The sequence below is a fragment of the Streptomyces cirratus genome, from assembly GCF_014650775.1.
GTDB classification, from domain to species: domain Bacteria; phylum Actinomycetota; class Actinomycetes; order Streptomycetales; family Streptomycetaceae; genus Streptomyces; species Streptomyces cirratus.
In genome coordinates this window covers 510,119-621,276 of sequence record NZ_BMVP01000001.1, presented here as the reverse complement: position 1 = coordinate 621,276, position 111,158 = coordinate 510,119, and the positions used below count along the sequence as shown (strand labels likewise).

Below are 111,158 nucleotides of genomic sequence, written 5' to 3'. Positions count from 1 at the left end.
CGCCTGCTGCGTCCTGACCGCCGAAGCCGGTGGTGCCGTACCGCACGCGGGGACCGCCCGCGCCGGAGGACCAGCGGGAGCCGCCGCCTCCCGCGCCGGCACCGACCCGTTCCTCCCAGTCCTCGGGGACCTTCCGGAAGTCCTCGCCGAACCGGTCGTAGCGCGCCCGCTGCCCGGGGTCGGACAGCACGCTGAACGCCTCGTTGACCTCCTTGAACCGGTTCTCCGCCCCGGGGTCCTTGTTGACGTCGGGGTGGTACTTGCGGGCCAGGGCGCGGTAGGCCCGCTGGATCTCGTCCCGGTCTGCGTTGCGGGGGACGCCGAGGACCTCGTAGAAGTCGCGTGCCATCGCCGCTCACTCCCGCTTCGCCACGGTCACGGCTGCCGGCCGCAGCTGCCGGTCCGGCCGGCCGTAGCCGGGGCGGACGACCTGGACCACGGTGTTCGGTTCCGCGCCGGGGTCCTGGACGACGCCGACGACCTCGTGCCGGGTGGGGTCGAAAGGCACTCCCGTCTCGGCGTCGCGCGGGTAGCCGAGGCGTTCGAGGACGTCCACGGCCTGGTCGCGCACGGCCTGGACGCCCTCGACGATCGCCCCGGGGTCGGCGGTCGCGTGGCTGAGGGCGAGTTCGAGGTTGTCGATGACCTGCAGGAACGCCGCGGCGGTGCGCGCCCTTTCGGCCGCGCGTTCCCGCTCCAGCTCCCTGGCATGGCGTTTGCGCAGGTTGTCGAGGTCGGCCAGGGCGCGGCGCCAGCGGTCCTCCAGGTCCTTCAACGCCTGCGTGTACTCGTCGTCGGGCCCGGCGGGACCGGTGGCCGCGTCCGGGCCCGGTGCGGCCCCGTCGGCCGGCGGCCCGGCCGGGGGCAGGTCCCCGCGCGGCGGCTGCACGGCGCCTTCCGGCGTCGGATCGGGTGCCTGGGGCTCGGTCGGCATGGCGGGCACCTCAGCCCTTGTCGAACTCGGCGTCGATCACGTCGTCGTCGCCACCGGCACCGCCCGGCTCGGAGCCGGCGGGCCCGGATCCGTTCGGTGATCCGGCGTCCGACGGGCCGCCCGCGGGGGCTCCGGCCTGGTGTGCCGCCAGTCCCGCGAAGACCTGCTGGAGTTCGGAGGCCAGGGGCCTGACCTTGTCCACACCGGCCTCGTTCTTGACCGCCTCGCGGGCCTCGGCCACCAGCATGTCGGCGCGGGCCTTCTCGTGTGCGGGCGCGGCATCGCCCATCTCGCTCAGCCGCTTCTCGACCTGGTAGGCGATGGCGTCCAGTTCGTTGCGGGCGTCGACCGCCTCGCGCAGCGCCTGGTCCTGGTTCCGGTTTCGCTCGGCCTCCTCGACCATGCGCTCGACCTCGCCGCGGTCCAGGTTGGAGCTCTCGCTGATGGTGATGCTCTGCTCCTTGCCGGTGTCCTTGTCCCGCGCGGTGACGTTGAGGATTCCGTTCGCGTCGATGTCGAAGATGACCTCGATCTGCGGCTCTCCCCGCGGGGCCGGGCGGATGTCGGTGAGCTGGAAGCGGCCGAGGACCCGGTTGTCGGCGGCCAGTTCGCGCTCGCCCTGGAGGACGACCACATCGACGGCGGGCTGGTTGTCGACGGCCGTACTGAAGGTCTCGGTACGGCGCACCGGGATGGTGGTGTTCCGCTCGATGATCTTCGTCATCACGCCGCCGCGCGTCTCGACTCCGAGCGACAGCGGCGTCACGTCCAGCAGCAGGACGTCCTTGACCTCGCCCTTGAGGACCCCGGCCTGGATCGCGGCGCCCATGGCCACGACCTCGTCGGGGTTGACGCTCATGTTCGGGTCCTTGCCGCCGGTCAGCCGCCGCACCAGCGCCTGGACGGCGGGGATGCGGGTGGAACCACCGACGAGGATGACCTCGTCGATGTCGTTCTCGCCGACCTTCGCGTCGCCCATGGCCTGCTCGACCGGGCCGAGGCAGCGCTCGACCAGGTCGCCGGTGATCTGCTCGAAGGTGGACCGCATGATCGTCGTGGTCAGATGCTTGGGCCCGGACGCGTCGGCGGTGATGAACGGCAGGCTGACCTGCGTCTGCGTCACCGAACTGAGCTCGGTCTTGGCCTTCTCGGCGGCTTCGAAGAGGCGTTGCAGTGCCTGCGGGTCCTTGCGCAGGTCGATGCCGTTGTCCTTCTGGAAGCCGTCCGCGAGGTGGTCCACCAGGCGGCGGTCGAAGTCGTCGCCGCCCAGATGGCTGTCGCCGGCGGTGGACCGCACCTCGACCACGCCGTCGCCGACGTCCAGGATGCTCACGTCGAAGGTGCCGCCGCCCAGGTCGAAGACGAGCACCGTCTCGTGTTCCTTCTTGTCCATCCCGTAGGCCAGGGCGGCCGCGGTCGGCTCGTTGATGATGCGCAGCACTTCCAGGCCGGCTATCCGCCCGGCGTCCCGGGTGGCGGTGCGCTGGGCGTCGTTGAAGTAGGCGGGCACCGTGATGACCGCCTCGGTGACCTTTTCCCCCAGCTGCTTGGAGGCGTCGTCGGCCAGCTTGCGCAGCACCTGGGCGCTGATCTCCTCGGGTGCGTGGAGCTTGTCGCGCACCTTGAAGCGGGCAGCGCCGCCCTCGCCCTCGACGACGTCGTACCCGACTGCCTTGGCCTCCTCGGAGATCTCGTCGAAGCGCCGGCCGATGAACCGCTTGGCCGAGTAGATGGTGCCCTTGGGGTTGAGGATCGCCTGGCGCCGGGCGAGCTGGCCCACCAGGCGCTCACCGGTGTCGGTGAAGGCCACCACGGACGGGGTCGTGCGGTTGCCCTCGCTGTTGGGTATGACCGTCGGCTCCCCGCCCTCCCAGACGGCGATTACCGAATTCGTGGTACCGAGGTCGATTCCGACTGCCTTGGCCATGAGGGGACTCCTTCCGCGGTGCGGGCCGGCGTCCGTGGGCGTCCTTCGCCGCCCGTTCGCCGGCCTGGTTCTCCGCGCTCGTTCAGGTGGGGGCGGATCCGCCGTGCGGACGACCGCTCTCGCGCGGCTCGCTCTCGCGGGGATCGGCGGTTTCGCTCGGCTCGGTCTTGCGCGGCTCCGTTTCGCGGGGGGTGGTCTGGCGGGGGGCGCTCTGGCCGGGCCCGGTCCCGTGGGGGGCGGCTGCCCCGCCGTCCAGTGCGGCGAGCAGCCGGGCCGCCTCGTCGGCGACCTCCTCGTCCGCCGTGACGTCGTAGCGGGTGGGCTGCAGGGAGCGGACCGAGGTGAAGTCCCGCTGGTGGCCGCGTGCCGCGTACAGCAGCAGGCCGAGCAGGGCGCCCACGATCGCGCCGAAGATCAGCCCGTAGAGGGCGAGGACCAGGCTCGAGATCACCGGGTCCAGCCAGTTCAGCAGCCCGAAGATCCAGCCGATGAGCGCGCCGGGCAGCGCGCCGCTCGCCGCTCCGTGCAGCGCGGCCTCGCCGTACCCCATGCGTCCGATCACCTGTTCGACCAGTTGGAGGTCCTGGCCGATGATGGCCACCCGCTCCACCGGGAACCCCTGGTCGGAGAGGTGGTCGACGGCGCGCTCGGCTTCCTGGTAGGACGGGTACGAGACGACGGTCCTACGGCTCTGCTCGCCCATCGGTCGGGTCTGCTCGTTCATCGGTCAGTCCCTCCTGCAACCGGTCCAGCCCAGCGGTACCCGTGGATCCAGCCTGAGGACCCGCAAGGCCTCGCGCCTGCGCCCGGCAGGTCGAAAGGCGACCCGCCCGGTCGCTCTGTCAGGCCGAGACGGCTGAGGCGAGGCCGCGCCGGATGGACTAGCCTCGGTGGTAGGCGGGGCTCACTCGACCGCTTGCGACGCCGGCGGGAGCGGGGTGATCTCATGGGCGGCCGTAGGAACAGGGCGCCGGCACCTCGCCGCACCCACCGGGAGCCCCTCCCTTCTGCGGGCAGTGCGCTCCACTCGGGCGACGAGGCTCACGGGGTGGCCGGGGACTCGGATCCGGACGGGCTGCTGGCCCTGTCCGACCCCCTGTTCCACTGCACCGACGGCAACGAGATCCTGCGCATGGCCATGGCCCACGTCGTCGGCCTCGGTGGGTACCGCCTGGAGGCGGGCTATCTCCAGACCGGTGACGCGATGGTCCGAGTGGCCTCGCGCGAGTCCGGGGCGGGCGCGGGACAGGCGGTCGACCGGCGGCTGCGGGAGCTGGCCGAGGCCGACGGGCCGGTCGATTTCCCCAAGCAGCTGTGGGGCTGGGCGTTCGGCCTGCGCGGGTTCGGCCACCTGCTCGGCTACCTCGTCGTCTCCTCCCGGCTGCCGCCCACCGAGCGGGACCACCTGCTGATCACCAGGCTGATACGGCTCACCTCCGCCGCCCTGGCCCTGGCGGCCGCGCGGCACCGTGAACACGATGACGCGCTGGAACTGGACCGGCTGCGCAGCGAGCGCGCCCTCAGCAGTCAGCGGCTCGACTCCCTGCGGACCGAGCTGCGCCGGCAGCGGATCGTGGACGAGACGCTCGCCGACGTCGCGGCCCGGGGCGGCGGCGAGGACGCCATCACCAACGCCGTGTACGAACTCACCGGTCTGCCGGCAGTGATCGAGGACCGGTTCGGGAACCTCCGGTCCTGGGCCGGTCCCGGGCGGCCCGACCACCACTCGGCACCACCGGCGGAGCGTCAGCAGGAGATGCTCCGGCAGGCCGCCGTCGGCCCCGGGGCGGTCCGGGTCAAGGACCGGCTGATCGCTCTGGCCCGTCCCCGCGGCGAGGTCCTCGGGCTGCTCGCCGTCCTGGATCCGGACGGGACGGCAGACGCGCACACCCTGTTCGCTCTGGAGCACGCCGTGCGGTCGCTGGCCCTGGAGCTGGCCCATCTGCGCAACCTCGCCGAAGTGGAGCTGCGGTTGAGCCGCCAACTGGTCGACGACCTGCTGGAAGGCACGGGCGAGGCGAGCGCCTACGCCAGGTCCGAGGCGCTCGGGCACGACCTGCACAAGGCCCACTACGTCATCGTCGTGAACTGGCGGGGCAGGCCGGCGGACGGCTCCTTCACCCGGGCCGTCGAACACGCGGCGGCGACGGTGGGCGTCCGGGCGCTGGTGACCTGTCGCGGCAGCCAGGTGGTGCTGCTGACCCAGGTGAAGCCGAACGGCGACGTGCTGTACGCGGCGCTGGCCCGCGAGCTCGGGACGGGCACCGGGGCGGTCGGGGTCAGCGGCCGCTGCGAGTCCCCGGCAAGCATTCCGCGCCGCTACCAGGACGCGATGCGTGCGCTGGAGGTGCGCAGGCAATCGCGCGACCGGGACGGGGCGACGTCCTTCGACGACCTCGGCCTGTACCGGATCCTCGGACCCGGGAGCGACCGCAGCGAACTGGAGGCGTTCGTCCGGGAATGGCTCGGCGGGCTCATCGACTACGACGCACAGCACGGCACGCAGCTGGTGGAGACGCTCTCGCGGTACTTCGACTGCGGGGGCAACTACGACGAGACCGCCACCGCGCTGGCCGTCCACCGCAGCACCCTGCGCTACCGGCTCCAGCGCATCCGCGAGATCGGCGACCGCGACCTCGCGGACGTGGACACCCGGCTCAGCCTTCAGGTGGCGACGCGGGTGTGGAAGATCATGCTGGGCGGGTGAGGACGAGGCACCTGCTCCGGCGCGGCCGGCAGCCGCCCGGTAGCCGCCCGGTAGCCGCAGATGCGGACAGCGGTCGCATCTGCGGCTTCCGTGGTGCGTGCGCGGCGGGCGGTGCGGGGGTCAGCAGTCCTCCGTTTCGTCCGCCGCCTGGCGCAGGACGTCCAGGAGGTCCTGGTGGCGGGCGTAGGCGCGGCGCTGACGGTGGGCGCCCGAGCCGTCGCGCAGGAGGCGGGCCATCGTCTTGGCCGCGTGGTCGAGGTCCCCGTACGCGGCCAGTTCCGGGGCGACGAGGTCGAGCAGCGCCTCGGCCAGGTCGGCCGCCGGGAGTTCGACGCCCGTGTACGGGTCGAGGCCGAAGCCCTCCAGGCCGTCGTGGGCCGCCCGCCACCGGGCCAGGCGCAGCACCTCGTCGCGCAGGGGCGGATCGGGGCGCTGCTCCGCGATCTCGTGGAGGGCGGTGGCCACCAGGGCACGGCCCAGTTCCGCCTGGAGGACGGCCGAGTCGATGTCCGAGGACATGTCGGGCGCCCGGATCTCCAACGTGGGCCAGTTCCCCGACGGGCGCAGGTCCCAGTAGACCATCTTGGTGTCCAGGGCGGCTCCGGAGCGCAGCAGGGTTTGCACCGAGCGCCGGAAGTGGGCCGTGGACGCGAAGTGCGGGGGCAGCCCCGCGGAGGGCCAGCCGGACCAGGCCATCGCCCGCCAGCTGGAGTGGCCGGTGTCACGGCCGCCCCAGAACGGCGAGTTGGCGGCCAGCGCGATCAGCGTCGGCAGCCACGGCCTGACCCGGTTCGACACCGCCACCGCCGTGTCCACGTCGAGGGTGCCGATGTGGATGTGCCGCCCGCAGCTGACCAGCGTCTCGGTCAGCGAGCCGAAGCGCCGGTGCTGTTCGCGCTGGCGCGGCTCGTCGTCGGTCAGGTGCAGCGGACCCTGCACCGCCACGATCGGCGACGGCGCCGCCACCAGCCGGCAGCCGTGCGCACGGGCGGCCCGGGCGAGGGTGCGCCGCAGGGCGGCGAGCTCCTCGCGCAGGGTCACCGCCGAGTCGGCGACCGGGGTGGAGAGTTCCACCTGGTAGCGGGTGCCCTCCGCGTGCAGCTGGTGCGCGTGCCCGCCGGCGGTGGCGAGGATGAGCGGGGCGGCGGGGACCACCCGGAAGGTGCGGGCGTCGACGAGGAGGAACTCCTCTTCGACCCCGACCGTGAGGGGGGCGGTGCCACCGTTCAAGCCGCGCAGTCCGACTTCCGCCTCACTGGTGCTCGTGGTGCTGTTGCCAGGTTCGATCACTACGCCTCCCTGGACATACGAGTCTTTTCATCATGAGCTGAACCGGAGGGGTGGCGGCTACGCCGATTCGGTCAAATGTCCGGTGGCCGTGGCGGGTTAGCGGCAAGGACGGGGGAGGGCCGGGGCGCGCGGGGCGCCGGGGGCCCGTGTTGCGGGCGTGTGACCAGGTGTCCGGGTCCGGCCGTCCTCGACCGGAGGGCGGTTATCATCCGCTGTGACCGCTACGACGACCCCGACCCGGCCCCGGCGGCGAATATTCGCCGACCTGACCCCCCTGCGCACTTCCCCGCACTACCGCAGGCTCTGGGTGGGCAGCACGGTCTCCTGGGTCGGCCAGGCGATGACCACCCTCGCTATCTCGCTCCAGGTCTACGAGATCACCGGCTCCAGTTTCTCGGTCGGGCTCGTCGGACTCTTCTCCCTGGTTCCGCTCCTCGCCTTCGGCCTCTACGGCGGCGCGATCGCCGACACCGTGGACCGGCGCAAGCTCGGCCTCTACAGCTCCCTCGGCCTGACCGTGCTGTCGATCGGCCTGGCCGCCGCCGCGCTGCTCGACTACGACAGGGTCTGGCTGCTGTACGCGGTCGTCGCCCTCCAGGCGGTCTGCGGCGCGCTCAACGGGCCGGCCCGGTCCGCCATGATCCCCCGGCTGCTGCCGGCCGAGCAGCTGCCCGCCGCCAACGCGCTGAACTCCGTCACCATGACTTCCGGGATGATGGCCGGGCCGATGCTGGGCGGCCTCGCCGTCGGGTGGTGGGGCTACCAGGCCGCCTACCTGATCGACGCCGTCACCTTCGTCGCCGCGCTCTACGCGATGTGGCGGCTGCCCTCGATGGCGCCCGAGCGGGGCCAGGGGAAGCGGGGCCGGGCCTCGGTGATGGACGGCCTGCGGTTCCTCGGGACCCGGCCCAACATCCGGATGACCTTCTTCTCCGACATGGCCGCCATGGTGCTGGCCCAGCCGAAGGCGCTGTTCCCGGCGATCGCCGTGCTCTGGTACGGGGGCGACGCCAAGACCGTCGGCCTGCTGGTCGCCGCGCCCGCCGTCGGGGCGCTGCTGGGCGGGCTGTTCTCCGGCTGGCAGGGCCGGATCCGGCGGCACGGGCTGGCGATCTTGCTGTCCGTCGCCGCGTGGGGGCTGGCGATCGCCGTCTTCGGACTGACCCGGAACCTGTGGCTCGGGCTGCTCTTCCTCGCGCTCGCCGGATGCGCGGACACCATCTCCATGGTGTTCCGCTCGACGATGATGCAGGCCGCGACCCCCGACGAGATGCGGGGCCGGCTCCAGGGGGTCTTCATCGTGGTCGTCGCGGGCGGGCCCCGGCTCGGGGACTTCCTCGCCGGAACCGCCGCCGACCTCACCTCGCCGGCCGTCGCGATCACCGGCGGGGGCCTCGGGTGCGTGCTGGTGGTGGGCCTGCTGGTGGCGCGCTGGCGCGGATTCGCCCGCTACGACGCGCGCTCGCCGCAGGCCTGACCCGGGGGTGGCCGGGGGCGTACGTCCGCGCCCGTGCGCCCCGCCCCGCCCCGCGCCGCCTGCCCGTGGCGCATGTAGGCCTGCCGGGCCCCGGTTGCCGGTGGTGGCGGGGTTCGTCTGCGGCGCCGCCCCGCTGTGCGACCCCGGCTGCGCCGGGCTTTCGGGGCTCCTCCCCGCACCCCGCGCCTCAAACGCCGGCGGGGCTGGATCGCTCGGCTGCGTCGACGGCCCCGCGGGTTCAGGCGAGCCAGAGGGCGGCGCGGCGGTGGCGGGCGGGGCGGATGTCCGTCTCCTCGGCCGGGCGGAGGTCGAGCTGCCCGTCTCGGCCGGGGTGCGTGAGGCGGAGCAGCGTACGGGCGTCCGCGCGCAGTCGTTGCCGCGCGCGGCGTTCCTCCTGCGCGGCCCAGCGGGACACCGACCGGTCGCGCCGCACGCGCGGGAAATGGCGGATGGCGGTATGGCGGCGCGTGGCCTGGGGGCGGGGCCGGTGGCGGCCGCGGGCCGCCTCGGCGCGGCAACGGGCGCTGTAGCGCAGGTCGTGCACGAGCACGGCGAGCACCGCCGCCGTGTGGTCGGTGCGGCGGCGGGAGCGGATGTGGTGGGCGGTACGTGACATGGACGGCTCCTGGGCAGGGCGCCGCCGGGGGATCCGGCGGGCACTACCGGAAGCCGTACGGGCCCGCTCCCCGGGACCGGTCGGTCATGCGCCGGCCTCCGGGGCCACGACGCCCCGGGCGACGCCGAGGGCGACCAGGTCGTGGGGGCGGATGCGGAGCTGGTCCGCCGTGGCGGGGGCCTGGGAGGCGGGGCGCTTGAGGATGGCCGCGGCCAGTTCGGGGGCGATGACCGAGAAGTAGCTGTCGGGGGTGACCCAGGTGTTCCCCGGCGCGGCCAGCGCGAGGGCGCCGCCCGAGCCGCCCTCGCCGATCAGCAGCGTGGTCACCGGGACGGTGGCCGCCGCCACCGCCGCGAAGGCGTCCGCGATGGCCGCCCCCGCCCCGGCCCGCTCGGCGGCGGCGTCGTTGGCCGCGCCCGGGGTGTCGACCAGGGTGAGCACCGGGATGCCGAGCCGGTCCGCGAGGCGGATCACGCGGGCCGCCGTGCGGTAGCCCGCCGGGAGGGTGGCGGTGCCGCACTGGGCGACGTAGGCCACCGCCCCGCCCTCGCGCAGCCCGAACCCGCACAGCATCCCGGGGTCGGTGCCGCCCACCCGGTCGCCGTGCAGGGGGAGGCGGAGCCCGAAGTACGCCTCCAGGTACGCCCCGGCGCGCGGGCGGTCCGGGTGGCGGGCCTGCCGGACTGCGTCCCACCCGGTCACGGGCGGTGCCACGTCGGCCAGCGCGGCCGGGGGCGCGACCGGTTCGGCCCGGCGGGGCGCGGCCAGCAGCCGGAGCCAGTCCGTCACGGTCCGGGCGAGCTCCGGGACGGGCACGACGGCGTCGACGTGCCCGGCCGCGTACTGTCCCTCGGCGGTGTAGGCCGCGGGGTCCGCGTCCGGCGGGCGCACCCGGGACCCGGCGAAGCCGACCTGGGCCCCCGGGACGGCGAGCACGACGTCGGCGCCCGCCCCGAGGGTGGCCCAGCCGCCGCCGGTGGTGGGGTCGCGCAGCACGGCGATCTGGGGGAGGCCGGCGGCCCGGGTGAGGGCGGACTGGGCGGCCACCCGCTGGAGTTGGGTCAGCGCGAGCATCCCCTCCTGCATTCGGGACCCGCCGGTGGCGATGAGGGAGACCAGGGGGAGCCGGTGCTCGCGCGCGTACCGGTAGGCGGCTTCCAGACGGTCCCCGGTGCCCCGGCCCAGGGAACCCCCGAGGAAGCCGAACTCGAAGGAGATCAGGGTGGCTTGGTGACCGCCGATGCGGGCGGCGCCGACGACGACGGACTCCCGCTCACCGGTGGTGGCGGCCGCCCGGGTGCGGGAGCCGTCGTAGCCGGCCCAAGCCAGGGGGCCGTCGGGGGCCGACTCCCGCTCCGGGACGCCGAGTTCGGCGAAGCTGCCGGGATCGGCGAGGCAGGCGATGGCCGCGCGGGCCGACAGGCGGGTCGTGGTCACGGGCCCACCATAGGCCGTCCCGACCGGGCGGCGTCCCTGAGTGTGGGCCGGTTCACGGGCCGGCCCGCGGGGCGGGTTGAGGGCCGGTCCGTGGGGCGGGTTGAGGGCCGGTCCGTGGGGCGGGTTGAGGGCCGGCCGGCGCGGCGGGTCCCCGACCGGTCCGGGGTGGACGATCAAACAGGTGTGGACGGACCACACCGCGCGGGGCACCGCCGCGGGCGCGCAACGCGGAAGCCTGGTACGGGCGATCCTCGACGACCCGACAGCGTTGTGGGTCAGCCCGTGCGGCGGGTTGTGGGCCGGTTCGCAGGCCGGTTACGGGGCCGGTTCGCGGGGCGAGTTCCGGGCCGGTCTGCGGGGCGGGTCGTGGGTCGGCCCGCGCGGCCGGTCCGCGGGCCCGTTCGCGGGGCGGGTTGAGGGCCGGTCCCCGGGGCGGGTCGTAGGCAGGCCTGCGGGGCGGGTTACGGGCCGGGTTGTGGGTAGGTCCGCGCGGCCGGTCGTGGGGCGGTCGGCGCGGCGGGTCACGGGAGTGGGAATGCGATCTTGAGGGCGTAGGCGGCGACCAGGCCGTAGCCCAGGCGGAACGTCCGGGCGCGGACGGCGGGGGAGATCCGGGCGGCGGCCACGGAGCCCACGGCGACCAGCAGTTGCTGCCACAGGAGGGACGCGAGGCCGACACCGGTGAGGAACGCCGCCCCCGCCGCGCCCGAGCGCAGGGCCGCTCCCTGGGCGGTGGTGAGGGCGGCGAAGTAGAGGGCGGTGGTGGGGTTCACGGCGGTGAGGCCTACGTAGCGCGCGAACGCGGCGCCCGCCGGACCGCCCGGGCCCAGCGCCGAACCGGGCGATCTTCGAAGGCCGGCCCGAGCCGCCGGACGCGGGACGTCCCGAGGCGGAGGAGCGCCCTCGCACCGGACGTACTCGGGCGACTCCGGCAACGCGGGGCGGCGCCGCGTCCGACGCCGCGGGCCCGAGAAGACCGCCCGGACACGACCTGAGCCCCGCGGCGCCGGCCCACCGATGCCGCGCAGGCCCCGGGCGGCGATCGCGAGCAGGACGGCCGCCGCCGCCAGGCGGACCCAGGCTTCGACCGGTCCGACGTGCGCGGCCACCCGGGGGCCGAGCGCGGTGGCCAAGGCCGCGTAACCGAGGTCCACCACGGCGACGCCCGCCGCCGCGGCCACCGCCGTGCGGCGGCTGCGCATCGCCTCCTGGAGCAACAGCACGCTCATCGCACCCATCGGCATCGCCACGCCCAGGCCCGCCGCCGCGCCCGAAAGGACGGGCGCCACCAGCCCGCCGGCCGCCGCACTCGGTTCGATCAGATGGCTCAGTTCGCTCATGCACCGACCCTCGGCCGGGCGGACACCGGCACGGCAGCGCATTATGGCTCCCACTGCGATAATCGCGGGATGGACCGCCTGGACAGGGAAATCCTCGGAATCCTGCGAGAGGATGCGCGGATCTCCTACCGCGACCTCGGCGTGCGCGTCGGACTCAGCGCCAACGCCACCGCCGACCGGGTCCGCAGGATGCGGCGGGACGGGGTGATCCTCGGCTTCACCGTCGTGGTCGACCCGGCCGCCGACACGCGCGGCGGGCTCGTCGTGTTCATCGACCTCACCCTGCGCGAGGACGTCACCAACGAGGAGTTCGAGCGGCGGGTCCTGCGACTGCCCGGAATCACCGAGGTCGTCCACGTCACCGGCGCCTACGACTACCTCGTGCGGGCCCGCGCCGCCGACGCCGCCGCGCTCGACGCGCTGTTGCGCCGTCTCAAGCGGGACGCCGGGGTGGCCCAGTCCAGTACGAGGATCGCGCTCCGCGCCGCCGGCCATTCCACCGGCGCGGCCTCAACCGGCGCGGCCACGACCGGCGCGGCCTCAACCGGCGCGGCCTCAGAGCGGTGACTCCCAAGTGAGTGTCGTCCCCCGGGTGCCCGCCTGCGTGCGGCCGTCGTCGGAGACCGTCAGGCGGACCCGGCCCGGGACCACGTCCACCTCCACCTCGATCGAGGTGACGTCCGCCCGGCGGTGGGCCGCCGCCAGGGCGCCCCGCAGGGCGGAGAGCAGCTCGGCCGCCACCGCGTCCGGGAGCAGGGCGTCGACGGCCCCGGCGAAGTGCACCGACGGCTGGAAGCCCAGCAGCACCGCCGCGCCGCCCGTCTCGCGCAGCACCCGGCCGCGGAAGGTCGTCGGGGCGTCCGTCGGGGGCTGTTGGAGCGCGAAGATCGCGGTGCGGACGTCCTGGATGGTGGAGTCCAGTTCGTCCACGGCCCGCGCGAGTTCGGCGCCGACCGTGTCCCCGGCGGCGGCGGACGCCGAGCGCTTCTTCGTGCTCTCCAGCATCATCTCCGTCGCGAACAGCCGCTGGACCACCAGGTCGTGCAGGTCGCGCGCGATCCGGTCGCGGTCCTCGTAGACGGCCAGCTGCTCGCGGTCGTGCTGTGCGTCTGCCAGTACGAGGGCCAGCGCGGCCTGGGAGGCGAACTGTGAGGCCAGCAGCCGGTCCACGGCGTCGTACGGGCGTCCGCCGCGGGCCCGTGGCAGAGCCAGGGTGCCGATCAGCCGGCCGCCGCTCTGGAGCGGGAGCATCATGCTCGGGCCGAACCGTTCCCGTACGTGGGTGGTCATCCGGGGATCGGTCGCCGAGTCCTCTATGAAGACGGCTTCTCCGCCGAGCAGTTGCTCCAGGACCGGCGAGCCGGGGGCGATGGTGGTGCCGACCAGGTCACCGGGGTCGCCGTGCGTCGAGGCGGCGACGATCTCCATGCCGCCCTCGGCAGTGGGCTGGAGCACCACCCCGGCCATCGCGTCCGCCAGCAGCCGGGCGCGGTCCGCGACGCACATCAGCGCATCGGCCGCCGGGCGGCCCGCCAGCAGGGTGGTGGTCACCGCGGCGGCGCCCTCGATCCAGCGCTCCCGGCGGCGGGCGGTCTCGTAGAGGCGGGCGTTGCCGATCGCTATCCCGGCCTGCGAGGCCAGAACGCGCAGCAGGGACAGGTCCTCGTCGGTGAAGCTGCCGCCGCCGCGCTTCTGCGTGAGGTAGAGGTTCCCGAACACCTCCGTGTGCACCCGGATGGATACGCCGAGGAAGCCTCGGACAGGGGGGTGCCCGGGCGGGAAACCGGCCGAACGGGGATCCAGGGCGAGGTCGTCGAGCAGCAGCGGGCGGGGGTCGCTGATGAGCGCGCCGAGCACGCCCGTGCCGCCGTCGGGCAGCCGGGGGATCGCTGCCCGCTCGTCGGCGGTCAGGCCGGAGGTGAACAGCTCGGTCAGCCGGCCGCGCTCGGGATCGATGACCCCGAGCGCGGCGTAGCGCGCCGCGCACAGGTCGGCGGCAGAGTCCACGAGGTGCTGGAGGGTGCTCCGCAGCTCCAGCTGCGACCCGACGGCGAGCACCGCCTCCAGCAGCACGGGCAGGCTCGCCGGGACTTCTGCGCCGGAGTCCTGGCCGGGCCGGCGTTCCGGGGCGTCGGGTGCGTGGCCCTCGGGTGCGTGCTCCTCGGGTGCGTGGTCGTCGGGTGCCTGGTCGTCCGGTGCGTGGCGTGTCATTCGGTCAAGGGGTTGAGGACCATCGGGGCGATCTTTCCTTCCAGCATCGCGCCCAGACCCAGCACCGCGCACACGTCGGGGCGTTCCGCGATGGCCACCGGCATCCCCGTCGCGTCGCGCAGCATCTGGTCCAGGCCCGGCAGCAGGGCGCTGCCGCCGACCATCATGATGCCCCGGTCCGTCAGGTCGGCCACCAGGTCCGGCGGGCAGTCCCGCAGCACCTTGCCGATGCCGTCGAGCACCGCCGTCAGCGGGGTGTGGATCGCGTCGCGCACCGCCGCGGTGTCCACGTGCACGGAGCGGGCCAGCCCGGTGGCCACGTCCCGGCCGTGGATGAGCGTGGAGGCCGGGCCCTCGGCGGTGATGCCGTTGCCGTGCAGCGCCAGCTGGAGCGGCCGGACGGCCTGGCTGGGGAGCATCAGCTCGTGCGCGTGCCGCAGGTGCTGCACCACCGCGTGGTCGATGGCCTCCCCGCCGACGGGGATGCGCTCGGCGGTGACGATGGAGCCGAGGGACAGCACCGCCACCTGGGTGGCCGCCGCCCCACACACCATGATCATGGTCGCGGTCGGCTGCTCCACGGGCAGGCCGCAGCCGACGGCCGCCGCGATCAGGGTGTCGACCAGCTCGACACGCCGGGCGCCGAGGCCGACCAGCGTCTCCACCGCCGCCCGCTGCGCGAGCGGATCGGCGTCGTGCGGGGTGCACGCGGCGGCCCGCAGCCGGGGCTTGCGCCGCAGGGCGCGGCGCAGCTTCTCGCCGAGCAGGTGACGCAGCATCCGCTGCGCCATCTCGATGTCGACGACGGTGCCGCCGGACACGGGGCGCACCACCCGGATGTAGTCGGGCGTACGGCCCGTCATCCGTTCGGCGAAGGTGCCGACGGCGATGAGTGCCCCGGTACGGGTGTTCACCGCGGCGACGCTGGGCTCGTCGACGACCAGCCCGGCGCCCTTCACGTAGACGCGGGTCCTGGCCGCCCCCAGGTCGACAGCGACGTGGCAGCGGCGCAACTGCTCAAGACTGACGGTCACGGCAGATCCCTCCGAGAGCGCTGACGCAAGAAGACCGGCGACTGCCGGTCGGACAACTCATATCTTCTCGGGTCAATAGGGTCTTGCGCCTGTTGGGATGCTCCGGCCGGGGTGGGGCGCGTGTGCCGGACGGTGCTGCACAGGGGTGGTCTTCTGTACCGACAGGCGCCACGATGCGCGCACTGTCCGCGCTACCGGCGCGTAACAAGGTAAAGGGGACCCGATGCTGACGCCCCGCCAGGGATTTCCGGCCCTCCTGACGCTCTGCCTGACCCTCTGCGCCGCCCTGCTCGCGCCCACAACGGCCCTGGCCGCCCCCCGGACGGCCGTCCGCAATCCGGTGGTCTTCGTGCACGGTTACAACGCCGACCCGGGAGTGTGGGGGTCGCTGCGCGAGGACCTGCGCGCCGACGGGTACGCCGACGCGCAGCTCTTCTCCTGGGGCTACGACACCCACCGGTCGGTGAACGAGGTCCTCGCCGGGCAGCTCGGTGCGTACGTCGACCAGGTCCGCCGGCAGACCGGGGCGGCCAAGGTGGACATCGTGGGGCACTCCTTCGGCTCGCTCGTCAGCCGCTGGTACGTGAAGTACGGCGGCGGTACGGCGGCCGTCGCCCACTGGGTCTCGCTCGGCGGCCCGAACCACGGCACCTCCACCGCCTGGGCCTGCGCCCTGTGGGACCAGGCCTGCCGGGACATGACCCCGGGGTCGTACGTGGTGAAGAACCTGGCCGCCGGGGACGAGACGCCGGGGGCGGTCGCGTACGCCACCTTCTGGTCGGACTGCGACGAGGTGGTCAACCCGGACGACAGCGTCCCGCTGGCCGGGGCCGTCAACGTGGCCGTGGGCTGCCTGAAACACAACGACCTGCTCGGCGACGACGCCACCTCGGCCGGGGTGCGGGCCTTCCTCGCGTCCTGAACCGGGCGCGTCCTTGACCGGGCGCGTTCCGAAGCGGGCGCTTTCCCGAGCGGGCGCGTTGCGAAGCGGACTCGTTGCGACTCGGGCTCGTTCCGAAGCGGGCTCGTTCCGATCCGGGCCCGGCGGCCTCAGGCCGTCCCCGGCCGGACCTCCTGGAGGAGGCCGTAGGTGAACTCCGCCACCAGCGGCTCCCCCGACGCGGTGAAGGCCAGCCGCCACCGGGTCGGGGCGGTGCCCTCCAGCGGGCGGACCGGCGCGAAGGCCCGCGCCACCTCGTCCACCGTCGCCGACCAGGGCAACAGGTCCCGCGCCGTCTCCAGTACGGGTCCCCGCGCGCCCGGGGCCCGCACCAGCCACTCGTTCCACACCGCCCCGTCGGGCCCGGCCAGTACCTCGAAGCGCAGGTCCGGCCAGAGCGGCACCGGCCACAGCAGCGCCTCGCACTCCAGGTCACCGATCCGCCGGTGTGCGGTGGACTCGGGCGGGCCGAGCACCGAGCGGTAGCGGGCCAGGGCCCCGCGCGAGCGCGGCGACCGGACCATGGCCTGCCAGCGCTTGTTCGCCTGACGCTGCTCGGCGGGGGAGGCGCCCAGGCGCAGCCGGGCCTGTTCGGCGAGGTCGGGCCGGAAGTCCGCCATCCTGCGCAGCAGCACCAGCTGGAAGGCGGCCGGGCCGAAGGCCCCCGAGGCGGCGGCCGGATGCGGGGTCGGCGGGGTCGCGGTCATGGAAGACACGATTCCACACAGGATCCTTACGTTCCCGGAATCCCGCTGTTGCCGCCGACCACGTAGCCTGCGGGCCCTATGAATTACTGCCCTGCCTGCCAGAGGTACCTCAACGGCGCGCTCGCGTGCGCCGGATGCGGAACCCCGGCCGAGTACCTCATACCCGCCCCGCCGGCCACCGCCGCGGCGCCCGGCCATGAGCACCAAGGTCATGCGCAGCACGGTCACGCGCAGCCGGGGTTCGCCGCGCCGGCGCAGGACCACACCCCGTATCCCGGCTACGCAGCGACGCCGGCGTACGGGGGCCACGGCGACCCCGGGTACGCCGAGCACGCCGGGTACGGCGGGTACGCCGACCCCGGGTACGGCGACCCACGCAACCCGGAGCAGGACGGGTACGCCTGGCCCGGGTACCCCGCCGCCCCGGACCCCGGCCGACCGCGGTACCAGGACGCGCCCCCCGGCCCCGCCCCCGAGCCCGCCGACCTCGACGCCGAGTCGCTCGTGGTGCTGTCGGGGCCGGTGGACGGCCGGGGCCGGGCGCGCGGCCGGGCCGCCGCCCGGGGCGGGAGCAGGACCCTGATCAGCGTCGGGCTCGGGCTGCTGCTGGCCACCGGCGGCTCGGTGGCCCTGGCCCGGATGACGACCGACGACGGGGGCGGCGGCCGGGCCGCCAAGGTGGAGCTGACCGACGAGATCGGCCCCGAGAAGCCGGAGCCGGCACCGGACGCACCGAGCGGCGGGGCCCACTCCGGCGCGACGGGTACCGGCAAGGGCGCCGGGGGCGCGAAGGCCACCGCGAACGCAACGAAGTCCGCCGGGCCGAGCGGGTCCCCGAGCGGGTCCGCGCAGCCGGGCGCCGGGGCGAGCGCCTCCGCCTCCGGGGAGCCGGGGCCGACGCCCACCGGCTCGGCGCCGGGGCCCTCCGTACAGCCCACGAAGCCGGGGCAGCCCGCGCCCAGCACGTCTGGCTCGGCGCAGCCGCCCGCGCCGGTGCCCACGCCCACCCCGACCAAGACGAAGAAGCCCAAGCCGACGTGCTGGTTCATCTTTTGCTAGAGCGGGTCAGCCCAGCATCCGCCTGAGCAGGTCCCGCAGCATCCCCCGCTCGGCGTCCGACAGCCCGGCCAGCGGCTCGCGCGCGAAGTCGAGCGACTCGCGCAGCCGGTCCGCGGTCAGCAGCCCCTCCTCGGTGGGGGCGGCCAGTTTCACCCGGCGGTCCGCCGGGTCCGGCCGGCGTTCGACCAGGCCGCGGGTCTCCAGCCGGTCCACGATGCCGGTGATGTTCGAGGGCTCGCACTTGAGCTTCTGCGCTATCCGGCGCATGGGCATCGGCTCCAGGGACAGCAGGTTCAGTACGCGGGCCTGGGCGCCGGTGAGCTGGTGGCCGGCGGCCGCGTGCTCGTACTCCTGGTGGTAGCGGGCCACGACGTCGCCGATGAGCTCGACGACCTCAAGGGTCAGTGGGTCTGTGCGACGACTGGGCATGGATCCAGAGTACCCATTTACTTGACAACATGAAATATCCAGGAGCATGGTTGTTTCAGGTAGTGAAGCATTTTGCCGCCGGGTTCCGTTTTCCCTCATGCCTCAGGAGCACCTCATGTCCCAGATCCCCGCCGTGAGCCGCGAGTGGCACCTCGTCCGCCGCCCGCAGGGCTGGCCCGTCGCCGAGGACTTCGCCCTGCGCGAGGTGCCGGTGAACGCCGAGCCCGCCCCGGGCCGGATCCTGGTGCGCAACCTCCACATGTCCGTCGACCCCTACATGCGCGGCCGGATGAACGACGTGAAGTCCTACGTCCCGCCGTTCCAGCTGGACAAGCCGATGGACGGCGGCGCGGTCGGCGAGGTCGTCGCCTCGGCCGCCGAGGGCATCGCGGTCGGCGACCACGTCCTGCACGGCCTGGGCTGGCGCGAGTACGCCGAGCTGGACGCCAAGCACGCCACCAAGGTCGACGCTTCGCTCGCCCCGCTCTCCACCTACCTCGGTGTGCTCGGCATGCCGGGCCTGACCGCCTATGCCGGTCTCTTCGAGGTCGCCTCCTTCAAGGAGGGCGACGCCGTGTTCGTCTCCGGCGCCGCGGGTGCTGTCGGCAGCCTCGTCGGCCAGTTCGCGAAGATCAAGGGCGCGTCCCGGGTGATCGGCTCGGCCGGCTCGGACGAAAAGGTGACGCTCCTCACGGAGAAGTACGGCTTCGACGCCGCCTTCAACTACAAGAACGGCCCGGTGGCCGAGCAGCTCAAGGACGCCGCGCCCGAGGGCATCGACGTCTACTTCGACAACGTCGGCGGCGACCACCTCGAAGCGGCCATCTCCTCCCTCAACGTGCACGGCCGGGCCACCCTCTGCGGTGCGATCGCCCAGTACAACGACACCGAGCCGGCGCCCGGCCCGCGCAACCTCGTGCAGGTCATCGGCAAGCGGCTGCGCCTCCAGGGCATCCTCGTCAGCGACCACGCCGGGATCCAGAACCAGTTCGTCCAGGACGTGGCCGGCTGGCTGCGTTCCGGTGAGCTCCGCTACGACGAGACGGTCGTCGAGGGCGTGGAGAACGCCGCCGACGCCTTCCTCGGAATGCTGCGCGGCGAGAACACCGGAAAGATGATCGTTTCCTTCACCCGTTAGGCTCACTCCACACCGTCGTGATCGTGGGCGCGAGTCACGGCGATTCATCTGGAGGATCCACTTCATGTCCATCACGCAGTCCGACGTCGCGTACACCGCCGTGGCCACCGCCGAGAACGGCCGTGACGGTCGCGTCGCCAGCAACGACGGCAAGCTCGACGTCGTCGTGAACCCGCCGAAGGAGCTCGGCGGCAGCGGCGAGGGCACCAACCCGGAGCAGCTGTTCGCCGCCGGCTACAGCGCCTGCTTCCAGGGCGCCCTCGCGGTCGTCGCCAAGAACGAGAACGCCGACGTCTCCGGCTCCACCGTCACCGCCGAGGTGGGCATCGGCAAGAACGACGACGGGTTCGGCCTGATCGTCAAGATCTCCGCCGTGATCCCGAACGTCGACGCCGCCACCGCCAAGGACCTCGTCGAGAAGGCCCACCAGGTCTGCCCGTACTCCAAGGCGACCCGCGGCAACATCACGGTCGAGCTGGCCGTCTGATCGCACGCGCCGAAGCGAAGGCCGCACTCCCTCCAGGGGGTGCGGCCTTCGCCGTAAACTGGCCCGCATGGGTGATCTTGTGGGGGGCTTCCGGTACCTGCTCGCCGGACAGCGGTGGGTCTTCGCCAACGGCCGCTGGCTCGGCTTCGGTCTGCTGCCGGGGCTGGTCTCGCTGGTGCTGTACGCGGGCGCGCTGGTCGGCCTCGGCTTCGGCGCCGACGACCTGACGGCGTGGGCAACCCCCTTCGCCGACGACTGGTCCTCCCCGTGGCTCGCGCTGTTCCGGGGCTTCCTGACGGCCCTGGTGTTCGCCCTCGGGCTCTTCCTGGCGGTGATCACCTTCACCGCCGTGACCCTGCTGATCGGCCAGCCGTTCTACGAGTCCCTCTCCGAGCAGGTCGACCGGACCGAGGGCGGCGAGGTGCCGGAGTCCGGGCGGGGCCTGTGGCAGGACCTGTGGATCTCCGGCCGGGACAGCGTGCGGCTGCTGCTGCGGGTGGTGCTGTACGGGATCCTGCTGTTCGCCCTCGGGTTCGTCCCGGTGATCGGGCAGACGGTGGTCCCGGCGATCGGCTTCTGCGTGTCCGGCTACTTCCTCACCCAGGAGCTCACCTCCGTCGCCCTCCAGCGGCGCCGGGTGGACCTGGGCGGGCAGTTGGCGCTGCTGCGGGGGAGGCGGGCGCTGGCGCTCGGCTTCGGGGTGCCGCTGGTGCTGGCGTTCCTGGTGCCGCTGGTGGCGGTGTTCCTGATGCCGGGCGCGGTGGCGGGGGCGACGCTGATGGGGCGGCACCTGTTGGGGGAGGACACCGGGCGGGAGGACGCAGGGCGCAAGGACGCGCCGGCGGACTCCGGGGCCGCTCCCGCCGGGGAGTTCAGCCCGCCGCCGTCCTGGTAGGGCCGCGCGCGGCCCGTCAGGGCTCGATCGTGGCCGTCACCACGGACGGCGTACGGTCGTCCGCCTCGGCCACGAGGGTGCCGTCCGGGGCCCATACGGCGGAGCCGCCGCAGCCGGTCCACGCGCCCGCCGGGCCGACGTGGTTGGCCAGCACCACGTACAGGCCGTGCGCCCCGGCGATGCCCGGGTAGACGGTGGCCCGCTCCCGGATGCCGTCGCCCGTCCCGTACAGCGAGCTCGCCAGGTGCACCCGGCAGCCGTCCGCGGCGGCCCGGGCGGCCAGTTCCGGGAAGTGGTTGTCGTAGCAGACGCCGAGGCTGAAGCGGATCCCGCCGAGGGTGAAACGGCCGTCGGCGGTGCCCGGCGTGAAGGCGTCCCGCTCGTGGCGGTAGAGGTGCTGTTTCGCGTACGTCGTCACGTGCGCGCCGTCCGCGTCGTGGACCAGCGTGGCGAGGGCGGGGAGCGGCCCGGAGGTGCGCAGGGCGACGTTGACGGCGGTGGCGATCCCGGCGGAGCGCAGCGGGTCCAGCCGGGGGTCGTCGGCGTCCGACAGCCACAGGGCCGGGTCCGCGGCCAGGGCGTCCAGTTCGTAGCCGGTCAGGGTGAGTTCGGGGAACACCACGAGTTCGGCGCCCTGCCTCCGCGCGGCGCGGGCCAGCCCGACGGCCGCGGCCACATTCGCGGTGACGTCGGCCGGTACGCAGGTGAGCTGGGCTGCGGCGATCTTCACGCCCCCAGAATGCCAGGGCCCGTCCGGGGTTTGACCCGGGGGGCGCGAGGCCGAGGCGTGCAGCCCCGGGTGGAGGGCCGATCCCCCGCCTCACCGGGCCCGGCGGCGGCCGGCCGGATGGATCCGGCGCTGCCCGGCCCGGTGGACCCGCTTTTGACGCGGGGCGGTGGCCGGTTGGTCCCGGGCCACGCCCGGCCGGTGGACCGCGTTGGATGGGGGCGTGTGGCCGGGCGGTTCCGGGGCTTGGCCGGCCGGTGGACCGCGTTGGATGGGGGCGTGTGGCCGGGCGGGTCCGGGGCCGTGCCCGGCCCGGTGGGCTGCGTTTGGCGCGGGGTGGGTAGTCGGGTGGGTCCGGGGCTTGCCCGCCTGGAGGATCCGTATGTGATGCGCGGCGGGGAGCCGGGCTTGCCCGATTCGCGTGGGGCGCGGGGTGGGCGGTCTAGGCCGCTGGTCAAGGGCCCGGCGGGCCGTGCCTCGCGCGGCCGCGCGGTGGGGCCCCCGCCCTCCGCTGTTCAGCCCGGGCGGCAGGGCTCAAGGGGTCGTCTGCGGGCCCCGGAGCAGGGTCAGGAAGGCGCGGAACGCGGCGGGCATGTCCACCGACTGCGGGGCGAGCAGCCACTGGTACTGGAGGCCGTCCATCACCGCCGTCAGCAGCGGCGCCGCCTCCTCGGGGGTGAGGCCGGAGGGCAGGCGGTCGCCGAACTCCGCGCGCAGCACCGCGGCCATCTCGGCGCGGACCTGCGCGTAGCGGTCGGTGAAGAACTCCCGGGCCGGGTGGCCGTCGGTGACGCTCTCGCCCAGCAGCGCCGAGAACGTCTGCACGATGCCCGGCCGCATCGCGTTGTACTCGACGAGGGAGGCCAGCAGGTCGAGCCGCCAGGTGTCCGCCGAGGCGCGCGAACCGCCGCCGGTGTCCCAGCGGTCCCGCTCCTCCAGCACCGCCACCAGCAGCGCCTCCTTGGTGGGGAAGTAGTGCAGCAGCCCTTGCTGCGTCAGGCCGACGCGCTCGGCGACCGCGCCCAGGGACGCGCCCCGGTAGCCGCGCTCCGCGATCACCTCGACCGCGGCGCGCACGATCTCGCCGCGCCGCTCCTCGCTCCTCGTCCTGGCCATCGCCCCGGCACCCCTTCCCGTCCGCACGCTGCCCCGCCAGCAGGACCGTACGGCATGTCGATATCACAAAAACATAACAACACCTACCGCTCTACAGGAAGCGGGTCCACGATGGGCGCACCGCACCGCACCGCACCGCACCGCACCGCACCGCACACCGCACACCGCACCCACCCCGACGAGGAGGCACGGCCGTGACCGATGCCGATCAGGCCCGCGAAGACGCCGTAGAGGCCGCGCTCGACAAGCTGGACCTCGACACCAAGACCCGACTGCTGGCCGGCCAGGACATGTGGTCACTGCCCGCCGTACCCGGGATCGGGCTGGCCTCCCTGGTCATGTCCGACGGACCCATCGGCGTGCGCGGCGTGCGCTGGACCGCCGACGACCCGTCCATCGCCCTGCCCTCCCCGACCGCGCTCGCCGCCGCCTGGGACCCCGCCCTCGCCCGCCGGGCCGGCCGGCTCCTCGCCCAGGAAGCGCGCCGCAAGGGCGTCCACGTGCTCCTCGCCCCGACCGTCAACCTGCACCGCTCCCCGCTCGGCGGCCGGCACTTCGAGTGCTACTCCGAGGACCCGTACCTCACCGGCGCCATCGGTAGCGGCTACGTCAGCGGCGTGCAGGACGGCGGCGTCGCCACCACCGTCAAGCACTTCGTCGGCAACGACGCCGAGACCGACCGCTTCACCGTGGACAACGTCATCGCCCCGCGCACCCTGCGCGAGCTGTACCTGGCGCCCTTCGAGGCCATCGTCAAGAACGCCCGCCCCTGGGGCATCATGACCGCCTACAACCAGGTCAACGGCACGTCGATGACCGAGCACCGGCACCTCGTCAACGACGTGCTGCGCGCCGAGTGGGGCTTCGACGGGTACAACGTCTCCGACTGGATGGCCGCCCGCTCCACCGCCGGCGCCCTCCTCGGCGGCCTCGACGTGGCCATGCCCGGCCCCCGGACCGTCTACGGCAGCGCCCTCGCCGAAGCCGTCCGCGCCGGGGAGGTCCCGCAGGAGGCGGTGGACGGTGCCGTGCGCAACGTCCTGCGCCTCGCAGCCCGCGTCGGCGCCCTGGAAGGCGCGCCCGCCGTCGTCACCGACCCCCCGGCCGGGATCGACGGCAAGGCGCTGGCCCGGGAGATCGCCGCCCGCGGCTTCGTCCTCGTACGCAACGGGGCCGTGCCCGGCGGGCGGCCCGCTCTGCCGCTCGACACCGCGCCCGGCCGCACGGTGGCCCTGATCGGCGCCGCCGCCCGTGACGCCCGGGTCCTCGGCGGCGGTTCCGCGACGGTCTTTCCCGAGCGGGTCGTCTCCCCGCTCGACGGCCTCGGCGCCGTGCTCCCCGCTGGGTCGCTCACGTTCAGCGTCGGCGCCGACCCGAGCGAGGAACTGGTCCCCGCCGACAAGGGCTTCGAGCTCCGCGCGATCTGCCGCGACGCCTCCGGCGCCGTCCTCGGTGAGGGGAGTCTGCCGTCCGGCCAGGTGCAGTGGATCGGCGAGGACCTGCCCGCCGGCGCCACCTACGAGACGATGGCGAGCATCGAGGTCACCGGCACGTTCCTGCCGCGCGAGAGCGGCGACCACGCCTTCGGCACCCGGGGGCTCGGCGCCTTCACCCTCGCCGTGGACGGACGCACGCTCTGGGAGGGCGTCCAGCGGATGGGCGAGGAGGCCGACCCCTTCGAGGCCTTCTTCGGCGCCCCCAGCGAACGAGCCCGCACCACCTTGACGGAGGGCGAGCCCGTCGAGGTGTCCTTGACCTTCCAGGTTCCGGACGTGAGCGCCCTGCCGCTCAAGGCGATCATGTTCTCGCTGCTCCACCTGGGGCCCCGGCGGGAAGCGGAGGAGCTGATCGCCGAGGCCGTGGAGGCCGCCCGGGCCGCCGACACCGCCGTGGTCGTCGTCGCCACCACCGAGCGCGTGGAGTCCGAGGGCTTCGACCGCAAGGACCTGAGGCTGCCGGGGCGTCAGGACGACCTGGTCCGGGCCGTCGCCGCCGTGAACCCGAACACCGTGGTCGTCGTCAACGCCGGCTCCCCGGTGGAACTGCCCTGGCGCGATGACGTCGCCGCCGTGCTGCTGGCCTGGTTCCCCGGGCAGGAGGGCGGCGCAGCGCTGGCCGACGTCCTCCTCGGGGAGACCGAGCCGGGCGGCCGAATGCCCACCACCTGGCCCGCCGCGTTCGCCGACGCGCCCGTGACCGAGGTCGTCCCCGCCGGGGGGCGGCTGGAGTACCGCGAGGGGCTCCTCATCGGGCACCGGGCGTACGAGGCCCGGGGCGTGGCCCCCGCCTACCCGTTCGGGCACGGCCTCGGCTACACCGAATGGGCGTACGAGTCGCTCGAGGTCACCGGATCCGTGGCGCGGGTACGGCTCACCAACACGGGCGCCCGGCCGGGCCGGGAGGTCGTCCAGGTCTACCTGGCGCCGCTCGCCGATGACGCGGAGCGCCCGGCGAGCTGGCTGGCGGGCTTCGCCCCGGTCGCGGCGGGCCCCGGCGAGAGCGTCGAAGCGGAGATCACCCTGCCCGGCCGGGCCTTCGAGGTCTGGGACGAGACGGCGGGCTCCTGGCGCCGGGTCGGCGGCGACTACGAGGTCCGCGCGAGCCACGCGCACGGCGACACGCGGCTGACGGCCACCTTGCAGGTGTAATGGCCGGAAATCACCCCTGAACCGGACCGGTGGAGGCACCTGACGGCCCCCACCGGTCCTTCCGGTGAAGCCGGCGGGCTCAGCGCGGCAGCTCGGGCGCCGTCACCTGCCGGTGCGCGAGTTCCGCGAGCCGCGCCTGACCGGCCTTGCCCGGGTGGAACCAGTCCCAGCGGCTCAACTGCTCCGTCCCGAAGGGGTACTGGAACACGGCGCCGCCGTCGTAGCGGCACAGCGGGTCCTTCGCGCAGACGCTGCGCAGCACCTCGTTGTACTCCACCACGCGGGCCCGGACCCGTTCGCGCCGCGTCTTGGCCTCCTGCGTGGAGGACAGGGGCTCGGCCAGCATCGACTGGCAGATGCCGAGCTTCCAGACCTGCCGCACCATCGGGGCGTCCTTGCCCTGCTCCCACAGGCGCTGCAGGTCCGGCACGGAGGAGACGTACACCTGGGTCGAGGGGGACGCGGCCCGCAGACCTGCGAGGGCCTTCTCGAAGCCGTCCTTGAAGGCGGCGACCGAGGTCATCGAGGAAGTCGTGGGCCGACAGGCGTCGTTCGAGCCGACCATCACCGTGACCAGGTCGGGCTTGTGCTCGGCCGCCGAGGCCAGCTGCGCCGCCAGGTCCGCCATCCGGGACCCCGTCACGGCGTAGTTCCAGCTGTTCGCGGGTGCGTCGGCCTGCCCGAGCAGCCGGGTGGCGAGGGAGCCGACCTCGGGGTCGGCCCCGGTCGCCCACGAGACCTCCGGGCAGTCCGCCAGTACCGAACAGGCATCGAACCCGCGGGTGATGGAGTCACCCACGGCGGCGATGGACTTCGGGGCGGTGTTCCAGTGCGGTCCGGCCTGCGCCCCCCGGCCGCCCCCGGTGCCCGCTCCGCCGGAATCGCAGGCCGTCGCGCCCCCTGCCAGCAGGGCGGCCGTCGCGACCGCCGCCGCGAGGGTCCTGCGGGTGCGCCGGCGCGCAGCGGTGGTGCCCATCGGGGTGGTCCCTCCCTCGTCGCACCCCGTCGTTCGGGGGCGTCCTGCTGAGTGAATGCTCTGTGTCCACGGGGTTCTGAGCGACCGTACGTCACACCAGGACCCCTGGCGCACGGTAGCTTTTTCCCGTGGCGTTTCGGCCGCAGGTCCCGCGACGCAATGTCAGATCATTTCCGTTACATTACATCTCGTCACATACTGTCCGTTTTCTGGAGTTTATTCCCGACCTCGTCCCACACTGGAGGTCCCGGTGACGACACGTGGAGTTCTGTACGTGCATTCCGCGCCGCGCGCGCTCTGCCCGCACGTGGAATGGGCTGTTGGGGGCGTTCTCGGGGTGCGGGTGAACCTCGACTGGATCAGGCAGCCCGCCTCCCCCGGCACCTGGAGATCCGAATTCTCCTGGCAGGCGGAAGCGGGCACCGCCTCGAAACTCGCCTCCGCGCTGCGCGGCTGGCACCTGCTGCGCTTCGAAGTGACGGCCGAGCCCTGCCCGACGGCCGAGGGCGAGCGCTACAGCTCGACCCCTGAGCTGGGCATCTTCCACGCCGTCACCGGGCTGCACGGCGACATCCTGATCCCCGAGGACCGGCTGCGCGCCGCCCTCGCCCGGTCCGCGCGGGGAGAGAGCGACCTGGAGACGGAGATCTCGACGCTGCTCGGCAAGCCCTGGGACGACGAACTGGAGCCCTTCCGCTACGCGGGCGAGGGCGCCCCCGTCCGCTGGCTCCACCAGGTGGTCTGAGCGGCACCCGGTCATGCGGAAGGGCCCGCCCGGCAGTGCCGGGCGGGCCCTTCGACGTCGGACGGGGTATCAGACCGTGCGGAACGCCAGGGTCACGTTGTGGCCGCCGAAACCGAACGAGTTGTTGATCGCCGAGATCGGACCGTCCACCGGCAGCTTGCGCGGCTCGCCGCGGACGATGTCCGCGTCGATGTCGTCGTCCAGTTCGTGGACGTTGATCGTCGGCGGGGCGATGCGGTGGTACAGGGCCAGTACCGTCGCGACCGTCTCGATGCCGCCCGCGCCGCCCAGCAGGTGACCGGTCATCGACTTCGTCGCCGAGATCGCGATGTGGTCGAGGTCGTCGCCCAGGACCTGGCGCAGCGCCTTGAGCTCGGCCGTGTCACCCTGCGGGGTGGACGTGGCGTGCGCGTTCAGGTGCACCAGCTCGGCCGGGTCGAGACCGGTGTTGTCGAGCAGGTTCTGCACGGCGGCCGCGACACCGCGGCCCGTGGGCTCCGGCTGGGCGATGTGGTGGCTGTCCGCGGACAGGCCCTGCCCCAGTACCTCGCAGTAGACCCGGGCGCCGCGCGCGGCGGCGTGCTCGGCGGACTCGAGGACCACGACACCCGCGCCCTCGCCGAGGACGAAGCCGTCACGGCCCTTGTCGTACGGGCGGGAGGCCCCGGTCGGGTCCTCGTTGTTCTTGGACATCGCCATCATGTTGGCGAACGCGGCGATCGGCAGCGGGTGGATGGCCGCCTCGGTGCCACCGGCGACGACCACGTCGGCACGGCCGGTACGGATCATCTCGACGGCGTAGCCGATCGCCTCGGCGCCCGACGCACACGCGCTGACCGGGGTGTGCACACCGGCGCGGGCGTTGACCTCGAGGCCGACGTTGGCCGACGGGCCGTTCGGCATGAGCATGGGGACGGTGTGCGGGGAGACCCGGCGCACGCCCTTTTCCTTCAGTACGTCGTACTGGTCGAGCAGGGTGGTGACGCCGCCGATACCGGAGGCGATCACGGTGCCCAGGCGCTCGGGGACGACGGAGGCGCCCGCCGCGTCAGCGGCTGATGCCACCGTGCCGGCCGGGGCGGTGTAGCCCGCGTCGGCCCAGGCCTCACGGGCCGCGATCAGCGCGAACTGCGCCGAACGGTCGAGCTTGCGGGCCAGCGGCCTCGGCAGGACTTCGCCGGGATCCACGGCGGCCTGAGCGGCGATGCGGACCGGGAGTTCGGCGAAACGTTCGCCCTCCAGGGGCTTGACGCCGGAACGGCCGGCAAGCAGACCTTCCCAGGTCGAAGCGCTGTCGCCACCCAGCGGAGTGGTTGCGCCGATACCGGTGACGACCACGGTGCGATTGGTCGGGCTCACAGGAATTCTTTCTCCACGTCTCAGAGGGTGCTGAATTGTCACGGCGCCACCGCCAGGTGGCGACAAACGCTCGTCAGGCTCAGCCCTGGTGCTTGAGGATGTAGTCCGCGGCGTCGCCGACCGTCTTGAGGTTCTTGACGTCCTCGTCCGGGATCTTGACGTCGAAGCGCTCTTCGGCGGCGACGACGACCTCGACCATGGACAGCGAGTCGACGTCCAGGTCATCGGTGAAGGACTTGCCGACCTCGACGTCCTCGACCGGGATGCCCGCGATCTCGTTGACGATCTCCGCGAGGCCTTCGACGATCTCTTCCTGGGTGGCGGCCATGTGGCGCTCCTTCTCTAGCTAATTGAATGATCAGGGAGGGAAAAACGATCCCGGCCCTAGGGGAGGGTAACGACCGTCGCGGCGTACACGAGCCCCGCCCCGAAGCCGATGACGAGCGCGGTGTCGCCGCTCTTCGCCGCTCCGGTCGCCAGGAGCCGCTCCATGGCGAGCGGAATCGAGGCGGCCGACGTGTTGCCGGTGGTTTCCACGTCACGGGCGACCGTGACGTGCTCCGGCAGCTTGAGAGTCTTCACCATCGAGTCGATGATCCGCATGTTGGCCTGGTGCGGAATGAAGACGTCCAGGTCAGCGGCGGTGATCCCGGCCGCGTCGAGCGCCTGCTGGGCCACCTTGGCCATCTCGAAGACGGCCCAGCGGAAGACCGCCTGGCCCTCCTGGGTGATGGCCGGGAACTTCTCCCCGCCACCCTTGCCGAGGTACTCGTCCCACGGCACGGTCTGCTTGATCGTCTCGGACTTGTCGCCCTCGGAACCCCACACCGTGGGGCCGATGGCCGGCTCGTCCGAAGGACCGACGACCACGGCGCCGGCGCCGTCACCGAACAGGAAGGCCGTCGCGCGGTCCTCCAGGTCGGTCAGGTCCGACAGCCGCTCGACGCCGATGACGAGGACGTACTGCGCCGACCCCTCGACCACCATGCCCTTGGCCAGCGTCAGGCCGTAACCGAACCCGGCGCAACCCGCGGAGATGTCGAACGCGGCCGGCTTGACCGCACCGACCCGGTGCGCGATCTCCGTCGCGACGGCCGGCGTCTGCTTGAAGTGCGAGACCGTGGAGACGATCACGGCGCCGATCTGCTCGGGCGAGACACCGGCGTCGGCCAGCGCCTTGCCCGAGGCCTCCACCGACATCGCGGCGACGGTCTCCGCGGGCGAGGCCCAGTGCCGGGTCGCGATCCCCGAGCGGGAACGGATCCACTCGTCGGACGAGTCGATCGTCTCCAGGATGACCTCGTTGGGCACCACACGGGTCGGGCGGTAACCGCCGACACCGAGGATGCGGGCGTACGGGGAGCCCTTGGCAGGCTTGATCTTCGACATGCTGAGGTGGGCTCCTTCTCTCAGGCCGCGTGCTCGGCGAGGAGCTCCGCGGCCTTCTGGAGATCGTCCGGGGTCTTGAGGGCGACGCTCGGAACGCCCTTGAGCGCGCGCTTGGCCAGACCCGTCAGGGTCCCGCCGGGGCACAGCTCGATGATCCCGGTGACGCCCAGCTCGGCGAACGTCTCCATGCACAGGTCCCAGCGGACCGGATGGGCGACCTGGCCGACCAGGCGGGCGACGACATCGGCGCCCGAGGTGACGACCCCGCCGTCCTTGTTCGACACGTACGTCAGCGCCGGGTCCGCCGGGGAGAGGGCCTGCGCGGCCTCCTCCAGGGTGGCGACCGCCGGGGCCATGTGGTGCGTGTGGAAGGCGCCCGCGACCTTGAGGGCGACGACCTTCATGGAGCCTTCGGGCTTGTCGGCCTCCAGAGCGGCGATCTGCTCCAGGGTACCGGCCGCCACGATCTGGCCCGCGCCGTTGATGTTGGCCGGGGCGAGCCCCAGCTTCTCCAGGTGCCCCACGACCACGTCACGGTCGCCCCCCAGCACCGCGGCCATGCCCGTCGGGGTGACGGCCGCGGCCTCGGCCATGGCCAGGCCCCGGGTGCGGACGAACGACAGCGCGTCGGCCTCGCTCAGCACACCAGCGTACGCGGCGGCGGTGATCTCACCGACGCTGTGACCGGCGACCGCGCCGAAGGCCGAGGGGGAACCCAGCGCCGAAGCGGACAGCAGACCCGCCGCGACCAGCAGGGGCTGGGCCACGGCCGTGTCACGGATCTCGTCCGCGTCGGCCTTCGTGCCGTAGTGGGCGAGGTCGAGCCCGAGGGCGTCGGACCACCCCGCGACGCGTTCGGCGGCGCCGGGGAGTTCGAGCCAAGGAGTCAGGAAGCCGGGCGTCTGAGCGCCTTGGCCTGGAGCGACGAGTACGAGCACCCTCACACTCTCTCTTGTATGCGGCCCCCGCCGCCCGTGGGGACAGGGACGAAGAACCGTCGGGGTAATTGTTGATGTCCGACAAAAGTCTAGGACTGGGGATCGCCGTCGGCCAGACGCCCGAGGATCAGGGCGATCCGGAGCGTGAACGCGGAACGGACATCGGAGGGCGACCAGCCGGTGACGTCGGTCACACGTCGGAGCCGGTAGCGCACCGTGTTGGGATGCACGAACAGCATCCGCGCCGCCCCCTCCAGACTGCTCGCCTGCTCCAGGTAGACGCTCAGCGTCTCCAGCAGCGCCGAGCCCGCCTCCTCCAGCGGTCTGTAGATCTCCTCCACCAGCTGCTCGCGCGCCGAGGGATCCGCCGCGATCGCGCGCTCGGGAAGCAGGTCGTCCGCCAGCACCGGACGCGGGGCGTCCTGCCAGGCCGTGCAGGCCTTCAGCCCGGCCGCCGCGGCCTGGGCGGACTTCGTCGCGTTCAGCAGGTCCGCGACCACGGGCCCGGCCACCACCGGACCGGCCGCGAACGGGCCGATCAGCGACTTCGCCACCTGCAACGGGTTGTCGCTGCCGCCCGCGATGACCACGAGCCGGTCACCCAGCACCCCCGTCAGCACCTGGAGCTTGTGGTGACGGGCCGCGCGCCGGATCGCCTCGACCGTCAGCTCGCTGTCCCCGTCCGGGGCGGTGCCCAGGACGACGCAGACGTGCTCCGGCGAATTCCAGCCGAGCGCCGCCGCCCGCGACAGCGCGCCCTCGTCCGCCTCGCCCGACAGCACCGCGTTGACGACCAGGGACTCCAGACGGGCGTCCCACGCCCCGCGCGCCTCGGCCGCCTGGGCGTACACCTGGGCGGTCGCGAAGGCGATCTCGCGTGCGTACACGAGCAGCGCCTCGCGCAGCACCGACTCGTCGCCCGGGGCCGCCACCTCGTCGATCGCGGTCTCCATGACCTCGATCGTCGTGCGGACCATCTCCACCGTCTGGCGCAGGGTGATCGCCCGGGTCAGCTCGCGCGGAGCCGTGCCGAACACGTCCGTGGAGATCGCCTGCGGGGTCTCCGGGTGCCGGAACCACTCCGTGAACGCGGCGATGCCGGCCTGGGCGACCAGGCCGATCCACGACCGGTTCTCCGGCGGCATCGCCCGGTACCACGGCAGGGTCTCGTCCATGCGCGCGATCGCGTTCGCCGAGAGCCGGCCGGCGGACTTCTCCAGCCGGCGCAGCGTCGCGGGATGCGGGTGCGCGGGTTGCACGGCGTGCGCGGGACGCGCCGGGCCGGACTCGGGGGAATGCTCACGTTCGGGTTGGGGCACGGGACAAGACTGCCTTATCGGTGAGCCGGAGCGGAGCCGGGTCCGCGGCCACCCGTCCCGCCGGACCCGCCGCACCCGTCCCGGAAGGACGCGTCCCGGGGTCTACGGTGGCCACCATGATTGACGTACGCCGCGCAGCAGACCGGTACGAGGGCGGAAACCCGGCCGCCGGGATCACCACCCGGCACGCCTTCTCCTTCGGGACCTTCTACGACCCGGACAACATCCGCTTCGGGCCCCTGCTGGCCTGCAACGAGGAGTCCCTCCGGCCCGGCTCCGGCTTCGACGAGCACCCGCACAGCCAGACCGAGATCGTCACCTGGGTGGTGGAGGGGGAGCTCACGCACAAGGACAGCACCACCGGCCACACCGGCCAGGTCGGCTCCGGCGACGTGCAGCACTTCTCCGCCGGGTCGGGCGCGCGGCACATCGAGCGCAACGACGGCCCCGTCCCGCTGCGCTTCGTCCAGACCTGGATCGCCCCGCTCACGGCGGGCGGTGAGCCCTCGTACCGGCTCGTCCGGGGCCTCGCGGACGGGGAGCCCTACGAGATCCCCGCCGCCGGCGCCGTCCTGCGCGTGCGGCGGCCCGGCGCGGGCGAGCGGATCACCGTACCGGCGGCGCCGCGGGTCTACCTGCACGTCGTACGGGGTGACCTGCGCCTGGACGGCGAGGAACTCGGCCCCGGCGACTCGGCGCGGATCACCGGCGAGCCGGAGCTGCGGATCATCGCCGGCTCCCCGGGCGAGCTGCTGATCTGGGAACTGCCCTGAGCCGGTCCGGCGGCTAGCGCCCGCGGAGTTCCGCGAGGACCGCGTCGGTGAACGGGGTCCAGGCCTCCACGGCCCACGGGCCGAAGGCGCGGTCGGTCAGCGCCACGCACGCGGCGCGCGCGTCCGGGTCCACCCACAGGAAGGTGCCGGACTGGCCGAAGTGCCCGAAGGTGCGCGGCGAGGACGTGGTGCCCGTCCAGTGCGGGGACTTGCCGTCGCGGATCTCCAGGCCGAGCCCCCAGTCGTTGGGGGACTGGTGCCCGTAGCCCGGCAGGACGCCCTTGAGGCCCGGGTGCACGACCGAGGTGGCCTCGGCGACGGTCCGGACGTCGAGCAGCCGGGGCGCCTGGAGCTCCGCGGCGAACCGCACCAGGTCGGAGACGGTCGAGACGCCGTCCTTGGCCGGGGAACCGTCCAGGGAGGTCGACGCCATGCCCAGTGGCTCGAAGACGGCCTGGTGCAGGTACTCGGCGAAGGGGATGCCGGTGGCCTTGGCGATGTGGTCGCCGAGCACCTCGAAACCCGCGTTGGAGTACAGCCTGCGCTGCCCGGGCGCGCCCATCACACGGTGCTCGTCGAACGCGAGACCGCTGGTGTGGGCGAGCAGGTGACGGACCGTGGAACCCTCGGGTCCGGCCGGCTCGTCCAGTTCGACCGCGCCTTCCTCGTACGCGACGAGGGCGGCGTAGGCGGTGAGCGGCTTGGTGACCGAGGCCAGGGGGAAGCGGTGGTCCACGGGCCCGTGGGAGCCGGCGACGCTCCCGTCGGCGCGCACGACGGCCGCCGCGGCGGTCGGCACCGGCCAGCTCTCGATGGTCCGCAGGGTCTGCAAGGTCTCCGGGCTCTCCATGCGGCCGAGCCTACTTGCTTGGAGTGCACTCCAAGGTTTTAGCGTGGACGCCATGAGCCTGACGCAGACGCGGTACACGATCAGCGAAGTCGAGTCCCGGACCGGTCTGACCCAGCACACCTTGCGCTGGTACGAACGGATCGGCCTGATGCCGCACGTGGACCGCTCCCACTCGGGGCAGCGGCGGTTCAGCGACAAGGACCTCGACTGGCTGGCCTTCGTGGGCAAGCTGCGCACCACCGGGATGTCGGTGGCGGACATGGTGCGGTACGCGGAGCTCGTCCGGGAGGGGGAGCACACCGTCGACCAGCGGCGGGAGCTGCTGGAGCGGACGCGCCGCGAGGTGCGGGCGCGGATCTCGGAGATGACGGACGCGCTCGCCGTACTGGACTACAAGATCGAACACTACGCGGGGAAGGCTGTACGTCAATGACGCAGAGCACGACGAGGATCAAGCAGGTCGAACTCGGCAAGGGCGGCCCCCTGGTCGGTGTCCAGGGCCTCGGCTGCATGGGCATGAGCGAGTTCTACGGGGACACGGACGAGACGGCGGCCCGCCAGACCCTGGACGCGGCGCTGGCCGCGGGTGTCACGCTCTTCGACACCGCGGACGTGTACGGGCGCGGGGCGAACGAGGAGTTCCTCGCGCCGTTCGTGGCGGCGCACCGGGACGAGATCACCCTCGCGACGAAGTTCGCCATAGAGCGCTCCGACGACCCGCAGTACCGCGGCATCCGCAACGACCGCGCCTACATCAGGCAGGCCGTCGAGGACAGCCTGCGGCGGCTCGGCACCGACGTGATCGACCTCTACTACATGCACCGGCGCGACCCGGCCGTGCCGTTCGCCGAGTCGGTGGGCGCGATGGCCGAGCTCGTGCGGGAGGGCAAGGTGCGCCACCTGGGCCTGAGCGAGGTCACCGGCGCTGAGTTGCGCGAGGCGCACGCGGTGCACCCGATCGCGGCGCTCCAGTCGGAGTGGTCGCTGTTCAGCCGGGACGTGGAGCGCAGCGCGGTGGGCGCGGCGGCGGAGCTGGGGGTGGCGTTCGTGCCGTACTCCCCGCTGGGGCGCGGTTTCCTGACGGGCGCGTTCGCGGACGCGTCGGTGGAGCTGTCCGAAGGGGACTTCCGGAAGTTCCAGCCGCGGTTCACGGGCGACAACGCGAAGGCGAACGCGGCGCTGCTGGCGCCGGTGCGGGAGATCGCGGCCGCGCACGGGGCGACGGCGGCGCAGATCGCGCTGGCGTGGGTGCAGCAGCGGGCGCAGGTGCACGGCCTGACGGTGGTGCCGATCCCGGGGACCCGCAAGCCGGGGCGCCTCGCGGAGAACGCGGCGGCGACGCGGATCACCCTGACGGAGGCGGAGCTGGCCCAGCTGGAGCCGATCGCCACCCAGGTCAGCGGCGACCGCTACCCGGACATGTCCTCCACCTCGGCGGCCCGCGAGGCGTAACCCGCACAATTCCAGCCCCGCGGGGGCCGGCCCGCACGAGCTCAGCCCGGTGGGGCCGGCCCGCACGAGCTCAGCCCGGTGGGGCCGGCCCGCACGAGCTCATCCCATTCCAGCCCCGCCGGCGATTGGGGCGCGGGGTCTGGGGCGGAGCCCCGGGAAGCCCGGCGCTGCCGGGGGCGCTCGCGCGGCGGCGCCGCGGGCGGCCTAGCCGAGCCGGTCGCGCAGGGCCGAGTACTCGGCGTCCGTGAGCAGCCCCGCGCTGTGCAGCTCGCGCAGGTGGTGCAGACGGTCCCCGCCGGCCCCCTTCGGCGAGGCCGTCGCCACCGGCAGCCGCCGTCCCCGCACCGCCGCCAACACGGCCGCCGCGAACGGCAGTGACTCGTGCACCGCCCCGTACCCCACCCCGAACACGGCCGCCGCCAGGTCGTGGTCGGGCGGGGCGTCACCGCCGGCGGCGTCCCGCAGCCGCAGTCGCAGATGGCCCTCCGGCCCCTCCGGCGAGCGCCACGCCACCCCCGTCACCGCCGCCAGCGGATACCGCTGGTCGCCCGCCTTCCACTTCGCGCTGCTGGCTCCCGTGCGCGACCAGTGGAAGGTGACGGCCGTCCCGTCGAAGCCGACGCGCGCGTCGTACGCCTTGAGGTGGGCCGTCACCTCGGGGACGCGGACCAGGAAGCGCTCCGCCGCCGTCGCCGGCCCGAGCCGTCCCCGTACGTCTTCCGTCAGCGCCGTCGCCCGTGCGGCCGACTCGGCCGGCAGCACCAGGCGGTACGGGTCGCAGCTCTCCTTGAGCTGTCCGGCGGCGGCCTCCATCAACGGATCCGCCCCCGCCCGCGGCACCGCGCGCAGCACCACGGTGTCCCGTTTGCCCCCGGTCAGGGTCACCTCCGACAGCGCCTCCAGCGGGATCCGGCGTTCCCTCAGGGCATGCCAGAGCCGCGGCGTCCGCAGCCCCCGCGCGAAACGAATGATCACCGAGTCGGAGTCGAACTCCCAGACAGCATGGTTTCCGGCCAGTACGTCCCCCATACGGCACATGGTAAAGGGACGTACCCCTGCTCGTCCCCTTCACCGCAGAGACGGTTCTCCGGTCCGCCCGGCGTCCCTCCGGGAGCCCTGAGCGCCCCTCAGTCCTCGGAAACTCCACGTCGGCACGCGTCGTCCCCGGTCACGCACACAACGGAACCGAACGCGCCGGTTCCGATCTTCGCGAAGTTGTCCAACGAAGCGGTCCCTGGCTCGAAATAGCCGGTGTGGTTCCGCGCCCCCGCCGAGGACAGCAGCCGTGCCCCGAATCCCGGCGACACGGGGTCCGCCCCGTGGCCCAGGCCGCCCAGTTCCAGGTGCGGCACGTCCGCGATCCAGTCCCCGGAGTCCCGCATCGCCCACACCCGGGCCGGCGTGTGCAGCTCGGCGGCGTTCGACACGCGCATCCCGGGGCTGCCCGCCACCACCACGTCCGTCACCCGCGCCGGCAGCTCGTGGGCCGCGACCCCGCACACCACCGACCCGTAGCTGTGGCAGAACAACGCCACGCTGGACCGTCCCGGCAGGGCGGTGGCCAGCGCCCGCAACCGTACGGAGCCCTCCACCGCGAGCTTGCCGGTGGCGGCGTCCATGCCGACGCCGGTCGGCGCCGTGTACCCGGCCCAGGCGATGACCGCGGTGCTGCTGTCCGGCGCGCTCGCGCGTTCGGCCTCGTAGAGGGACTGCGCCATGCCGGCCGGCGCGGTCAGGCTGCGCTGCGTCCGCTCGAAGGTGAGCAGATCGGTGTCGACGCCGGGCACGACCACCGAGACCCGGCCGGCCCGGTCGAGGTCGCCGAAGACCTCCGCGACGAGTCCGTCGCCGGTCGGATCGAACAGCAGGACCTGCCGTCCCGGTTCGGCGAGCGATTCCAGGCGGTGCGCGCGCCGCAGCGCGGTGGCACGGTCGGCCGGGGTCAGGGACACGTCCCGGCTGCGGGCCTCCTCCACGCGCCGGGCCTGCTCCAGGGAGTGCAGGTTGGCCCGGTAGCGGGTGGTGGCGGGCACACCGTCGAGGTTGCCGACGACCAGCGGGTAGCCGTCGGCGAGCCGGGCCCGCTGGGCTCCGTCCAGCCCGGCGAAGAAGCGCGCGACCGCGGCTGCGGGGGCGTCGGCGGCGGGCAGGGCCCGGCCGTCGATCCGGGCCAGCGCCCAGGCGGAGAGGGCGGCGGCCCGCGGCGAGATGCCCGCCTCGGGCCGGTGAACGGAGGTCCAGCCGGTGATGACCAGCATGACGAGGACGACCGCGAGCGCGAGCAGGGTGCGCAGTGCGGCGGGGGGCGCTGTGGCGCCGGCGGTGTGGTGGGCGGAGCCGGGCAGGTTCACTGGAACCAGCCTAGGAGACCGCTCGAGTCCCTGGCGCGCCGGGTGACGGGTCTCACCGCCGACCGTGTCACAGGCAGTCACGCCGTCACGGTCGGCTACGGCCCTCCCCGCCGCGCCCGGCCGGGTACCCCGACGCACACGTGTGGGACCGGCGGCGCCCCGCGCCCACGCCCCCGCTCAGCGCCAGTCCGCCGCCAGCGCCGGGCCGATCTGGTCGAGGTAGGCCTCGGTCATCCGCCGGATCGCCGCCACGCTGGTGTCCTGGCCCTGCCCCCACAGCCGTCCGGTGACCCGCATGACTCCGGAGAAGGCGGCCACCGCGACCCGCGGCCGCGGGTCGGCGTCCACGTCCAGGCCCTCGCGGTCGGCGACCAGCCGGGCGATGCGCTCCTCCAGCTCGGTGGAGCGCCTCAGGTGTACGGCGAGCAGCGCCGGGGTCGACTCGATGAGCTGGTAGCCGCGCATGTAGAGGTCAACGGGTACGACGTCGGAGATCGCCTCGTCGACGGTGTCCCAGGCGACGAGCACCGCGTTGCGCATCGCGGTCAGGGGCCCCTCGGAGGCCGGCCGTGCCCGCAGCGCCGCCACGAAGTGCGACTCGACCAGGTCCTGGACCGCGAAGGCGACCTCTTCCTTGTTGGCGAAGTAGCGGAAGAAGGTCCGCTGGGAGACCTGCACGACATCGGTGATCTCGTCGACCGTCGTCTTGTCGTACCCCTGTGAAAGGAACAGGAGGAGAGCCGCGCGCAGCAGTGCGTCCCTGGTGCGCTGCTTCTTGCGTTCGCGCAGTCCGCCCGCCGGAACGGCCGGCCCGGGCCGGTGTTCGGTCATCACCGCGGGGTCCCCTTCCGGTGCTGCTGTCGGCCGTGGTGCCGGGCCGTGCCGATGGTCTGTTCTGACGCTGAGTGAGCGGTCAGGGTACCTGTGACCCACCTGACAGCGACTGTCCCGTTAAGCCGTTTGTGAAGTGTCAGTCGCTGTCACTAGCCTGTTCGCATGACTAGTCAGATCACCGCCGACGGCCGGGTGACCCTGGAGAAGTCCGGCCCGGCGCCGTCGGGTTCGGGATTGCGCGGCCATCCGTGGCTCACCCTCTTCGCCGTGGCGATCGGCGTGATGATGGTGACCCTGGACGGCACGATCGTCGCGGTCGCCAACCCCGCCATCCAGAAGGACCTCGGCGCCACCCTCGCCGAGGTGCAGTGGATCACCAACGGCTACCTCCTGGCCCTCGCCGTCTCCCTCATCACCGCGGGCAAGCTCGGTGACCGCTTCGGTCACCGGCAGACCTTCCTCATAGGCATCGCGGGCTTCGCGCTCTCCTCGGCGGTCATCGGACTGTCCGACGGCGTCGAGCTCGTCATCGGCTTCCGCGTCGCCCAGGGCCTCTTCGGCGCCCTGCTGATGCCCGCCGCGCTCGGCCTGCTGCGCGCCACCTTCCCCGCCGAGAAGCTGAACATGGCCATCGGCATCTGGGGCATGGTGATCGGCGCCTCGACCGCCGCGGGGCCCATCGTCGGCGGCCTGCTCGTCGAGCACGTCAGCTGGCAGTCCGTCTTCTTCATCAACGTGCCCGTCGGGATCATCGCGCTCGGGTTCGGCCTGTTCATCCTCCTCGACCACCGGGCCGAGAACGCGCCGCGCTCCTTCGACCTGCTGGGCATCCTGCTGCTGTCCGGCGCGATGTTCTCCCTGATCTGGGCCCTGATCAAGGCTGCCGAGTGGGGCTGGGGAGACACCAAGACCCTGGTCTTCCTCGGCGTCTCGGTCATCTGCTTCGCGCTCTTCGCCTTCTGGGAGACCCGGGTCGCCGAACCGCTCATCCCGCTCGGGATGTTCCGTTCGCTGCCGCTGTCCGCCGGCACCGTGCTGATGGTGCTGATGGCCTTCGCCTTCATGGGCGGCCTGTTCTTCGTCACCTTCTACCTGCAGAACGTCCATGGCATGAGCCCGGTCGACAGCGGCCTGCACCTGCTGCCGCTCACCGGCATGATGATCATCGGCTCGCCGCTGGCGGGCGCGGCGATCACCAGGATCGGGCCGCGGATGCCGCTCGTCGCCGGCATGGTCGCCACCGCGGCGGCCTGCTTCGGGATGGCCCGCCTGACCCCGGGCACCGGCACCCTCGTGATGTCGCTCTGGTTCGCCCTCCTCGGCCTCGGCCTCGCTCCCGTCATGGTCGGCGCCACCGAGGTCATCGTCGGCAACGCCCCGCTGGAGCTGTCCGGCGTCGCCGGCGGGCTCCAGCAGGCGGCCATGCAGGTGGGCGGCAGCCTCGGCACCGCCGTGCTCGGCGCCGTCATGGCGGGCACCGTCCGAGACTCGTTCGGGGACAACTGGCAGCGCGCGCAGCTGCCGCCGCTCAGCCCCGAGCAGCTCGACCTCGCCGAGAAGGGCGTGCAGGTCGGCATCGCGCCCGTCCCGCCGGGCGCCCCGCCCCAGATCGTGCAGGCGGTCACCACGGTCGCCCACGACACCTTCGTCTCGGGCATGAGTACGGCCTTCACCGTCGCGGGCGTGGTCGCGGTGCTCGCCGCGGTCGTGGCCGGGTTCACCAAGCGCGGCGAGAACGCCGCCGCGGGGGCGGGCGCGGCCCACGTCTGAACCGCCCGCCGGCACGCCGCACAGGCGTCAACCCCGCAGGTACGACAGCCCCGCCGAACGGTTCCGGCGGGGCTGTCGCCTATCAGGGTGGACCCGCCCGCGGCCCCTTCCGTACGCACGTCACCGCAGGTCAGCGTGGGGGTCGTCGGGGCCTCGAAACGGTCCGGGGCCCGCGTCGTCCACCCGAGGAGTCGATCCGTCATGCGTACGAGTACCCCTGTGCAGCCCAGTACCTTCCTCGCCGCCGTCGCCCTGGCCGCGGCCGCCCTCGTCCCGGGCACCGCCGGCCCCGCACACGCCGCGGCCGGGCCACCGACGCTCGGAGCCTGCGCCACCGGGCAGTTGTGCCTGTGGGCGAAGCCGGACTTCAAGGGCACCCGGCACACCTACGAGCTCAGCACCCTCGACATCAACAGCTGCACCGCGCTGCCCGCCGGGACCAGCGCCCAGGCCCTCACCAACCGGACCGGCCGCCCGGTGACCACGTACCAGTCGGCCGAGTGCCAGGAGACGGGGGAGTTCCAGACCTACCCGGGTGACGGCGTCTGGCTGCCGCAGTCGCCCTACCAGGTGCGGGCGTTCAAGGTCTGGGAGCGCTGACGGGAGCCGCGGGCCGGACCTCCTGGTCCGCCGCCCCGCCCGGGGCCCCGGCGCGGTCCTCCCGCGCCGGGGCGCCGTCCGGCCCCGGGGCCGGGCCCGGCGCCGCCGCGCCGCCCAGCCGGGCGACCTCGGCGCGCAGCGCCCGTACCTCCCGCGCCAGTTCGGCGATCGCGGCGGTCTGCGCCCGCTCCACCTGGTCGTCGCGTTCGAAGCGGGAGATGAACCAGGCGGCGATGTTGGCGGTGACCACACCCAGCAGCGCGATGCCCGACAGCATCAGCCCCACCGCCAGCAGCCGCCCCAGCCCGGTGGTGGGGGAGTGGTCCCCGTACCCGACCGTCGTCATCGTGGTCACCGACCACCACAGCGCGTCCCCGAGGCTCTTGATGTTCCCGCCGGGTGCGTCCCGCTCCACGCTCAGCACCGCGAGCGAGCCGAACATCAGCAGCCCCACCACCGCGCCCGCCACGTACGTGGTCAGCCGGACCTGCGGCGCCATCCGGGCGCGCCGGCCCACCAGCAGCAGCGTCGACACGAGCCGCAGCAGCCGCAACGGCTGGATCATCGGCACCAGCACCGCCACCAGGTCCAGCCAGTGGCCCCGTACGAACGCCTTCCGCGAAGGCGAGAGGCTCAGCCGGACCAGGTAGTCGGCGGCGAAGGCACCCCACACCACCCACTCGGCGTGCGTGCACGCCCGGTGCACCGCCGGGCTCGCGTCCGGCGCCACGATCGGCACGGCATAAGCGACGGCGAACGCCACGGCGAGCACGAGCAGCGGGGTCTGGCTCCGCCGCTCCCACCGGGCCTGGCGGGAGGGTTCCTTCATGCCCGCATAGTAAAGAACGAGTAAGGGGCGTTGGGACAGTCGTCCCAACGCCCCCTCGGAAGGGTGAGCCCTACGCGTCGCCGCCCGCCGCGCCCGGGTCGGCCGCCGATACGTCCAGCAGCTGGTACCGGTCGATCGCCTGCTTGAGCACCGAGCGGTCGATCCTGCCCGCCTTGGCGAGCTCGGTCAGCACGGCCAGCACCACCGACTGCGCGTCGATGTGGAAGAACCGGCGGGCCGCGCCACGGGTGTCCGCGAAACCGAACCCGTCGGCGCCGAGCGAGGTGTAGGGGCCGGGGACCCAGCGCGAGATCTGGTCCGGCACCGACCGCATCCAGTCCGAGACCGCCACGAACGGCCCCTCGGAGCCAGAGAGCTTGCGCGTCACGTACGGGACGCGCTGCTCCTCCTCCGGGTGGAGCAGGTTGTGCTCCTCCACCTCCACCGCCTCGCGGCGCAGCTCGTTCCAGGAGGTCGCCGACCAGACGTCCGCCTTCACGTTCCACTCCGCGGCCAGGATCCGCTGCGCCTCCAGCGCCCACGGCACGGCGACGCCGGAGGCCATGATCTGCGCCCCGACGGCGCCCTCGGAGCCCGCCGACACCCGGTGGATGCCCTTGAGGATGCCGTCGACGTCGACGTCGGCCGGCTCGGCCGGGTGCTGGATCGGCTCGTTGTAGACGGTCAGGTAGTAGAAGACGTCCTCCGCGTCGGCGCCGTACATGCGCCGCAGGCCGTCCTTGACGATGTGCGCGATCTCGTACCCGTACGCCGGGTCGTACGCCACGCAGCCCGGGTTGGTCGACGCCAGCAGCTGGGAGTGACCGTCGGCGTGCTGGAGGCCCTCACCCGTGAGGGTGGTCCGTCCGGCCGTCGCACCGAGGACGAAACCGCGCGCCAACTGGTCGGCCATCTGCCAGAACTGGTCACCGGTGCGCTGGAAACCGAACATCGAGTAGAAGACGTAGACCGGGATCAGCGGCTCGCCGTGCGTCGCGTACGCCGAACCCGCCGCGATCAGCGAGGCCGTGCAGCCGGCCTCGGAGATGCCGTCGTGCAGCATCTGGCCGGTCGGCGACTCCTTGTACGCGAGCAGCAGCTCGCGGTCGACCGCCTCGTACTGCTGCCCCAGCGGGTTGTAGATCTTGGCGCTCGGGAAGAAGGCGTCCATGCCGAAGGTGCGGTACTCGTCGGGCGCGATCAGCACGAAGCGCTTGCCGATCTCCTTGTCCCGCATCAGGTCCTTCAAGATGCGCACGAACGCCATGGTCGTCGCGATCGACTGGTGGCCCGAGCCCTTCTTGGCCGTCGCGTACGCCGAGTCGTCGGGCAGCTGGAGCGGCTTCGCGCGCACCACGCGGGTCGGCACGTAGCCGCCGTGGGCGTTGCGCTGGTCGTGCATGTACTGGATCTCGGGGGAGTTGCGGCCCGGGTGGTAGTACGGCGGGGCGCCGCTCTCCAGCTGCGCGTCCGTGATCGGGATGTGCAGGCGGTCGCGGAAGCGCTTGAGGTCGTCGACCGTCAGCTTCTTCATCTGGTGCGTCGCGTTGCGGCCCTCGAAGTTCGGGCCCAGCGTCCAGCCCTTGACCGTCTGGGCGAGGATCACCGTCGGCTGGCCCTTGTGGGCCTTGGCCGCCGCGTACGCCGCGTAGACCTTCTTGTGGTCGTGGCCGCCGCGCCCGAGGTGCTGGATCTGCTGGTCGGACATGTTCTCGACCATCGCGCGCAGCCGCTGGTCACCGCCGAAGAAGTGCTCACGGATGTACGCGCCGGACTCGGTGGCGTACGTCTGGAACTGCCCGTCGGGGGTGGAGTTCATCTTGTTGACCAGGATGCCGTCGCGGTCCTGGGCCAGCAGCGGGTCCCAGGAACGGTCCCAGATCAGCTTGATGACGTTCCAGCCGGCGCCCCGGAAGATCGACTCCAGCTCCTGGATGATCTTCCCGTTGCCGCGGACCGGGCCGTCGAGGCGCTGGAGGTTGCAGTTGACGACGAACGTCAGGTTGTCCAGACCCTCGCGCGCCGCGATGGACAGCTGGCCCAGCGACTCCGGTTCGTCCATCTCGCCGTCACCGAGGTACGCCCAAACGTGGGACTTGGAGGTGTCCGCGATCCCGCGCGCCTCCATGTACCGGTTCATCCGCGCCTGGTAGATCGCACCGAGGGGGCCGAGGCCCATCGATACGGTCGGGAACTCCCAGAAGTCCGGCATCAGCCGCGGGTGCGGGTAGCTGGACAGCCCGTACGGGGCCTTCGACTTCTCCTGCCGGAACGCGTCGAGCTGCTGCTCGGAGAGCCGGTCCAGGAGGTAGGCGCGGGCGTAGATGCCGGGGGAGGCGTGGCCCTGGAAGAAGATCTGGTCGCCGCCGTCGCCCTCGTCCTTGCCGCGGAAGAAGTGGTTGAAGCCCACGTCGTAGAGGGAGGCGGAGGAGGCGAAGGTCGCGATGTGGCCGCCGACGCCGATTCCGGGACGCTGCGCGCGCGAGACCATGACGGCGGCGTTCCACCGGGTCGCGTTGAGGACCTTGCGCTCGATCTCCTCGTTGCCGGGGAAGAAGGGCTCGTCCTTGGTGGCGATCGTGTTGACGTAGTCCGTGCTGCGCATCTCGGGCACGGCCACGCGCTTCTCGCGGGCCCGCTCGATCAGCCGCAGCATGAGGTAACGGGCACGTTCACGGCCGCGCTCGTCAACGGCCGCGTCAAGGGAGTCGAGCCACTCCTGCGTCTCTTCCGGATCGAAGTCCGGGACCTGGCTCGGCAGGCCGCCAATAATGATCGGATTGCGATCGGATGCGGAAGCCACGCTGTTCCTTCGCTGTCGGGGGAGTCGTGCCTTGGGGTCGCCGCCTCCCATGGTCTTACGCTCGGTCGAAATCTTCACCTCTACCACCGGGTAACCCCTGGAAAGTCCGGGCACCGCCGGTGGAGCGGGCGCGGGGTTCGTCCGAGCGGGTCCAGCCGGACCGCCACCTTACGCCCATGTCGATCAACCCCTTCGTAAGGCCGTTCGTCCCTCAAACAGGTGGGAAGTCCCGAGCGATGCCGAATGAGGCGGAATGGTGTGGGATGAATCACCACAGGCCCGTACGGGCAGGCTCAAAGTTGCGGCGAGACGGCCGCAATCGTCACCGTTTCGACGGTCTCGGCGGCCGGGTACTTGCGCGATCCGCCGCGCCCGTGTGGACTACGCCCAATGCTGCGCGTACGCGCGCCGCCGAAAGACATTCACCGAACATGAGCAGGAGGCACCCCGTGAGCGCGACCGCGGACCACGCGGAGAGCCTGGCCGCCCGGCTGGGTTTCCAGTCCGAACAGGTGGTCCAGGAGATCGGCTACGACGACGACGTCGATCAGGAATTCCGTGACGCCGTCGAGAAGCTCGTCAGCGAGCTCGCCGACGAGGACTACGACGACGTCGCCGACGCGGTGCTGTTGTGGTTCCGCGACGAGGACGGCGATCTGACGGACGCCCTGGTCGATGCGACCGAGCTGGTCGAGGACGGCGCACTGATCCTGCTGCTGACCCCCAAGACGGGCCGGGACGGCTACGTCGAGGCCAGCGACATCAGCGAGGCGGCCGAGACGGCCGGCCTCTCCCTCGCCAAGGGCCTGCCCGTCGGCAAGGAGTGGACCTCCACCAAGCTGGTGACGCCGAAGGCCGCCAAGGCCAAGCGCTGAGCCGCGCCCCCGCAGCCGAGCGGGACACACCCCGCCGACCGGAATCACCCCGGTCGGCGGGGTGTGCGCTTTCCGCCGGGCGTACGCGCGTTCCCCTCCCGCGGGCGCTACCCCATAGGCTGGCCGCACCCGAACAGCCCCACGCAGGAATGCAGGAACGAAGGGATGCGACAGATGGCGATCGAGGTCGGCAGCAAGGCCCCGGATTTCGAGCTCAAGGACAACCACGGCGCCACCGTGCGGCTCTCCGACTTCCGGGGGGAGAAGGCCGTCGTACTGCTCTTCTACCCGTTCGCCTTCACCGGCGTCTGCACCGGTGAGCTGTGCGAGCTGCGCGACCAGCTCCCCCGCTTCCAGAACGACGAGGTCCAGCTCCTCGCCGTCTCCAACGACTCGGTACCCACCCTCCGGGTCTTCGGGGAGCAGGAGAACCTGGAGTACCCGCTGCTCTCCGACTTCTGGCCGCACGGCGAGACCTCCCGCGCCTACGGCGTCTTCGACGAGGACAAGGGCTGCGCGGTCCGCGGCACCTTCATCATCGACAAGGACGGCGTCGTGCGCTGGACCGTCGTCAACGGACTGCCCGACGCGCGTGACCTGAACGAGTACATCAAGGCCCTCGACAGCCTCTGAGCGGGGACGTCGCCCGATCCGCGGGAAATCCGGTGACGGACGGGAACCCGTCACTAGGATCGGGACGTTGATCCGAGAGCAACCGCACGAAGGGGCTCAGCCCCACACCGAAACCCAATGGAGGACCCGTGGGAGTCAGCCTCAGCAAGGGCGGCAACGTCTCGCTGACCAAGGCCGCGCCTAACCTGACGGCGGTCATCGTCGGTCTGGGCTGGGACGCTCGCACCACCACCGGTGTCGACTTCGACCTCGACGCCAGCGCGATCCTGACCAATGACCAGGGCAAGGTCGCCAACGACTCGAACTTCGTGTTCTTCAACAACCTGAAGAGCCCGGACGGCTCGGTCGAGCACACCGGCGACAACACCACCGGTGAGGGCGAGGGCGACGACGAGGCCATCAAGGTCAACCTGTCCGGCGTCCCGGCCGATGTGGCCAAGATCGTTTTCCCGGTCTCGATCTACGAGGCCGAGACCCGTCAGCAGAGCTTCGGCCAGGTCCGCAACGCCTACATCCGCGTCGTGAACCAGGCCGACAACAGCGAGCTCGCCCGCTACGACCTCTCCGAGGACGCCTCGACGGAGACCGCCATGGTCTTCGGCGAGCTCTACCGCAACGGCGCGGAGTGGAAGTTCCGCGCCATCGGCCAGGGCTACGCCTCGGGCCTGCGCGGCATCGCCCAGGACTTCGGCGTCAACGTCTGAGTCCTGGCCTCAGCCAGCCGGCTGTGACCCCACAGCCGCTTCCTGTCCGGCGCCGTGCACTGTGTGTACGGCGCCGGACCGGCTTTACCGGCACCACCGGAACCACCGGTTCTACCGGCGGCACGGCAGCACCAGCACGACAGCACCACCACCGCAGCACCGGCACCACCGCACCACCATCACCACGTCGTCCGGGGAGGACCACAACATGGGCGTCACACTCGCCAAGGGGGGCAATGTCTCCCTGTCCAAGGCCGCACCGAACCTGACCCGGGTCCTGGTCGGTCTCGGATGGGACGCGCGCTCGACCACGGGCGCCGACTTCGACCTCGACGCCAGCGCGCTGCTGTGCCGCGACGGCCGGGTGCTCGGCGATTCGTACTTCGTCTTCTACAACAACCTCAAGAGCCCCGAGGGCTCCGTCGAACACACGGGGGACAACCTCACCGGCGAGGGTGAGGGCGACGACGAGTCGATCATCATCGACCTCACCAAGGTGCCGGTGGAGGTCGACAAGATCGTCTTTCCCGTCTCCATCCACGAGGCGGAGGCCCGCCGGCAGAGCTTCGGCCAGGTCAGCAATGCGTTCATCCGCGTCGTGAACCAGGCCGACGGCCAGGAACTGGCCCGCTACGACCTCACCGAGGACGCCTCCAGCGAAACCGCGATGATCTTCGGCGAGGTCTACCGGTACGGCGGCGAATGGAAGTTCAGGGCGGTGGGACAGGGGTACGCGTCGGGCCTGAGGGGCATCGCTCTAGACTTCGGGGTCAACGTTTCGTAAAGCCGTACAAGACGATGGGGTGCCAGTGGTTCTCAAAACCTTCGGCTGGTCGTTCGCAATCACTGCGCTCGGTCTGGCCGCAGCGGTGTTCTACGGGGGGTGGACCGCTTTTGGGATCGTGGCGATCCTGTCGATCCTCGAAATCTCGCTGTCCTTCGACAACGCGGTGGTCAACGCCGGCATCTTGAAGAAGATGAATGCCTTCTGGCAGAAGATCTTCCTCACGGTCGGCGTTCTGATCGCGGTCTTCGGCATGCGGCTGGTGTTCCCCGTCGTCATCGTCGCGATCACCGCGAGTCTGGGCCCGATCGAAGCCGTCAACCTGGCCCTGACCGACAAGGACCGCTACCAGCAGCTGGTCACCGACGCCCACCCGGCGATCGCGGCCTTCGGCGGAATGTTCCTGCTGATGATCTTCCTCGACTTCATCTTCGAGGACCGGGACATCAAGTGGCTCGCCTGGCTGGAGCGTCCGCTGGCCAAGCTCGGGAAGATCGACATGCTGTCGGCGTGCATCGCGCTGATCGCGCTGCTCATCACCTCGGCGACCTTCGCGACCCGGGCCCACCAGCACGGCGGGGCCCACGTCGACAAGGCGGAGACGGTCCTGGTGGCCGGCATCGCCGGTCTGATCACCTACATGATCGTCGGCGGTCTCTCCGGCTACTTCGAGAACAGGCTCGAAGAGGACGAAGAGGCCGAACACGAGGCCGAGGAAGAAGCGAAGCGCAGCGGCAGCGCCGTCCCCGCCGTCGTCATGGCGGGCAAGGCCGCGTTCTTCATGTTCCTCTACCTGGAAGTCCTCGACGCCTCGTTCTCCTTCGACGGGGTCATCGGCGCCTTCGCCATCACCAACGACATCGTGCTCATGGCCCTCGGCCTCGGCATCGGCGCCATGTACGTCCGGTCGCTGACGGTCTACCTGGTCCGCCAGGGCACCCTCGACGACTACGTGTACCTGGAGCACGGCGCGCACTACGCCATCGGCGCGCTCGCCGTGATCCTGCTCGTCACCATCCAGTACGAGATCAACGAGGTCATCACCGGCCTCGTCGGCGTCGTGCTGATCGCCTGGTCCTTCTGGTCCTCCGTGCGCCGCAACAAGCGCCTGGCGGAACTGGAAGGAGTCCCCGTCGAGGCATGAGCCCGGCGGGAATGCGGAACGCTCCAAGTGCGGGGCGGCCCGGGGATCCACGGACCCCCGGGCCGCCCCGCTTCCGTACGTGAGTGGTTCAGGGGGGTAGGGGAAATGGGCTTCTTCGACAGTGTCTTCGGCAGCGGCTTCTTCGACGGCATCAGGGGCGCGCGGGCCATGCGCTTCGACTCGGGCAGCGCCTCGTCCAACGCGATCGAGCTGACCAGGCGGCATCCGACGGTGTCGCTCACCAAACAAGGGGCGGTCCACGGAAACCTGCGGGTCAACCTCTCCTGGCGGATGCGCAGCTCCGACATCGGCGGCCGCTCGGGCCAGAGCGGCCGGCTCCTGCGGCACCCGTTCAAACTCTTCAAGCCCGACATGGTGCAGGCGCACACCCAGGGCATGGTCAACGTCGACCTCGACATCGGCTGCCTGTACGAGCTGAGCGACGGGACGCGCGGAGTCGTCCAGCCCCTGGGGAACCTGCACGGCGACATCAACAACCCGCCGTACGTGAAGCTCAGCGGCGACGACCGGTTCGGCGCACCGTCGGGCGAGACGATCTTCGTCAACCTCGACCACGCCGACGAGATCAAGCGGCTGCTGGTCTTCGTCTACATCTACGACCAGACGCCCGCCTTCGACCGCACGCACGCCCTGGTCACCCTGTACCCGAGCACCGGGCCGCGGATCGAGATCCAGCTGGAGGAGCGCCACCCGCAGGCCCGGTCCTGCGCCGTGGTCTCGCTGGAGACCGTCAAGGGCGAGCTGACCGTGCGCCGCGAGGTGAAGTTCGTCTACGGGTTCCAGGCCGAGCTCGACCGGCTGTACGGGTGGGGCCTCCAGTGGGGGCGGGGCTACAAGAGCACCAAGGCCTGACCGGAACCGGTCAGACCTTGGCCGTGCGGGGCTCCTGTCTCCGCCCGGGGGGTGCCGGTCAGCGGCGGATGAACTGGGGGCCCTGCGCCGGCAGCCGGAAGGCGGAGTCGCCGCCCGGCCCGGGGACCGGGGACACCGGCTGCGGGTAGCCGTAGGCGGGCTCGACGGCCGGCGGGGCCTGCGTCGGCGGTGCGGGCGCCGGGCGGACGGGGGGCATCGGGGGCGCGGACGGGGTCGGCGCCGCCATCGCGGCCGTCTGCTCGTCGGTGGGTCCGGGGCCGGGGGCCGCCGCCTGGTCGGGGGCGTTCTCGTCCACGGAGATCCCGTGGTCCGTGGCCAGCCCCACCAGGCCGTCCGAGTACCCCTCGCCCAGGGCGCGGAACTTCCACCCCTCGGCCCGGCGGTAGAGCTCGCCGCAGATCAGCGCCGTCTCGGCGCCCGTCTCCGGGTGCACGTCGAAGTACGCCAGCGGCTCGGAGCCGCCGGTGGAGGTGGCGTCGTACAGGAGGATCCGCAGGTCACGGACCCGCTCGAACGGCACGTCCTCGGCGGAGGCCACCACCAGGACGCGGTCCACCACGGTGGGCACCGCCCGCAGGTCCGCCTGGACGGCGTCGGTGATCGCCTCGCCCACCTGTTTCTTGCCCAGGCGCCACACCGCCCCCGAGGGGTGGCGGGGCTGGTTGTAGAAAACGAAGTCCTCGTCGGAGCGCACCCGTCCGTCCGCCCCCACCAAGAGCGCGGACGCGTCCACATCCGGTACCTCGGCCCCGGTGGTCCAGCGCAGCACCGCCCGGACCGCCACGGCGGCCACCGGGATGTTCGAGCCCTTCTGCATCGCGTGCGTCATGCCGGTCATCCTGCCCTCCCGGCCATGACCTGGACAATGCGGCCCCCCGTAGTCACTTGCCCGTAGCCACTTGTACGGAGCGCAACACGTGGGCATGGTGCAAGAGGGTTACCTGAACTTCATGTGCTTGCGGAACTCTCGACTCTCATTCGTACGTACTATTACCGGCCACGCCAGTTGGGCCGCCGAGGCAGTACGGGGGAAGCGCATGCGTCACTTCGGGCACATTTCGCCCAGCGTCCGCAAGGACCTCTTCCACCAGGAGCCGGCCGAATTCACCGCCGCCTCCCCCGCCCGTACGCTCGCCGCCGGCCTCGGCGCCACCCTCTACAGCCCGGCGATCCGTCCCCACCTCGCCGGCGACATCCGCAAGCAGGCGGCCCGCGGAGTGGTCTCCATGGTGCTCTGCCTGGAGGATTCCATCAGCGACGGCGAGGTGACGGCCGGCGAGGACAACCTGATCCGCCAGTTCGCCGCACTCGACGAGGACAGCGCGGAACTCCCCCTGCTGTTCATCCGGGTGCGCACCCCCGAGCAGATTCCCGACCTCGTACGCCGCCTCGGCGGCTCAGGACGCCACCTGGCCGGATTCGTACTACCGAAGTTCACGGAGAGTCGCGGAACCGCGTTCCTCGACGCCGTCGCCCAGGCGGAACAGGCCTCCGCCGTCGCCCCCCTGTACGCCATGCCGGTCCTGGAGACCCCCGACCTGCTGCACCTCGAAACCCGGGTCGAAGCCCTCGCCGGGATCTCCCGGACGGTCGACCGCTACCGGGAGCGCGTCCTGGCCCTGCGTCTGGGCGTGACCGACTTCTGCTCGGTATACGGACTGCGCCGCACCCCCGACATGACCGCCTACGACGTCAAGATCGTCGCGGGTGTCATCGCCGACGTCGTGAACGTCCTCAGCCGCGCCGACGGCACCGGCTTCACCGTCACCGGCCCCGTCTGGGAGTACTTCCGCAGCCAGCAGCGCCTCTTCAAACCGCAGCTGCGCCGCAGCCCCTTCCTGGAGGAGGGCGTCGAGGAGCTGCGCACCGCGCTCATCGAGCACGACCTCGACGGGCTGCTGCGCGAGATCGAACTCGACCGGGCCAACGGACTGCTGGGCAAGACCTGCATCCACCCCGCCCACGTCACGCCCGTCCACGCACTGTCGGTGGTCTCCCACGAGGAATTCAGCGACGCCCAGGACATCCTGCGCCCCGAGCGCGGCGGCGGCGGGGTCATGCGCTCCGCCTACACGAACAAGATGAACGAGGTGAAGCCCCACCGGGCCTGGGCCGAGCGCACCATGCTGCGCGCGGAGGTCTTCGGTGTGGCGAGGGAGGAGGTCGGCTTCGTCGACCTCCTCACGGCCGGGCTGCGGGTATGAGACGGCCGCCGGACGAGGAGTTTTCCGCGCTCCCCGATCGTTTCGGGTTGTGGGGGCTTTCCACGGAGAAGGGCAAGACGATCGAAGAGGTGTGGTCGGGAACCTGGGTCGCGGACCGGCTGGGCGTGCGCCTGGAACAGGGCGCGGTGACCGGGCGGTCGACGGTGGCTGGGCCGGCGACGGCGGCTGGACAGGCTGCGCCCGGGCAGGCGGCGCCCGGGTCCGTGGCGCCCGGGGCCGTGGGTCCCGGGTCCTTGGCGCCCGCCGAGCCGCCGCTGGACGAGCTTTTGGGGCTGGCCCTGCGCCGCAACCCCAAGCGTGCCCACCTGCTGGTCTCCCGGATCCTCGGCAAGCACGTCCCGCAGTCCCCGGCGGTCGTCCACGCCGCCGGATACGGCCTCGGCGAACGGGTCCGGGACCTGCTGGGCCCGGAAGCCGCCGACGCGGTCGTGCTCGGGTACGCGGAGACCGCGACCGGCCTCGGCCACAGCGTCGCCGACGGCCTGCGCGACGCCCCCTACCTGCACTCCACCCGCCGCCCCGTCCCCGGCGTCGAGCCCGCGGGCGGCTTCGAGGAGGCCCACTCGCACGCCACCTCGCACCTGCTGCTCCCCGAGGACCCGGAGCTGCTGAGCGGCAGCGGGCCCCTGGTGCTGGTCGATGACGAGTTCTCCACCGGCAACACCGTCCTGAACACCATCAGCGACCTGCACACCCGCAACCCCCGCCCCCGCTACGTCGTGGTCGCCCTGGTCGACATGCGCTCCCCGGCCGACCGTGAGCGCCTCGAAGCCTTCGCCGCCCGGCTCGGGGCGCGGATCGACCTCGTCGCCCTCGCCTCCGGGACGGTCCGACTGCCCGAGGACGTGCTGGCCAAGGGGCAGGCACTGGTCGAGGAGTACGAGTCCCGCGACGCCCCCTCCGAGACCGGGGCAGCCAGGGGCGGCCCGCCCGCCCCCGTTCGGCGCATCCGCCTGGAGTGGCCCGCCGGACTGCCCGACGGGGGCCGGCACGGCTTCACCCCCGCGCACCGGGCCCGGCTGGAGGCGGCGCTGCCGACGCTGGCCGCCCGGATCGACACCGAACTCGCCGCCGCGTCGGGGGCCGGACCGGGGCCCGGGCCCCGGCGGGTCCTGGTGCTGGGCAACGAGGAGCTGATGTACACGCCGCTGCGGCTCGCCCGAGCCCTGGAGGAGTCCGGGGCGCCCGCGGGGCGCGAGGTCCGCTTCTCCACCACCACCCGCTCCCCGGTGCTCGCCGTGGACGACCCCGGCTACGCCATCCGGACGCGGCTGGCCTTCCCCGCGCACGACGATCCCGCCGACGGGCCGGGTGAGCGGTACGCGTACAACGTCGCGGGCGCGGGCTTCGACGCCGTCGTCGCCGTGGTCGACTCGCACGGCGACACCGGCGCGCTGTACGCCCCCGACGGGCTGCTGGCCCGGCTCGCGCCGCACACCGGGCAGGTGCTGCTGGCGGTGGTGCCGTCGTACGTTCCGGGGACCGGGCCGCAGCCCTCTGCGGGGACGGCCCGCCCGGCGGCCGTCTCCGCAGACTCCCTCGACCCCTCCGACCGGCTGGAGCCGATCATGACCGAGCCCCTGCGCGGGCCCGCTTTCTCCTCCTATGCGGCCGAGGACGTCGGCTGGCTGCTCCAGGACTTCTCGGACGTGGAGCTGGAGGCACCGACCGAGGAGCGCGAGGAGGCCATCCAGGCGGGCGGCGCGCACTACGCCGAGTCGCTGCCCGTCGAGTACCAGCCGTCCCCCGAGTACCAGCGGCTGTACCAGAGCGCGCTGACCGCCTCCGCGGCCCGAATAGCCCGCGCCGTGGGCACCGTCACCGAAACGGTGCTCGCGGAACGCTCGCCGTCGCCCGTGCTCGTCTCCCTCGCCCGAGCGGGCACCCCCGTCGGTGTGCTGATGCGGCGCTGGGCGCAGGCCCGGCACGGCCTGGACCTGCCGCACTACGCCGTGTCCATCGTGCGCGGGCGCGGCATCGACGCCAACGCGCTGCGCTGGCTGGCCGCCCACCACGACCCCGCCGACGTCGTCTTCGTCGACGGCTGGACGGGCAAGGGCGCCATCACCCGGGAGCTGCGGGACGCCCTCGCGGAGTTCGACGGCTTCGACCCGGACATCGTCGTCCTCGCCGACCCCGGCTCGTGCGTGGCGACGTACGGCACCCGCGAGGACTTCCTCATCCCCTCCGCCTGCCTCAATTCCACCGTCTCCGGACTCGTCTCGCGTACGGTGCTCAGGTCCGACCTGGTCGGGCCCGCCGACTTCCACGGCGCGAAGTACTACCGCGAGCTCACCGGCGCCGACGTGTCCGTCGCGTTCGTCGACGCCGTCGCCGCCCGCTTCGACGAGGTGGCCGAGGCGGTCGACGCCGAGGTCAAGGAACTGCTCACGGCCGACCGGACCCCCACCTGGGAAGGCTGGGCGGCCGTCGAGCGGATCAGCGAGGAGTACGGCATCCACGACGTGAACCTGGTCAAGCCCGGCGTCGGCGAGACGACGCGCGTACTGCTGCGCCGCGTGCCGTGGAAGATCCTCGCCAAGCGCGGCGCCGGCGCCGACCTGGACCACGTACGCCTGCTCGCGCAGCAGCGCGGGGTGCCGGTCGAAGAGGTCGACGGGCTGCCCTACACCTGCGTGGGACTCATCCACCCCCGCTTCACGCGCGGCGCCACCGGCGCCGACGGAAAGGCCGTGGCCGCCAAGTGACCGTCCTCGTAGCCAGTGACCTCGACCGCACGCTCATCTACTCGGCCGCCGCCCTCGGCCTGACCATGCCCGACCCGGTGGCGCCCAGGCTGCTGTGCGTCGAGGTCCACGAGAGCAAGCCGCTGTCGTACATGACCGAGACCGCGGCGGCCCTGCTGGCGGAGCTGACCGCGGACCCGGGCGTCGTCTGGGTCCCGACGACTACCCGTACGCGCAAGCAGTACCAGCGCATCCGCTTCCCCGGACGCCCGGCGAAGTACGCCATCTGCGCCAACGGCGGGCAGCTGCTCGTGGACGGTGTCCCCGACCGGGACTGGCGGCGTCAGGTCGCGGCGCGGCTGGCCGAGGAGTGCGCCCCGCTCGCCGAGGTGTACGAGCACCTGCTGGCGACCGCGGACCCGGCGTGGCTGCGCAAGGCGCGGGTGGCGGAGGACCTGTTCGCGTACCTGGTCGTGGAGCGGGCGCTGGTCCCCGACGAGTGGCTCAAGGCACTGGTGTCGTGGGCGGAGCCCCGCGGCTGGACGGTGTCCCTTCAGGGCCGCAAGATCTACGCCGTGCCGCAGCCGCTGACCAAGAGCGCGGCGATGCGGGAGCTGGTCCGCCGTACCGGGGCCGCCACCACCCTGGCCGCCGGTGACTCGCTGCTGGACGCCGATCTGCTGCTGGCGGCGGACCGCGGATGGCGGCCGGGCCACGGCGAACTCGCGGACGCGGGCTGGACCGCCGGGTCGGTCACGGCGCTGGCGAAGGCCGGGGTCCTGGCGGGCGAGGAGATCGTGCGCGCGTTCAGGCGAGTGGTCGGGGAACTCGGCACACTGGGCGCATGACCAAGGGCAACAGCACCAAGATCACCGACGAGCTCTACCAGTACGTGCTCGACCACAACCCGCCGCTGGACCCCGTCCAGCAGGGTCTCGTGACGACCACGTACGAGAAGTTCCCCGAATCGGCGGGGATGCAGTCGGCGCACGAGCAGGGCCCGCTGCTGGCCTTCCTGGTCCGGCTGACGGGGGCCCGCCGCATCGTGGAGATCGGCACCTTCACCGGCTTCTCGACGCTGTCCATGGCACAGGCCCTGCCTGCGGACGGCGCGCTGATCGCCTGCGACATCTCCGAGGAGTGGACGGCGTACGGCAGGCAGGCCTGGGAGACGGCCGGCGTCGCGGACCGCATCGACCTGCGCATCGCCCCCGCGCTGGACACGCTGCGCGCCATGCCGGGGGAGCCGCACATCGACATGGCCTACGTGGACGCCGACAAGGAGAACCAGATCGCCTACTGGGAGGAGCTGGTGCCGCGGATGCGGCCGGGCGGGCTGATCGTCAGCGACAACACGCTCTTCCACGGGCGGGTACTGGACGAGGCGGCGACGGGCGCGGCGGCGGCGATGCGCGCCTTCAACGACCACGTGCTGGCCGACGACCGCATGGAGTCGGTGCTGCTCGCCATCTCGGACGGCCTGACCCTGTCGCGCAAGCGGTAACGCCCGCTCCTCAGCCGCAGCCGCCCCCGCCGCAGCAGCCGCCACCCATGGCGGGGGCGGGGGCGGCAGCCGGGCCGCCGCGGGCCGCGCCGCCGACGGCCACCGCGGAGAGCAGCTTGACGGTGTCGGCGTGACCGGCGGGGCAGTCGGCGGGCGCCGAGGACTCGGCCATCGGACGGCTCACCTCGAAGGTGTCGTCACAGGTACGGCAGCGGAATTCGTAGCGGGGCATGGGCACAGGCTAGCGGTCCCCCCTCGCGCGTTCCATCGTCGTCACGGGTGGGGCGGCGTGCGCCGGCCGCCGAGCGCCCGCCGGGCCGCGGCGCGGTCCTCCCGGGCCGCCTCCTCGGGGTGACGGGCCCGCCAGTACGGGTTGTCGTGCGTGAGGCCGGCGCCGACCCGTCCGTACATGCCGAACCACATCAGCATCACGCCGACGACGAAGCTGAACAGCACGTTCGGGATGTGGAACGCCAGGAAGTTGAGCCCGGTGTCCAGCAGCGCGAGGTTCACGAACCCGCTCGCGATGAACAGCAGACCCAGCGTGATGTTCAGGGTCGAGGCGAAGTTCCCGCCGACGACCATCCCGCAGAACAGCAGCGCCCCGATGCAGATGGACAGGACGCTCAGCGCCCCGTTCGTGTTCAGCGCCATCACGGTGTCCCCGCCGGTGTCGAAGAACCCGATCCGGTGCACCAGCCCCAGGACGCCGAACACGACCAGCAGCAGCCCGGTCAGGCCCGCGCCCACCCGGTACACCTTGCTGAGCTTGTGGTCGACCGGCAGGTGCTCGTCGAGCCGGGCACCGACCGGCCGCCGCACGTGCGGAGCCGCGTGAGTGACCATGACGGCCTCCTCTGCTGAGGTCCCTCCCAGCATCCGCCACGGGCCGGGCCCGGACAACCCCGGCCCCGGGCTCGCGCTCGGCTACCCGTGGCCCCGCTCCTCCCGGATCCCGTTCACGACCCGGTTCACGGACGCCCGGACGCCCTCCATCTCCTGGAGGAACTGCCAGTAGTCGGGGTGGCGCCCCTCCAGCCCGGCCAGGGCCCGCTCCACCCGGGCCACCGACTCGTCCAGCGGCCGGGCGTGGCGCGGATCGGGCACGGTACGGCCCTCCATCGCCAGCCGTTGCGCGTCGCGGATCGCGAAGCGGGTCCGGCGGACCTCGTCCTGGGGATCCCGCGCCACCGCCTCCAGCCGCGTCAGCCGGTCCTGCGCCGCCGACACCGCCTCGTCGGTCGCGTCGAGGGAGGCGCGGACCTCCTCGATCAGCGACCCCACCTCGCTCCACCGCTGGCCCTCCCGGGCCCGCCCGGCCTCCGCCAGCTTCTCCTCCGCCCGCGCGACCTCGCGTACCGCCTGGTCGGGGACGTGCTGGAGGTCCTGCCAGCAGGCCGCGCTGAACCGCCGGCGCAGCTCGCTGAGCACCGGATCCACCCGGTCCGCCCGGTTGCGCAGCGCCTGCGCCCGGGTCCGCAGGCTCACCAGACGCCGGTCGACCTCCGCCGCCCGCTCCGGCAGCCTGGCCGCCTCGGCCCGTATCGCCTCGGCGTCGCGCAGGATCCGGTCGGCGCGCTGCACCGTCTCCTGCACGCCGTGCCGGGCCGCGCCCTGGTTCAGCTTGGTCAGCTCCGGCCCCAGCGCGGCCAGGCGCGCCGCCAGGTCGTCGGCCCGCATCCCCTTCGCGCGGACCTCGTCCAGCGCGTTGCTCGCCGCCAGCAGCGCCGCCTTCGCCCGTTCCCGGGCCGGCGCGACCCGGGCCAGCTGCGTCTCGGCCTTGTCCAGCAGCGGCTGCAACCCCTGCGCGAACCGGTCCAGCTCGCCCTTGACCCGTACCAGCTCGTCCCGCGCCCGCGTCAGCTGCTGCCGGGCCTGCGCCGCGACCGAGCCCTCCAGGTCGACGCGGTCCAGGTCGTGCGCGTCGACGGCCTCGATGTACACCTGGCTGACCTGGTCGATGCGCTGCCCGAGCGCGACGAACTGCTCCGCCGCCTGCCGCGCGGCAGGCGACCCGTCCGCCGCGGCGATGGTCTCCATCGAGATCCGCAGATCCCGCTGCGCCGTATCCAGCTCGTAGAACGCGGCCGCGGCGGCATCCTTCGCCGCCTGCGCATCCGCCCGCCGGCTCTCGTCCCGCCCACCGAACCACCGCCGGGATGCCGTTGTCACAATCCCTCTCCCGTACCGCGTCCGCCATGCCCCGCTCCATTCTCCCCTACGGCAACGGGTTTGCGCCGGGGGTGCGGCCTCCATGTAGGCTGTCCACTCATCCACGGGTGCGTAGCTCAGGGGTAGAGCGCTGCTCTTACAAAGCAGATGTCGGCGGTTCGAAACCGTCCGCGCCCACCAGGACAGGTAGCAGGTGAGAGCCTGCTTTTGGCCCCTCGACCGACTCAGTCGAGGGGCCGTTGCCATCTCTGAGGCCACTGCGAGTCCACAACGCAATCGATGGCGGCAGCCCAGAACCTTCGCAGCCGGACGTCACGGGGCTGTTCGGTCAGCGAAGCGGGTGCTCTGCCATCGCATGTCTGGGGACCGTCGATCCAGTACGTGTGTGAGCGGGTCGGTCACAAGGCTTGGATGCACGCGGTGGTGGCTTCCTGTCAGTGGTCGCGCGCGGGTCGGGAGGCCGGGTCCGGCGGGAAGGTAACGGTTCGGGCATAGCGCCACGAGTGTGCTCGTGGCCCCCTACGGTGGCCGGATTCGCACTCGTCCCGTGGGGGTTTCATGTCCCAACAGTTTCCGCAGCCCGGCCCGCCGCAGCCCGGGTACGGCTACCCGCCCCCGCCGGCGCCGAGGAAGTCCAACGCCGGCAAGATCGTCGGATTCTCGTGCCTGGGTGTCGTCGGCGTGGTCGTTCTGCTCGGTGTGATCGGCGCGCTGATCACTGGGGGCGACGGCCAGAAGAGCCCTGCGCGACCGGCCGCCGCCGCGGCTTCTCAGCCCGCCAAGGCCCCGGAGGTCCAGCCGTCCAAGGCGCCGGAGGAGAAGCAGTCGGTCACCGTCACCGCCCAGAAGACGGCCTTCAAGGCGAGCGTCCTCGCACAGGGTGACGGCTACACCAGTGTGTCCGTCACCGTCACCAACAACTCGACGAAGTCGATCAACGTCAATCCGCTCTATTTCACCATCACGGACACCAACGGCACCAAGCATGCCGCGCAGTTGGCGGCGGACGAGAACCAGATCGACACCGTCGAGCTGGCGCCGGGCGAGAACATCACGGGCGCCGTCACCGGCAAGGGCTCGTTCACCGCGAAGACGGTGACCTACACGGACGGGCTCATCGGCGAGGCTGTGCGCGCCGACGTCTCTTACTGATCGTTTCAGAATGAGGTTCGTAGGCGGCGGAGACAGCTGAGGCTGCCAGCTGGTTCGAGCGGGACCGTGGACGCCTGGGGCCTAACGCAGCGCGGCGGCGACCAGTCCTTCGAGGGCCTCGCGCTGTACTTCGCCGCCGTTCACCAGTCGGTCGAAGACCAGTCCGTCGATGCAGGTCAGCAGAGTGTGAGTGCGGTTCTCGACGTCGGTCACGCCGTGCTTGGCGAGGAACAGCCGGACGGCCTCGCGGCCGGCGTTCTCGCGGGGCACGAGGATCTCGCGCAGCTCTCTGTCGCGCACGCTCTCGACGGCGCAAGCATGGCGGGCGAGCGAGCGCCGGCGGCCCTCGCCGGTGAGTCGCTGTCGGGTGAGCGTCACCATGCCGTCCACCAGTTCCTCGACGGTACGCAGGGGTGGAAGCTGGTCGGCCGTCGTTTGAAGTTCCGCCTGGTCGAGTTGGACCAGGTGGGCGACGAGTCCGGTCAGCAGCGCGGCGCGGGTGCGGAAGTAGGCCGAGGTGGTGCCGGGCGGCATGGCTGCTCTGCGGTCGACCGCGCGGTGGGTCAGGCCGCGCATCCCTTCGTCGGCGAGGACGTCGAGAGCTGCGTCTGCAAGGAGGGTGCGCCGGTCCGAAGCCATAGCCCCTTTCTACACCCGTAGAGACTCAGGATAGAGTCGGCTTCTACAAATGTAGAAGAAGGGGGCTCCGGCATGGGGAACACGGCAGTGGTGGTCGGAGGAGGCATAGGCGGGCTAGCCGCCGCAATCGGCTTGCACCGCATCGGATGGGACGTGACGGTCCTCGAGCGTTCGTCCATGCTTGAGGACGCGGGGGCAGGCATTTCATTGGCTGCCAACGGCCTGCGGGCACTGGACGAACTCGGCGTCGGCGGGGCGGTTCGGGACGCGTCGCGAGGCCAGTACAGCGGCGGCACTCGGACGCCCCGGGGCGGCTGGCTGACCCGGATGGACGGCTCGGCACTGGAGAAGGCGGTGGGCACGCCGATCATGGGCATCCCCCGTTCCGCCTTGCACCAACTGCTACGCGAGGGCTTGCCCGCCGGGTCAGTGGCGATCGACTCCGAGGCGGCAACGGTCGAGCAGGTCGGCCCGGAGACAGTTCACGTCGGCTACAGCACCACGGCCCTGGAGGCCGATCTGGTAGTGGCGGCCGATGGTATCGGCAGCAAAGTCCGCGGCCAACTCTTCCCAGATCATCCCGGCCCGGTCCACAGCGGCTCGACGGTGCTGCGCGCGATCACCGAGCACGCGGTCGATCTGCGTACCGACTTCGAGTTGACCTGGGGCCGAGGCGCGGAGTTCGGACACATCGCTTTCCTGGACGGGAAGGCCGAGTGGCACGCCGTCCTCAGCCTCCCCGCCGGAACGCGGTTCGGCGACCCACTGACCGAACTCCGCCGACGTTTCCACACCTGGCACGACCCCATCCCCGCTCTACTCGACGCGACCCGGCCCGAGGCCGTGTTGCATCACGACGTGAACGAACTCCGCACGCCTCTCCCCTCATACGCGGTCGGGCGGATCGCGCTGCTCGGCGATGCCGCCCATGCGATGACCCCCAACCTGGGACAGGGCGCCTGCCAGGCACTGGAGGACGCGGTCACCCTGGCCGCCGCCCTCGGTGCCGAGTCCACCGTCGAGGCCGCGCTCGCCCGCTACGACGCTGAGCGCCGGCCGCGGAGCCAGGCCGTCGCAGGGGCCGCCCGGCAGGCCGGGAGAATGGGCCAGCAACTGTCCCACCCGCTGGCCGTCACCCTGCGGAACACGGCGATGCGACTGACACCGTCCCGGGCCGCCACACGTATGATCCTGCGTCACCACGCCTGGGTCCCGCCGTCGCTGAACTGATCTGGCTCGCGCCCGCCACCTCACTACCAGGCACTTTCTGGGCCAAGTCGAGCTGCGGGTCTTGCCGTTAGCGGTCACGGTGGGCCAGGTGTCCGGGTGCGTACTGATCTTGTTCCGGACGATCTATGGGAGCGCGTGGCCCCGCTGCCGCCGCCCACTCCCGAACGACGCCGTCGCCACCCCGGGCGCCTGCGCGTTCCCGACCGAGTGGCACTCGCTGGCGTGATGTACGTGCTGCGAACCGGTGTCGCCTGGCGCGACGTTCCGACGGCATCCGTGGGCTGCTCCGGTGTGACGGCTTGGCGTCGGCTGCGGGACTGGACCGAGGCTGGTGTCTGGCCACGCCTGCACGCCGCGCTGCTGACCGAGCTTCGACGCGGGGGCCTGCTGGAGATGGACGACTGCTCCGTGGACGGATCGCACATCCGAGCTCTCAAAGGGGGGATCATGTCGGCCCCTCACCGGTCGACCGCGCCCGTCCTGGCTCCAAGCACCACCTGATCGTCGACCGACAGGGAACCCCGCTCGCCGTTACGCTCACGGGCGGCAACCGACACGACGTCACCCAGCTCCTGCCGCTGCTGGATGCCATCCCAACGATTCGGGGGCTCCGGGGACGCCCCCGCCACAAACCCCGACGGTTGTATGCCGACCGGGGCTACGACTTCGACAAGTATCGCCGCTTGCTGTGGAAGCGGCATCAAACCCATGATCGCCCGACGCGGCGTCGCCCACGGTTCCGGTTTGGGCAAAGTGCGCTGGGTGGTCGAGCGCGCCTTCGCCTGGCTGCACCAGTTCAAACGACTGCGCATCCGCTGCGAACGACGCGCCGACCTCCACCAGGGCCTGCTCGAACTGGCATGCAGCCTCATATGCCTCCGCCGCCTACGAACGTCATTCTGAAACGATCAGTTAGGCGGTTCACGTGCACCCGCGGCGCCTCCGTGCCCCGTCGGCACGGAGGCGCCGTGATGCCGCGAGGTCTTGGCGGCGGGGGCGGGGCGTGCGATCGTCGGGGGATGGGGGAGTGGGTGGCGTTGGTGGCCGTGCTCGTCGGCGGGGCGGGGTACCTCGTGCTGGAGCGGCGGGCCGGGCAGGGGTTCGAGCGTCGGCGGGAGGCCGAGCGGGAGCGGTTGCTGGCGCTGATACCCGAGCGCGGGGCGGAGGCGGGCGATCCGAAGTACGCGGACGTCGGCGGGATACCGGTCGGGACCGCCGCCCGGGGGGACGACTTCACGCCGCTGCTCGTGGAGTACTACGCCTACGGGCTCACCCAGGCGCGCAGCAGCTTCGTGACCAGCCAGCGCTTCGCCGCGGCCGGGGCGGTGATCCTGCTCGGCGGGGTGGCGCTCGCGGTGTGGAAGGCCGAGAGCAGCGGGGACCTGTACCTCGGGGTCGTCACCAGCTCCGTCGGACTGGTCGTCACCGTCATCGGGCAGCTCTTCCACCGCAGGGCCGACGTCGCGCTGCGGTACATGGCCGGGCAGACGGCCTCGCTGCGGGACGACCGGCGGTCGGCGGAGTCGATGGCGCAAGCGGTCCGGCTGCTGGACGAGGTCGCCGACTCGGAGCTGCGGGGACGGCTCCAAGCCGGCCTGATCATGAAACTGTCCGGGGCCGAGCTGCCGGAGCAGGGCCGCACCGCGGGGTAGCGGAGCCATAGTGGAGGTATGTGCCGTTCCATTAAGACCCTGCGCCCGCCCGCCATCCCCGAGAAGGCCACGGAGGAGGAGATCCGCGCCGCCGCCCTCCAGTACGTGCGGAAGGTGTCCGGGTTCCGGGCGCCCGCCGCACACAACCGGGAAGTCTTCGACTCCGCCGTGGACGCCATCGCCGAAGCGACGGCGGCGCTCCTCGACGGGGTGCACGTACGGGGCCGGGAGCCGGTCGCGCAGACCGGGTGACAGGAGGCCGTCAGGCGTGCGGTTCGCGGCGCCGGCGCAGCACCCACACGCCGGCGCCCAGCGCACTCGCGACGAGTGCGCCGCCGATGGCGACCGGACCCGTACTCACCGGATCCACGCTGCCGCCCAGCCCGCCACGGGCCGCGCCGACGCTGACCGTCAACGTCACCGTGACGCGCTCACCGCCGGTGCCGCCGCACTGGAAGGTGACCGGGTGCGAGCCGGTGGCGGCGCTGCCGAAGACGATGGCGCTGCCGGACAGCCGGGTGTCCTGTGCGTTGCCGGGCGCCAGCTGGACGTCCCCGAACGCGGGAGACGACGCCCTGGCGGACCGGCTGACGCAACCCGTGACGCTGAGGCTGACGCGGCTGCCGGGGGCGACGACACCGGGCGAGACGGACGCGGAGGCGTTGGCGTGGGCGACGCCGGCGGGCGTGACGGCGGTGACGGCGAGCGTCGCGGCAGCGGCTCCCACCAGGCGGTACCGCTTACGGGTAGCGGGCACGGGAACTCCTCGGGCTGCTCGGCACGGCGCGGCCAGGACACGGGTGTGACGCGGATTCGGTCGCGCTCCGTGCTCAGGACGCTAGAAGCCCCGCGCCTCCCCGGCGATCGCAGCCGGGTGAACGGGTGACCGACTGCCCCGGCCGGCCTACAAGACGCCCTACGCGGCCGGTGCCGCCGACGGGATCGGGCGGCGCAGCAGGAACACCGCGAGGGAGCCGGCCGCGAACAGCGCGATGACGGAGACCGCGGTGCCCAGCCAGGCCGCGCCCAGCCACTGCGTGCCGAAGTAGCCGAGCGCCACGCTGTAACCGGCCCACGCCATGCCCGCCAGCACCGACCACGGGAGGAACTCCCGCACCTCGCGCTGCGTCTTGCCCGCGCCCAGGGACACCACCGAGCGGCCCGCCGGGGCGAAGCGGGCGATCACCACCAGCGCACCCCCACCACGGGCCAGGGCAACACCCAGCCGCTCATGGGCCCGGGTCAGCCGACGCGAACGGGCGATGGCCCGGTCCAGACGGGCACCGCCGCGCCGGGCCAGCCGGAACGCGGCCATGTCCCCCAGCACCGAAGCCGTCGTCGCGATCACCAGCAGCGCCATGATGTCCGGCACCCGCGCGGGTACCGGCGCCGGCGACCCCGCAGCCCCGGCCGCCGCCGCTGCGGCCGCCGAAGTGATCACCAGTACGCCGCTCGGCAACACCGGCAGGAACACGTCGAGCACGACGGACACCGCCACCACGACGTAGATCCAGGGGCTCGTGGTCAGCGAACCCAGAGTCTCAAGCAAAGCGGGACTCCCCAGTCCGAAGCGCCGCGTCGTCGCGGGGAGCGGCAGGGGCGGCTTGACAGCCATACAGCGTACGCCCGGCGCCGCCACCCCCGAGCCCCGGGGCCGTCGGTCCGTCAGCCCGCCCGCAGGGCGCGCCCCGCGCAGCCCCCGACGGCAAGCCGCCCGCACCCGGGCCGGGCCGCCGCCGGTGGTGCCGCGCGCCCGGCCGTACGCGTTACTCCGGTTCGGTGAGCCGGCGGTCCAGCACCGTCACCAGCCGGGCCCCCGAGCCGCCCGAACGGGCTTGATCCAGCCGCAGCCGGGCCGTCCGCCCCGCCAACGCCAGTGTCATCAGCTGGTTGCCGAACCAGGGGCCGCCCGTACGCCGCCAGCTCAGCGGCGGCCGGCCCGTGCGGCCGTGCCGGGAGAAGCCGCGCCCCAGCCACCGCCCCACCCGCGACCAGCCCAGCCGGAAACCGAGTTCGACGGCGAAGTGGACCGAGTTGTGAACCGGCGAGCAGGTCAACTGGAACACCCGCGCCGTGCTGGGTATCCGGGGCTCGGCCACATACGCGTGATGCACGTCCCCGGACAGCACCATGACGGTCGCCGGAGCCCGCGGACCCGTCCCGACCTCCTCGATCAGATCGCTCAACGCCCCGAACGAGCCCGGGAACGCCGCCCAATGCTCCAGGTCGGCGCGCCGGCGCAGATCCTCCCCGATCCGCGCCCACCGCGGCCCGCGCTCCCCGCGGCACAGCGCCGCGTTCCACACCTCCGCGTCGTGTATCAGCGGCGGCATCAGCCACGGCAGCGAGGACCCGATCAGCAGATGGTCGTAACCGCCCTGCCCGGCCAGGGCGTTCTCCCGGAGCCACTCGTGCTCCGCCGGATCCAGCATCGCCCGGCCGTCCTCGGCGAGGACCCGCGCCGCCCGGGTGTCCACCATCAGCAGGCGCGAGCGGCCGAAGTCCCGCCGGTAGCTCCACCGCACCGAACCCGGATCGGCGTCGGCCCCGGCCGCGAAGGCGCGCAGCGCGTCCGTACCGTCCGGGCAGGCCCGTACCGCCCCGTACAACTCGTCGGCCGCGAGCTCGGCGGGCGAGAGATTGCCGAGGTGCTGGTACACCCAGTACGACATCAGCCCGCTGAGCACCCGTTCCTGCCACCAGGGCGTCGCCCGCATCCCCGCCAGCCACGCCTCGCTGGTGTTCCAGTCGTCCACCACGTCGTGGTCGTCGAATATCTGCAGGCTGGGCACGGTCGACAACAGCCAGCGGATCTCCGGGTCCAGCCAGGACTCGTAATAGAGCCGGGTGTACTCCTCGTAGTCCGCGACCTGCGCGCCCGGGGGTTCCCGCAGGTCCCGGCGGGCCGCCAGCCACCGCCGGGTCTCCCGCGACAACTGGTCGGCGTACACCTGGTCGCCCAGGAGGAGAAGGACATCCGGCCGGACCGCATCCGGCTCGGCGGCCAGCCGCGCCGCCAGGGTGTCCAGCGCGTCGGGACCGTGCGGCCCGCGCCGGCCGGCGGGCGGCGCCGCCTGCCGGCAGGACCCGAACGTCACCCGCAGCCCCGGAGCGGCCCGGCCGGGACCCGCGACGGCGGGCGTGGTGATGGTGCTGGGCGGGAAACCGCTGCCGGGCAGGGGCCATACGCGTACGCCGTCGAGCAGCACTTCGTACGCCGTGCTCGTGCCGGGGGTCAGGCCCGTCACGGGGACCAACGCGTAGTGGTGGCCGGCTATCTGGAAGGTGCGCACGCTCCCGGCGGCGCCGTCCGCACACCGCACCTCGGCGGTGCACGGGCGGTCCGCTTCGACCCATACCGTGGCGGAGCCGCCGTCGTCCCAGTCGACGTAGCGCAGCAGCGGCCCCAGACGCAGTCCGGCCATCCAACTCCCCCTCCTCCTCATCCCCTTCGATCACGGTACGGGGTGCGGGGGAAGCCTGGCCTCCCCCTGACGGGGGAGAAAGATCGCCGTCCGCTTCCGGTGGTGACGAGGCCCGGACGAAAGCGGTACCGGGGCTGGCGCGGCGGCCGGCCTCAGCAGCCGTTGAGAACGTCGACCAGGGCCGTCTTCTCGCCGGAGTTCATGCTCAGGCCCCAGTACTGCTTGACGTCCACCCACATCCGGGCGTACGTGCAGCGGTAGGCGGTCCGGGGCGGCAGCCACGTGCCGGGGTCCTGGTCGCCCTTGGACTGGTTGACGTTGTCGGTGACCGCGATGAGCTGCGGCCGGGTGAGGTCGTTCGCGAACTGCTGGCGCTTGGCGGTGGTCCAGGAGGCGGCGCCGGAGCGCCAGGCCTCGGCGAGCGGCACCACGTGGTCGATGTCGACGTCCGAGGCGGCGGTCCAGGTGGCGCCGTCGTACTCGGAGTACCAGCTTCCGCTGACGGCCGCGCAGGAGGAGTTGACGCTCACGCCGGAGCCGTCCCGCTTGAGGACGGTCTCGCGGGTGTCGCAGGAGCCGGAGACCGTGCTCCAGTGCGGGAAGAGGGTGCGGCTGTAGCCGGAGAGGGAACCTTCCGCCACCGGGGTCACCGTGGCCAGGTACGAGCGGGCCGCCGCGGCGCTGATGGGAGAGGGCGGGGAGGCCTGGGCGGCGGGCGCGCTGACGAGGGAGGTCAGGGCGGCGAGCGCGGCGGCCGGGGCGAGGATGCCGATCCGGCCGGCTCGACGCGCGTAGACGGAGGGTATGAGCGCCATGGGGGCTCCCTGGTGTGGGGGTGGTGGCGGTGCGACCCCGGCGGGTCGCGGCCATGGTTTCGGCGCCAGGTGTCCGACGGGTGGGCGCCAGGTGACAGGGTGCCGACATGGGCACGTCACATCAAGGAGTCCAAGGCAGTTGATGGGGACGGGAGTTGATGTGGTGGGGGGAGGCGCCCGGGCGAGCTGGGGTCAACGTCACATTCCGGACGCCCCGGTGCGGCGGCGGGCATCGCGTACCCTGGAGGAGCAGAAGGGGAGTAGCTCTTCGCCGGACCGTCGACATACTGCTGGGTCACACCAGCCGGCGCCCGGAGGCAGGCCGCGTCAGCGGCCGGCCAGCGAGACCTTCGGCCGCAGTGTCCTGGATTCCACGCATTCCGCGTGGCAACGCAACCGGGGCGCCGCCGAGCCGAAGCGACCCCTGAACTCCCCCAGGTCTCTCGGTACCGACGGCGTCCCGCCCGACCGATTGAGGTTCAGCCCCCGTGTTCAGCTTCACCGTCACGGCGATCGCCTTCGGCGTCGTCTTCCTCGCCGAACTCCCCGACAAGACGGCCCTGGCAGGGCTGATGCTCGGCACCCGGTACCGCGCGTCCTACGTCTTCGCGGGCGTCGCCGCCGCCTTCGCCCTGCACGTCGGGCTCGCCATCGCGGCGGGAAGCGTGCTCACTCTGCTTCCGCACCGGCTGGTACAGGCCGTCGTGGGCGTGCTCTTCCTCGCGGGCGCGGCCGTTTTGCTGCTCAAGAAGAGCGATGAGGAGGAGGAGGTCAAGCCGCCCGCCGATCAGTCCTTCTGGAAGGTGTCGGGGGCCGGCTTCATGCTGATCCTGGTGGCGGAGTTCGGCGACCTGACGCAGATCATGACCGCCAACCTCGCCGCGCGGTACGACAACCCCGTATCGGTCGGGGTCGGAGCGGTGCTGGCCCTGTGGGCGGTGGCCGGCATCGGCATCCTGGGCGGGCGCACGCTGATGAAGTACGTGCCGCTGAGGCTGATCACCAAGGTAGCGGCCGCGGTGATGGCGGCGCTGGCCGGGTTCTCGCTGTACGAGGCGATTGCGGGCTGAGGCGCTGCCCTGCGGGGTGCGGGTGCGGGGTGCTGCTCCTGCGGGGCGGCGCGGGGGGCTGGCCCGCTGTCCCCGCCGGGAGGGGCACCCGGGCCGTGCCCGGGGTCGGTTCTCAAGCGTCGGGCGGGCTGGGAATGCCCGGCCGGGCCGGCGCCCGGGTCGGCCCGGAGCCTGTCTTCAAGCGTCGGGCGGGCCGGGGTCGCCGCCGTGACGGGTGGGGCCGTGGGTCGGCTGGGGCCGGTCAGGCGGGGGTGAGGGTGAGGTGGAGGGTGCCGGACGGGGTGGAGGTGACGCGGATCGACGTCAGGTCGGGGACGTGGGCCGTCGGGGCGTGGGCGGCTGCGCGGGGGCCGATGCCGATCACGCGCATGCCGGCCGCCCGGCCTGCGGCGATACCGGCGGCCGAGTCCTCGAACACGATGCAGTCGGCCGGGTCCACACCCAGCTCGGCGGCACCCTTGAGGAACCCCTCGGGGTCCGGCTTGCTCGCGCCGACCGACTCGGCGGTCACCCGGACGCGCGGCATGGGCAGTGCGGCCGCCGCCATCCGCGTCCGGGCCAGGGCGGCGTCGGCCGAGGTGACCAGGGCGTGCGGGAGGTCGGCGATCGCCGCCATGAACTCCGGGGCGCCGGCGACCGGGACCACGCCGTCGGTGTCGGCCGTCTCGCGGGCGAGCATCTCGGCGTTCTCGGCGTGGTTGAGCTCCATCGGGCGCCCGGGCAGCAGGATCGCCATCGTGGCGTAGCCCTGGCGGCCGTGGACGACCTTGAGCGCCTCCTGCGGGTCGAGCCCGTGGGTCACTGCCCAGTCCCGCCAGCACCGTTCGACCACCGCGTCGGAGTTGACGAGCGTGCCGTCCATGTCCAAGAGCAGGGCTTTGGCAGAGAGGGCGACGGTGGCGCGGGCGGGGTTGCTGGTGGTGCTGGCCGACATCGGCGGGACTCCAGACAGGGGACAAAAGAGAACAAGTGGTTCCGTCCACCGGTCAGGGAATGTGGACGGAACCACTTTGTTCCTGCACTATACAAAATCTGGAGCCGTTCGCGCCACCGAGCCGTGCCGGGCATGGATGGGCAGGTGGGGGCACGACGACTTCGAGGCAGCCGGGAGCCGGGAGCGGGGAGCGGAAGCCGGGAGTGGGAGCGGAAGCCGGAAGTGGGAGCGGAAGCCGGGAGCCGGGAGCGGGAGCCGGGAGGGCGAGGGAGGCCGCGCGCTCTGGTCTCCTTGCCGCGGCGGCCTACGGGTCCAAGGGCGCGGGCGTCGAGGAACTCGTCGCCGGCCGGGAGTGGAGAACCCCGCCGCGAGGGCGGGCTCCACCGGTGTCAGCCCTCCAGGGCCTTGCGGGTGGCGGGGCCGTAGACGCCCCAGGGGTCCGCGGTGATGTCGTTGTACCACTGGAACTCCGACACCGCGTCCTCCGTGGACTTGCCGAACTTGCCGTCGAACCGGCCGCGGTACAGGCCCTGCCCCGCCAGGAGTTGCTGGAGCTTCTTCACCTCCGCGCCCGAATCGCCGTAGCGCAGGGTCGGGCCCTGCGCGGGCGGAGGCGGCGGTGGGGCGGCGGACGTACGGCTCGGGGTCGGTGACGGGGTCCGGGACGGGGCCGCCGAGGAGCGGGACGCGCTCGGTGACGCGGAGGGCGACGCCGAGCGGGAGGCGCTCGACGACGGCGAAGCAGAGGCGGACGTCGAAGCCGACGGCCCGGCGGAAGCGCTGGGCGAACCCTGCGACGGCTCGCCCGGGGTCATGCCCACCACCGGCGTCGAAGGCTTCGCGTCGAGCAGCGTCGTACCGCCCGGCCCGGAACCGGTGGACGCGCCGAGGGCCACGGCCACACCACCGACGGCGACGAGGGCGGCGGCGCCGGCCAGCAGCAGGGGGAGCTTCCGCCGCTTCTCGGGCCCCCCGCCCCCGCCCTCCCCTCCCGCTGTGACGTTCGTGGTTCCCGGTGCCGGGGGGACCCCACGGAGCGGGACCGTGTGGTCGGGCCGGGGCCGCGCCGGCGGTACGGGGGTTCCGTACGCCGGGGTGTCCTGGCCGGCCCGCGCGGGCGGGACCTTGGGCAGTTGCTCGGTCGCTCCGGCGTCGGCGGACGGGCCGGGACCGGTGGGCCGGGCCATCGCACCCAGGACCGGCTGCGGGGACGGTCCGGCGTCACCCGTCCGGCCGGTTTCGGACAGGTTGACGTACGGACGTATGCGCAAGGGGTCGAAACCCGCAGCCGGCGCACACCCGCAGCCGGCGCCCGGGGCGTCGCATTCTGGACAGCGCTCAGCGCTCACTGGCAAACCCTCCCTGGGCCGATGCCAGCGATTATGCAGACCCGGCAGGCCACACCCAACCTCCCGACGGGCCATAACCGGACACACCGCTCAGGATGGAGATGTTGTCCTGCCCGAGGCCCAGACACCTACGGAGGAGCCGATGGCACAGGAAGTGACCACATCGGCCGTGGACCCCCGGCCACACGCGGAGAACACCTCCCGGGAGGCGCTCGTCGCGATCGGCGCGCTGCTGCTCGGACTGCTCATCGCGGCACTCGACCAGACCATCGTCGCCACCGCGCTGCCGACGATCGTCAGCGACCTCGGCGGCATGGAGCACCTGTCCTGGGTCGTCACGGCCTACATCCTCGCTTCCACCGCAGCCACGCCACTGTGGGGCAAGCTCGGTGACCAGTACGGACGCAAAAAGCTGTTCCAGGCCGCCATCGTCATCTTCCTCATCGGTTCGGCACTGTGCGGGCTGGCGCAGAACATGCCGCAGCTCATCGGCTACCGGGCGTTGCAGGGCCTGGGCGGCGGCGGGCTGATCGTGCTGTCCATGGCGATCGTCGGCGACCTCGTCCCGCCCCGCGAACGCGGCAAGTACCAGGGCCTCTTCGGTGCCGTCTTCGGCGCCACCAGCGTCCTCGGCCCACTGCTGGGCGGCCTGTTCGTGGACCACCTGTCCTGGCGCTGGGTCTTCTACATCAACCTCCCCATCGGTCTGGTCGCGCTGCTCGTCATCGCGGCCGCCCTGCACATCCCGGTGCGCTCCTCGAAGCACACCATCGACTACCTCGGCACCTTCCTCATCGCCTCCGTCGCCACCTGCCTCGTGCTGGTCGCCTCGCTGGGCGGCACGACCTGGCCCTGGGGTTCCGCGCAGGTCATCGGCCTCGTCGTGCTGGCCGCGGTGGTGCTCGTCGCCTTCATCATCGTCGAACGGCGGGCCGCTGAACCCGTCCTGCCGCTGGGCCTGTTCAAGATCCGCACCTTTACCCTCTGCTCGGTGATCAGCTTCGTCATCGGTTTCGCGATGTTCGGTGCGATGGTCTACCTGCCCACCTTCCTCCAGGTCGTCCGCGGCGTCTCACCGACGATGTCCGGCGTCCACATGCTGCCGATGGTGCTGGGCCTGCTGATCTCCTCCACCGGCTCCGGCCAGATCGTCAGCCGGACCGGCCGCTGGAAGGTCTTCCCGATCGCCGGCACCGCCGTCACCGCCGTCGGGCTGCTGCTCCTGCACCAGTTGCAGCGCACCAGTTCCGATCTGGTGATGAGCGTCTACTTCTTCGTCTTCGGTGCGGGTCTCGGCCTGGTCATGCAGGTGCTGGTGCTCGTGGTGCAGAACGCCGTGCGATACGAGGACCTGGGCGTCGCGACCTCGGGCGCCACCTTCTTCCGTTCCATCGGCGCCTCCTTCGGCGTGGCCATCTTCGGCACGATCTTCAACAACCGTCTGGGCGACGAGCTGGCCGCCGCCCTCGCCGGGGTGCCGCTGCCTCCCGGGGTGAGCATCAACGGCCTGGAAGCCGACCCACGGGCGGTCGCGATGCTGCCGCCTGCTCTTCGGCCGCGCGTGCTCGACGCCTACGCGTCCTCCATCACGGATGTCTTCCTCTACGCCGTACCGCTGGTCCTTCTCGCGTTCGTCGTCGCCTGGTTCCTCAAGGAGGACAAGCTGCGCGGCTCGGTCACCGCACCCGACGGGAGCGAGACCCTCGCCACCAATCCCGTCCAGCGTTCCTCCCGGGACGAGGTGGCCCGGGCACTGTCGGTGCTCGGGACCCGTGAGGGCCGCCGCCACGTCTACGAGAAGATCACCGAGAACGCCGGCTTCGATCTGCTGCCCGCCGCCAGCTGGATGCTGCTGCGGATCAACAGATACGGGTCGGTGGAGCCGGCGATCCTGGCGGAACGCACCACCGTGCCGCTCAAGACCATCACGGAGGCCGCCCGCCAGATCGAGGAGCGCGGGCTCGCCGTCCGCGACGGGCTGCCGTTGATCCTGACCGACCGGGGCCGCGAGGTCGCGGCCCGGCTGGCCCAGGCCAGGGAGGAGTCGCTCGCCCAACTCCTCGGCGATTGGTGGGGCCCTGAGCGGCCGACGGACCTGGCCGACCTGCTCAGGGAGCTCAACGAGGAGCTCTGCGGATCCGACGCCGAGGAGCCCTACGACACCTTCGCGCGCCGCGACCACTCCAGCCACTGACCCGCGGGGCCGGCAGGGAGAGCCGTCAGCTGTGCCGCAGCTCGGCCCAGGTCGCGGCGTCGATCACGCCCGTCCGGGGAAGGCCCCGCAGCCCCTGGAAGGACTCCACCGACGACTTCGTGTACGCGCCGAACGCTCCGCCGGCCTCGTCCTCGGCGGTCGCGGTGCCGCTCCAGAACTCAAGGAGGCACTGCGCCTCCTTGACGGTGTTGCCGGTACTGCCCACGCCTGTCGGGGGCGGAGGCAGCCTTCCGTCGAAGCCGCAGGAGACCCCTTCGAGGCCGGGACTGTCCACGGCAGCCGCGGAGCCCGTCGACAGGGCGGTGGCGCAGGTCAGCAGGGAGACGGCGAACGCGGCCGATGCCGCTGTGTGTTTGAGTGATCTCATGCAGGAACGGTAGTGATCATCCCGCTGTGGGCGTCATGGATTTATTCGAGCCGTTCGGGCCGGATCGCCCCGCCCGTCCCCGGTATCCGCTTCTCGAACCAGTGCTCCGCATACGGGCCGGAGTTGTAGGCGGGTATCTCCGCGTACCCCTGTCGCGCGTACAGACGCCGTGCCTCCACGAGATCGGACCGTGTGTCCAGGCGGATCCGCTCGGCGCCCAGTTCCCGGCCCGCGTCCTCAAGGGCCCCGAGGAGAGCCGCCCCGCCGCCGGTACCCCGGGCGCGCGGGTCGACGTACACCCTCGTGAGCTCGGCGGTGGTCGCGTCGAGGAGGCGTATGCCGCCGCAGGACAGCGGCCGGCCGTCGTACCGGCCGACTACGAAACAGCCCGTCGGCGCGACGAGTCCGTCGGCCGGGTCGTCACGCAGACCTTGGTCGATCTCGGCCTCGGTGACGGACCTGCGCCAGTACCGGCCGGCCACTTCGGCGTAGTACGCGCGGCGCAGGGCGGTGGCGTCGGGAGTGGTGAACGGTTCGGGGGCGACCTGCCAGGTGCCCGTGGCGGTGATCTGTTCGCTGGTCATGGCGTCATTCTGAGACGAATGCCGGACGGCCGCGTTGGAATATCCACAGGGGCGGCCTGATGATGTGAAAAGGGGTAAACAGCTTCGATCAGAGGATGTGGGCGCCATGTCCGAACACCCCGACGCCGCCTTGGTCCGCCGCGGCTACGAGGCCTTCAACAGCGGTGATTTGGAAACGCTCGGCTCCCTCCTGACCGCCGACGCCATCCACCACGTACCCGGCGACAACCCGCTCTCCGGGCACCACAAGGGCCGCCAGGCCGTCCTGGACCTGTACCGCGCCTTCGGCGAGGAGACCGGTGGCACCATGCGGGTCGAGCTGCTGTCGGTGCTCGTGGACGGCCGCGGCCACGCCATGGCCTTCCACATCACCCGCGCCGACCGCGCCGACCGCGGGATCGAGATCCACCACGGTCTCTTCTTCACCATCGTCGGCGGCAAGATCAGCGACATCGACCAGTGCACCCAGGACATCGACGAGGAGAACACCTTCTGGGGCTGACGGCCCGCAAACCCCGAGCAGACGGCGGCCGCCAACCCGGCGGCCGCCAACCCGGCGGCCGCCGACCCGCCTCAGCCCTGGGGCTTGGGCGCCGCCTGCTGCACGACCTCGAACGACCACACCGACGAACCCGACGCCGCCGGCTTCGGCCGCTCACCGCCGCCCCCACCGCCCTGGTGCGCCGCCTTCATCGGGCCCTCCATCCACGCCTGGAAGTCCTCCTCCGAACGCCACCGCGTGTACACGAGGTACTGGTCCGTGCCCTCCACCGGACGCAGCAGCTCGAACCACTCGAACCCGTCCGAACCCTCCACGGCCCCCGCCCGCGAGGCGAAACGCTGCTCCAGCACCTCCCGCTGCTCGGCGGGGACGGTCAGCGCGTTGATCTTCACGATGCTCATGCCCGCCATCCTAGGGATCCCGCGCGGGATATCGTCCTCCCCAGGTAATCAAGTGGTGCATGAAGCGCGGCAGCCAGGCGAAGTCAAGGTTGCGGTCAACAGGGCGGGAGGCCGGCGAGGCGTGGCTAACGCGGCGGAGCACAGGGGTGGACCCGGACATGCCGGGGTCATAGGCGATGGCGGAAGGCTCGGGGCGGCGCGCCTCCTGCTGTGGGCGCTGGCGGCGGTACTCGCCGTCAGACAGGCCGCCGTCGTGCTGCGCGTCCCACCGGGGCAGTGGCTCAGCGCCTTCCACCTCCCCGGCGCCCTGCCCGGCTCGCTCTACGACAGCGGTTCCGGCCAGTTCACCGGCACGCCCTTCGCCGGGCTGGTCCTCAAGCCGTTCGTCGGGTTCGCCGCGCCCTCGCTGGAGGTGGCGTGGACCTGCGTCACCCTCCTCTTCGTCGCCGCGATCGGACTGGTGGCCGCCCGGGCGCTGCCCGATCCCGTGCCGCGCCGCACCGCGTTGCTGGCCGCGCCCGTGCTGGTCGCGCTGATGATGGTCTCGCTGCCCGTCCGCGAGGCCGCCTCGCCCGGGCAGACCGCCGTCCTGCCGGTCCTGCTGGTGCTGCTCGCCGTGTTCCGGGTGCCCGCCGAGCGGCCGGCCGGGTTCCTCGTCGGCCTCGCCGCCGCGCTGCAGCCCGGGCTGCTGCTCTTCGCGCCGCTGCTGTGGCTGACCGGGCGCCGCGCCGGGGCCAGGGCCGCCGCCGTGACCTTCGCCGGCGCCACCGCGCTGTCCTGGGCGTCGCTGCCGCGCGACTCTTGGACGTACTGGGTGCAGGACGTGGCGGGCACCGGCCTCGGCGGAGCCCCCGACAGCCTCGCCAACCAGTCCCTGCACGGCGCCCTGCTGCGGCTCGGCCTGAGCGGGCCCGGCGAGATCGTCCTCTACGTCGCCCTCGCCGCCGCGGTCGTCTGGACCGGCATGCGCCGCGCGGCCCGCTACGCCCGCGACGGGCAGGTGCTGCTCGCCGCCGCGATCACCGGCTGCGTGGCCGTCGCCGTGTCCCCGGCCGGCTGGCGCCACCAGCTGCTGTGGGTCCTGCTCGCGGTCGCCGGCAAGGTCGGCAAGCGCGCCGCCGACCGCACCGTGTGGCCGGTGGCCGTGGTCCTGGCCATGACCCTGTCCGCGGACGTGCTGCTGCCGAACCTGGCCGTTCTGGCCCCCGTACGCGACAACGTGCTGCTCCTGACGGCGCTGGCGGCGGCCTGCGCCGTACCGTTCCTGCCCCGGTCGTCCCCGTACTGGCGCGAGCCCGTACCGACGGCCTACGGCCGGCCGGCGGCCGCCCGCTGGTCACGCGTGCCGCTGATGCCGTTCTGGCGGCGCGTGCTGTCGCGCCCCAACCTGTTGCTGGAGCTGCTGCTGATACGGGTGGGTTACTCGCTCTACTCGCACATCCGGGCCGCCGCACCCACCAGCCGCACCCTCGCCGAGAGCAACGGCAGGCTCATCCACGGCATGGAGAAGGCGCTCGGCATCGACATCGAGCACGCCGTGAACCACGCGGTGGTGGGTGCGCCCCCGGTGAAGGCGTTCTTCAACTTCTACTACACCTCCTTCCACTTCGTGGTCCCGCTGACCATCCTGGCCGCCTTGTACTGGCGCCGCCCCGGCGACTACCGCTGGGCGCGGGCCTCGCTGGGCCTGGCCACCGTCCTCGCGCTCGTCGGTTTCTGGCTGTTCCCGCTCGCGCCGCCGCGCCTTATGCCCGACCTCGGGTTCGTCGACACGGTGCACGGGGTGCAGGACCTGGCGCACCCCCAGTACGGGGCCATGACCGCCATCTCCAACCAGTACGCCGCGATGCCCTCGCTGCACTTCGGCTGGTCGCTGTGGTGCGGGGTCGTCATCGTCGTGCTGGCGCCCAGGACCTGGCAGAAGCTGCTGGGGGCGCTGCACCCGCTGATCACGGTGTGCGCGATCGTCGCCACCGCCAACCACTGGGTGCTCGACGCGGTCGGCGGCGCCCTCGTCGTCACCGCCGGGTTCGGGCTGGTCTACGTGCTCTCGGGGCCGCGCGGCGCGCTCGCACGGGCCGACGTCAGCCTCAGCATGCCGCGCCCGCGCACGCCGGAGCGGGTGGGCAGCGCCAGCCCGTCGGGGGAGCGCACCAGCGCCTGACCGCACGCGGGCGTACGCGGCCCATACGGTCCGTACGCGGCCTGTACCGTCCGTACGCGGGGGTACGCGGGCTGCACCGGGCGTGCGCGGAAGGGGTGCCGGAGCGCGGCACCGAGCCCGCCCCGGCACCCCTTCGGTGGATCGCCGCGTCCGTCCAGGATGGGGCCGCGGCACCGCCCCCCGCCACCCGGGACGCCGCCCGCACGCCCCTACGGCTGCCCCTCCGCGGGCAGCCGCGCCACCACGAGCGCGATCGCCGCCTCGGCGGTGTCCGTCTCGCCGAGAACCTCCGCACGCGGCCCGCGCACCCGGAACCGGCCGTCGGGCAGTGGTTCGGCAGCCGGTACGTCGACGTTGAACGGCGGGCTGGTACGGGAGCTGAACCACAGGGTCCACTGCTTGGTGAACGGGTACAGCCGGCGCAGCCGCGGTTCCGCGGAGGCCGCCGCGAGCAGCGCCAGGACGCCCTGGCTCAGCGTCTTGGACTCGGCCCGGTCCCGCACCAGCCGCCACGTCAAGGGCATGCGCCGCCAGCGGGCTTCCACCGCGTCGGCGGTCCCGCGTTCCTCCTGAAGGTTCATCCGCGAAGTGTGCTGCCCCGACGTCGCCAGGACAACGGTTTCGCAGGTCACGAACCGGTAGACCAGCGGACGGCAGGGGCCGGGGCGTGGGCGGGAACGGCCCCTGCCGCCCTGGATCACGGGTCAGCCGCGGCCGTGGCTGACCCGGAGCTCCTTGATCCCGTTGAGCCAGGCCGCGCGCAGCCGCCGCGGGCCGTCCGTGGCGAGGCGCAGGTCCGGCAGGGAATCGGCGAGCGCGTTGAAGATCAGGTCGATCTCCATGACGGCCAGGGACTTGCCGAGGCAGAAGTGCGGCCCGCCGCCGCCGAACCCCAGGTGGGGGTTGGGGTCGCGGGTGATGTCGAAGACGTCCGGGCCCTCGAACACCTCCGGGTCGTGGTTGGCCGAGGAGTAGAACAGGCCCACCCGGTCGCCCGCCTTGATCTTCTGTCCGCCGAGTTCGGTGTCCTGGGTGGCGGTGCGCTGGAAGGACACCACCGGCGTGGCCCAGCGGACGATCTCCTCCGCCGTCGTCGACGGGCGCCCCGCCTTGTACAGCTCCCACTGCTCGGGGTGGGTGAGGAAGGCGTGCATGCCGTGGCTGATGGCGTTGCGGGTGGTCTCGTTGCCCGCGACCGCCAGCAGCAGCACGAAGAAACCGAACTCGTCGGAGCCCAGGTTGCCCTGGCCCTCGGCGGCCACCAGCTGCGTCACGATGTCCTTGGCCGGGCACTCCTTGCGCGCGGCGGACAGGTTCATCGCGTAACCGATGAGTTCCATCGCCGCGTTGGCGCCGACCTCCTCGGTGATCGCGTACTCCGGGTCGTCGTAGGCGATCATCTTGTTCGACCAGTCGAAGATGCGCGAGCGGTCCTCCTGCGGCACGCCGATCAGCTCGGCGATGGCCTGCAAGGGCAGTTCGCAGGCGACTTGGGTGACGAAGTCGAAGCTGCCGTCGGCGGAGACGGACGCCGCCTCCTCCACGATCTTCCGCGCCCGGTCGCGCAGCGCCTGCTCCAGGCCGCGGATCGCGCGGGGGGTGAAACCGCGCTGGACGATCTGGCGCACGCGCGTGTGTTCCGGCGGGTCCATGTTCAGCATGATGAGGCGCTGGGCATCAATGGCATCACGCCGGATGTGCTCGTTGAAGCGGATGATCGCCGTGTTGAGGGTCGAGGAGAACAGCTCCGGGTGCGTGGAGACGTACTTGACGTCCGCGTGCCGGGTGACGGCCCAGTACCCCTCGTCGTCGAAGCCGGTCACGCCCCGCCGCTGCGCGCACCACCACACGGGGGCCGTCCGCCGCAGCTGCGCGAACTCCGGCAGGGGGACGCGGGAGTGGAGGAGGTCGGGGTCGGTGGCGTCGAAGCCTTCGGGCAGCGCGGGACACGACATCGGGCGACTCCAAGGTCTGACGGCCCATCAGAAGATGGCTCGAAGGTAGTAACGAGTTCTAGAAGTGACAAGGGTCGCGGCGTCAACTGTTGAGTGTGGAATCCGTGTAAGCCGCGTGCAAGACCCTTGCGTGGCGGCCCTCCGGGTCATAAGACTGCGGAGAGAAGTAGAACGCGTACTAGTTCAGGCGGGGCGCCGGGACGGCCCGCCGCGCCGGCACCGTGCAGGAGAGGACGAGCTCATGGCCGCGGAACCCGTCATCGTCGAAGCCGTACGCACCCCCATCGGAAAGCGCGGCGGCTCGCTCGCCAACCTCCACCCCGCCTACCTGCTCGGCGAGACCTACCGCGAACTGCTCGCCCGGACCGCGATCCGGCCCGACTGCGTCGAACAGATCGTCGGCGGCACCGTCACCCACGCCGGCGAGCAGTCGATGAACCCGGCCCGCAACGCCTGGCTGGCCATGGGCCTGCCCTACGAGACCGCCGCCACCACCGTCGACTGCCAGTGCGGCAGCTCGCAGCAGGCCAACCACATGGTCGCCAACATGATCTCCGGCGGGGTCATGGACATCGGCATCGCCTGCGGCGTCGAGGCCATGAGCCGCGTCCCGCTCGGCTCGGGCTCCAAGCACGGCCCCGGCAAGCCCTTCCCGGACGAGTGGAACGTCGACCTCCCCAACCAGTTCGAGGCCGCCGAGCGGATCGCCCGCCGCCGGGGCCTGACCCGCGAGGACGTCGACCGGCTCGGCCTGCTGTCGCAGGAGCGGGCCGCGGCCGCCTGGGCCGAGGAACGCTTCAAGCGCGAGACCTTCGCCGTGCAGGTGCCGACCACGGAGGCGGAGCAGGCGGCCGGCCAGGGCATGTGGCGGCTGGTCGACCGGGACGAGGGGCTGCGGGACACCTCCATGGAGGCGCTGGCCCGGCTCAAGCCCGTCATGCCGACCGCCGTGCACACGGCCGGGAACTCCTCGCAGATATCCGACGGCGCCGCGGCCGTGATGTGGGCCTCACGGAAGATGGCCCGCGCCCTCAAGCTCAAGCCGCGGGCCAGGATCGTCGCCCAGACGCTGGTCGGCGCGGACCCGCACTACCACCTGGACGGGCCGATCGACGCGACCCGGGCCGTTCTCGGCAAGGCCGGGATGTCCCTGAGGGACATCGACCTCGTCGAGATCAACGAGGCGTTCGCCTCGGTCGTCCTCAGCTGGGCGCAGGTCTTCGACCAGGACCTGGAGAAGGTCAACGTCAACGGGGGCGGCATCGCGATCGGCCACCCCGTCGGCGCCACGGGCGCCCGGCTGATCACCACGGCGCTCCACGAGCTGGAACGGCGGGACAAGGAGTTCGCGCTGATCACGATGTGCGCGGGTGGCGCGCTGGCGACCGGGACCATCATCCAGCGGCTGTGAGCGCGGGCCGCGGTGCCGCGCGGCCACCGGACCCACTGGGATGGGGAAAGCCGAAGGCCCCGGTGGCCGGCCTGGGGAGGCCGGCCACCGGGGCCTTCGCACGCGCGCTCAGGTGCGTCGTGCGGCGTCTGCTGCCACTGGTGGCTTAGTACCAGTGGTGCGACTGCCAGAAGTTCCAGGCGCCTACGGGGCTGCCGTAGCGGGAGTTCATGTAGTCCAGGCCCCACTTGATCTGGGTGGCCGGGTTGGTCTTCCAGTCGGAGCCCGCGGAAGCCATCTTCGAGGCCGGCAGGGCCTGGACCAGGCCGTACGCGCCGGAAGAGGCGTTCGTGGCGGTGTGGTTCCAGCCACTCTCGCGGGAAACGATCTGGTTGAAGGCCGCGAACTGCGCCGGGTCCTTGATCATCTGGCGCGCGATGGCCTTGGCGTCCATCGGTGCCGCCTGGGCGGGAACCGTGGCGAGCATGGAGCCGGCGACGCCCAGGGCGAGGACGGAGCCCGCGAGGGTCTTCTTCGAGGCGGCGATGCGGCGGATGACGGCGTTGGACACGGAGGAAACCTTCCGAAGGGAACAAGGGCGGTCGCCGCATGCCGAAGACATGCGTGAGCCACTCACGCAAAGGAGAGAGGTTCGTCGGGCGGGGGGTGAAGACCCCTGCCGCCGTAGCGACATCACTAGTTAGACAGGTCCGGGCGGCCCTGGCAACGACCCCTGTTACTAGGCACTTTCATAGCGGGCGCCCAGGGACCGGGGAGGGTGCGGGTAGGGGTTCGCGCAGGTCAAGGGGGGTTTTCCGGGGGTGTGAAGGGGGCCTGGGAGGCTACTAAAGAGTGCCGTATGTGACGTGGGTCCTGTGGGCCGCCTCACCCCGGAAGGGCCCGGATCTCACGCTGTGTGACGGAGTGTGCAACGAAATAGGGTGTGGCTGGGGCCACTTTCAACGCATATCGAAGCAAATCGGGACATCAAACGCCGCTTTCCGCGTCGCCCGGCGGAGCGCTTTCAGAAGGGTCGTGCCGAGCGCGAGGGTCAGTACGACGGTCAGGGCGGCCCGGCCGAGATCCCAGCCGACCGAGGTGGCGAGGCAGTACGCGAGGAAACGCGCGAGGTTCGCGGGCACCGGGTCGCCCGGATGGAAGGAGATGCCCTGGCCCATGCCCTGGAGCAGCACCCAGCCCTGGAGGTTCATGGCCGTGCCGTACGCGAACGACCCCACGAACCCGTAGGCGGCGAGCATCCACAGCTCGGCCCGCCCCCGGATCCGGCCGGGTCCCGGCAGCAGCCCGGCGCCCAGCGAGAACCAGCCCAGCGCCAGCATCTGGAACGGCATCCACGGCCCCACACCCCCCGTGAGCAGCGCGGACGCGAACATCGTCACGGAGCCGAGGACGAAACCGAAGGCGGGACCCAGGACGCGGCCGCTGAGCACCATCAGGAAGAACATCGGCTCCAGGCCGGCCGTACCGGCGCCCAGCGGTCTGAGGGCGGCGCCCACCGCGGCCAGCACGCCCAGCATGGCGACGGCCTTGGAGTCCATCCCCTGGTCGGCGATCGAGGCGACGACCACCGCCACGAGGAGCGGCAGGAGCGCCGCGAAGAGCCAGGGGGCGTCCTGGGAGTGGGACAGGCCGGAGCGGCCGTCGGCGAGCAGGGGCCAGCCGAAGGCGGCGATGCCGATGAGGGTGACGAGGATCAGCGCGGCGGCGGCGCGGGGGCCGAGGCGGAGGGGGCGGGCGGGGGCGCGGGCGGGAACGGGGGCGGGGGCGGTGGCGGGGGCGCGGGTCATGCGGGGTGGTCCTCCGGGTGCGGGGACAGGGCCGAGGCGACCTGGGAGACCGTGAGCCAGTGGGCCGGCGCCAGGACCTTGGCCACCTGCGGGGCGAAGGCGGGGGAGGAGACGACCACCTCGGCGGTCGGGCCGTCCGCGACGACCTCCCCGCCGGCCAGGATCACCACGCGGTGGGCCAGCTCGGCGGCGAGCTCCACGTCATGGGTGGCCAGGACGATGGCGTGGCCGTCGGCGGCCAGGGCGCGCAGGATCTCGACCAGGCGGGCCTTGGCGGCGTAGTCGAGGCCGCGGGTCGGCTCGTCGAGCAGCACGAGGGCCGGTCCGCCGGTCAGGACCAGGGCGAGGGCGAGGACCAGGCGCTGGCCCTCGGACAGGTCCCGGGGGTGGGTGTCGTCGGGGACGCCGGGGAGGAGGGAGGTGACGAGGGCGCGGCAGGTGCCGGGGGCGGCGCCCGCGTCGGCGTCGGCGGCGGCGCATTCGGCGGCGACGGTGTCGGCGTAGAGGAGGTCGCGGGGGTCCTGCGGGACGAGCGCCACGCGGCGGATCATCTCCGGGGGCGGCGTCCGGTGGGGGGTGCGGCCGCCGACGAGCACCTTGCCGGTGGTGGGGGCGAGGGTGCCGGCGAGGGTGGCGAGGAGGGTGGACTTGCCGGCGCCGTTGCGGCCCATGAGGGCGACGGTTTCGCCGGCCGTGACGGTGAGGGTGATGTCGCGGAGGATCTCCGCGCGGGCGCGGCGGAGGGTCAGGTGGGTGACCTGGGCCGGGAGCGGCGCGGGGTCCGTGGCCGGGGTCGTGGCAGGGGCCGGCGTGCGGCGGAGGCGGGACCAGAAGGTCCGGTGCGGCGCCGTTGCGCGAGCGGCCCCGGCTGCGCCGGGCTGTGCGGGGCTCCGCCCCGCGCCCCGCGCCTCGAACGCCGGTGGGGCTGGGGTGGGGCAGGTGGCCGGCGGGGTGGGTGGGAGGCGGGTGAGGAGGGTGGGGGAGAGGCGGCGGGCGTTGCGGACGGAGAGGGGGAGGGGGGACCAGCCGGCGAGGCGGCCGAGGGAGACGACCGGGGGGTGGACCGGGGAAACCGCCATGATCTCGGCCGGGCTGCCGAGGACGGGGGCCGCGCCCGGGGCGGCCAGCAGCAGCACGCGGTCGGCGTACTGCACCACCCGCTCCAGGCGGTGCTCCGCCATCAGCACCGTCGTGCCGAGGTCGTGCACCAGGCGTTGCAGGACCGCCAGCACCTCCTCCGCCGCCCCCGGGTCCAGCGCCGACGTCGGTTCGTCCAGCACCAGGACGCGCGGGTGCGGGGTCAGCACCGACCCGATCGCGACCCGCTGCCGCTGACCGCCCGACAGGGTGGCCAACGGGCGGTCCCGCAGCTCGTTCAGGCCCAGCAGGTCCAGCGTCTCCTCCACCCGGCGCCGCATCACCGCAGGTGGCAGCCCCAGGGACTCCATCCCGTAGGCCAGCTCGTCCTCCACCACGTCCGTCACGAAGTGGGCCGACGGGTCCTGCCCGACCGTGCCCACCACGTCCGCGAGCTCCCGCGGCCGGTGCGTGCGCGTGTCCCGGCCCGCCACGGTGACCCGGCCCCGCAGCCGGCCGCCCGTGAAGTGCGGGACCAGCCCGGAGACGGCCCCCAGCAGCGTCGACTTGCCGACCCCCGACGGGCCGACCAGCAACGTCAGCTCGCCCTCCGGCACGGTGAAGTCCGCGTCCCGAAGCGCGGGCGCACGGGCGCCCTCGTAGGTCACCGAAACCTGCTCGAACCGGATCACAGCGACGACGCCTCCTTCGGCGGTACGGGTGCCACGAGGGCGGGGAGCAGGCCGATGAGGATCGCCGCAGCGGGCCACAGCGGCAGCGCCGGCGCGACCAGCGGCACCACGCCCGGGCGCAGGCCCTCCGGGTCAGTCACCGCGGCATAGGCGAGCAGGGCCGCCACCGCCGCCCCCGACCCGGCGACCAGCCAGGCCCGGCCGCCCCACCGGTCGGGCCGGTACCGGGTGCGGAGGCTGCGCCGGCCGCCCAGGCGCAGCCCGGCCAGGGCCAGGGCCAGGCCCAGCAGGAGGACGGGCAGGCCGAACACGGCGCCCTGCGCCGCGAGCAGCCCGTACGTACCGGCGCACATGCCGAGGAGCCCGCCGAGGGTGAGGGCGCTCGTGGTGCGGCGCACGGCGGCCGGAACCTGCGCGGTGCGGCCGTAGCCCCGCGCGTCCATGGAGGCGGCCACCGCCACCGAGCGCTCCAGGGCGCCCTCCAGTACCGGAAGGCCGATCTGCAGGACGGCCTTCACCCCGCCCGTGGGGCGCCCGCGCAGCCGCCGGGCGGTGCGCAGGCGTGCCACGTCGGCCACCATGTTCGGCGCGAAGGTCATCGCGACGACCACGGCCACGCCCGCCTCGTACAGGGCGGCGGGCAGCGACTTGAGCAGCCGCGCCGGGTTCGCGAGCGCGTTCGCGGCGCCGACGCACACCAGCAGGGCGGCCAGCTTCGCCCCGTCGTAGAAGGCGAAGACCAGCTGCTCGGCGCTGACGCGGCCGCCGAGGCGGATCCCCTGCGCCCATGCGGGCAGGGCGACCTCGGGCAGGGTCACGAGGGTGTGCGCGCCGGGGACGGGCGAGCCGAGGAGGGTGGAGAAGACCAGGCGCAGGCCGATGACGACGAGACCGAGCCGCAGGAACGCGCCGTAGGAACGCGCCCAGGGCGCGGCGGTGCGGCGGACGGCGACGACGTAACCGGCGACGGCGACGATCAGGCCCAGGAGGAGCGGGTTGGTGGTGCGCGAGGCGCCGGTGGCGAGCCCGAGCGCCCACACCCACCAGGCCCCCGCGTGCAGGGCGTTGCCCCGACGCGCCTCGGGAGCCCCGCGCAGACCCCTTTTGTCGTACGCCGGCACGCGCGAGCCCTCACCGGCCCCGCCGGGACCGCCCCCGGCCGGGGCCTGGTGGCCGGGTGCGGCTGCGTGCGTGGTGACCGTGCGCGGGCCCCGCGCGAGCGGCGTCATCGGGAGCGGCGGCGGGACTGCCAGACGGCGGCCGCCGCGAGGGCGGCCACCGCCGCGATGCCCGCGAGCAGTCCCGCGGAAGGACCGCCGTCCCCGCCCGGGGCGGCCTTCGGCTCCTCGTGCGCACCCTCGGCGAGCGGCTCGCCACAACCCTGCGCCGGGTAGCCGGAGATCGCGCACAGCAGCGCCGCGCTGTTGTAGCGCAGCGGCTTCGCCACCGAGGCCAGCGCCTCGGCCGTCGTGGCGTCCGGGGCCACCTGCGCGCAGGCGGTGCGCGGCCCGGCCTGCGGCGGCGTCTCGCCCGAGGGCGAGTCCTCGGGGACGCCGAAGTCGATGACCAGGGCCACCCGCTTCTTGCCGTCCACCGCCGGGGTGCCCGCGCAGACCGCCGCGAAGTCGGCGTCCGTACGCGGCCGGGACGCCCGGTCCCCGGCGTCCTTGCTCACCGCGAAGCGGAATCCCTCGACGGTCCCGTCCGCCGGGCGGGCCGCCGTGCCCTGCGTTGCGTACGCCCAGGGGCCCTTCGCGCCGCCGTCCCAGAAAGACCAGTAGCGGTAGCTGGACGCCAGCGCCGGGGACGCGGCGAGCAGGGTGAGGAGGACGCCGAAGGCGACGGCGAGAGCGGGCAGCCTGCGCATCAGACCTGGTTCTTCTTGCGGCGGCCGCTCAGCAGGAAGCCGATGCCGACGCCGGCCGCGGCGCCCGCGCCGATGATCCAGCCGAGGTTGCCGTTGCCGCCCTCGTCGGCCTTGTCCGCGTCCTTGGACATGCCGCCCGTCGCCGGGGTCTGCGGGGCCGGGCCCGTCGCGTTCAGCGCCGCGACGAGGTCGGTGCCGCCGAAGGCGCGCGGGTCGGTGCCCGTCGCGTGCGCGGTGAGGACGAGGGTGCCCAGGGCCGCCGGGTTGCCCTTGGCCCACTGCGCCGAGTTGGCCTTGAGCCACTCCAGCGCTCCCGCCGCCGACTGCTTGTGGCCGGCCGCGGCCAGGGCGATGACGGCGTCGGCGGTGTTGCCGGTGTCGGGCATCGGCTGGTCGGCGCCGGGGGTGGCGGCCGTCAGGTGGCCGTCCTTCTTGAGGGCTTCGGCCAGGTACCCGGCCGCTCCCTGGGCGGCGGCCGCGGGGTCGGCTCCGTCCGCCGGGCAGGCCGGGGCGGTCGCGGGCGTGTCACCGGCGGCCGGGGCTACGACCGCGCCCTTGCCGAGGCCGGCCAGGGTCGCGGCGGCCGTCGCGTCGGCGTTGGCGGGGAGCTTGCCGTCGGTCGGCTGGTATCCGAAGGCGCCCCGGTCGGAGGCCGGTTCGGCGTCGCAGCCCAGCCGGAAGGAGAGCAGGCCGTCGTACGCGGACTTGCCCGCCTTCGACTTGACGTCGCCCGGCTTCTCGCCCGCCACGGCCAGCGCGCTGATGACGACGGAAGTGGAACTGGCCTCGCTCGGGGAGCCCGGGACGTACGCCCAGCCGCCGTCCTCGTTCTGGACGGACTTGAGCCAGTCCACGCCCTTCTTGACCTCCGCGGCGTGGCCGCCCAGTGCCTTGAGGGCCTGCACGGCCACCGCGGTGGCGTTCGTGTCGAGCGGCGTCGCCGGGTCGCACGCCTTCGTCGCGTCCGCGCGGAAAGAGGCGAAACCACCGTCGGCGCACTGCTGGCCGCTGAGCCAGGCGACGGCCTGCGGGGCGGGCCGCAGACCGACCGTGTGCTGGGCGAGCAGCGCGAACGACTGGCGCCAGACACCGTCGTAGGTCGGGTCGGCCTGGCCGAACAGGCCGGAGGGGATCACCGGCGCCGGGGAGGGGGAGGGAGCGGCGAGGGCGGCGGGGGCGGCGCCCAGGCAGAGCACGGCGGAGGCGGCGAGCGCGGCTGCGCTGCGACGGACGTTCATGGCGGGGCGGGTGCCTCTCGTGCTGGGGGAGCGGAGGCAGGCACACGCGGTACCGGGCTCCGGCTCCGCATACCTCGACGGTGCCGTCCGCCGGGGACCCGGCGGCACGAGCCGCGCACTCCCGACGGGGCATCCCGGCTCCCCGCCCCGGCGGCGCCGGATGCGGGTCACGGTTGCGGGTCAGCGCCGGATTCGCACCGGCTTGCCCCCGTACGGAGTGTGGACGACGGCCTTACTGTACCGGTCCGGGTCCGGCCCCTCGGGGGCCGCCTGCCGGGGGCACAACTCGGTAGCGCCCCTTACACGGTGCCGGGTCCACACCTCCCGCTTGCCCGGGTGCGTCGCGTCACACAGGCCCGGGTGCGTCGCTCACGCCGCCCGGGTCCGCCGCGTCACACCGCCCGGTACGTCACGGGGTCCGTGTCCGGCACCGCTTCCGCCCGGCCCTGCTTCACGAGCCAGCGCAGGTGCGCTTCCGCCTCGGAGACCGCGATGTGCCTCGACCCGTACGGGATCTGCCCCCAGGGCCGGTTCCACTCCATCCGCTCGGCCAGCCCCCACGGGGTCAGCGGCTCCGCCAGCAGCTCCCACAATCCGGCCAGCCGCTCCTCGTGGTGGGTCAGCAGCTCCCGCACCCGGGCCGGGGCGTCGGTGAACGGGTGCTGGTGGGCGGGGAGCACCTCCGCCGGGCGCAGGCGGCCGACGCGTTCGAGGGAGTCGAGGTAGTCCCCGAGCGGATCGGTGACCCGCTCGTCCTCGGGATCCTCGTAGAGCCCGATGTGCGGGGAGATCCCGGGCAGGAGGTGGTCCCCGGAGAAGAGGCGGCCGTTGCCGGGGAGGTTGCCCGGGTGGGCCTCCTCCAGGTGCAGGCAGACGTGGCCGGGTGTGTGGCCGGGGGTCCAGATCGCACGCAGCGCCCGCCCGGCGAGCGGCAGCAGCTCGCCGGGGACGATCTCCCGGTCCGGGACGGCGGCCCGCAGCCCGGGCAGGGTCCGCATCCGGCCGCTCGCCCGGGCCGCCCGCAGCGGGGCGATGTGTTCCTCGGGGGCGCCGGCGGTGGCCAGCTTCTCGCTCATGTAGTCGAACCAGACACCGGGTTCGCGGGAGCGGGTCCGTACGACGACCTCGGTGTCGGCGGCGTGCATGGCGATCCAGGCGCCCGACACCTCCCGGACCCGCCCCGACAGGCCGTGGTGGTCGGGGTGGTGGTGGGTGATCACCACGCCGTGGACATCGGCGGCGGCGATGCCGAGCGCGGCGAGCCCGGCCACGAGGGTGTCCCAGGACTGCGGATCGTCCCAGCCCGTGTCGATCAGGACAGGTCCGCGGCCGGTGTCCAGGAGGTGGACGAGGGTGTGCCCGAGCGGGTTGTCGGGGATGGGGACCTTGATGCTCCACACGCCCCCGCCGTGGTCGGTGACCTGAGGTGGGGCGAGGGGTGTCATGCGGGCTCCCTGGAACGAGAACGTGTTGCATTGGTCGCCCCAGTCCACCATCCGGGCGGGTGTTCTGACTAGTCGTCGGACGCGCCCCCGTGGCGGTCGTGCCGGCGCCGTGGACTCCTGCAACTAGAACTGGTATCAGTTCTGGGACGCCCAGCCCGCTGGTAGCCGCAGGAGGCCTTGCCATGACCGAGCTCGTGGAACACGGACAGCTGTTCATCGGCGGGCAGTGGACGGATCCGCTGGGCGACGCCACCATTTGCGTCGTCTCGCCCCACACCGAGCAGGTCATCGGCAGCGTCCCGCACGCGAGCGCGGCGGACGTGGACCGCGCCGTCGCCGCCGCCCGCAGGGCCTTCGACGAAGGGCCCTGGCCCCGGATGACCCTGGACGAGCGGATCGCCGTCGTCTCCCGGATCAAGGACGCCATCGCCGTACGGCACGAGGAGATCGCCCGCTCGATCAGCTCCCAGAACGGGTCCCCGTACTCCTGGAGCGTCCTCGCCCAGGCGCTCGGTCCGATGATGGTCTACGACGCCGCGATCACCGTCGCCCGCGACTATCCGTACGAGGAACACCGCCGAGGCGCCCTCGGGCCGATCCTGGTGCGGCGCGAACCGGTGGGGGTCGTCGCCGCCGTCATCCCGTGGAACGTCCCGCAGTTCGTGGCCGCGGCCAAGCTCGCGCCCGCGCTGCTCACCGGGTCCGCGGTGATCCTCAAGCCCTCGCCGGAGTCGCCGCTCGACTCCTACATCCTGGCGGACATCGCGCGGGAGGCCGGCCTGCCCGAAGGCGTGCTGTCGATCCTGCCCGCCGACCGGGAGGTCAGCGAGTACCTCGTCGGCCACCCCGGCGTCGACAAGGTCGCCTTCACCGGGTCGGTGGCGGCCGGCAGGCGCGTCATGGAGGTCGCCGCGCGCAACCTGACCCGGGTCACCCTCGAACTCGGCGGCAAGTCCGCCGCCGTGATCCTCCCCGATGCCGACCTGGAGTCCGCCATCGCCGGGATCGTCCCGGCTGCCTGGATGAACAACGGGCAGGCCTGCGTGGCCCAGACCCGCATCCTCGCGCCGCGCAGCCGCTACGGGGAGGTGGCCGAGGCCCTCGCGGCAGCGGCGGGCGCGCTGGTCGTCGGAGACCCGCTGGACCCGGCGACGCAGCTGGGGCCGCTGGTGGCGAAGCGGCAGCAGCGGCGCTCGCTGGACTACATCCGGATCGGGCAGGAGGAAGGCGCCAAGATCCTCACGGGTGGCGGCCGCCCGTCGGGCCTGGAGCGGGGCTGGTACGTCGAGCCCACCCTCTTCGGCAACGTCGACAACTCGATGCGGATCGCCCAGGAGGAGATCTTCGGGCCGGTGGTGTGCCTGATCCCGTACGGGGACGAGGCCGAGGCGGTACGGGTCGCCAACGACTCGGAGTTCGGCCTCAGCGGCAGCGTCTGGACCGCCGACGTGGAACACGGCCTCGACTTCGCCCGCGCCGTCCGCACCGGCACCTTCAACGTGAACACCTTCAGCCTGGACATGCTGGGGCCGTTCGGCGGCTACAAGAACAGCGGCGTGGGGCGGGAGTTCGGGCCCGAGGGGCTGAGCGAGTACCTGGAGCACAAGATGATCCACCTGCCGGCCGGGTACCAGGCACCCGGGGCCGGTGCGTGATGGGCGACCGCTGGCAGGTGGAGGTCGACCGCGGGGTCTGCATCGGATCGGGCATGTGCGTCAACCACGCTCCGGCGGGCTTCACCCTGGACTCGGCACGCCAGTCCCACCCCCGCGAGCCGGAGACGGACGCGAACGAGCCGCTCCTGACGGCGGCCGAGGGCTGCCCGGTGGAAGCCATCACCATCACCCTCCTGACCACGGGCGAAGCGGTCTTCCCGCCGGAGGAGTAGGAACCGCCGGGCTGGTTCAAGGGGCCTGCTGCCCCTGCGCGGTGAGTGCCTTGAACAGCGCCTGGGGGGTGTTCTCCTCGGAGTCGGCCCCGTGGCCCCCCCGTCTGGGGCTGGGCGTAGCCGGTACGACGAACCTGCCGTCCGTCCGCGACGCGGCGGGTGCGCTGGTCGCAGCCCTCAACGAGCGGCTGCGACCAGCGCGTTCCTAGCCCTGGTTCGCGATCTGCTCGACGATCCAGCCGCCGAGCTCCGTGGTCATCAGGGTGTGCGGCTCGTTCTGCGAGGCCAGCCTGAAGTGGTCGAGTTCGCTCGTCTCCGGGTTGAGGCCGTCGATGTTCGCGTACAGGTCGGCGTCGGTGGTCACGTCGCGGATGGCGACGGCGCTGACCGAGGGAACGAACGAGTGGTGGCGGATGTGGGCGCTGGTCTTGAGTCCGAGGATGGGCGACTGCTCGTTGAGCTTGTCGGCCAGGATGCCGAAGCCCTCCAGGGTGCCGCCGGGGGCCCCGTCGATCTCGGGCAGGTCGTCGGTCGGCACCTCCTTGGCCGGCGGCGGGGTTACCAGCCGCAGAGTCGCGACGATCTGGTTGTCGCCGCCGCGCTGGGCGTAGAGGTGGGTGCCCAGGATGCTCAGGCCCTTGCCCTCGACCGCGTGGTCGCCGGGCTTGATGCCGTTGCCCTGACCGGTTGCCACGCCGTTGGCGACGCCGATCTTGACCGGGACCGCGGGCCAGTTGCCCATCCGGTTCAGCTCGGCGAGGAACTGTTCGCGCATCTCGTCCGCGCCGGGCTTGCCGTCCCACTCCGCGATGTGCCAGGCCAGCAGCTGTCGGGCGGCCGGGCTGTTGATCTGGCGGGAGAAGGCGTCGTTGAGCTTCCGCGAGTAGTGCGCGAACGCCTGGAGGCCGAGGGGGATCCAGGCGCCGCGGTGCGGAGTGTCGTACGACCAGTAGAGGCCGGTCTGGTGGTCGATCCGTTGGTCCTCCATCTTGGTGAGGGCGTAGCGGGTGACGAGGCCGCCCATGCTGAAGCCGCCGACGGCGAGCCGGTGGTTGCCCTGACGCTCGTTGCCGGCGCGCACGATCGCTTCGATCGCGGCGTCCGCGTTCTGCTGGATGGCGGCGCTGCGCTCGTGGAAGCCGAGGACGATGACATCGTGGCCGCGGCGGCGCAGCTCGCTGAAGAAGGCGTACTCCCCCCAGTCCAGGCCCTGCCACAGCATGTCGATGCTGCTCGATCCCATGTTGAAGCCGTCGGCGGCGATCACGGGCTTGGTCAGCCGGTCGCTGCCCTCGGCGTAGTAGACCCAGGCGGTGCCGCCCGGAAGGTCCCATACGTCGTTCGTGACCGGTGGGATCTGGGTGGTGGGCTCCTCGGGCCCGGGCGTCAGGAGGATGGGCGAGGAGGCGAGGGCCTCTCGGATCTGCTGCTCGGTGGCCTGCGGCTCACTCATGGACGGGTCCCTTCGCGGACGGTTACAGAGCGTGCCTATCTGAGCACGGAAAGTAGCCGAACATCCAGTGCTGCGATCGCGGAGGGAGGGGAGCGGACGGGGCGGCCGGGCCCAGGATGACTGCAAAGACGTCGATACGGACATTCGTGTGGGTGATCATGCGAACGCAATTACGAATCGAGCGCCGTGGATCCCGACTGGTGTTCCCCGTGGTCGCCTCGATGGACGACCAGCCCCCGCCGCGGCCCCCGATGACTCGTTCAGGCCCTTTCCGGCGCCGTCAGGTCGATCAGGCGGCAGACCGTCTCGATGTCGATCTTGACCTGGGCGATCGAGGCGCGGCCCGAGAGCCAGGTGATCAGCGCCGAGTGCCAGGTGTGCTCGATCACCCGGACCGCCGAGAGCTGTTCCGCCGTCGGGGCGGACTCCAGGCCCATCGCGTCCAGGATGATCGCCGTCGTCAGCCGCGAGACCGTGTCCACCTCCGGGCTCACGCTGCGGTCCGCGAACGTCAGGGCGCGGACCATCGCGTCCGCCAGGTGCGGCTCCCGCTGGAGGGCCCGGAAGGCGCGCATGAGGGTCTCCGCGACGCGGGCCGCCGGGTCCTCGGCCGCCGGGGGCCGTTTGCGCAGCGTCGTGTGCATGTGCTGGAGCTGGTCCTGCATGGTGGCCACCAGCAGGTGGACCTTGGAGGGGAAGTACCGGTACAGGGTGCCCAGCGCCACGCCCGCCGCCTCCGCGACCTCGCGCATCTGGACCGCGTCGAACCCGCCCCGGCCGGCCAGCTGCGCGCTGGCGTGCAGGATCCGCCGCCGACGCGCCTCCTGGCGCTCCGTCAGGGGCGGGGACGCCGGTGTGGTCACGGCCTTCGCTTCCACTGTCATCTGTCCTGTTCCAAGGCGTTCCGTGTCGTTTGGCGGGGGCTGCGCGCGCCGGGTTCGCCCGTCGGCATGTCAGCCGCCGGAGCCGTGGCGTGAATCACCTGCTCCGCCTCTTACGGTGTGGTTTCCGGCCGGTAGATTCAATGCTTCGACGGATCAAGTCTGAAACTTGTTCTACATTATGCGAGCCGTTACGCTCCGGCGAAAGTGCAGGGAGAAGGGGGTCGAGAGTGACCGCAGAGGCCATGGTGGCGAGCCCTTTCGCGGGTTCCGTCGCCGACGGCGACCGCCCGTTGCGCATCGCACTCCTCACCTACAAGGGGAACCCGTTCTGCGGTGGCCAGGGCGTCTACGTCCGGCACCTTTCGCGCGAGCTCGTACGGCTGGGCCATTCGGTCGAAGTGATCGGCGCACAGCCCTACCCGGTCCTCGACACCGGCGCCACCCTCACCGAGCTGCCGAGCCTGGACCTCTACCGCAGCCCCGACCCGTTCCGCACCCCGGGCCGCGACGAGTACCGGGACTGGATCGACGCCCTTGAGGTCGCCACCATGTGGACCGGTGGCTTCCCCGAGCCGTTGACGTTCTCCCTGCGGGCCCGCCGGCATCTCGCCGCGCGCGCCGGGGACTTCGACGTCATCCACGACAACCAGACCCTCGGCTACGGCCTGTTGGGCGAGCTGGGCGCTCCGCTCGTCACCACGATCCACCACCCGATCACCGTGGACCGGAAGCTGGACCTGGCCGCCGCCAAGGACCGCAAGAAGCGCCTCTCCGTCCGCCGTTGGTACGCCTTCACCCGCATGCAGGGCCGCGTGGCCCGCCGCCTGCCGTCCGTGCTGACCGTCTCCGGCTCCTCCCGGCAGGAGATCGCCGAGCACCTCGGCGTGCGCGACGAACGCATCCACGTCGTCCACATCGGCGCCGACACCGACCTGTGGTCGCCCGACGCCTCCGTGGCGCAGGTGCCCGGGCGGATCGTGACGACCTCCAGCGCCGACGTGCCGCTCAAGGGGCTCGTGCACCTCGTGGAGGCCCTGGCCAAGCTGCGCACCGAACGGCCCGACGCCCACCTGGTCGTCGTCGGCAAGCGCGCCGAGAAGGGGCCGGTCGCCCGCGCCATCGAGACGTACGGGCTCCAGGACGCGGTGCGGTTCGTGAAGGGCATCACCGACGCCGAGCTCGTCGACCTGGTGCGCAGTGCGCAGGTCGCCTGCGTGCCCTCCCTCTACGAGGGCTTCTCGCTGCCGGCCGCCGAGGCCATGGCCACCGGTACCCCGCTCGTCGCCACCACCGGCGGTGCGATCCCGGAGGTCGCCGGGCCCGACGGGGAGACCTGCCTGGCGGTGCCCCCCGGCGACGCGGGCGCCCTGGCCGCCGCGCTGGGCCGGCTGCTGGGTGACGAGCGGCTGCGCGCCCGTCTCGGCGCCGCCGGACGTGAGAGAGTCCTGGCCCGGTTCACCTGGGCGAAGGCCGCCGAGGGGACCGTGGTCCACTACCGGGCCGCCATCGAGCAGGCCCGTACCCGCCGCTCGCGCTGACACCGTTCCGCTCCACCCCCCGTACACCCCCGCGACCCGCGAAGGCAGGACCCCGTGCTGACCGTCGATTTCTCCCGGTTCCCGCTCGCCGCCGGCGACCGCGTGCTCGACCTGGGCTGCGGCGCAGGCCGGCACGCCTTCGAGTGCTACCGGCGCGGCGCCCAGGTGGTCGCCGTGGACCGCAACGGCGAGGAGATCCGCGAAGTCGCCAAGTGGTTCGCCGCGATGAAGGAGGCCGGGGAGGCGCCCGCGGGCGCCACCGCCACCGCCATGGAGGGCGACGCGCTCGCCCTGCCCTTCCCCGACGAGTCCTTCGACGTCGTCATCATCTCCGAGGTGATGGAGCACATCCCCGACGACAAGGGCGTCCTCGCCGAGATGGTGCGCGTGCTCAAGCCCGGCGGCCGCATCGCGATCACCGTGCCGCGCTACGGCCCCGAGAAGATCTGCTGGGCGCTCTCCGACGCCTACCACGAGGTCGAGGGCGGCCACATCCGCATCTACAAGGCCGACGAACTGCTCGGGAAGATGGAGGCGGCGGGCCTCAAGCCGTACGGCACGCACCACGCGCACGGCCTGCACTCCCCGTACTGGTGGCTCAAGTGCGCGTTCGGCGTCGACAACGACAAGGCGCTGCCGGTGAAGGCGTACCACAAGCTCCTGGTCTGGGACATCATGAAGAAGCCGCTGGCGACGCGGCTCGCCGAGCAGGCCCTCAACCCGGTCATCGGCAAGAGCTTCGTGGCGTACGCGACCAAGCCGCACCTCCCCCTCGGCGCGGCGAAGTGAGCACTCCCGGACGCACCGAACACCTGGTCCTGGACGGCGTGCTGACCGCCGAGCAGGCGGCGGGCACGGTGGCCGGGATCCTCGCGGCGCAGCGCGCCGACGGGGCGATCCCCTGGTTCCGCGGCCATCACCTGGACCCGTGGGACCACACCGAGGCCGCGATGGCGCTCGACGCGGCGGGGGAGCACCAGGCCGCGGAGCGGGCGTACGAGTGGCTGGCGCGGCACCAGAACGAGGACGGCTCCTGGTACGCGGCCTACGCCGACCGGCCGGACGGCGTGGACACCGCCGAGCCGCAGGACGCGAGCCGCGAGAGCAACTTCGTCGCGTACATAGCGGTCGGGGTCTGGCACCACTACCTCGCGACGGGCGACGACCCGTTCCTGGACCGGATGTGGCCGGCGGTGTACTCGGCCGTGGAGTTCGTGCTCGCCCTCCAGCAGCCGGGCGGCGAGATCGGCTGGAAGCGGGAGGCGGACGGTACGCCCGTCGGCGACGCGCTGCTGACCGGGTCCTCCTCCATCCACCAGGCGCTGCGGTGCGCGCTGGCCATCGCCGACCACCGCGGGGACCCGCAGCCGGACTGGGAGCTGGCGGCGGGCGCGCTGGGGCACGCGATACGGCGGCACCCGGAGCGGTTCCTCGACAAGTCGCGGTACTCGATGGACTGGTACTACCCGGTGCTGGGCGGCGCGGTCACCGGCGCCCAGGCGAGGGCGCGCATCGACGAGCGGTGGGACGAGTTCGTGGTTCCGGGGCTGGGTGTGCGGTGCGTGCTGCCGAACCCGTGGGTGACGGGCGGCGAGTCGTGCGAGCTGGCGCTGGCGCTGTGGGCGATCGGGGAGTCGGACCGGGCGCTGGAGATCCTGCGCTCGATCGGGCACCTGCGCGCCGAGAACGGCATGTACTGGACGGGATACGTCTTCCAGGACAAGGAGGTCTGGCCGGTCGAGCAGACGACCTGGACGGCCGGCTCGCTGCTGCTGGCCGTCGCCGCGCTCGGCGGCGACGAGGCCACGGGCGAGGTCTTCGGCGGTCTGTCCCTGCCCGCGGGCCTCGAACCGGACTGCTGCGGCCGGGAGCAGGACCAGAGCCCCGCCCGGTAAGGGCCCCCGGGGCCGGGTAAGGGCCGCTGGAGCCGGGTAAGGGCCGCCGGAGCCGGGTAAGGGCCGCCGGTGAAAAGCGCCCCTATACGTCCGGCTCCCTATACTTCGACGCATGCAGCCCATGACGATCAGGCGCGCCGCCGCCCGGGACGCGGAGCGCCTCACCGCACTGGTCCAGGGGTCCCGGGCCTACTCGGGTGCGTACGCCTCGATCGTCTCCGGCTACCGGGTCACGGCCGACTACATCGCCCGGCACGAGGTGTTCGCCGCCGTCGGCCCGGACGGGCAGGTGCTCGGCTTCTACTCCCTCGTCCTGGACCCCCCGGAACTGGACCTGGCGTTCGTGGCGGACGACGCCCAGGGCGCGGGCGTCGGACGGCTCCTGGTGCGGCACATGACCGCACGCGCCAGGGACGCCGGTCTGCCCGGCGTGCGCGTGGTCGCGCACCCTCCGGCGGAGGAGTTCTACCGGCGCCTGGGGGCGCGGCGGGTGGGCGTGGTGCCCCCGACACCGCCGAGGATCGGCTGGGAGCGCCCGGAGCTGTGGTTCGACACGGGCCTCGGAACGCCGGCGGCCGCCACGTCGGAGGTGGCGGCGGCCGGGAGCGGGCCTCGGGATCAGCGGCGGTAGAGCCAGCCCGAGACGAGGTGACCGATGAAGAGGTAGACCACCGCCGCCAGGCCGTAGCCGACCACCACCTGGACCCACTCGCGGTCGAAGGTGAACAGGTCGTACGACCAGCCGGCGAGCCAGGTCGCGGCGTCGTGGACGAAGTCGACCAACGCGTTACCCCGATTGGCGTCCAGCAGGTAGAGCAGGATCCACAGGCCGATCACGAAAGCCAGCACGTCTGCCAGGACGGCCACGGCCCGGCCCAGGCCGCTACCTCGCGCAGGTGCTCTGGTGTATGTCCGCATGTCCCGCGTCTTGCCGCCGCACGGCGGAACAAACCCCGAACGGGTCCCCCAAGTAGCGGAGTCGGGCGGCCCGGGCCAGGCTGCGGAGGACACCTCAGTCCCCGGAGGCAACCGTGTCCCACCCCACCACTTCCGTCCGGATCCGCCGCGCCCTGACGGCGGCCCTGCTTTCCTGCGCGCTCCTGGCCGGTGCGACCGCCTGCGGTTCCGGCGGCGGCTCCGGCACCGTCACCAGAAGCCAGGACGACGACGTCTCGGTCGCCGTGGCCGCCTTCGCGGAAGCCGAGGGAGCCGCTGCGGCCGCCGACGTCCAGGCCGCCGCCGCCGAGCCGTCGCCCAGCACCTCTGCCGAGCGGCAGAAGTTCGCCAAGACGCGCTTCGTCGCCAACGCCGGTCTCGCGGCCGGGGCGACCTACCAGTGGATCGTCAAGCCGTACCAGGCGGGCAAGTTCAAGAAGGGCGCGAAGGGCCGTACGTTCGCGCTCGTCAAGGCCGGCCTGGCCGGCGCCTTCGCCTACAACCGGCTCAAGGCGGCCATCAACAACGCCAAGGGCGACCCGCTGCTGTCGAAGGCGGTCGCCCCGCTCACCTCGGGCATCGAGTCCCTCAAGGGTCTCGGTTCGAAGCTCCGCAAGGGCGACGCGAACGACGCCGACATCAGCAATTTCCAGAACGTGATCGGCGGCGTCAAGGGCGCCGGCCAGAGCGCCGGCGCCCCCGTCGAGGACCAGGTGCCGAGCCTGTCCCAGCTGCGCGGCTAGGCCCGCCCGGACCTGGCGGCGCCCCGGCGGGCCGGGCGAACAGCCCCGGCCCGCCCCGGCGCCGCACTGTCACACCCCCCTCGTAGAGTCGCAAGGGTGAACCGAGACGACGCCCAACACCCGACGGACGCGCCCGAACTGCTCCGGGACGTACACGCCCGGCTGCTCCCCGTGGACGCGTTCACCCCCGAGCTCGCCGGGGCCATGCGCTACGCGCGCGTGGTCGCCGACGGGCTCGTCTTCGCGTACGCCCTCGACGGCCCCACCGGCGTGCGGATCCTCACCGACCACGACGTGGAGCGCGCCGGGCTCCAGGAGCTGGGGCGGGCCGGGTACGCCAACCTGATGCGCGTACCCGTCGAATACGCGCGGGTGCCCGGACGGGAAGGGGCGCGGCTGCACTCCCTGTACGGCGACTCCCACTTCGTCGCCAGCAAGGCGCTGTTCCTGTCCGAAGTGGCCCGGCAGGTCACCGGTGAGCCGCTCCCGGAAGCCGGCGCCCTCGTGGTCGTGCCCGGCCGGCACAACCTGGTGTACCACCCGATCGGCGACGGCTCCGTGGTCGATGCGCTCAACACCCTCGCCGAGTACGCGTTGGGCGCCCACGCCGACGGGCCGGGCGGGCTGTCGCCGCGGGTCTACTGGTGGCACGACGGCCAACTCACTTCGCTCACCGTCATCGACGAGGAGAGCCGCACCGTCTCCGTCCAGCCGCCGCCGCGCCTGCTGGCCCTGATGAAGGGCCTGGTCGGTCTGGACCGGGCGGGCCGGCTCGCCACCCCGGCCACGGCCGACGCCCCCGACGTCGATCGGCTCACGCACACCACCGCCGAGTCGATAGGCCGTTTCGCCCGGGACCCGGCAGGGCTCGGCGAGGCCTTCGGCTCCGCCCTCGCGCTCGCCCACGCGCACTGCGCCGACGATCCGGATGCGGGGAGCATCGACACGTGGGAGGCGTGGGCGACCGCCGTTCAACTCGGCTCCGCGCTGTTCGCCGGCGCGCAACCGCAGGAGTGCCAACTGGGTGAGGACCTCGTCAGGCAGCTGCCCGAGACGCCCGCCGAACCGCCCGCGGACGTGCGCGCCTGGCTCGACGCCCTGTACGTCGCGATCGTGTGCCGCCAGCACGAGCGGATCGGCAGGCTGTGCCGGGTGCCGATGGCGAGGCTGCGCGAGGACGACTCGGTGGACGAGTACGTCCTGCACTGGGCGGACACCCTGCGGACCTATTTCTCCCGGGGGCCGATGGACGACGTCGTGGAGAAGCTCCTCGCCACGATGGAGACGTCCAGGCCCGAGGCCCTGACGCACGCGCCGAAGGACTTCGTGAACCGGGTCGACTACCAGCCGGTCGCCCTCTTCCACCGCCTCGTCGCGGGCGACCAGGAGGCCTTCGCCAAGGCGCTGGCCGAGGCCCTCGCGGAGCACGGCGGCTACTGGGACGGGTCGGGGGCGCCGCGCGCCCGGCTGGCGCTGGGGCCGTTGGCGATGGCGAGCCTCGCCTACGACCGGGGGTTCCCGGTCGACCCGAAGCAGCCGTACCTGCCCGCCTACCTGCTCAACCGGGAACGGATAGAGACCATCCCCGACGCCGGGGTCCCCGCCTAGGATGGACAGATGTTCGGATTCCTGCTCTTCGCCGTCGTCGCAGCCGTGACCGGGTGGCTGGTACGGCGCGTGCAGCGCCGACGGGCCAAGGCCGGTTCCCCCGCCGGCATCCCCTGCATGGCCCGCCACCCCGAGGGCCGGGGACGCTGGCGGTCCGGCCGGGTCCACGTCGACCAGGGCGCGGCCCGCTGGATCCCCCGGCGGGGCCCGGCCGTCGACCTGGCCGGCGCCCGCGCCACCGCCGTCCGGCCGACCTCGGTACGGGAGGGCCTGTCCATCAACCCCGGCTCCCGCATCGTCACCTGCGCCCCCGTGGCCGGCCCCGCCATCGAGATCGCCGTGATGCCGCTGGACCTGCGGGAACTGCTGGCACTGGTGCCGGAGGCGGGGGACGTCGCCCGGTGAACACCTCACCCCCGCCGTCCGCAGCAGAGCCGGCAGAGGGGGCGCCCCTGCGCGTGGGCGCTCTCGTCCCGCTGACCCGGCCCGGCTGGGCCGAGGCGGGCCGGCACCTGCTCGCAGGACTCGACCTGGCCGCATCCGAGGTCAACGCCGCCGGCGGGATCGACGGCAGACCACTGGAACTAGTGGTCCGGGACACCGCGGCCGATCCCGGGCGGGCCGCGGCAGCCGTCGACGAACTGGCCGGTCTGGGCGTGGTCGCCGTGGCGGGTGAGTACCACAGCGTGGTCGCCCGAGCCGCCGCCGCCCGGGCCGACGCCCTCGGGGTGCCGTTCCTCTGCTCGTCCGCCGTGCTCGACGCGCTCACCGAGGAGCCGACGCAATGGGTCGCGCGCCTGGCCCCGGCCCAGTCCCACGGCTGGCGGATATACGCCCACTTCCTCCTCGGTGCGGGTCGGCGCCGGATCGCCGTGGCGACCCAGCCGAGCGTCTACTGGGCGTCCGGGACCCGCCTCCTGCGGGACCACCTCGCTCCCCGCGGCGGCACCGTCCTCGAACTCGACGCGAACGCGCTCACCCCGGAGGCCCTGTGCGACGCGCTCGCCGACCACGGCGCGACGGCGCTCCTCCTGCTGGTCGGCCATCCGGAGCCGGCGGTGCCGATCGTCAGGGCCGTCCGGGGCGACCGGCGGCTCGCGGAGGTCCTGATCGGCGCTCCCGCCGGACAGCCGGAGTTCGCCGAATGGGATGCGGCGCTGGGCGAGGACGGCGCCGGGATCCCGTTCCTGCGCTACCTGCCCGAGCGCCTGGGTCCGCTCGGCGAACGCGTCGGGAAGGAGCTGCGCGAACGGTTGGGTGAAGCGCCCTCCTTCGTCGCCTTCGAAGGCTGGGACACCGTCACCGTCCTCACCGCGGCACTGCGTTCCCACGGCACGGAGCGGACGGCCATCGCCGGCTCATGGCCGCGCGTGGCGGTCGAAGGAACCCGCGGACCCATCCGGTTCTCCCGCACGCCGGGCATCGGCGTCTGGCAATGGGCTTGGACGCCGGTCCAAGTCGTCGACCGGGACCCGGCCCGGCCCGACCGCTTCCGGATCCTCCACCGCGGCTGAGACGGCTCGGCCCCATGGCCTGTCGGCGTAGGACGTGTCTTTCGGATCGTGCCGGGCTTCCGGCCTGATCCAAAAGACACGCCCTGGACTAGGTGTTGAGTTCCGCGAGGACGCGCAGGGTGCGGGGGTCAGGGGCCGTCAGGAGGAGGTCGGTGACCGGGCCCCCGCGCCACAGGTCGAGGCGTTCCGCGATCCGCTCGCGCGGCCCGATCAGGGAGATCTCGTCCGCGAACGCGTCGGGGACCGCGAGCACCGCCTCCTCCTTGCGGCCGGCGAGGAACAGCTCCTGGATGCGGCGGGCCTCCTCCGCGTAACCCATCCGGGCCATCAGGTCGGCATGGAAGTTGCGCGCCGCGTGGCCCATGCCGCCGATGTAGAACCCGAGCATCGCCTTCACCGGGAGCAGCCCCTGCGCGACGTCGTCGCAGACCTCGGCGCGGGCCATCGGCGCGATCATGAAGTTCTCGGGGAGCGCGGTCAGGGATGCCTGGTAGACGTCGGTGCGGGCCGGCGACCAGTACAGCGGGAGCCAGCCGTCCGCGATCCGGGTCGTCTGGGCGATGTTCTTCGGGCCTTCCGCACCGAGCAGGACCGGCAGGTCCGCGCGCAGCGGGTGGGTGATGGGCTTGAGGGCCTTGCCGATGCCCGTGGCGTCGGGCCCGCGGTACGGGTGGCTGTGGAAGCGGCCGTCGAGCAAGACGGGTGCCTCGCGGCGCAGCACCTGCCGGATGACGTCCACGTACTCCCGGGTCGCTGTGAGCGGGCTCGCGGGGAACGGGCGCCCGTACCAGCCCTCCACCACCTGCGGCCCCGACAGGCCGAGCCCCAGCATCATCCGGCCGCCCGAGAGGTGGTCCAGGGTCAGGGCGTGCATGGCGGTGGCGGTGGGGCTGCGGGCGGCCATCTGCGCGATGGCGGTACCGAGCCGGATGCGGGACGTGTGCGCGGCGATCCAGGTCAACGGGGTGAAGGCGTCCGACCCCCACGCCTCGGCCGTCCACACCGAGTCGTACCCGAGCCGCTCGGCCTCCGTCGCGAGGGCGAGGTGGTCCCGGCCGGGGCCGCGGCCCCAGTAGCCGAGTGCGAGTCCCAGGCGCATGAGCGGCCCCCCGTGAGTCCCGGTGAGTCCCGTACGGGCACTCACCTGACGGTGCATCAGGAGACTGTAGGGCAACGGCCCCCCACCCGGAAGGGCGGGGGGCCGTCGGGGACGCGTGGGAGCTATCCGCGCTGGATGCCCGAGGTGTCGTTCAGGACGCCGCGGCGGCCGTCCTGGGTCTGGGCGATCAAGGTGGACTCGCCGCGCTGCTCGACGGCCAGGTACCAGGTGCCGGGGGCGAGCTCCGCGATCGGGGTGTGCGAACCGTCCTCCGGGAAGAGCGGCCGGGCCACCGGGACGGCGAACCAGAACGGGGAGAAGTCAGCCCCCGGGCCCGGCGTCGGGGCCTGGGCCGCGCCCTGCGGGCCCGGAGCGGGCGTCGGCGTGCCACCGTACGGCGGGACCGGCTGCGGGGTGGACCCGTACGGCTGCTGCTGGGCGCCCGGATAGCCGTACCCGGCGCCGGGCTGGCCACCGAACGGCGGGACGGCGGCCGGCCGCGGCTCGGGGACGAGCTGACCGGCCAGTGCCGGGATCTTGGGCCCGGCGACGGCCACACCGGCCAGCGCGAGGGCGGCGAGGAAGGACAGGATGCAGCCGGCGCCGGGGTCCGCCCTGACGGGGCAGACGATGAGCGACCACAGCGCGTTCCAGGCGGCCGCGACGGCGAGCACGGTGCCCCAGGCGGCGAGCGGCAGCCCGAGGACCTTGCGGGACTCCGGCTGGAAGCGGGAGGCGATCAGCAGCCCCGCCGCGACGAACCCGAGCAGGAAGATCGCGGGTAGGGCGAGGCCGCTGTAGTCGGTGTTCCACACGCTCGGCATATCGGCGCCGGTGACGGAGTAGAAATCGAGGAACGAGGCGATGAACAGCAGCGCCGCTGCTCCGATCACCACGCCGTCGCCTCGAGTGAGGGAGCGGATGTTCACGTCTTAGGTGTCCTTCTCGGTCTCGGTCGTCTCGTGGTGCCGCGGTCGCAGATCAGAGCTGGAGCGGGGCGGGCGGCACCATGGTACGGAGGTTTTCCGTGGCCGAGAGGGCCGGGGCGGCGGGCGGCCCCGGTCGGGGACTACCCGCCCAGGAAGCCGACGATACCGTCCGCGATGCCCTGCGCTGCCTTCTGGCGCCACTGCGGATTCGTCAGCTGCGCCGCGTCCTTGCTGTCACGCATGTTGCCGCATTCGATGAACACCTTGGGCCGGGTTGAGAGGTTCAGTCCGCCCAGATCGTCGCGGATGACCAAACCGGTGCCGCTGCCGAGGTAGTTGGCGGGGCTCGATCCCGTCGTACGGCCGAAGTTGCTCGCGATGCGTTCGCCGAGCAGCCGGGAGGGCTCCACGATCTTCGCGGTGTCCGCCTTCCCGCTCTTGACCTCGGCCGGGAGGATCACGTGGTAGCCGCGGCTGCCCTCGGAGACGCCGTCCGCGTGGACGGAGACGACGGCGTCGGCCTTCGCCTCGTTCCCGATGCGGGCCCGCTCGTCGATGCAGGGGCCCCAGGCGCGGTCCGTCTCGTGCGTGAACACCACCTTGAGGCCCTTGGCTTCCAGGAGGGTGCGCAGCCGTCGGGACACGTCCAGGGTGAACTCGGCTTCCATGTAACCCGAGTTGGTGGTGGTGCCGGTGGTGTCGCATTCCTTGCGCTTGGTGCCGATGTCCACCTGGCGGTCGATCTCGGCGGTGTGGTCGAAGTTGCCGGTGTTGTGCCCGGGGTCGACGACCACGGTCCGGCCGGCCAGCGGGCCCTTGGCGGGCGGCTGCGCGGAGCGGCTGGTACCGGTGGGGGTGGCGCCGGTGGCGCCGGCCGCGGTGTTCGGCTTGCCGTCCAGGCCGGTGGCGTGGGACGCGGGCAGCGGCGCGGCGGCCGGGGGCGGCTGCCGGTCGGGTCCGGACCCGGTCAGCGCCTGGGTCAGCACCCAGGCCGCCAGGGCGGCCGGGACGAGGGACGCGGCCGCGATGGTCAGTCCGGAGCGGCGCATGAACCAGCGCCGGTCCGGACTGATCGAAGAGGCGGACTCGGGGGGCGGGGGACTGTCGTCGTAGCGCACGCCGCGATGCTAGACCGGCCCCGCCCCGGGGGACCGGAGCTGGGCCATTCGAGGGCGTGGTCTGCTTATATGCCCGAGGGGGGACGGGACGAGTGCTAGATGCCCTCGCCGGTACGCCGCAGGACGCGCAGCGAGTCCGTCACCGAGACCTCCTCGAAGGCCCCGGAGGCGAGCGCGCGCAGGTAGATCCGGTACGGGGCCTGCCCGCCGTCGGCCGGGTCCGGGAACACGTCGTGGATCACCAGGGTGCCGCCCACGGCCAGGTGCGGGGCCCAGCCCTCGTAGTCGGCGTTCGCGTGCTCGTCGGTGTGGCCGCCGTCGATGAAGACGAAGCCCAGCGGGCCGCCCCAGGCAGCCGCCACCTGCGGAGACCGGCCGACGATCGCGATCACGTGCTCCTCCAGGCCGGCCCGGTGCAGGGTGCGGCGGAAGGTCGGCAGCGTGTCCATCAGCCCGATCTCGGGGTCCACCACCGTCGGGTCGTGGTACTCCCAGCCCGGCTGCTGCTCTTCGCTGCCCCGGTGGTGGTCGACGGTGAGCGCGGCCACGCCCGCCTCACGGGCGGCGTCGGCCAGCAGGAGGGTGGAGCGGCCGCAGTACGTGCCGACCTCCAGCAGCGGCAGGCCGAGCGCCGCCGCCCCGGCCGCGGCGGCGTACAGGGCGAGCCCCTCGCCCACGGGCATGAACCCCTTGGCGGCCTCGAAGGCGGCGAGGGTCTCCGGCTTGGGGCTGGCCATGGTGGTTCCTCCTGCTGAGCGGGGTGCGCGTGGGCGGCCCATGCTGCCCTACCGCCGGGTAGGGGGCCACGGGCGGGGGGTGCTCGGCCCTGCGGCACGACTCACGCAGGGTGAAGTCGGGGTGGTGGATGGAGGCCGATTTCCGCTCTTGAGGGTGGAGTCGTGGGATTCCGGCCACGCGGGGCGCCACGGCGTGATTACGCTCGGCGACAGACCGAACCGGACGCCGCACGGCGTGACTTGGGGGTGACCGCTCCGTGGTCCACAACCGCGAACTCGATCCCAGCGCCTCTCCGCTGGACTACTACGGCGCCGAACTGCGCCGCTACCGCGAAGCCGCCGGCATGAAACAGGCGCAGCTCGGAAGCTGCGTCTTCTGCACCGGATCGCTGATCGGCATGATCGAGAAGGCCCGCAGGGTGCCGACCCGGGACTTCTCCGAGCGGGTGGACGCGGCGCTCGACACGGGAGGCTTCTTCTCCCGGCTGGTGGGGCTGGTGCTGCGGAGCCAGCTGCCGACGTGGTTCCAGGCGTACGCGGAGATGGAGGCGCGGGCCGGGTGCATCTCCACGTTTCAGGCGCAGCTGATCTACGGGTTGTTGCAGACTCCGGCGTACGCGCGGGCGGTCCTGGGCGCGCGGAGCGACGGTGATCTGGACGGCAAGGTGGCCGCGCGGTTGGACCGGCAGCGGATCCTGGACCGCGAGGACCCGCCGCTGATGTGGGTGGTGATGGGTGAGGCGGCGCTGTATCAGGAGATCGGTGGCCGTGACGTCATGCGGGAGCAGCTGGCCCATTTGCTGGTGCTGCAGGAGCGAGAATGGGTGAACGTGCAGATCCTGCCGTTCGAGGCGGGCGCGCACGCGGGACTTGATGGCTCGTTCACCTTGCTGCGGTTCGATGACGGGCACGACATGCTCTATACGGAGGACCTCGTCCAGGGTCATATGACGGCCAATCCGCAAGCGCTCAAGCGGGGTTCGCTCCGATACGATCTTTTGCAGGCCGCCGCCCTCTCCGTGGAGGACTCGGCGGCACGGATCGCCCGCGTAATGGAGGAGCGTTATGGACACCATCCAGCACATGACGGGCGCGGTGTGGCGTAAGTCCTCGTACAGCGGGACCACCGGCGGCGACTGCGTCGAGTGCGCCCCCCTCGGCGGTGCCGAGTGGCGCAAGTCCTCGTACAGCGGCAGCAATGGCGGCGAGTGCGTCGAGGTCGCCGCCCGGCCCTGTGCCGTCGCCGTCCGGGACTCCAAGAACCCCGGTGGGCCCGCCTTCACCGTGAGCCCCGACGCCTTCGCGGAGTTCGTGCGCGGTCTCTGAACGGGTTCCGGGCCCGGTTACGGCGTGAGGGCGATCCCGCGCGCCGGAACCGGGCCTTCGTCGTGTCCGGCGTCGGACGGCGGGTTCGGTCGGATCCCGGAGGCGATCTGACCTTCCGTCAGAATGGAACGTGTTCTAGCCTGCCGCGCATGGGCATCGGAATCACGCAAGAGCAACGGGAGCTGGCCGACGCCGTGCGCGGCCGGCTCGCGCGGGCCGTGCCGGCCGAAGAAGTGCGCAAGCTGCTCGACACCCCGCCGCAGACCGGGGCGCGGCCCGCGTACTGGGACGACCTGGCCGACTCGGGGCTGCTGTTCCCGCACCTGGAGGGCGGGACGCTGCTCGACCTCGCCGTCGTCGTGGAGGAGGCCGCCCGGGCGACGCTGCCCGGGGCGTACCTGCCGAGCGCGCTGGCCTCCGTACTCCTGGCGCGGGCCGGGGCCGAGCCGCTCGGCGGGCGGGTGGGGGCCGTCGCGCTCGGGCCCGGGACCATGACCGCCGTCCCCGCCGGAGGGGGCGGCTACCTGTTGGACGGTCTCGCCCCGCCCGTGCTCTGCGCCGGGGAGGCGGAGCTGGTGCTGCTCGCCGCCGAGGCCGAGCCGGGGACGCTCTGGTTCGCCGTCGACGCCACCGCCCTGGAGGTCCGTACCCACGACAGCGCCGACCCGACCCGGCCCACCGCCGAGGTGCGGGCGCGGGCGGTCGCCGTACCGGCCGGGCGGCTGCTGGAGCTGGACTCCGCGCAGGTGCGGGACGCGGCCTGCGCGCTGTTCGCCGCCGACGCCTGCGGGACCGCCGCCTGGGCGGTGCACACCGCCGCCGAGTACGCGAAGGTGCGCGAGCAGTTCGGCCGGCCCATCGGGCGGTTCCAGGGCGTCAAGCACCTGTGCGCCGACATGCTGGTACGGCTGGAACAGGCGCGCGCACTGGCCTGGGACGCCGCCCAGGTGCTGGACGAACCGGACGGGGTGCGCTCGCTGGTGACCGCCCTCGCGGCCGCGACCGCCCTGGACACCGCCTACTCCTGCGCCAAGGACTGCATCCAGGTGCTCGGCGGGATCGGCTTCACCTGGGAGCACGACGCGCACGTTCACCTGCGCCGGGCGATCGTGGCCCGTCAGCTGCTCGGCCCCGGCGACGCGCACCGCATACGGGCCGTGGAGTACGCGGCGGCCGGCGCGCGGCGGGAGCTGCGCCTGGAACTCCCCGCGGAGGCGGAGACGTACCGCACGAAGGCCCGCGGCGCGATCCAGGGTGCGAGGGGCCTCGACCCGACCACCGCCCGCAGGGTCCTTGCGCCGACCGGCTACGCGGCCCCGTACCTGCCGCCGCCGTACGGGCTGGGCGCCGGGCCCGTCGAACAGCTGGTGGTGCAGCAGGAACTGGCGGCGGCCGGGGTCAAGCTCGCCGATCTCGGGATCGCCACCTGGGTCGTGCCCTCGCTGCTCGCCTACGGGACTCCTCGGCAGAAGGAGACGTACCTGATGCCGACCCTGCGCGGGGACGTCACCTGGTGCCAGCTCTTCTCGGAGCCGGGCGCGGGCTCCGACCTGGCCTCGCTGCGCACCAAGGCGGAGCCGGCGGCGGAGGGGGGCGGCTGGACCGTCAACGGACAGAAAGTGTGGACGAGTTCCGCGCACAGCGCCGACTTCGGCATCCTCCTCGCCCGGACCGACCCGGCGGCGCCCAAGCACAAGGGCCTCGGCTACTTCGTGGTCGACATGCGCACGCCCGGCATCGACATCCGGCCGCTGAAAGAGATCACCGGGGAGGCGCTCTTCAACGAGGTCTACTTCGACGACGTCGCGTTGCCCGCCGACGCGCTGGTCGGGGCGGCCGACGAGGGCTGGAAGGTGGCCCGCAACACCCTCGGCAACGAGCGCGTGCACATGGCCGACCAGATGACCTTCGACACCGGACTCGAAACGCTGATCGCGGCCTGCGCCGCCGGACCGGACGGCACGTACCGGGCGCGCCTCGGCGCGCTGGCCGCCGAGGCGCACGCGCTGGCCTGCATCGGTCTGCGGACCACGCTGCGGCAGGTGTCGGGGCTGGAGCCGGGGGCGGGTGCCTCCGTACGCAAACTCGTCCAGACCCCGCACCAGCAGCGGTTGGCGGAACTGGCGCTGGAACTGCTGGGTCCGGCGGGCGCGGTACGGGAGGGGGCGGGGGAGCGGGCGGTGCACGGGATGCTCATGTCCCGCTGCCTGACCATCGCCGGGGGCACCACGCAGGTCCAGCTGAACGTCGTCGCCGAGCGGATCCTCGGCCTTCCCAGGGACTGAATCGAGGAGTGGCAGGGATGAAGTCGTACATCGTGGGCGTCGGCATGACGAAGTTCGAGAAGCCGGAGTCGCGGGACTGGCAGTACTGGGACATGGCGAAGGAGACGGGGAGCGCGGCGCTGGCGGACGCGGGGATCGGGTACGAGCTGGTGGAGCAGGTGCCGGTGGGGTACTGCTTCCAGCCGTCGACGGCCGGGCAGCGGGCGGTGTACGAGCTGGGGCTGAGCGGGGTGCCGGTCTACAACGTGAACAACAACTGCGCGACCGGCTCGACGGCGTTGATGATGGCGCGGCAGTTCGTGGAGGGCGGCCTGAGCGACTGCGTGCTGGCGCTGGGCTTCGAGAAGATGAAGAAGGGCGCCCTGGGCGGCGGCGCGGACGGCGGTGACTTCAAGGTCTCGCCGGTCGCCCGGCACTACGGGATCATGGCCGCCGGGCACGGCTTCGAGATGTCTCCGCCGACCGCGCAGATCTTCGGGAACGCGGCGCGCGAGCACATGGAGCGGTACGGGACGACGGCCGCGCAGCTGGCGGCGGTGGCGGCGAAGAACCACCGGCATTCGGCGAACAACCCGAACGCGCAGTTCCGGGACGTGTACGAGGTCGAGGAGATCCTCGCGGCGAAGACCATCCACGATCCGCTGACGAAGTTGCAGTGCTCGCCGACCTCGGACGGGGCCGCGGCGGCGGTGGTGGTGTCGGAGCGGTTCTTGGTCGCGCACGGGCTGCACGACAAGGCGGTGGAGATCGTGGCGCAGGCGATGACGACGGACACGCAGGCGTCGTTCGCGTCGGGCTCCTGCATCGACGTGGTCGGCAAGCCGATGTCGGCGGCGGCCGGGCGGGCGGTGTTCGAGGCGTCGGGGCTGGGCGTGGAGGACGTGGACGTGATCGAGCTGCACGACTGCTTCTCCATCAACGAGTTGCTGACGTACGAGGCGCTCGGGATGTGCGGGGAGGGCGGAGCGGGGGAGCTGGTGGAGAGCGGCGCCACGACGTACGGGGGACGGTGGGTGGTGAACCCGTCCGGGGGTCTGATCTCCAAGGGGCACCCGCTGGGGGCGACGGGGCTGGCGCAGGCGGCGGAGCTGGTGTGGCAGCTGCGGGGCGAGGCGGGCGGGCGGCAGGTTCCGGGGGCGGGGGTGGGGCTCGCGCACAACATCGGGCTGGGCGGGGCGGCGGTGGTGACGCTGCTCCGGCGGTAGCGGAAGCCGTCCTTCTTGTTTGTCACGGTCCCGCCACAAGGGTTTCTTGAATATGTTCAAAACCTGATGGGCCGTGCCTACCCTGTCCGCATCGCCGCCCCCGCGTTCCCGTGATCGGGGCGGCCGACAGGGGAGGAACCTGATGTCCGACAACGCCGACCAGCCCTCGCCGGGCGTGGCCGGGCCGCCCCCGGCCGCGCCCGGGCAGCCCGGGCACGATCCCGTGGCCTGGCACGGCTGGCTGATGCACCAGCAGGAGCTGCGCAGGCGGCAGGCCCACGCCGATGCGGTGGCGAAGGCGGCCGCCTCGATGGGCGGGCGCGTCCGCGGCGCCGAGGCCGCGCCGATCCGTACCGCCGCGCTGGTGGCGGTGCTCGCCGCTGGTCTGGCCACCGCGGTCTTCCTCGGGGACGGCATGGGCCCCGGCCTGCTGATCGCGGCGCTGCCGGCGATGGTGGCCGCCTACGTCTCGGCCCGCGCGGCCGGCCGCACCGCCCGCCCCTGGACGGTGCTGTGGGCCCTCGGGTGCGTGGCGCTGCTCGGGATCCCTGCTCTGCGCGACTCGGCCTGGCCCTCGACGCTGGCGATCCTGGCGGCCGTCCTGCTGGCCGGGCTGGCCCTGCACGGGAGCCGGCGGTGGCCCGGGGTGCTGCTGAGCCCGCTCGGATTCCTGAGCACCGCCGTCAGCGGGGTCGGCTGGGCCTGGGCGGGAGTACGGGCGCGGGGCGGGCGGGGCCGTGAGCGCTGGCTGCCCGTCGCCAAGGCGAGCGTGGTGGCGGTCGGGCTGCTGCTGGTGTTCGGGGCGCTGTTCGCCTCCGCCGATGCGGCGTTCGCCGATCTGCTGGGGGGTCTGGCTCCTGATGTCTCCTTGGGAGAGGGGCCGTTGCGGATCCTGCTCTTCGGGTTCGGCGCGGTCCTCGCGCTGGCCGGTGCCCGTACGGCTGCGGCCCCGCACCGCTGGGACCGCTTCGAGGTGGCCCCGGGCAAGGCGCGGTCGCGGGTGGAGTGGGGGCTGCCGCTGATCGTGCTGAACCTGCTGTTCGCGGGGTTCATCGCGGTGCAGCTGGCGGTGCTGTTCGGCGGCTACGACAAGGTGCTGGAGAGCACCGGGCTCACGTACGCGGAGTACGCGCGGCAGGGGTTCTGGCAGCTGCTGTGGGCCACCGTGTTCGTCCTCGGCGTGATCGCGCTCGCCCTGCGGTGGGCGCCGCGGGGTGCGGCCGGCGACCGGCGCTTCGTGCGGGTGGTGCTGGGGGTGCTGTGCCTGCTGACGCTGGTCGTGGTGGCCTCCGCCGTGCGGCGGATGGACCTGTACGTCGACGCGTACGGGCTGACGAGGCTGCGGCTGTCGGTGGTCGTGGTGGAGCTGTGGCTCGGGTTGGTGATCGTGCTGCTGATGGCGGCCGGGGTGACGGGGGGCCGGTGGCTGGCCCGAGGGGTGGTGGGGAGCGCGGCGGTGACGGTGCTGGCGTTCGGGCTGGTGTCCCCGGACGGGGTGATCGCCGGGAGCAACGTGGCGCGGTACCAGAGGGAAGGCAAGATCGACCTGGCTTACGCGCGTGAACTGTCGGCGGATGCGGCGCCCGCGCTGGACCGGTTGCCGGAGCCGCAGCGGTCGTGTGCGCTGATCGGGATCCGGGACGAGTTGCGGGACGCGGGGGGTGCGCCGTGGTACGCGACGAGCCTTGGGGAGTACCGGGCCCGGGGGGTCCTGCGGGAGCGGCCGGTGACGGTGTCACTGGGCGAGTGCCGGACGCTCGGCGCGGACGGCATCCGCCGATCCGCCCCCACCACCGGCTGACCCCGGGGGGCCCGGCGCAGCCGGGTTGCTTTGGCGGCCGTCCGGCGGCTCGGTGCGGCGCCGTTGCGCAAGCGGCCCCGGCTGCGCCGGGCTTCGCGGGGCTCCGCCCCGCACCCCGCGCCTCAAACGCCGGCGAGGCTGGATGTGCCGCCCCGGCCGGATCGGGGCCCGCACCGCGCGCCTCGAACGTCGGTGGGGCTGGATGTGCCGCCCCGGCCGGATTGGGGCCCCGGGCCCCGCGCCTCGAACGCCGGTGGGGCTGGATGTGCCGCCCCGGCCGGATCGGGGCCCGTCCCGAGAACGTCCGGCGGTGTTGGGGGCGGGTGTTATGGGACGTCGAGGGTCGGGTCCGTGACCCGTTCGCCGCGGGAGGCGGCGTGGAGGGAGTGGGAGAGGTCCCGGATCGGGGCGTCGCGGAGGATGAGGCCCGACGCGCCCGCCGCGAGGGCGGCCTCGCGCAGGCCCGGGCGGGCAGAGCCGGCCATCAGCAGGATCGCGC

Annotated in this window: 106 protein-coding genes, 1 tRNA gene and 1 pseudogene (2 of these 108 running past the window's edge); 51 read left to right on the top strand and 57 right to left on the bottom strand. The window is 72.7% G+C overall.

Translation table 11 applies throughout. The features are described from left to right. The 4 genes from IE207_RS02860 to IE207_RS02845 form a co-directional block, all read right to left on the bottom strand. Positions 1-349, bottom strand: partial view of a DnaJ C-terminal domain-containing protein gene (locus tag IE207_RS02860; protein WP_190182371.1) — the start only. The gene continues 605 nt to the left of window position 1, outside the view; the window shows 349 of its 954 coding nt (coding positions 1-349); the start codon lies at positions 347-349; its stop codon lies off the left edge, out of view. 6 nt (positions 350-355) lie between these two features. After that, positions 356-934: a nucleotide exchange factor GrpE gene (locus IE207_RS02855; protein ID WP_190182370.1), complete on the bottom strand. Its 579-nt coding sequence runs from the start codon at positions 932-934 to the stop codon at positions 356-358. 10 nt (positions 935-944) lie between these two features. Further along, on the bottom strand, positions 945-2,861 hold the full coding sequence (gene dnaK, locus IE207_RS02850; RefSeq protein WP_190182369.1) for a molecular chaperone DnaK: 1,917 nt from the start codon (positions 2,859-2,861) through the stop codon (positions 945-947). 82 nt (positions 2,862-2,943) lie between these two features. Beyond that, positions 2,944-3,585 (bottom strand): YflT domain-containing protein, encoded by a 642-nt coding sequence (locus IE207_RS02845; protein WP_229873269.1) that lies wholly within the window; start codon positions 3,583-3,585, stop codon positions 2,944-2,946. A gap of 324 nt (positions 3,586-3,909) precedes the next feature. On the opposite strand from IE207_RS02845, the gene IE207_RS02840 reads away from it, so the two are divergent. Then, the gene (locus IE207_RS02840) at positions 3,910-5,568 is read left to right on the top strand and encodes a PucR family transcriptional regulator (RefSeq protein ID WP_229873268.1); all 1,659 of its coding nucleotides are present in this window, start codon (positions 3,910-3,912) and stop codon (positions 5,566-5,568) included. A 120-nt stretch (positions 5,569-5,688) separates the two neighbouring features. On the opposite strand, the gene IE207_RS02835 is transcribed toward IE207_RS02840, so the two are convergent. After that, positions 5,689-6,858: a carboxylate-amine ligase gene (locus tag IE207_RS02835; RefSeq protein WP_190182367.1), complete on the bottom strand. Its 1,170-nt coding sequence runs from the start codon at positions 6,856-6,858 to the stop codon at positions 5,689-5,691. Between the two features lie 214 nt (positions 6,859-7,072). Between IE207_RS02835 and IE207_RS02830 the strand changes: the two genes are divergently transcribed. After that, complete coding sequence (locus IE207_RS02830; RefSeq protein ID WP_190182366.1) at positions 7,073-8,335, top strand: MFS transporter; 1,263 nt, start codon at positions 7,073-7,075, stop codon at positions 8,333-8,335. Between the two features lie 238 nt (positions 8,336-8,573). On the opposite strand, the gene IE207_RS02825 is transcribed toward IE207_RS02830, so the two are convergent. The 3 genes from IE207_RS02825 to IE207_RS02815 form a co-directional block, all read right to left on the bottom strand. Beyond that, positions 8,574-8,951, bottom strand: a complete 378-nt coding sequence (locus IE207_RS02825) for a hypothetical protein (protein ID WP_229873267.1) — start codon at positions 8,949-8,951, stop codon at positions 8,574-8,576. A gap of 84 nt (positions 8,952-9,035) precedes the next feature. Further along, positions 9,036-10,388 (bottom strand): carboxyl transferase domain-containing protein, encoded by a 1,353-nt coding sequence (locus IE207_RS02820; RefSeq protein ID WP_190182365.1) that lies wholly within the window; start codon positions 10,386-10,388, stop codon positions 9,036-9,038. Positions 10,389-10,909: 521 nt separating this feature from the next. Next, positions 10,910-11,728: a LysE family transporter gene (locus tag IE207_RS02815; protein WP_190182364.1), complete on the bottom strand. Its 819-nt coding sequence runs from the start codon at positions 11,726-11,728 to the stop codon at positions 10,910-10,912. A gap of 69 nt (positions 11,729-11,797) precedes the next feature. Here IE207_RS02815 and IE207_RS02810 point away from each other — a divergent pair, with 69 nt between their 5' ends. After that, a complete protein-coding gene (locus IE207_RS02810; protein WP_229873266.1) occupies positions 11,798-12,295 on the top strand; it encodes an Lrp/AsnC family transcriptional regulator in 498 nt (165 codons plus the stop codon). Here IE207_RS02810 and IE207_RS02805 read toward each other — a convergent pair. Together IE207_RS02805 and IE207_RS02800 are read right to left on the bottom strand one after the other, a co-directional pair. Next, on the bottom strand, positions 12,284-13,939 hold the full coding sequence (locus IE207_RS02805; protein ID WP_190182363.1) for a sensor histidine kinase: 1,656 nt from the start codon (positions 13,937-13,939) through the stop codon (positions 12,284-12,286). The two genes, IE207_RS02810 and IE207_RS02805, sit on opposite strands and share 12 nt — an antisense overlap. After that, the gene (locus tag IE207_RS02800; RefSeq protein WP_136214205.1) at positions 13,936-14,973 is read right to left on the bottom strand and encodes a rod shape-determining protein; all 1,038 of its coding nucleotides are present in this window, start codon (positions 14,971-14,973) and stop codon (positions 13,936-13,938) included. The genes IE207_RS02805 and IE207_RS02800 overlap by 4 nt, the downstream gene beginning before the upstream one ends. 223 nt (positions 14,974-15,196) lie before the next feature. Here IE207_RS02800 and IE207_RS02795 point away from each other — a divergent pair, with 223 nt between their 5' ends. Then, the gene (locus IE207_RS02795; protein ID WP_190182362.1) at positions 15,197-15,895 is read left to right on the top strand and encodes an esterase/lipase family protein; all 699 of its coding nucleotides are present in this window, start codon (positions 15,197-15,199) and stop codon (positions 15,893-15,895) included. 128 nt (positions 15,896-16,023) lie between these two features. Here the strand turns inward: IE207_RS02795 and IE207_RS02790 are convergent, their stop codons facing one another. Then, positions 16,024-16,620, bottom strand: a complete 597-nt coding sequence (locus IE207_RS02790) for a hypothetical protein (RefSeq protein WP_190182361.1) — start codon at positions 16,618-16,620, stop codon at positions 16,024-16,026. A 78-nt stretch (positions 16,621-16,698) separates the two neighbouring features. Between IE207_RS02790 and IE207_RS02785 the strand changes: the two genes are divergently transcribed. Beyond that, on the top strand, positions 16,699-17,679 hold the full coding sequence (locus tag IE207_RS02785) for an SCO2400 family protein (RefSeq protein WP_190182360.1): 981 nt from the start codon (positions 16,699-16,701) through the stop codon (positions 17,677-17,679). Positions 17,680-17,685: 6 nt separating this feature from the next. Here IE207_RS02785 and IE207_RS02780 read toward each other — a convergent pair whose 3' ends face one another. Beyond that, positions 17,686-18,108, bottom strand: a complete 423-nt coding sequence (locus IE207_RS02780) for a MarR family winged helix-turn-helix transcriptional regulator (protein WP_190182359.1) — start codon at positions 18,106-18,108, stop codon at positions 17,686-17,688. 115 nt (positions 18,109-18,223) lie between these two features. Here IE207_RS02780 and IE207_RS02775 point away from each other — a divergent pair, with 115 nt between their 5' ends. The 3 genes from IE207_RS02775 (at position 18,224) to IE207_RS02765 (ending at position 20,628) form a co-directional block, all read left to right on the top strand. Beyond that, on the top strand, positions 18,224-19,246 hold the full coding sequence (locus IE207_RS02775; RefSeq protein WP_190182358.1) for an NADP-dependent oxidoreductase: 1,023 nt from the start codon (positions 18,224-18,226) through the stop codon (positions 19,244-19,246). Positions 19,247-19,310: 64 nt separating this feature from the next. Beyond that, complete coding sequence (locus IE207_RS02770; RefSeq protein WP_190182357.1) at positions 19,311-19,733, top strand: organic hydroperoxide resistance protein; 423 nt, start codon at positions 19,311-19,313, stop codon at positions 19,731-19,733. A 67-nt stretch (positions 19,734-19,800) separates the two neighbouring features. Continuing rightward, on the top strand, positions 19,801-20,628 hold the full coding sequence (locus IE207_RS02765; protein ID WP_190182356.1) for an EI24 domain-containing protein: 828 nt from the start codon (positions 19,801-19,803) through the stop codon (positions 20,626-20,628). Positions 20,629-20,644: 16 nt separating this feature from the next. Here IE207_RS02765 and IE207_RS02760 read toward each other — a convergent pair whose 3' ends face one another. Next, positions 20,645-21,358 carry a carbon-nitrogen hydrolase family protein gene (locus IE207_RS02760; RefSeq protein WP_190182355.1) on the bottom strand — a complete coding sequence of 238 codons (714 nt, stop codon included), beginning with the start codon at positions 21,356-21,358 and terminating at the stop codon, positions 20,645-20,647. Between the two features lie 531 nt (positions 21,359-21,889). Then, positions 21,890-22,471: a TetR/AcrR family transcriptional regulator gene (locus tag IE207_RS02755; protein ID WP_190182354.1), complete on the bottom strand. Its 582-nt coding sequence runs from the start codon at positions 22,469-22,471 to the stop codon at positions 21,890-21,892. A gap of 194 nt (positions 22,472-22,665) precedes the next feature. On the opposite strand from IE207_RS02755, the gene IE207_RS02750 reads away from it, so the two are divergent. Beyond that, entirely contained in the window at positions 22,666-25,119 is a 2,454-nt protein-coding gene (locus tag IE207_RS02750; protein ID WP_190182353.1) for a beta-glucosidase family protein, read from the top strand. Between the two features lie 79 nt (positions 25,120-25,198). Here IE207_RS02750 and IE207_RS02745 read toward each other — a convergent pair whose 3' ends face one another. Then, positions 25,199-26,095, bottom strand: coding sequence for an SGNH/GDSL hydrolase family protein (locus tag IE207_RS02745; protein WP_190182352.1), 897 nt, complete (start codon positions 26,093-26,095; stop codon positions 25,199-25,201). A 250-nt stretch (positions 26,096-26,345) separates the two neighbouring features. Here IE207_RS02745 and IE207_RS02740 point away from each other — a divergent pair, with 250 nt between their 5' ends. Beyond that, on the top strand, positions 26,346-26,840 hold the full coding sequence (locus IE207_RS02740) for a DUF3145 domain-containing protein (protein WP_190182351.1): 495 nt from the start codon (positions 26,346-26,348) through the stop codon (positions 26,838-26,840). 69 nt (positions 26,841-26,909) lie between these two features. Here IE207_RS02740 and IE207_RS02735 read toward each other — a convergent pair whose 3' ends face one another. The 5 genes from IE207_RS02735 to IE207_RS02715 all read right to left on the bottom strand — a co-directional run bounded on the left by IE207_RS02735 (position 26,910) and on the right by IE207_RS02715 (position 31,785). Next, entirely contained in the window at positions 26,910-28,199 is a 1,290-nt protein-coding gene (locus tag IE207_RS02735) for a beta-ketoacyl-[acyl-carrier-protein] synthase family protein (RefSeq protein ID WP_190182350.1), read from the bottom strand. A 79-nt stretch (positions 28,200-28,278) separates the two neighbouring features. Beyond that, positions 28,279-28,527, bottom strand: a complete 249-nt coding sequence (locus IE207_RS02730; protein WP_190182349.1) for an acyl carrier protein — start codon at positions 28,525-28,527, stop codon at positions 28,279-28,281. Positions 28,528-28,583: 56 nt separating this feature from the next. Beyond that, positions 28,584-29,588: a ketoacyl-ACP synthase III gene (locus tag IE207_RS02725; protein WP_190182348.1), complete on the bottom strand. Its 1,005-nt coding sequence runs from the start codon at positions 29,586-29,588 to the stop codon at positions 28,584-28,586. 20 nt (positions 29,589-29,608) lie between these two features. Beyond that, on the bottom strand, positions 29,609-30,526 hold the full coding sequence (locus tag IE207_RS02720; RefSeq protein WP_190182347.1) for an ACP S-malonyltransferase: 918 nt from the start codon (positions 30,524-30,526) through the stop codon (positions 29,609-29,611). Positions 30,527-30,615: 89 nt separating this feature from the next. Further along, positions 30,616-31,785 (bottom strand): PucR family transcriptional regulator, encoded by a 1,170-nt coding sequence (locus tag IE207_RS02715; protein ID WP_190182763.1) that lies wholly within the window; start codon positions 31,783-31,785, stop codon positions 30,616-30,618. Positions 31,786-31,961: 176 nt separating this feature from the next. On the opposite strand from IE207_RS02715, the gene IE207_RS02710 reads away from it, so the two are divergent. Beyond that, positions 31,962-32,618 carry a pirin family protein gene (locus tag IE207_RS02710; protein WP_190182346.1) on the top strand — a complete coding sequence of 219 codons (657 nt, stop codon included), beginning with the start codon at positions 31,962-31,964 and terminating at the stop codon, positions 32,616-32,618. Positions 32,619-32,631: 13 nt separating this feature from the next. Here the strand turns inward: IE207_RS02710 and IE207_RS02705 are convergent, their stop codons facing one another. Continuing rightward, entirely contained in the window at positions 32,632-33,450 is an 819-nt protein-coding gene (locus IE207_RS02705) for a serine hydrolase domain-containing protein (protein ID WP_190182762.1), read from the bottom strand. A 70-nt stretch (positions 33,451-33,520) separates the two neighbouring features. Between IE207_RS02705 and IE207_RS02700 the strand changes: the two genes are divergently transcribed. Beyond that, the gene (locus tag IE207_RS02700; RefSeq protein ID WP_373304656.1) at positions 33,521-33,901 is read left to right on the top strand and encodes a MerR family transcriptional regulator; all 381 of its coding nucleotides are present in this window, start codon (positions 33,521-33,523) and stop codon (positions 33,899-33,901) included. Then, the gene (locus IE207_RS02695) at positions 33,898-34,920 is read left to right on the top strand and encodes an aldo/keto reductase (protein WP_190182344.1); all 1,023 of its coding nucleotides are present in this window, start codon (positions 33,898-33,900) and stop codon (positions 34,918-34,920) included. The genes IE207_RS02700 and IE207_RS02695 overlap by 4 nt, the downstream gene beginning before the upstream one ends. 204 nt (positions 34,921-35,124) lie before the next feature. Here IE207_RS02695 and IE207_RS02690 read toward each other — a convergent pair whose 3' ends face one another. The 3 genes from IE207_RS02690 to IE207_RS02680 all read right to left on the bottom strand — a co-directional run bounded on the left by IE207_RS02690 (position 35,125) and on the right by IE207_RS02680 (position 38,102). Further along, positions 35,125-35,949, bottom strand: coding sequence for a DUF4429 domain-containing protein (locus IE207_RS02690; protein WP_190182343.1), 825 nt, complete (start codon positions 35,947-35,949; stop codon positions 35,125-35,127). Positions 35,950-36,047: 98 nt separating this feature from the next. After that, positions 36,048-37,178 carry an alpha/beta hydrolase gene (locus IE207_RS02685; protein ID WP_190182761.1) on the bottom strand — a complete coding sequence of 377 codons (1,131 nt, stop codon included), beginning with the start codon at positions 37,176-37,178 and terminating at the stop codon, positions 36,048-36,050. A 270-nt stretch (positions 37,179-37,448) separates the two neighbouring features. Further along, a complete protein-coding gene (locus IE207_RS02680) occupies positions 37,449-38,102 on the bottom strand; it encodes a TetR/AcrR family transcriptional regulator (protein WP_190182342.1) in 654 nt (217 codons plus the stop codon). A 165-nt stretch (positions 38,103-38,267) separates the two neighbouring features. On the opposite strand from IE207_RS02680, the gene IE207_RS02675 reads away from it, so the two are divergent. Both IE207_RS02675 and IE207_RS02670 read left to right on the top strand, forming a co-directional pair. Further along, the gene (locus IE207_RS02675; RefSeq protein WP_190182341.1) at positions 38,268-39,875 is read left to right on the top strand and encodes an MFS transporter; all 1,608 of its coding nucleotides are present in this window, start codon (positions 38,268-38,270) and stop codon (positions 39,873-39,875) included. Between the two features lie 201 nt (positions 39,876-40,076). Next, positions 40,077-40,475 carry a peptidase inhibitor family I36 protein gene (locus IE207_RS02670; RefSeq protein WP_190182340.1) on the top strand — a complete coding sequence of 133 codons (399 nt, stop codon included), beginning with the start codon at positions 40,077-40,079 and terminating at the stop codon, positions 40,473-40,475. Here the strand turns inward: IE207_RS02670 and IE207_RS02665 are convergent. Beyond that, positions 40,456-41,304, bottom strand: coding sequence for a potassium channel family protein (locus IE207_RS02665; protein ID WP_190182339.1), 849 nt, complete (start codon positions 41,302-41,304; stop codon positions 40,456-40,458). The two genes, IE207_RS02670 and IE207_RS02665, sit on opposite strands and share 20 nt — an antisense overlap. Positions 41,305-41,374: 70 nt before the next feature. Next, a complete protein-coding gene (aceE, locus tag IE207_RS02660) occupies positions 41,375-44,107 on the bottom strand; it encodes a pyruvate dehydrogenase (acetyl-transferring), homodimeric type (RefSeq protein WP_190182338.1) in 2,733 nt (910 codons plus the stop codon). A gap of 449 nt (positions 44,108-44,556) precedes the next feature. Between aceE and IE207_RS02655 the strand changes: the two genes are divergently transcribed. The 6 genes from IE207_RS02655 to IE207_RS02630 all read left to right on the top strand — a co-directional run bounded on the left by IE207_RS02655 (position 44,557) and on the right by IE207_RS02630 (position 49,120). Beyond that, the gene (locus IE207_RS02655) at positions 44,557-44,982 is read left to right on the top strand and encodes a DUF3052 domain-containing protein (RefSeq protein WP_030009300.1); all 426 of its coding nucleotides are present in this window, start codon (positions 44,557-44,559) and stop codon (positions 44,980-44,982) included. Between the two features lie 174 nt (positions 44,983-45,156). Continuing rightward, positions 45,157-45,615 carry a peroxiredoxin gene (locus IE207_RS02650; RefSeq protein WP_190182760.1) on the top strand — a complete coding sequence of 153 codons (459 nt, stop codon included), beginning with the start codon at positions 45,157-45,159 and terminating at the stop codon, positions 45,613-45,615. Positions 45,616-45,743: 128 nt separating this feature from the next. Continuing rightward, entirely contained in the window at positions 45,744-46,319 is a 576-nt protein-coding gene (locus tag IE207_RS02645; protein WP_190182337.1) for a TerD family protein, read from the top strand. Between the two features lie 208 nt (positions 46,320-46,527). After that, the gene (locus IE207_RS02640) at positions 46,528-47,103 is read left to right on the top strand and encodes a TerD family protein (RefSeq protein ID WP_136214178.1); all 576 of its coding nucleotides are present in this window, start codon (positions 46,528-46,530) and stop codon (positions 47,101-47,103) included. A 25-nt stretch (positions 47,104-47,128) separates the two neighbouring features. After that, on the top strand, positions 47,129-48,247 hold the full coding sequence (locus IE207_RS02635) for a DUF475 domain-containing protein (protein WP_190182336.1): 1,119 nt from the start codon (positions 47,129-47,131) through the stop codon (positions 48,245-48,247). Positions 48,248-48,352: 105 nt separating this feature from the next. Next, the gene (locus tag IE207_RS02630) at positions 48,353-49,120 is read left to right on the top strand and encodes a TerD family protein (protein ID WP_229873262.1); all 768 of its coding nucleotides are present in this window, start codon (positions 48,353-48,355) and stop codon (positions 49,118-49,120) included. A gap of 58 nt (positions 49,121-49,178) precedes the next feature. Here the strand turns inward: IE207_RS02630 and IE207_RS02625 are convergent, their stop codons facing one another. Beyond that, positions 49,179-49,970 carry a TerD family protein gene (locus IE207_RS02625; RefSeq protein WP_190182758.1) on the bottom strand — a complete coding sequence of 264 codons (792 nt, stop codon included), beginning with the start codon at positions 49,968-49,970 and terminating at the stop codon, positions 49,179-49,181. Between the two features lie 208 nt (positions 49,971-50,178). On the opposite strand from IE207_RS02625, the gene IE207_RS02620 reads away from it, so the two are divergent. From IE207_RS02620 to IE207_RS02605, 4 genes are read left to right on the top strand one after another with little or no spacing between them, the layout of a single operon-like run. Further along, positions 50,179-51,345, top strand: a complete 1,167-nt coding sequence (locus IE207_RS02620) for an HpcH/HpaI aldolase/citrate lyase family protein (RefSeq protein ID WP_190182335.1) — start codon at positions 50,179-50,181, stop codon at positions 51,343-51,345. Continuing rightward, positions 51,342-54,074, top strand: a complete 2,733-nt coding sequence (locus tag IE207_RS02615; RefSeq protein ID WP_229873260.1) for a phosphoribosyltransferase — start codon at positions 51,342-51,344, stop codon at positions 54,072-54,074. The genes IE207_RS02620 and IE207_RS02615 overlap by 4 nt, the downstream gene beginning before the upstream one ends. After that, positions 54,071-54,901 (top strand): HAD family hydrolase, encoded by an 831-nt coding sequence (locus tag IE207_RS02610; protein WP_190182334.1) that lies wholly within the window; start codon positions 54,071-54,073, stop codon positions 54,899-54,901. Before IE207_RS02615 ends, IE207_RS02610 begins: the two co-directional genes overlap by 4 nt. Further along, complete coding sequence (locus IE207_RS02605) at positions 54,898-55,557, top strand: O-methyltransferase (RefSeq protein ID WP_190182333.1); 660 nt, start codon at positions 54,898-54,900, stop codon at positions 55,555-55,557. Before IE207_RS02610 ends, IE207_RS02605 begins: the two co-directional genes overlap by 4 nt. A 10-nt stretch (positions 55,558-55,567) precedes the next feature. On the opposite strand, the gene IE207_RS02600 is transcribed toward IE207_RS02605, so the two are convergent. From IE207_RS02600 to IE207_RS02590, 3 genes are all read right to left on the bottom strand, one after another. After that, on the bottom strand, positions 55,568-55,789 hold the full coding sequence (locus IE207_RS02600) for an FmdB family zinc ribbon protein (RefSeq protein WP_190182332.1): 222 nt from the start codon (positions 55,787-55,789) through the stop codon (positions 55,568-55,570). A 41-nt stretch (positions 55,790-55,830) separates the two neighbouring features. Then, positions 55,831-56,403 carry a DUF4383 domain-containing protein gene (locus IE207_RS02595; RefSeq protein ID WP_190182331.1) on the bottom strand — a complete coding sequence of 191 codons (573 nt, stop codon included), beginning with the start codon at positions 56,401-56,403 and terminating at the stop codon, positions 55,831-55,833. A gap of 81 nt (positions 56,404-56,484) precedes the next feature. After that, positions 56,485-57,729: a hypothetical protein gene (locus IE207_RS02590; protein WP_229873258.1), complete on the bottom strand. Its 1,245-nt coding sequence runs from the start codon at positions 57,727-57,729 to the stop codon at positions 56,485-56,487. A gap of 105 nt (positions 57,730-57,834) precedes the next feature. Between IE207_RS02590 and IE207_RS02585 the strand changes: the two genes are divergently transcribed. After that, a tRNA-Val gene (locus tag IE207_RS02585) sits at positions 57,835-57,909 on the top strand. Between the two features lie 378 nt (positions 57,910-58,287). Further along, positions 58,288-58,881 (top strand): DUF4352 domain-containing protein, encoded by a 594-nt coding sequence (locus tag IE207_RS02580; protein WP_190182330.1) that lies wholly within the window; start codon positions 58,288-58,290, stop codon positions 58,879-58,881. Positions 58,882-58,962: 81 nt separating this feature from the next. Here IE207_RS02580 and IE207_RS02575 read toward each other — a convergent pair whose 3' ends face one another. Continuing rightward, the gene (locus IE207_RS02575) at positions 58,963-59,520 is read right to left on the bottom strand and encodes a TetR/AcrR family transcriptional regulator (RefSeq protein ID WP_190182329.1); all 558 of its coding nucleotides are present in this window, start codon (positions 59,518-59,520) and stop codon (positions 58,963-58,965) included. 72 nt (positions 59,521-59,592) lie between these two features. Here IE207_RS02575 and IE207_RS02570 point away from each other — a divergent pair, with 72 nt between their 5' ends. The 4 genes and pseudogenes from IE207_RS02570 (at position 59,593) to IE207_RS02555 (ending at position 62,654) form a co-directional block, all read left to right on the top strand. Beyond that, on the top strand, positions 59,593-60,750 hold the full coding sequence (locus IE207_RS02570) for an FAD-dependent monooxygenase (protein WP_190182328.1): 1,158 nt from the start codon (positions 59,593-59,595) through the stop codon (positions 60,748-60,750). 96 nt (positions 60,751-60,846) lie between these two features. After that, positions 60,847-61,653, top strand: a pseudogene (locus IE207_RS02565) (IS5 family transposase). 116 nt (positions 61,654-61,769) lie between these two features. Beyond that, positions 61,770-62,402 carry a TRADD-N-associated membrane domain-containing protein gene (locus tag IE207_RS02560; RefSeq protein ID WP_229873256.1) on the top strand — a complete coding sequence of 211 codons (633 nt, stop codon included), beginning with the start codon at positions 61,770-61,772 and terminating at the stop codon, positions 62,400-62,402. An 18-nt stretch (positions 62,403-62,420) separates the two neighbouring features. Further along, positions 62,421-62,654, top strand: a complete 234-nt coding sequence (locus tag IE207_RS02555; protein WP_190182327.1) for a DUF2277 domain-containing protein — start codon at positions 62,421-62,423, stop codon at positions 62,652-62,654. 10 nt (positions 62,655-62,664) lie between these two features. Here IE207_RS02555 and IE207_RS02550 read toward each other — a convergent pair whose 3' ends face one another. From IE207_RS02550 to IE207_RS02535, 4 genes are all read right to left on the bottom strand, one after another. After that, positions 62,665-63,159 (bottom strand): hypothetical protein, encoded by a 495-nt coding sequence (locus tag IE207_RS02550; protein ID WP_190182326.1) that lies wholly within the window; start codon positions 63,157-63,159, stop codon positions 62,665-62,667. Positions 63,160-63,318: 159 nt separating this feature from the next. Beyond that, positions 63,319-63,951, bottom strand: coding sequence for a DedA family protein (locus IE207_RS02545; protein ID WP_190182325.1), 633 nt, complete (start codon positions 63,949-63,951; stop codon positions 63,319-63,321). 217 nt (positions 63,952-64,168) lie between these two features. After that, positions 64,169-65,827, bottom strand: a complete 1,659-nt coding sequence (locus tag IE207_RS02540) for an alkaline phosphatase D family protein (protein WP_190182324.1) — start codon at positions 65,825-65,827, stop codon at positions 64,169-64,171. A gap of 152 nt (positions 65,828-65,979) precedes the next feature. Continuing rightward, on the bottom strand, positions 65,980-66,633 hold the full coding sequence (locus IE207_RS02535; RefSeq protein WP_190182754.1) for an HNH endonuclease family protein: 654 nt from the start codon (positions 66,631-66,633) through the stop codon (positions 65,980-65,982). 497 nt (positions 66,634-67,130) lie between these two features. Here IE207_RS02535 and IE207_RS02530 point away from each other — a divergent pair, with 497 nt between their 5' ends. After that, positions 67,131-67,712: a TMEM165/GDT1 family protein gene (locus tag IE207_RS02530; protein WP_190182323.1), complete on the top strand. Its 582-nt coding sequence runs from the start codon at positions 67,131-67,133 to the stop codon at positions 67,710-67,712. 241 nt (positions 67,713-67,953) lie between these two features. Here IE207_RS02530 and IE207_RS02525 read toward each other — a convergent pair whose 3' ends face one another. Together IE207_RS02525 and IE207_RS02520 are read right to left on the bottom strand one after the other, a co-directional pair. After that, positions 67,954-68,646: an HAD-IA family hydrolase gene (locus tag IE207_RS02525; protein ID WP_190182322.1), complete on the bottom strand. Its 693-nt coding sequence runs from the start codon at positions 68,644-68,646 to the stop codon at positions 67,954-67,956. Between the two features lie 389 nt (positions 68,647-69,035). Next, positions 69,036-69,917 carry a peptidoglycan-binding domain-containing protein gene (locus tag IE207_RS02520; protein ID WP_190182321.1) on the bottom strand — a complete coding sequence of 294 codons (882 nt, stop codon included), beginning with the start codon at positions 69,915-69,917 and terminating at the stop codon, positions 69,036-69,038. A 220-nt stretch (positions 69,918-70,137) separates the two neighbouring features. Between IE207_RS02520 and IE207_RS02515 the strand changes: the two genes are divergently transcribed. Then, a complete protein-coding gene (locus tag IE207_RS02515) occupies positions 70,138-72,189 on the top strand; it encodes an MFS transporter (RefSeq protein ID WP_190182320.1) in 2,052 nt (683 codons plus the stop codon). A gap of 25 nt (positions 72,190-72,214) precedes the next feature. On the opposite strand, the gene IE207_RS02510 is transcribed toward IE207_RS02515, so the two are convergent. Next, positions 72,215-72,577: a peptidoglycan-binding domain-containing protein gene (locus IE207_RS02510; protein ID WP_190182319.1), complete on the bottom strand. Its 363-nt coding sequence runs from the start codon at positions 72,575-72,577 to the stop codon at positions 72,215-72,217. Positions 72,578-72,618: 41 nt separating this feature from the next. After that, positions 72,619-73,161: a GNAT family N-acetyltransferase gene (locus IE207_RS02505; RefSeq protein ID WP_190182318.1), complete on the bottom strand. Its 543-nt coding sequence runs from the start codon at positions 73,159-73,161 to the stop codon at positions 72,619-72,621. A gap of 106 nt (positions 73,162-73,267) precedes the next feature. Here IE207_RS02505 and IE207_RS02500 point away from each other — a divergent pair, with 106 nt between their 5' ends. After that, positions 73,268-73,663 carry a nuclear transport factor 2 family protein gene (locus tag IE207_RS02500; RefSeq protein ID WP_190182317.1) on the top strand — a complete coding sequence of 132 codons (396 nt, stop codon included), beginning with the start codon at positions 73,268-73,270 and terminating at the stop codon, positions 73,661-73,663. A 71-nt stretch (positions 73,664-73,734) separates the two neighbouring features. Here IE207_RS02500 and IE207_RS02495 read toward each other — a convergent pair whose 3' ends face one another. Next, on the bottom strand, positions 73,735-74,064 hold the full coding sequence (locus tag IE207_RS02495; RefSeq protein ID WP_190182316.1) for an antibiotic biosynthesis monooxygenase family protein: 330 nt from the start codon (positions 74,062-74,064) through the stop codon (positions 73,735-73,737). Between the two features lie 121 nt (positions 74,065-74,185). Here IE207_RS02495 and IE207_RS02490 point away from each other — a divergent pair, with 121 nt between their 5' ends. Beyond that, complete coding sequence (locus tag IE207_RS02490) at positions 74,186-76,228, top strand: bifunctional glycosyltransferase 87/phosphatase PAP2 family protein (protein WP_190182315.1); 2,043 nt, start codon at positions 74,186-74,188, stop codon at positions 76,226-76,228. 209 nt (positions 76,229-76,437) lie between these two features. Here the strand turns inward: IE207_RS02490 and IE207_RS02485 are convergent, their stop codons facing one another. Further along, positions 76,438-76,809 (bottom strand): DUF6193 family natural product biosynthesis protein, encoded by a 372-nt coding sequence (locus IE207_RS02485; RefSeq protein ID WP_190182314.1) that lies wholly within the window; start codon positions 76,807-76,809, stop codon positions 76,438-76,440. 123 nt (positions 76,810-76,932) lie between these two features. Beyond that, positions 76,933-78,183 (bottom strand): cytochrome P450, encoded by a 1,251-nt coding sequence (locus IE207_RS02480; protein ID WP_190182313.1) that lies wholly within the window; start codon positions 78,181-78,183, stop codon positions 76,933-76,935. Positions 78,184-78,424: 241 nt separating this feature from the next. On the opposite strand from IE207_RS02480, the gene IE207_RS02475 reads away from it, so the two are divergent. Further along, positions 78,425-79,594: a steroid 3-ketoacyl-CoA thiolase gene (locus IE207_RS02475; RefSeq protein ID WP_190182312.1), complete on the top strand. Its 1,170-nt coding sequence runs from the start codon at positions 78,425-78,427 to the stop codon at positions 79,592-79,594. Between the two features lie 145 nt (positions 79,595-79,739). Here the strand turns inward: IE207_RS02475 and IE207_RS02470 are convergent, their stop codons facing one another. The 7 genes from IE207_RS02470 to IE207_RS02440 form a co-directional block, all read right to left on the bottom strand. Continuing rightward, a complete protein-coding gene (locus IE207_RS02470) occupies positions 79,740-80,144 on the bottom strand; it encodes an aggregation-promoting factor C-terminal-like domain-containing protein (RefSeq protein ID WP_465269819.1) in 405 nt (134 codons plus the stop codon). A gap of 388 nt (positions 80,145-80,532) precedes the next feature. Beyond that, the gene (locus IE207_RS02465) at positions 80,533-81,381 is read right to left on the bottom strand and encodes an ECF transporter S component (RefSeq protein WP_190182310.1); all 849 of its coding nucleotides are present in this window, start codon (positions 81,379-81,381) and stop codon (positions 80,533-80,535) included. Further along, positions 81,378-83,150, bottom strand: a complete 1,773-nt coding sequence (locus tag IE207_RS02460) for an ABC transporter ATP-binding protein (protein ID WP_190182309.1) — start codon at positions 83,148-83,150, stop codon at positions 81,378-81,380. The genes IE207_RS02465 and IE207_RS02460 overlap by 4 nt, the downstream gene beginning before the upstream one ends. Next, positions 83,147-84,271 carry an energy-coupling factor transporter transmembrane protein EcfT gene (locus tag IE207_RS02455; RefSeq protein ID WP_190182308.1) on the bottom strand — a complete coding sequence of 375 codons (1,125 nt, stop codon included), beginning with the start codon at positions 84,269-84,271 and terminating at the stop codon, positions 83,147-83,149. The genes IE207_RS02460 and IE207_RS02455 overlap by 4 nt, the downstream gene beginning before the upstream one ends. A gap of 104 nt (positions 84,272-84,375) precedes the next feature. Next, complete coding sequence (locus IE207_RS02450; RefSeq protein WP_190182307.1) at positions 84,376-85,017, bottom strand: SCO2322 family protein; 642 nt, start codon at positions 85,015-85,017, stop codon at positions 84,376-84,378. Beyond that, on the bottom strand, positions 85,017-86,255 hold the full coding sequence (locus IE207_RS02445; RefSeq protein ID WP_190182306.1) for an SCO2321 family membrane protein: 1,239 nt from the start codon (positions 86,253-86,255) through the stop codon (positions 85,017-85,019). The genes IE207_RS02450 and IE207_RS02445 overlap by 1 nt, the downstream gene beginning before the upstream one ends. A 392-nt stretch (positions 86,256-86,647) precedes the next feature. Further along, positions 86,648-87,700, bottom strand: a complete 1,053-nt coding sequence (locus tag IE207_RS02440) for a Strvi_7410 family MBL fold metallo-hydrolase (RefSeq protein ID WP_190182305.1) — start codon at positions 87,698-87,700, stop codon at positions 86,648-86,650. Between the two features lie 182 nt (positions 87,701-87,882). Here IE207_RS02440 and IE207_RS02435 point away from each other — a divergent pair, with 182 nt between their 5' ends. Continuing rightward, positions 87,883-89,355: an aldehyde dehydrogenase gene (locus IE207_RS02435; RefSeq protein ID WP_190182304.1), complete on the top strand. Its 1,473-nt coding sequence runs from the start codon at positions 87,883-87,885 to the stop codon at positions 89,353-89,355. Next, entirely contained in the window at positions 89,355-89,588 is a 234-nt protein-coding gene (locus IE207_RS02430; RefSeq protein ID WP_190182753.1) for a ferredoxin, read from the top strand. Before IE207_RS02435 ends, IE207_RS02430 begins: the two co-directional genes overlap by 1 nt. Before the next feature lie 205 nt (positions 89,589-89,793). Here the strand turns inward: IE207_RS02430 and IE207_RS02425 are convergent, their stop codons facing one another. Together IE207_RS02425 and IE207_RS02420 are read right to left on the bottom strand one after the other, a co-directional pair. Further along, positions 89,794-91,041, bottom strand: a complete 1,248-nt coding sequence (locus IE207_RS02425; protein WP_190182303.1) for an esterase/lipase family protein — start codon at positions 91,039-91,041, stop codon at positions 89,794-89,796. Positions 91,042-91,301: 260 nt separating this feature from the next. Beyond that, positions 91,302-91,925: a TetR family transcriptional regulator gene (locus tag IE207_RS02420; RefSeq protein WP_190182302.1), complete on the bottom strand. Its 624-nt coding sequence runs from the start codon at positions 91,923-91,925 to the stop codon at positions 91,302-91,304. Between the two features lie 227 nt (positions 91,926-92,152). Here IE207_RS02420 and IE207_RS02415 point away from each other — a divergent pair, with 227 nt between their 5' ends. The 4 genes from IE207_RS02415 (at position 92,153) to IE207_RS02400 (ending at position 95,989) form a co-directional block, all read left to right on the top strand. Further along, on the top strand, positions 92,153-93,463 hold the full coding sequence (locus tag IE207_RS02415; protein WP_373304655.1) for a glycosyltransferase family 4 protein: 1,311 nt from the start codon (positions 92,153-92,155) through the stop codon (positions 93,461-93,463). A 54-nt stretch (positions 93,464-93,517) separates the two neighbouring features. Beyond that, entirely contained in the window at positions 93,518-94,252 is a 735-nt protein-coding gene (locus IE207_RS02410; protein WP_190182301.1) for a class I SAM-dependent methyltransferase, read from the top strand. Continuing rightward, positions 94,249-95,358: a prenyltransferase/squalene oxidase repeat-containing protein gene (locus IE207_RS02405; RefSeq protein WP_190182300.1), complete on the top strand. Its 1,110-nt coding sequence runs from the start codon at positions 94,249-94,251 to the stop codon at positions 95,356-95,358. Before IE207_RS02410 ends, IE207_RS02405 begins: the two co-directional genes overlap by 4 nt. 112 nt (positions 95,359-95,470) lie before the next feature. Then, a complete protein-coding gene (locus IE207_RS02400) occupies positions 95,471-95,989 on the top strand; it encodes a GNAT family N-acetyltransferase (protein WP_190182299.1) in 519 nt (172 codons plus the stop codon). Here IE207_RS02400 and IE207_RS02395 read toward each other — a convergent pair. After that, positions 95,977-96,276, bottom strand: a complete 300-nt coding sequence (locus IE207_RS02395) for a hypothetical protein (RefSeq protein WP_190182298.1) — start codon at positions 96,274-96,276, stop codon at positions 95,977-95,979. The genes IE207_RS02400 and IE207_RS02395 overlap by 13 nt on opposite strands. A gap of 113 nt (positions 96,277-96,389) precedes the next feature. Between IE207_RS02395 and IE207_RS02390 the strand changes: the two genes are divergently transcribed. The 4 genes from IE207_RS02390 (at position 96,390) to IE207_RS02375 (ending at position 100,159) form a co-directional block, all read left to right on the top strand. After that, positions 96,390-97,037, top strand: a complete 648-nt coding sequence (locus IE207_RS02390; protein ID WP_229873254.1) for a hypothetical protein — start codon at positions 96,390-96,392, stop codon at positions 97,035-97,037. A 96-nt stretch (positions 97,038-97,133) separates the two neighbouring features. Next, entirely contained in the window at positions 97,134-98,645 is a 1,512-nt protein-coding gene (locus tag IE207_RS02385; protein WP_229873252.1) for an immunity 49 family protein, read from the top strand. A gap of 9 nt (positions 98,646-98,654) precedes the next feature. Next, entirely contained in the window at positions 98,655-99,050 is a 396-nt protein-coding gene (locus IE207_RS02380; RefSeq protein ID WP_190182297.1) for a DUF2550 family protein, read from the top strand. Then, a complete protein-coding gene (locus IE207_RS02375) occupies positions 99,047-100,159 on the top strand; it encodes an ABC transporter substrate-binding protein (RefSeq protein ID WP_190182296.1) in 1,113 nt (370 codons plus the stop codon). Before IE207_RS02380 ends, IE207_RS02375 begins: the two co-directional genes overlap by 4 nt. 88 nt (positions 100,160-100,247) lie before the next feature. Here the strand turns inward: IE207_RS02375 and IE207_RS02370 are convergent, their stop codons facing one another. From IE207_RS02370 to IE207_RS02355, 4 genes are all read right to left on the bottom strand, one after another. Then, positions 100,248-101,258, bottom strand: coding sequence for an LLM class F420-dependent oxidoreductase (locus IE207_RS02370; protein WP_190182749.1), 1,011 nt, complete (start codon positions 101,256-101,258; stop codon positions 100,248-100,250). Between the two features lie 122 nt (positions 101,259-101,380). Further along, the gene (locus IE207_RS02365) at positions 101,381-102,187 is read right to left on the bottom strand and encodes a hypothetical protein (protein ID WP_190182295.1); all 807 of its coding nucleotides are present in this window, start codon (positions 102,185-102,187) and stop codon (positions 101,381-101,383) included. 140 nt (positions 102,188-102,327) lie between these two features. After that, positions 102,328-103,305, bottom strand: a complete 978-nt coding sequence (locus IE207_RS02360; RefSeq protein WP_229873251.1) for an N-acetylmuramoyl-L-alanine amidase — start codon at positions 103,303-103,305, stop codon at positions 102,328-102,330. 95 nt (positions 103,306-103,400) lie between these two features. Further along, entirely contained in the window at positions 103,401-104,042 is a 642-nt protein-coding gene (locus IE207_RS02355) for a class I SAM-dependent methyltransferase (RefSeq protein ID WP_190182294.1), read from the bottom strand. A gap of 257 nt (positions 104,043-104,299) precedes the next feature. Between IE207_RS02355 and IE207_RS02350 the strand changes: the two genes are divergently transcribed. The 5 genes from IE207_RS02350 to IE207_RS02330 all read left to right on the top strand — a co-directional run bounded on the left by IE207_RS02350 (position 104,300) and on the right by IE207_RS02330 (position 110,659). After that, complete coding sequence (locus IE207_RS02350; protein WP_190182293.1) at positions 104,300-105,148, top strand: helix-turn-helix domain-containing protein; 849 nt, start codon at positions 104,300-104,302, stop codon at positions 105,146-105,148. Then, complete coding sequence (locus IE207_RS02345) at positions 105,108-105,368, top strand: DUF397 domain-containing protein (RefSeq protein ID WP_190182292.1); 261 nt, start codon at positions 105,108-105,110, stop codon at positions 105,366-105,368. The genes IE207_RS02350 and IE207_RS02345 overlap by 41 nt, the downstream gene beginning before the upstream one ends. Before the next feature lie 149 nt (positions 105,369-105,517). After that, entirely contained in the window at positions 105,518-107,653 is a 2,136-nt protein-coding gene (locus IE207_RS02340; RefSeq protein ID WP_190182291.1) for an acyl-CoA dehydrogenase family protein, read from the top strand. A 17-nt stretch (positions 107,654-107,670) separates the two neighbouring features. Continuing rightward, the gene (locus IE207_RS02335; protein WP_190182290.1) at positions 107,671-108,858 is read left to right on the top strand and encodes a lipid-transfer protein; all 1,188 of its coding nucleotides are present in this window, start codon (positions 107,671-107,673) and stop codon (positions 108,856-108,858) included. Positions 108,859-109,000: 142 nt separating this feature from the next. Further along, positions 109,001-110,659, top strand: a complete 1,659-nt coding sequence (locus tag IE207_RS02330; protein ID WP_190182289.1) for a DUF4153 domain-containing protein — start codon at positions 109,001-109,003, stop codon at positions 110,657-110,659. A 326-nt stretch (positions 110,660-110,985) separates the two neighbouring features. Here the strand turns inward: IE207_RS02330 and IE207_RS02325 are convergent, their stop codons facing one another. After that, positions 110,986-111,158, bottom strand: partial view of a response regulator gene (locus IE207_RS02325; protein WP_229873249.1) — the end only. The gene runs 178 nt beyond the window's last position; 173 of the gene's 351 nt are visible here — the last part of the coding sequence; its start codon lies off the right edge, out of view — the gene reads right to left on this strand; the stop codon is at positions 110,986-110,988.

What these genes read in the sequence shown, in the direction of transcription:
- IE207_RS02855 (WP_190182370.1), bottom strand. Translation starts at nt 934, where the DNA reads ATGCCGACCGAGCCCCAGGCACCCGATCCGACGCCGGAAGGCGCCGTG.
- dnaK (WP_190182369.1), bottom strand. Translation starts at nt 2,861, where the DNA reads ATGGCCAAGGCAGTCGGAATCGACCTCGGTACCACGAATTCGGTAATC.
- IE207_RS02845 (WP_229873269.1), bottom strand. Translation starts at nt 3,585, where the DNA reads ATGAACGAGCAGACCCGACCGATGGGCGAGCAGAGCCGTAGGACCGTC.
- IE207_RS02825 (WP_229873267.1), bottom strand. Translation starts at nt 8,951, where the DNA reads ATGTCACGTACCGCCCACCACATCCGCTCCCGCCGCCGCACCGACCAC.
- IE207_RS02815 (WP_190182364.1), bottom strand. Translation starts at nt 11,728, where the DNA reads ATGAGCGAACTGAGCCATCTGATCGAACCGAGTGCGGCGGCCGGCGGG.
- IE207_RS02810 (WP_229873266.1), top strand. Translation starts at nt 11,798, where the DNA reads ATGGACCGCCTGGACAGGGAAATCCTCGGAATCCTGCGAGAGGATGCG.
- IE207_RS02805 (WP_190182363.1), bottom strand. Translation starts at nt 13,939, where the DNA reads ATGACACGCCACGCACCGGACGACCAGGCACCCGACGACCACGCACCC.
- IE207_RS02795 (WP_190182362.1), top strand. Translation starts at nt 15,197, where the DNA reads ATGCTGACGCCCCGCCAGGGATTTCCGGCCCTCCTGACGCTCTGCCTG.
- IE207_RS02790 (WP_190182361.1), bottom strand. Translation starts at nt 16,620, where the DNA reads ATGACCGCGACCCCGCCGACCCCGCATCCGGCCGCCGCCTCGGGGGCC.
- IE207_RS02785 (WP_190182360.1), top strand. Translation starts at nt 16,699, where the DNA reads ATGAATTACTGCCCTGCCTGCCAGAGGTACCTCAACGGCGCGCTCGCG.
- IE207_RS02780 (WP_190182359.1), bottom strand. Translation starts at nt 18,108, where the DNA reads ATGCCCAGTCGTCGCACAGACCCACTGACCCTTGAGGTCGTCGAGCTC.
- IE207_RS02775 (WP_190182358.1), top strand. Translation starts at nt 18,224, where the DNA reads ATGTCCCAGATCCCCGCCGTGAGCCGCGAGTGGCACCTCGTCCGCCGC.
- IE207_RS02770 (WP_190182357.1), top strand. Translation starts at nt 19,311, where the DNA reads ATGTCCATCACGCAGTCCGACGTCGCGTACACCGCCGTGGCCACCGCC.
- IE207_RS02765 (WP_190182356.1), top strand. Translation starts at nt 19,801, where the DNA reads ATGGGTGATCTTGTGGGGGGCTTCCGGTACCTGCTCGCCGGACAGCGG.
- IE207_RS02755 (WP_190182354.1), bottom strand. Translation starts at nt 22,471, where the DNA reads ATGGCCAGGACGAGGAGCGAGGAGCGGCGCGGCGAGATCGTGCGCGCC.
- IE207_RS02745 (WP_190182352.1), bottom strand. Translation starts at nt 26,095, where the DNA reads ATGGGCACCACCGCTGCGCGCCGGCGCACCCGCAGGACCCTCGCGGCG.
- IE207_RS02730 (WP_190182349.1), bottom strand. Translation starts at nt 28,527, where the DNA reads ATGGCCGCCACCCAGGAAGAGATCGTCGAAGGCCTCGCGGAGATCGTC.
- IE207_RS02725 (WP_190182348.1), bottom strand. Translation starts at nt 29,588, where the DNA reads ATGTCGAAGATCAAGCCTGCCAAGGGCTCCCCGTACGCCCGCATCCTC.
- IE207_RS02710 (WP_190182346.1), top strand. Translation starts at nt 31,962, where the DNA reads ATGATTGACGTACGCCGCGCAGCAGACCGGTACGAGGGCGGAAACCCG.
- IE207_RS02700 (WP_373304656.1), top strand. Translation starts at nt 33,521, where the DNA reads ATGAGCCTGACGCAGACGCGGTACACGATCAGCGAAGTCGAGTCCCGG.
- IE207_RS02695 (WP_190182344.1), top strand. Translation starts at nt 33,898, where the DNA reads ATGACGCAGAGCACGACGAGGATCAAGCAGGTCGAACTCGGCAAGGGC.
- IE207_RS02690 (WP_190182343.1), bottom strand. Translation starts at nt 35,949, where the DNA reads ATGGGGGACGTACTGGCCGGAAACCATGCTGTCTGGGAGTTCGACTCC.
- IE207_RS02685 (WP_190182761.1), bottom strand. Translation starts at nt 37,178, where the DNA reads ATGCTGGTCATCACCGGCTGGACCTCCGTTCACCGGCCCGAGGCGGGC.
- IE207_RS02680 (WP_190182342.1), bottom strand. Translation starts at nt 38,102, where the DNA reads ATGACCGAACACCGGCCCGGGCCGGCCGTTCCGGCGGGCGGACTGCGC.
- IE207_RS02675 (WP_190182341.1), top strand. Translation starts at nt 38,268, where the DNA reads ATGACTAGTCAGATCACCGCCGACGGCCGGGTGACCCTGGAGAAGTCC.
- IE207_RS02670 (WP_190182340.1), top strand. Translation starts at nt 40,077, where the DNA reads ATGCGTACGAGTACCCCTGTGCAGCCCAGTACCTTCCTCGCCGCCGTC.
- IE207_RS02665 (WP_190182339.1), bottom strand. Translation starts at nt 41,304, where the DNA reads ATGAAGGAACCCTCCCGCCAGGCCCGGTGGGAGCGGCGGAGCCAGACC.
- IE207_RS02650 (WP_190182760.1), top strand. Translation starts at nt 45,157, where the DNA reads ATGGCGATCGAGGTCGGCAGCAAGGCCCCGGATTTCGAGCTCAAGGAC.
- IE207_RS02640 (WP_136214178.1), top strand. Translation starts at nt 46,528, where the DNA reads ATGGGCGTCACACTCGCCAAGGGGGGCAATGTCTCCCTGTCCAAGGCC.
- IE207_RS02630 (WP_229873262.1), top strand. Translation starts at nt 48,353, where the DNA reads ATGGGCTTCTTCGACAGTGTCTTCGGCAGCGGCTTCTTCGACGGCATC.
- IE207_RS02625 (WP_190182758.1), bottom strand. Translation starts at nt 49,970, where the DNA reads ATGACGCACGCGATGCAGAAGGGCTCGAACATCCCGGTGGCCGCCGTG.
- IE207_RS02620 (WP_190182335.1), top strand. Translation starts at nt 50,179, where the DNA reads ATGCGTCACTTCGGGCACATTTCGCCCAGCGTCCGCAAGGACCTCTTC.
- IE207_RS02615 (WP_229873260.1), top strand. Translation starts at nt 51,342, where the DNA reads ATGAGACGGCCGCCGGACGAGGAGTTTTCCGCGCTCCCCGATCGTTTC.
- IE207_RS02605 (WP_190182333.1), top strand. Translation starts at nt 54,898, where the DNA reads ATGACCAAGGGCAACAGCACCAAGATCACCGACGAGCTCTACCAGTAC.
- IE207_RS02600 (WP_190182332.1), bottom strand. Translation starts at nt 55,789, where the DNA reads ATGCCCCGCTACGAATTCCGCTGCCGTACCTGTGACGACACCTTCGAG.
- IE207_RS02595 (WP_190182331.1), bottom strand. Translation starts at nt 56,403, where the DNA reads ATGGTCACTCACGCGGCTCCGCACGTGCGGCGGCCGGTCGGTGCCCGG.
- IE207_RS02580 (WP_190182330.1), top strand. Translation starts at nt 58,288, where the DNA reads ATGTCCCAACAGTTTCCGCAGCCCGGCCCGCCGCAGCCCGGGTACGGC.
- IE207_RS02575 (WP_190182329.1), bottom strand. Translation starts at nt 59,520, where the DNA reads ATGGCTTCGGACCGGCGCACCCTCCTTGCAGACGCAGCTCTCGACGTC.
- IE207_RS02570 (WP_190182328.1), top strand. Translation starts at nt 59,593, where the DNA reads ATGGGGAACACGGCAGTGGTGGTCGGAGGAGGCATAGGCGGGCTAGCC.
- IE207_RS02560 (WP_229873256.1), top strand. Translation starts at nt 61,770, where the DNA reads ATGGGGGAGTGGGTGGCGTTGGTGGCCGTGCTCGTCGGCGGGGCGGGG.
- IE207_RS02555 (WP_190182327.1), top strand. Translation starts at nt 62,421, where the DNA reads ATGTGCCGTTCCATTAAGACCCTGCGCCCGCCCGCCATCCCCGAGAAG.
- IE207_RS02540 (WP_190182324.1), bottom strand. Translation starts at nt 65,827, where the DNA reads ATGGCCGGACTGCGTCTGGGGCCGCTGCTGCGCTACGTCGACTGGGAC.
- IE207_RS02525 (WP_190182322.1), bottom strand. Translation starts at nt 68,646, where the DNA reads ATGTCGGCCAGCACCACCAGCAACCCCGCCCGCGCCACCGTCGCCCTC.
- IE207_RS02515 (WP_190182320.1), top strand. Translation starts at nt 70,138, where the DNA reads ATGGCACAGGAAGTGACCACATCGGCCGTGGACCCCCGGCCACACGCG.
- IE207_RS02510 (WP_190182319.1), bottom strand. Translation starts at nt 72,577, where the DNA reads ATGAGATCACTCAAACACACAGCGGCATCGGCCGCGTTCGCCGTCTCC.
- IE207_RS02505 (WP_190182318.1), bottom strand. Translation starts at nt 73,161, where the DNA reads ATGACCAGCGAACAGATCACCGCCACGGGCACCTGGCAGGTCGCCCCC.
- IE207_RS02500 (WP_190182317.1), top strand. Translation starts at nt 73,268, where the DNA reads ATGTCCGAACACCCCGACGCCGCCTTGGTCCGCCGCGGCTACGAGGCC.
- IE207_RS02495 (WP_190182316.1), bottom strand. Translation starts at nt 74,064, where the DNA reads ATGAGCATCGTGAAGATCAACGCGCTGACCGTCCCCGCCGAGCAGCGG.
- IE207_RS02485 (WP_190182314.1), bottom strand. Translation starts at nt 76,809, where the DNA reads ATGAACCTTCAGGAGGAACGCGGGACCGCCGACGCGGTGGAAGCCCGC.
- IE207_RS02480 (WP_190182313.1), bottom strand. Translation starts at nt 78,183, where the DNA reads ATGTCGTGTCCCGCGCTGCCCGAAGGCTTCGACGCCACCGACCCCGAC.
- IE207_RS02475 (WP_190182312.1), top strand. Translation starts at nt 78,425, where the DNA reads ATGGCCGCGGAACCCGTCATCGTCGAAGCCGTACGCACCCCCATCGGA.
- IE207_RS02465 (WP_190182310.1), bottom strand. Translation starts at nt 81,381, where the DNA reads ATGACCCGCGCCCCCGCCACCGCCCCCGCCCCCGTTCCCGCCCGCGCC.
- IE207_RS02450 (WP_190182307.1), bottom strand. Translation starts at nt 85,017, where the DNA reads ATGCGCAGGCTGCCCGCTCTCGCCGTCGCCTTCGGCGTCCTCCTCACC.
- IE207_RS02445 (WP_190182306.1), bottom strand. Translation starts at nt 86,255, where the DNA reads ATGAACGTCCGTCGCAGCGCAGCCGCGCTCGCCGCCTCCGCCGTGCTC.
- IE207_RS02440 (WP_190182305.1), bottom strand. Translation starts at nt 87,700, where the DNA reads ATGACACCCCTCGCCCCACCTCAGGTCACCGACCACGGCGGGGGCGTG.
- IE207_RS02435 (WP_190182304.1), top strand. Translation starts at nt 87,883, where the DNA reads ATGACCGAGCTCGTGGAACACGGACAGCTGTTCATCGGCGGGCAGTGG.
- IE207_RS02430 (WP_190182753.1), top strand. Translation starts at nt 89,355, where the DNA reads ATGGGCGACCGCTGGCAGGTGGAGGTCGACCGCGGGGTCTGCATCGGA.
- IE207_RS02425 (WP_190182303.1), bottom strand. Translation starts at nt 91,041, where the DNA reads ATGAGTGAGCCGCAGGCCACCGAGCAGCAGATCCGAGAGGCCCTCGCC.
- IE207_RS02420 (WP_190182302.1), bottom strand. Translation starts at nt 91,925, where the DNA reads ATGACAGTGGAAGCGAAGGCCGTGACCACACCGGCGTCCCCGCCCCTG.
- IE207_RS02400 (WP_190182299.1), top strand. Translation starts at nt 95,471, where the DNA reads ATGCAGCCCATGACGATCAGGCGCGCCGCCGCCCGGGACGCGGAGCGC.
- IE207_RS02395 (WP_190182298.1), bottom strand. Translation starts at nt 96,276, where the DNA reads ATGCGGACATACACCAGAGCACCTGCGCGAGGTAGCGGCCTGGGCCGG.
- IE207_RS02380 (WP_190182297.1), top strand. Translation starts at nt 98,655, where the DNA reads ATGTTCGGATTCCTGCTCTTCGCCGTCGTCGCAGCCGTGACCGGGTGG.
- IE207_RS02370 (WP_190182749.1), bottom strand. Translation starts at nt 101,258, where the DNA reads ATGCGCCTGGGACTCGCACTCGGCTACTGGGGCCGCGGCCCCGGCCGG.
- IE207_RS02355 (WP_190182294.1), bottom strand. Translation starts at nt 104,042, where the DNA reads ATGGCCAGCCCCAAGCCGGAGACCCTCGCCGCCTTCGAGGCCGCCAAG.
- IE207_RS02345 (WP_190182292.1), top strand. Translation starts at nt 105,108, where the DNA reads ATGGACACCATCCAGCACATGACGGGCGCGGTGTGGCGTAAGTCCTCG.
- IE207_RS02340 (WP_190182291.1), top strand. Translation starts at nt 105,518, where the DNA reads ATGGGCATCGGAATCACGCAAGAGCAACGGGAGCTGGCCGACGCCGTG.
- IE207_RS02335 (WP_190182290.1), top strand. Translation starts at nt 107,671, where the DNA reads ATGAAGTCGTACATCGTGGGCGTCGGCATGACGAAGTTCGAGAAGCCG.
- IE207_RS02330 (WP_190182289.1), top strand. Translation starts at nt 109,001, where the DNA reads ATGTCCGACAACGCCGACCAGCCCTCGCCGGGCGTGGCCGGGCCGCCC.